The following is a 109,588-nucleotide window of genomic DNA, read 5'->3' on the forward strand; positions in this document are numbered from 1 at the left end:
AAGCCGATTCAAGCGCTGGCTGAGTGCGTCCGACGGCCAGGAAGCCTTGCCTGAGGCGCAGGTGCAGATCTGGCAACAGCAGCAGAACGCGCTGAACAGTCGCCTGGTGGCGCACATCAATCAGGCCTGGCGACGATAACCTTGAGTTGGTCGACTATCTGCTCGAACAGCGCATCGCTCAGCCAATGGCTGTTGCTGATCGACAGCGTGCGGGCAGCGAAGGCCTGGGCTCGGGTGATATCGCCACCCGGCTGCAAGAGTGGCAGCACCTCGGCGTAGCCCGGCAAGGTGTGGATAAACAGGCGGGTCACGCCCAAGCCTGAGGTCCACAGCCGGGCCATGGCCGCATCGCGGGCGTCTGCGGAGGGCATCACCACCATCAGGAACGGCCAGGTGCCTTGCTGCCCTGGCCTGTCCGTGATCACCGTGACGCCGGGCAAGGTGTTCAAGCACGCTGCACGGCGCAAAGCGCGGGCGCGGCCTTGTTGCAGGTGGTCCGGCAAGCGAGCCAGTGCCGCCGCGCCGACCTTCTGGCGATAGCCGCCCAGGCGGTGCAGCGGGATGTCGTAGACCGAAAAGTCATCGCCGACTGCGGCCACTTCATCCCCATTGGCCAGCGCCTTGCGCAACGCGTTGCCATACACGTAATGCAGGCCGCGTGGTTGATAGAGCAGGGCGTAGCCCCACAGTTCGGCGCTGCGTTGCAGCTCCCAGCGCAGGCTGAAGGGCAGGTCCTGCCGGCAGTGGCGGTGCAGCGCCTGATGCAGCACCGGGTCGCGACTGAACAGCACGCCGCCTTCGGCCGTGGTCAGCCCCTTGCCCAGCGCCATGCTGAAAAACCCCACATCGCCCTTGAGCCCGACGCTGCGGCCATCGTCGAGTGCGCCCATGGCTTGCGCGGCGTCTTCAATGATCGCCGCGCCGACCGCGCCGGCAATGCGTTTGGCCGCGTCGACATCTGCCACGCGCCCGGCCAGGTGGGTGACCACCACGGCCAAGGTGCTTTCATCGCACAGCTGTGCCAGTTGGCGCTCGTCCAGGTCGATGCTGTCGGGCTGCAAATCACAGGGTACGACGCGCAGCGGCGGACAGTAGTGGGCGGCCAGCGCCACCAGCGGGCAGGTGTAGGCCGGCACGATGAGCCGGGTGCGGCCGGGCATGCGTTGCTGCAAGACGCGCAGGGCGATAATCAGTGCTGCGGTGCCGGAGCAGGTCAGGGCGGGGAGTGGCAGCGAGAATTGACGGGCCAGCGCCGGGGCCAGGTCGCCCGAGAGGTTGAGCAAATCCCGCCAGCGCAAGGGCAGGCCTGCGGTGGGTGGGATTTCCCACCGGCGGGTCATGAGGCGGGGGCCTGCGACGGCTCGACCTCGACCTGTTGACTGTCTTTGTCTTCGCTACGCGCCAGGCACAGGATCCCGGCAATAATCAGCGCGCCGCCGACGATTTTCGGCAGGGTCAGGGTGTCGTCGAACAGCCACACGGAGATCAGCGTCACACTGATCAGCTCCAGGTGAGACGCCGCGAACGCCGGGCCCACCGGGGCGTACTTGAGCAAGGTCATCCAGGTGAAGAACGCGCCGATGTAGCCGACGAACGCGCCGTAGATCCACGGTGCGCCAAACACGCGCACCAGCCACGCGGCGTCCATCGTCAGCGGCTCGGCGTGCACCGAGGCGAATTTGAAGCTCACCTGCGCCAATGTGTCGAAAACGATCAGCGCGAGGAAACCGAGGATATAGAAGCGCTTCATCATTCAAACCCCACGACGGTCACGCCACAGGCGATCAGCATGATGCCGATCAACCGCCATTTGCTCAGGCTCTCCTTGAACAGGAAACGGCCGGCAATCATGATCACGACGATGTTGATCGAGCCCAGCATCACCCCGACCGACAACGGCACCAGCGTCAGGAACGCCAGCCACAATACGAATTCGAAGACGTAGCAGATCACGCCCAGCCAGATCCACGGGCGCTTGAGCATGTGTTTCCAGTGGGCGATACCGTCATGCTCGGCACTGGCCGACGCGGCGGCCTTGAAGGCCAGCTGGCCGGAGGTGTCGACGATAACGTTCAGCATCCAGAGGATGATGGTTAACTGGCTCATGTATTCCTACGCTTACACTCTCTGCGAAAACGTACGATACAGCAGCCGGTTGACCGGGTGATTGGAGTTTGCCCGTTGAACAGCCTGCGTTCAGTTTGGCGCTTTGCTCCATGCGCAATAGCAGCCCACCGCCAGGGTGTGCGTGGCATTCACTTCACGTCCGCTGTCCAGGGCCTTCAGGATCGGCTCGATGAAGCTGTTGCTCGAATTGCACGTGAGCCCCTCGCTGTAGGGGCCGAAATACGCAAGCTTGCCGGTGCGATCCCAAATGCCCACCGCAGGGCTGGCCGGTACCTGGTCGGCACCGGGCAGGGCGGTCAGGGTTTTCATCTTGCGCAGGTTGTCGGGCAACCGGCCGTGGCTGCCAGGTTTTTGCAGGGCATAGAATTCCACGCCCTGGGGCGCGTACTGCTCGATCAATTCGCCCAGGTGCTGCTGGTTGCCGACGTTGCAGGGGCAGGCCGGGTCCCAGAAGTGCACCAGGCGGATCGGGCCCGTGCCGGCGAGTTCGGCGGGCAGGCGCAGGGCGTCGCCGGAGAACACCGCCGTGTGTTCGCTGAACGCGCGCAGGTAGCGGCCCTGGAACCAGTCATAGGCCGCCCACAGCACACCGGCGCAGATGATCAGGATCAGGCTGGCGAACAGGGCGGTACGGTAAGGCTGTCGCATTCAGATCTATCCTCGCAGGTCGCGTAGCTTGCCATGCTTGTCCTGACAGATGAATATCGCAGCTCGATATTCATCTTCGCTGTCAGTCTGGAACCCTTTATGCCCGTTACCTTTGACCCTGATCATCTGCGCGAAAGCTTGCGGCCCCTGGTGGATGCGCAACCGCTCAGCGCCGAGGCGCGGGTCTACCAGCGCTTCTACGGCCTGGACCTGGCGGCGCGCAAAGTGCCGGCGGTAAGCCGGCTGGGTCGTTTCGAGGTCGATGGGTTTGCGGTGGTCGCGCAGGTGTGGTGGCCGCCGCAGCCGGTGGCGACGATGTTCATGTTCCACGGGTTCTACGACCATATGGGCCTGTATCGCCATGTGGTGGAGTGGGCGTTGGACCAAGGCTTTGTGGTCATCGCCTGCGACTTGCCGGGCCATGGGTTATCCAGTGGCGCGCGCGCCAGCATCGATGATTTCGCGGTGTACCAGCACGTAGTGCAGGCGCTGTTCGAGCAGGCTCGGGCGCTGCAGTTGCCGCAGCCCTGGCATTTGTTCGGGCAAAGCACCGGCGGCGCGGTGGTGGTCGATCACCTGCTCAACCACGGCGCCGACAGCCCGGCGCAGGGCAAGACCTTCCTGCTGTCACCGCTGGTGCGGCCGCGTGCGTGGGGTTGGTCGCAGGTCAGCTATTACCTGCTGCGCCCGTTCGTCAAAGGCATTGCGCGGCGCTTCAGCGACAACACCCATGACCCGGCCTTCAAGCCGTTCCTGGAAGCCGATCCGCTGCAGCCCCGCCAACTGCCCACCGCGTGGGTGGGCGCCCTGGCGCGCTGGATCAAGCGCATCGAAGCCGCGCCGCGCAGCCCACGGCGACCGGTGATTGTGCAGGGTGAGGAAGACATGACGGTGGACTGGCAGCACAACTTGCAGGTGCTGCGCGGCAAGTTCGACCAGCCCGAGGTATTGATGCTGGCGCGTGGCAGGCATCACCTGGCGAACGAGATTCCCGAGATTCGCCAGGAGTACTTCAGCTTTCTGACCCGCCACCTGACCTGAAGCCAGCTCCTACAGAGGATCAGGGGGCCAGGCTGGAAGTGCTTTGGCCCACCGCCAGGCCTGCGCGAATGGCTGCCAGGGCGGCCTGGTAATACGCCTTGCCCTGCGGCGATTCGGCAAAGGTGGCGAATTCTTCCAGTTCAGGGTCGGACAAGTCCCGGTAGACGTACAGCAACGTATTGTTCAAGTCATTGCCGATCTGTTGCATCAGCCGCTCGCGCTGGCCGTTCAACATGCCCTGGGCCTGACCACCGCCCAGCAGGCCGGGGATCATCTGGCTCAGGCTGTCGGCGGCGACGCCGGCGATGGCCAGGCTGACTTCCGCACCGGCCTCGCGTGCCGGCAGGGCTTGCGCCAGGTGGCCGATGATCAGGCTGCGAGTGGCGTCGGCTTCGATGTGCGGCAGGCCCTGGGCGTTTTTGGCCAACTGGTCGCGGCGGGTCGCGAGCAACTCGGCGGCGACGATCTTGCGGCCCAGCGGCGATTGGAAAAACGCCAGGGCAGGTGCAGGGTCGGCGAGGTTCTTGCGCAATTGCGCCTCGGCACGCTGGTCCATGGCCTGGGCGGCAAAGCGTTTATTGCTGTTGTCGACCAGCGCCTGGTACACCGCCGGCGGCAGGCTATTGCGGTAGCGTTGCTGGGCGGCACTGAGGGCGTCATTGAAATGCGCACGTTGTTCGGCCCAGCCGGCGACCTTGTACAACTGGTCATGGCCGTCTGCCCAAACGGGCAAAACGCAGAACATCAGCAAGGAAAAAAACAAACGACGCATATGGACTCCTGTCAGTCGGCCACTATTGTCCGTGTCGGGCGTAGGATTTGTCGAGAAATCCTATCGGTCACCTGACTAAAGTGTGTTCAGACGCTCGGCGGCTCTGTCGGATTCCCAGGCGTATGGATACTATGCGCGCCATGCAAATACCCCTCGATCACCCCCTGCTGCAACGCATCGTTGATGACCTGGCCGAAAAAGGCTGGTCGCAGCAGAACGGCTTCCTGCCCCAGGCTCTGACCCTGGAACTGGCGGCTGAGTGCCGTAAACGTGCGGCTGAAGGTGAATTGGCCCCGGCGGCAGTCGGCCGCGGGCCGGCCCAGGAGATTCGCGAGGGCATTCGCGGTGATCATATCCAGTGGTTGGAGGAGGGGGATGCGGCGGTCTGCGACCGTTATATGGGGTTGATGGACAGCCTGCGCCTGGCGATGAACCGCAGCCTGTTCCTGGGCCTGGAAGATTTCGAAAGCCACTTCGCGATGTACCCGCCGGGGGCGTTTTACCTCAAGCACCTCGACCGTTTCCGTGACGATGACCGACGCATGGTCTCGGCGGTGATCTACCTGAACGACGCCTGGCTGCCCGAGCACGGTGGCCAGTTACGCATGTACCTCAAGGACGGCGTCGAATACGATGTGGTGCCCACCGGCGGTTGCCTGGTGGTGTTCCTGTCGGGCGAGGTGCCCCACGAAGTCATGCCCGCCACGCGCGAACGCCTGTCCCTCACCGGCTGGTTTCGCCGGCGGGGCAACGAGCCGTTTTAATCATGCACAAGATTCTGATCAGTCGCTGCCTGCTTGGCCACAAGGTGCGCTATGACGGTGGGGCCAGCGGGCCGTTCGACCAACTGGCGGCATGGCAGGCCGAAGGCCGTGTGGTTGCGATCTGCCCCGAGGTCTCGGGTGGCCTGCCCACGCCGCGCCCGGCAGCCGAGATTGCGGGTGGGCAGGGCGTTGATGTGTGGGAAGGGCGCGCCCAAGTGCTGACGGCCGAGGGCGAGGACTTCAGCGCCGCCTTCCTCGACGGCGCCCGCCAGGCCCTGGCGCTGGTGCAGCGCCACAACATCCGCATCGCCATCCTCAAGGCCAATAGCCCATCCTGCGGCAACTTGCTGACTTACGACGGCAGCTTTACCGGCGTGAGAGTCAGCGGCGAGGGCGTGACCGCGGCACTGCTCAGGCAGCATGGAGTGCAGGTGTTCAGTGAGCTGGAACTACCCGAAGCGGCCCAGGCGCTGAATCACCTGTAGGACCCGGCTTGCCGGCGACCGCGGTGAATCAGCTGCAGATGAGGTGGCTGCTATCGCCAGCAAGTCGGCTCCTACAATTGGGGTTCCAGCCACTTCTGGGTCAGCGCATTCAATCGGCCATCGGCCTTCACGCGCTGCAACGCCTTGTCCAGGCTCGCCTTGAACGCCGGGTTGCCCTTCTGGAAGGGAATCGCCAGCTGCGGCTTTTCGAGGTAAGCCTCGCTGAAATCGAAACGATCCTGCAGCTCGGCAGTCATAGCGATATGGTTGATGGCCACGTCGTACTTGCCGGTTGCCACGCCTGGCAGCAGGTCGGTGTCATCGGTGGTGATGAACGAGGGGCGTACATCCATTTCCTTGGCCAATTGCTCGCCAAGTTCCACTTCGAAGCCGGTGAGTTTGTCGCCTTCCTTGAAGTTGAACGGCGGGGTGTTGGCTTCGAGCGCGATGCGCAGTTCGCCGCGATCAAACACATCATCAACCAGTTCGGCGTGAGCCAAAGGGCTCATGAGGGGAAGCAAAAGTAACAGGCCAGGCGAAAAGCGCATGGTCACTCCTAGAGATTTCGAATGTGCGAGGCGCCGTTCGGCATCGCTTTGCTATGGTGTTGAGTGCCTTGGACAGCAATTTGTCGCTAAGTTGTCATAACCGAACAGATTTCCTGGAAAAACTGGAGAAGCGAATGAAAGCCTTATTGTCCCGTGCCACCCTGGCCAGCCTGCTGCTGGGTGCTTCGATGTTGGCCACTGCCGCCGACGGTATCCCGCGCAGCGCGCCACCTGAAGGCGCCAAGGTATTTATCGTGTCGCCAAAAGACGGCGCCACCGTGGATAAAACCTTCACCGTAAAATTCGGCATGGAAGGTCTGAAACTGGCTCCGGCTACCAGCCAGGATCCAGGTACCGGCCACCACCATCTGCTGGTCGACCAGAAAGAACTGCCTGACGCCAGCGTGCCGATCCCCGCCACCGACACCGTGATTCACTACGGCAAGGCCCAGACCGAAACCGAACTGACCCTCACTCCTGGCAAGCACACGCTGCAACTCGTAGCTGGCGACAAACTGCACATGCAGTTCAACCCGACTGTAGCGTCGAAAGTCATCACGGTTAACGTCAAGTAAGATTTGTTCAGACAAAAAAATGGGAGACCCCTGCGGGTCTCCCATTTTTTTGTGCAGCGTTTGCAGCGTTAGAACAACACGCGGCTACGAATCGTGCCGTTGATGTGCTGCAGCTTCTCTTGTGCCAGGTCCGAGTACTCGGCGTCGACGTCGATCACCACGTAGCCAACCTTCTCGTTGGTCTGCAGGAACTGACCGGAGATGTTGATGCCGTTTTCCGCGAAGACCTTGTTGATCTCCATCATCACGCCAGGGATGTTCTGGTGGATGTGCAGCAGACGGTGCTTGCCAGGGTGAGCCGGCAGCGCCACTTCCGGGAAGTTGACGGAGGACACCGACGTACCGTTGTCGCTGTACTTGACCAGCTTCTCCGACACTTCCAGGCCGATGTTGGCTTGGGCTTCAGCGGTGGAACCGCCGATGTGCGGGGTCAGGATCACGTTGTCCAGGCCACGCAGCGGGCTTTCGAAGATGTCGTCGTTGGAGCGTGGCTCCACCGGGAACACGTCGATGGCGGCGCCGATCAGGTGCTTGTCCTTGATCGCGTCGGCCAGGGCGTCCAGCTCGACCACGGTGCCGCGTGCAGCGTTGATCAGGATGCCGCCTTTCTTGATGGCGCGGATTTCCTTCTCGCCGATCATCCACTGGGTCTCAGCGGTTTCCGGTACGTGCAGGGTGACGATATCGGACATGCCCAGCAGTTCGGTCAGGCTCGCCACTTGGGTGGCGTTGCCCAGCGGCAGCTTGGTCAGGGTGTCGTAGAAGAACACCTGCATGCCCAGGCCTTCAGCCAGGACCGACAGTTGGGTGCCGATTGAGCCGTAACCGACGATACCCAGCTTCTTGCCCCGGATTTCGAAGGAGTTGGCTGCGCTCTTGATCCAGCCGCCACGGTGGCAGGAAGCGTTCTTCTCAGGGATACCGCGCAACAGCAGGATCGCCTCGGCCAGCACCAGTTCCGCGACGGAACGGGTGTTGGAGTACGGGGCGTTGAACACCGCGATGCCGCGCTCGCGCGCTGCATTGAGGTCGACCTGGTTGGTGCCGATGCAGAAACAGCCGACCGCCACGAGTTTCTTGGCGTGGTCGAAGATCTCTTCGGTCAGCTGAGTGCGGGAGCGAATGCCGATAAAGTGCGCGTCGGCGATCTTTTCCTTGAGCTGGGCTTCCGGCAGAGAACTGGTGATGTACTCAATGCTGGAGTACCCGGCGGCCTTCAGAACGTCGACGGCCGATGGGTGGACGCCTTCCAGAAGAAGGAACTTGATCTTGCTCTTATCGAGAGAAGTCTTGCTCATCTGCGTAAACCTGTATCCCGGAGAAAAATGGCAGGGAATCGGATCGCTTAAGCTGACCCGGACGGCAGGAAAGCCGTCACCGCAGAAACGCCCTTGGGCTCTGTCCTGCGGGGGCGGTATGCTAGCATACGCGCCCCGCTAAACACTCATTCCTGCGACGTGAAGCGTTCTCAGGATGACCATGAATTGTTCGAGAGTTCTGTCGATGACCCATCCTGCCCTGATTGATGAGCTAAAGACCCTGGTTGAGCCCGGCAAAGTGCTGACCGATGCCGACTCCCTGGAGGCTTACGGCAAGGATTGGACCAAGCACTTCGCCCCTGCGCCGACCGCCATCGTGTTCCCCAAGACCATCGAGCAGGTGCAGGCTATCGTTCGTTGGGCCAATGCACACAAGGTCGCGCTGGTGCCGTCCGGTGGTCGTACCGGGCTGTCGGCCGCTGCCGTGGCGGCGAATGGCGAGGTGGTGGTGTCGTTCGACTACATGAACCAGATCCTCGACCTCAACCTCACCGACCGCACCGCCGTGTGCCAGCCGGGCGTGGTTACCAAGCAATTGCAGAACGCCGCCGAAGAAAAAGGCCTGTACTACCCGGTGGACTTCGCGTCGTCCGGTTCTAGCCAGATTGGCGGCAATATCGGCACCAATGCCGGCGGGATCAAGGTCATTCGCTACGGCATGACCCGTAACTGGGTGGCCGGCATGAAAGTCGTCACCGGCAAGGGCGACGTACTGGAGCTGAACCGCGACCTGATCAAGAACGCCACCGGCTACGACATGCGCCAGCTGTTCATCGGCGCCGAAGGCACCCTGGGCTTTGTGGTCGAAGCCACCATGCGCCTGGACCGGGCGCCGAAAAACCTCACCGCCATGGTGCTCGGTACTACCGATTTCGACTCGATCATGCCGGTACTGCATGCGTTCCAGAGCAAGCTGGACCTGACGGCCTTCGAATTCTTCTCCGACAAGGCCCTGGCCAAGGTCATGGGCCGTGGCGACGTGCCGGCGCCGTTCGACACCGAGTGCCCGTTCTACGCGTTGCTGGAATTTGAAGCCACCACCGAAGAAGTCGCCAACCATGCGCTGGAAACCTTCGAGCATTGCGTCGAGCAGGGCTGGGTGCTGGACGGCGTGATGAGCCAGAGCGAAACCCAGCTGCACAACCTGTGGAAGCTGCGCGAGTACATCTCCGAGACGATCTCGCACTGGACCCCATACAAGAACGATATCTCGGTGACTGTCTCCAAAGTGCCGGCGTTCTTGAAGGAAATTGATGCGATCGTCGGTGAACACTACCCGGACTTCGAAATCGTCTGGTTCGGTCACATCGGCGACGGCAACCTGCACTTGAACATCCTCAAGCCGGAAAACCTCAGCAAGGATGAGTTCTTCGCCAAGTGCGCCACCGTCAACAAGTGGGTGTTCGAGACCGTCGAGAAGTACAACGGCTCGATCTCCGCCGAGCATGGCGTGGGCATGACCAAGCGCGACTACCTGACCTACAGCCGTTCGCCGGTTGAAATCGAATACATGAAGGCCGTCAAGGCGGTGTTCGACCCGAACGGGATCATGAACCCCGGCAAGATCTTCGCTGTTTAATCGCCCTGAAGGAGTCGTTCCATGAGCTACCAGCACAAGTATGTCGACGGCACCAACATCCACTTTCCTGTGGGTAAAGTGGTGTGTATCGGGCGCAACTACGCCGAACATGCCAAGGAACTGGACAACCCGGTGCCGACCGAGCCGCTGCTGTTCATCAAGCCGGGCAGCTGCGTGGTACCGCTTGATGGCGGTTTCAGCATTCCGACCGAGCGCGGTTCGGTGCATTACGAAGCCGAAATCGCGGTGCTGATCGGCAAGCCCCTGTCGACCAAGCCCAGCCGTGAAGAAGTGCTGGACGCCATTTCCGGCTTCGCCCCGGCCCTGGACCTGACCCTGCGCGACAAGCAGGCCGAGCTGAAAGCCAAGGGCCTGCCGTGGGAAATCGCCAAGTCCTTCGACGGCGCGGCGGTGATCGCGCCGTTTGTGGTCGGCAGCACGTTCCCGGACGTCACCGATATCGGCATCCGCCTGAGCATCAATGGCGAAGTGCGCCAGGATGGCAACAGCTCGCAGATGCTCAACCCGATCATCCCGATGATCCAGCACATGGCCGGCTGCTTCTCGCTGCAGGCCGGCGACGTGATTCTCACCGGCACCCCGGCCGGCGTCGGCCCGTTGAATGTCGGTGATGAGCTGGTGCTGGAACTGACCGGCGTGAACCGCTTCGAAAGCAGCGTTCGCTAACCAGGCGCGGTCAACAGTGTGGGAGCCTGAAATTCAAGTTTTTGCATTTTTTTCACACGCCATCCGGATAATCCTCAGCCTCCAGCGCGCGGGCCCGTTGATCCTGTGCTAATCCCTAAAGCTGAATTTCCGGAAAAGCGTTCAATGGCCGTGCCTCTGCCCTCTGCTACTTCCAAGCCGCGTTCTCGCTTTGCCTTGCGCTGGTATTCCTGGCTTTTCCTGGCAGGGGCGATCGTGTACGGCGTTTCCTGGGCCATGCACTGGGACGATCGCGGCCTGCTGTGGGTGCTGGAACGCTTTGAAACCCCGGCCGAGCGCCAGGAGAGTGTGTGGTTGCCGGATTACCATGCGGTGATCGATGGCAAGTTGTTGCCTGGCATGGAGAAGGACGAAGCTTCGGACGTCTCCTACAACCCACAGACCAAAACCCTGTTTTCCGTGATGGGCAAGAACCCCTTCCTCGCCGAGCTGAGCCTGCAGGGCGATGTGCTGCGCAAGATGCCGCTCAATGGCTGGGACAATCCGGAAGGCGTGACAGTGATGGAAAATGGCCTGCTGGCGGTCGTCGATGAGCGCCAGCACACGCTCACCATCGTCAAGGTCGACGCGACCACCCAGCAATTGAACAAGGCCGATTTCCCGACGTACGACCTCGGCCCGTCCAAAGACCAGAACAAGGCCTTCGAAGGCATCACCTGGGACAAGCGCAACCAGCAGCTGATCCTGGGCGAAGAGCGTCCGCCGGCGTTGTTCACCTGGAAAAGCGATGGCAGCCAGACCCTGACGGGCGATAAGCAAAAGCTGGCGAGTAAAGAGTTGGACATGCGCAACCTCTCGGCCCTGGCTGTCGACCCGCGTACCGGGCACTTGCTGGTGCTCTCGGCCGACTCCCACCTGTTGCTGGAGCTGGATGAAAAGGGCGAGCAAGTCAGCTTCATGACCCTGCTCGGCGGTTTCAACGGGCTGAAGAAAACCATTCCACGGGCGGAGGGGGTGACCATGGACGAGGACGGCACGTTGTACATGGTCAGTGAGCCAAATCTGTTTTATCGTTTCGAAAAACAGAAATAGCAGACAAATTACGTCGGATATTTCTCTATCAGCGGCATTCGCCAGACACCAGGGTGCGTTTAAGTTTAAATTCAGACAGGCGTGATATTCATTCGCCACTTTTGACTTTGAGCTCGCCCGATGCGCCGACTTGCCCGTCCCAAACCTCTATTCTTCGTGCTCGCGCTGATCGCCCTGATCAGTGCCGGGGCCGTTGCGCAGCATTTTCGTCTGTTCGAGCGCGCCTGGTTCAACTGGCAGGCCTGGCGCCAGCCGACCGATGAGCGCTCGATCGGCCTGGCCGATTACCGGGTGGTCCTGGAAGCCCAGGTGATCGACGGGCTCGACGACGACGTCTCGGCCCTCACCTACGATCCGCGGCGCAAAAGCCTGTTTACCGTCACCAATAAAAATGCCGAGCTGATCGAGCTGTCCCTTCAAGGCAAGATTTTGCGGCGTATCCCGCTGGTGGGATTTGGCGATGCCGAGGCGGTGGAGTTCATCAGTGACAACATCTATGTCATCAGCGACGAGCGCCAGCAGCGCCTGATCAAGGTGCATGTGGATGACGACACCAAATTCCTCGACGCCGCCGATGCGGAGCAAATGACCCTGGGCTTGCATGTGGGTGGCAACAAGGGCTTCGAGGGGCTGGCCTACGATTCTGTCGGCAAGCGCCTGTTCGTGGCCAAGGAGCGCGACCCGATGCTGATCTATGAGGTCCACGGCTTCCCGCATTTCAAACCGGAAAAAACCTACTCGGTGCATGTGATCAACAACCCCAAGCGTGACGCCGGGCTGTTTGTGCGCGACTTGTCGAGCCTGCAATACGACGAGCGCAGCGGTCACTTGCTGGCGCTCTCGGATGAGTCCTTCCTGGTGTTGGAGCTGGATATCGACGGTCGCCCGCTGAGCAGCCTGTCGCTGCTCAACGGGCGCCATGGCCTGAAGAAGCGGGTGCCGCAGGCCGAGGGGATCGCCATGGATGACGAGGGCACGTTGTACCTGGTCAGCGAGCCGAACCTGTTTTACGTGTTCAAGAAAACCCATCCCTGAAGTACCGCAGGACCAATGTGGGAGCGGGCTTGCTCGCGAAAGCGGTGGTTCAGTTGAAGAGTCTTTCGCTGACACCTCGCTTTCGCGAGCAAGCCCGCTCCCACATTGAGTAACGCGTCAGGCCTTGAGGGTTTTCACGCCTTCGGGAGTGCCCAGCAGCAGTACATCGGCTGGGCGCGCGGCGAACAGGCCATTGGTGACCACGCCGACGATTGCATTGATCTGCGTCTCCAGCTCCACCGGGTTGGTGATCTGCATGTTGAACACGTCGAGGATAATGTTGCCGTTGTCGGTCAACACGCCTTCGCGGTACACCGGGTCGCCGCCCAGCTTCACCAGCTCGCGGGCCACGTGGCTGCGGGCCATCGGGATCACTTCCACCGGCAGCGGGAACGCGCCGAGTACCGGCACCAGCTTGCTGGCGTCGGCGATGCAGATGAAGGTCTTGGCCACGGCCGCGACGATCTTCTCGCGGGTCAGGGCCGCACCGCCGCCCTTGATCAGGTTCAGGTGCGCGTCGCTTTCATCGGCGCCGTCGACGTAGAACTCCAGGTCGCTCACGGTGTTGAGCTCGTACACCGGAATGCCATGGCCCTTGAGGCGAGCGGCGGTGGCTTCGGAGCTGGCCACGGCGCCATCGAACGCGCCCTTGTGCTGGGCCAGTGCATCGATGAAGCAGTTGGCAGTGGAACCGGTGCCGACACCGACGATGCTCTTGTCGTCGAGTTTGGGAAGGATTAAATCGACGGCGGCCTGGGCCACTGCCTGTTTGAGTTGATCCTGGGTCATGCGGGCTCCGGAACGGGCGGGGAGTAAAAGAGGGGCGCGAGTATACCCCAACAAACCTTGGGATTCGTGTGGTCTCCCGGCCAAACGCTGGGTTAGACTCCTTGGCCCTGCCCAACCCGCCCAGTGATGCCTGCCGATGCTTGAACAGTACGTCAAAAAGATCCTCACCTCGCGCGTCTACGACGTTGCCGTAGAAACCCCGCTGCAGACCGCCCGCCAGCTTTCCGAGCGCCTTGGCAACAAGGTCTGGCTCAAGCGCGAAGACCTGCAGCCGGTGTTCTCGTTCAAGATTCGCGGCGCCTACAACAAGCTGACCCAACTGACGGCCGAGGAGCGCGCGCGTGGCGTGGTCACCGCGTCGGCGGGCAACCATGCCCAGGGCCTGGCCCTGGCGGCCAAGGTGCTGGGGGTCAAGGCGACTATCGTGATGCCCAAGACCACTCCGGAAATCAAGGTCGAAGGCGTGCGCTCGCGGGGCGGCAAAGTGGTGCTGCACGGTGATTCCTTTCCGGAAGCCCTGGCCTACTCGCTGAAACTGGTCGACGAAAAAGGCTACGTCTACATCCACCCCTACGATGATCCGCACACCATTGCCGGGCAGGGCACCGTGGCGATGGAAATCCTGCGCCAGCACCCAGGGCCGCTGGACGCGATTTTCGTGCCGGTGGGCGGCGGCGGGCTGATCGCCGGCATCGCGGCGTACGTGAAATACCTGCGCCCGGAAATCAAGATCATCGGCGTCGAGCCGGACGACTCCAACTGCCTGCAGGCCGCCATGGCCGCAGGTGAGCGCGTGGTCTTGCCGACTGTGGGCATCTTTGCCGACGGCGTGGCGGTGGCGCAGATCGGCCAGCACACCTTCGACATCTGCAAAGACTACGTAGATGAAGTCATCACCGTCAGCACGGATGAAATCTGCGCGGCGATCAAGGATATCTACGACGACACCCGTTCCATCACCGAGCCGGCGGGCGCGCTGGGCGTGGCGGGGATCAAGAAGTACGTGGAGACCCGTGGCGTCACCGGGCAGACCCTGGTGGCCATCGACTCCGGCGCCAATGTCAACTTCGACCGCCTGCGCCATGTGGCCGAGCGCGCCGAGCTGGGTGAGGGTCGCGAAGCCATCATCGCCGTGACCATTCCCGAGAAGCCGGGCAGCTTCAAGGCGTTCTGCGAGGCCGTGGGCAAGCGCCAGATCACTGAATTCAACTACCGCTACCACTCCGGCAGCGAGGCGCACATCTTCGTTGGCGTGCAGACGCATCCGGAAAATGACCCGCGCAGCGCGCTGATCGCCAGTCTTACCAGCAAAGGCTTCCCGGTGCTCGACCTGACCGAGAACGAACTGGCCAAGTTGCACATTCGCCACATGGTCGGCGGGCATGCGGCCCAGGTCAGTGATGAAGTGGTGCTGCGCTTTGAATTCCCGGAGCGTCCGGGGGCCTTGTTCAACTTTCTTAACAAATTGGGCGGGCGCTGGAACATCTCGATGTTCCACTATCGCAACCACGGCGCAGCAGACGGCCGTGTGGTCGCTGGCCTGCAGGTTCCGGCGGACGAGCGTCACCTGGTGCCGGCAGCGCTTGAAGCGATCGGCTACCCGTACTGGGATGAAAGTGATAACCCGGCCTACAAACTGTTCCTCGGTTGAGCGACTACGCTGATGGGGGCGGCCTTTAAGGAAGACGAGACATGGAAACCCTGACCACCCTGAAAGTTATCCACATCACCGCCACGGTCCTGCTGCTGCTCAGCGGTCTCGGCCTGGCGCTGCTGGCCTGGCGCAAACGCAGCGCCGGCCCGGCGGTGACCGTGCAGCGCCCGTGGGCGTTCGTATGGCTGTTGATGGGGATTTGCCTGCTGAGCATGCCATTCACCGGCTGGTGGCTGGTGCACCTGATCGGCTGGCCACTGGGGCAGACCTGGATCCTGGGCTCCAGCATCCTCTATACCGTGGCGGCGCTGGCCTGGTTCTGGTTGGTGGCACGGCTCAGTCGCCTGCGCAAAGGCGAGGGCGGCAGTTTGAATTTCACCCTGGTGCTGGCGGTGGTCAGCCTGGTGGGGTTCGTGGCGATTGCGGGGTTGATGGGGGCCAAGCCGGTCTAGGGCTTCAGGCGGTTACTCTGACAAGTAGGCCTTTTTGTGGTGAGCGGGCTTGCCCCGCGTTGGGCTGCGAAGCAGCCCCGATGCAGGCACAGCCGTTTTCCTGATCAAACCGGGTTGCCAGTTCAGGGCCGCTTCGCAGCCCAACGCGGGTGCAAGCCCGCTCACCACAGGGGTATCAGTTGCGCAGGGTGATGACTGGCCAGCCGCGCTTCTCGGCTTCAGCGCGCAGATTCGGATCCGGATCCACTGCCACCGGATGCGTCACCTGCTCCAGCAGCGGCAGGTCATTCATCGAGTCGCTATAGAAGTAGCTGTCTTGCAGGGTGTACCCGGTTTCTTCCAGCCAGCGATTCAGGCGCGTCACCTTGCCTTCGCGAAAGCACGGTACATCGGTGCTGCGCCCGGTGTAGCGGCCGTTTTCCATCTCGCATTCGGTGGCGATCAGGGTTTCCACGCCCAGGCGTGCGGCAATCGGCGCAGTGACGAAGCGGTTGGTGGCGGTAATGATCACCAGCTTGTCACCGGCGGCGCGGTGCTTGGCCAGCAGCTCTACGGCCAGCGGCAGGATGATCGGCTCGATGCAGTCGCGCATATAGTCGTTGTGCCATTCCTGCAGCTGGGCCATCTCGGTACGGCCGAGGATTTCCAGGCAGAAGTTCAGGTAGGCGGCGTTGTCCAGCTTGCCGGCCAGGTAATCTTGGTAGAACTCGTCGTTGCGGGCCTTGTAGGCCACCGGGTCGAGAATCCCGCGCTCGCACAGGTAATCGCCCCAGGCGTGGTCGCTGTCACCGCCGAGAAGGGTGTTGTCCAAGTCGAATAAAGCCAGGCGCATTGCAGTTACTCGCTGAAAAGTCTGTAAAAAGGCGTCCAGAATACGGTCTTTTCACAAGAGTGCACATAAGGTAAGAAGCCTCGTTGCCGCTTCAGCAACCTTTGTGGAACAATGCGGCGACATGCGTTTGCGAGGTTGTTGCCGTGATCGACCCCGATGGTTTCCGTCCTAATGTCGGGATTATTCTTACGAATGATGCCGGACAGGTGCTATGGGCTCGCCGAATCAACCAAGATGCCTGGCAGTTTCCTCAAGGCGGAATCAACCCCGATGAAACCCCTGAAGACGCCTTGTACCGTGAGTTGAATGAAGAAGTCGGCCTTGAGCGCGAAGATGTGCAAATTCTGGCCTGTACCCGTGGCTGGTTGCGCTATCGTTTGCCGCAACGCCTGGTGCGTACCCACAGCCAACCGCTGTGCATCGGCCAGAAGCAGAAATGGTTTCTCCTGCGCCTGATCTCCAACGAGCAGCGGGTGCGGATGGATTTGACCGGTAAACCGGAGTTCGATGGCTGGCGCTGGGTCAGCTATTGGTACCCGTTGGGCCAGGTGGTGACATTCAAGCGCGAGGTTTATCGTCGCGCTCTCAAAGAGCTTGCCCCGCGCCTTTTAGCGCGCGACTGACGACGGAGTTCGACCCCGAGCCATGCTCAATACGCTGCGCAAGATCGTCCAGGAAGTTAACTCCGCCAAGGATCTCAAGGCGGCGTTGGGGATTATTGTGTTGCGCGTCAAGGAAGCCATGGGCAGCCAGGTCTGCTCGGTTTACCTGCTGGACCCCGAGACCAACCGTTTTGTGCTGATGGCCACCGAGGGCTTGAACAAGCGCTCCATCGGCAAGGTCAGCATGGCGCCCAATGAAGGTCTGGTGGGCCTGGTGGGGACGCGTGAAGAACCCCTGAACCTTGAAAACGCCGCCGATCACCCGCGTTATCGCTACTTTGCCGAAACCGGCGAAGAGCGCTACGCCTCGTTCCTCGGCGCACCGATCATTCACCACCGCCGCGTTGTCGGCGTGTTGGTCATCCAGCAAAAAGAACGCCGCCAGTTCGACGAAGGTGAAGAAGCCTTCCTCGTGACCATGAGCGCGCAGCTCGCCGGGGTTATTGCCCACGCCGAGGCCACCGGCTCGATTCGCGGCCTGGGGCGCCAGGGCAAGGGCATCCAGGAAGCCAAGTTCGTCGGCGTGCCGGGTTCGCCGGGTGCGGCGGTCGGTACCGCCGTGGTCATGCTGCCGCCGGCCGATCTGGATGTGGTGCCGGACAAGACCGTCGATGACATCGACGCTGAAATCAAACTGTTCAAGACTGCCCTGGAAGGCGTGCGCGCCGACATGCGCAACCTGTCGACCAAGCTGGCCACGCAGTTGCGCCCTGAAGAACGCGCGCTGTTCGACGTGTACCAGATGATGCTCGACGACGCGTCCCTGGGTAACGAAGTCAAGACCGTGATCAAGACCGGCCAGTGGGCCCAGGGCGCGCTGCGCCAGGTGGTCACCGATCACGTCAACCGTTTCGAATTGATGGACGACGCCTACCTGCGCGAACGGGCCTCGGATGTGCGTGACCTCGGTCGCCGTCTGCTGGCCTACCTGCAGGAAGACCGCACCACCAACCTGGTCTACCCCGACAACACCATCCTGATCAGTGAAGAACTGACCGCGACCATGCTCGGCGAAGTGCCGGAAGGCAAGTTGGTGGGCCTGGTCTCGGTACTGGGTTCGGGTAACTCCCACGTCGCGATTCTGGCCCGGGCCATGGGCATTCCGACGGTGATGGGCCTGGTGGACCTGCCGTATTCCAAGGTCGACGGCATCGACATGATCGTCGATGGCCATCGCGGTGAAGTCTTCACCAACCCCAGCGAAGTGCTGCGCAAGCAATACGCCGAGGTGGTCGAGGAAGAGAAACAACTGGCGCTAGGCCTCGACTCGTTGCGCGAGTTGCCGTGCGTGACCCTCGATGGCCATCGCGTGCCGCTGCTGGTCAACACCGGCCTGCTCGCCGATGTGGCCCGTGCGCAGCAGCGCGGTGCTGAAGGGGTGGGGCTGTACCGCACCGAAGTGCCGTTCATGATCAACCAGCGTTTCCCGAGTGAGAAGGAGCAGCTGGCGATTTATCGCGAGCAACTGTCCGCCTTCCACCCGTTACCGGTGACGATGCGCAGCCTGGACATCGGCGGCGACAAGTCACTGTCGTATTTCCCGATCAAGGAAGACAACCCCTTCCTCGGCTGGCGCGGTATCCGCGTCACCCTCGACCATCCTGAAATCTTCCTGGTGCAGACCCGCGCCATGCTCAAGGCCAGCGAGGGCCTGAACAACCTGCGCATTCTGCTGCCGATGATCTCCGGCACCCATGAGCTGGAAGAGGCCCTGCACCTGATCCACCGTGCCTGGGGTGAAGTGCGCGACGAAGGCGCCGACGTGCCGATGCCGCCGATTGGCGTGATGATCGAGATTCCGGCAGCGGTGTACCAGGCCAAGGAGCTGGCGCGCCAGGTGGACTTCCTGTCGGTGGGCTCCAATGACCTGACCCAATACCTGCTGGCCGTGGACCGCAACAACCCACGGGTGGCCGACCTCTACGACTACCTGCACCCGGCGGTGCTGCAAGCCCTGCAGCACGTGGTGCGCGACGCTCATGCCGAAGGCAAGCCGGTGAGTATCTGCGGTGAAATGGCCGGTGACCCGGCGGCGGCGGTGCTGTTGATGGCGATGGGCTTTGACAGCCTGTCGATGAACGCCACCAACCTGCCGAAGGTGAAGTGGATGCTGCGCCAGGTCGAACTGAGCATGGCCAAGGACCTGCTGGCGGAGTTGATGACCATCGACAACCCGCAAGTTATCCACAGCTCGCTGCAGTTGGCGCTGAAGAACCTGGGGCTGACGCGGATGATCAACCCGGCTTCGGCCAAGACCCTCTAGACATCGCTGGCAAGCCAGCTCCTACCGTTGGAATGCATTCCCCTGTAGGAGCCGGCTTGCCGGCGATGGCGCCAATCCAGGCGCCGTCAAATACTCAGTTCCACCTCGCCCAACCGACCCCCGTGCGGCCCGAAACTGCGCTCCACCATCCGCCGCGTGCCGTCGGCATTCACAATCAACGCCGTACTCGCCCTTGTCCCGTAGCTGGGACTCGCAATAAACACGCTCGACAACAGGCTCTCGGTCGCCAGTCCCACGCCGGTATCCGGCAAGTCGGCAAATGGTGCGGTCTGCGGGTCGCTCAAGATCGCCAGCAAGGCCTCCGGCTGCGGATCGTCCAGCAGCTCGCTCAGTGCTGCCTTGGCCTTGAGCAACTTGGGCCACGGCGTGTCCAGCCCTGCGTTGGATAATCCATAAATCCCAGCCTTCAACTGCGTCGGCTCGGTGTGGTTGGCGTTGTAATGCCATAACGCATCCCGCGTGCCCACCAGCAGGTTGAAGCCGGCATATTCAATCGAACGTCCGTTAACGTCGGCGAGATATTGGTCAATCGGCAGCGATCCGCTGAGAAAACGTGAGACCAGTTCACCGCGTGACTTGCGTGCCGGCGGCTGATGCGGGTCGCGGATATTGGTCAGGGCGGCAAACCGCCCATCGGCATTGACCCCCAGCCAGGTGCCACCCGCTTCCTGGTCGCGGCCGGCGTAGATAGCTGGCGCATCCGGCCACTGGGCCAGCGGCAGGCTGGGGCGGGCGTAGAACTCATCGCGGTTGGCCGCGACGATCAGCGGTTGGGCGTGGCCCGGCCGCCAGGCGAAAACAATCAGGCACATCAGGCGATTCCCTTTTGTGTTTTTAGCCACTCTACCCATACAGGCAGCGGCGTTCCATCGTATCCAGTTGGGTCGCATGCCTTCCATCCGTTAACATGCCGGACTTGGTTTGGGGGCTCCCATGGAATTTCTCCTGTATTTGCTACTCGGCGCCTGTGCGGGCGTGCTCGCCGGGCTGTTTGGCGTGGGCGGCGGGATCATCATCGTGCCGGTGCTGGTGTTCAGCTTCACCTTGCAGGGCTTCGACCCGCAGGTGCTGACTCACCTGGCCGTGGGCACGTCCCTGGCGACGATTATCTTCACCTCGGTAAATGCCGTGCGTGAGCACCACCGGCGTGGCGCGGTGCGTTGGCCGATCTTCCTGTGGATGACCTTGGGCATCCTGATCGGCGCCGGTTTTGGTGCGCTGACCGCCGAGGCGATTTCCGGCCCGCATCTGCAGAAGATCATTGGGGTGTTTGCCCTGCTGGTCGCCGTGCAACTGGCCCTGGAGGTCAAGCCCAAGGCCAGCCGCACGGTGCCGGGCAAGGTCGGCCTGACCGTAGCCGGCTCGGTGATCGGCTGGGCCTCGGCGATTTTCGGGATTGGCGGCGGCTCGCTGACCGTGCCGTTCTTGACCTGGCGCAGCGTGCCGATGCAGCAGGCGGTGGCCACTTCATCGGCCTGTGGCCTGCCGATTGCCGTGGCCAGTGCATTAAGTTTCATGATTCTGGGCTGGCATGACCCGCTGTTGCCCGCTCATAGTCTAGGGTTCGTGTATTTGCCGGCGCTGCTGGGCATCGCCCTGACCAGCATGGTGTTCGCCCGCTTCGGCGCACGCCTGGCACATCGGTTGTCGCCGCGTTTGCTCAAGCGGCTGTTCGCCGGATTGTTGTTTTGCGTCGGTTTAAACTTTTTGTTGTAACGCAGGCTTAATCGCGCACGGGCATGGTCCGGTCGCACTATCGAATGATTAACGAGGAGTCGCAATGCTGCCTTACCCGCAGATCGACCCGGTGGCCCTGGCCATCGGTCCGCTGAAAATCCACTGGTACGGGTTGATGTACCTGATCGGCATCGGCGGGGCCTGGCTGCTGGCCTCCCGCCGCCTGAACCGTTTCGACCCGACCTGGACCAAGGAGAAGCTCTCCGACATGGTGTTCTGGCTGTCGATGGGCGTCATCGTCGGCGGGCGACTGGGGTATGTGCTGTTCTACGATCTGTCGGCGTACATCGCCAACCCGACGCTGATCTTTGAAGTGTGGAAGGGCGGCATGGCGTTCCACGGTGGGTTCATCGGTGTGATGATCGCCGCCTGGTGGTTCGGCCGTCGTAATGGCAAGTCGTTCTTCCAACTGATGGACTTCGTCGCGCCGATGGTGCCGATCGGCCTGGGCGCCGGGCGGATTGGCAACTTCATCAATGCCGAGCTGTGGGGCAAGCCGACCGACGTGCCGTGGGCCATGGTGTTCCCACCGTTCAGCGACCCGGCGCAACTGCCGCGCCATCCGTCGCAGCTGTACCAGTTCGCCCTGGAAGGTGTCGCACTGTTCCTCATTCTGTACATCTTCTCGCGCAAGCCACGCCCAACCATGGCCGTGTCGGGGATGTTCGCGCTGTTCTATGGGATCTTCCGTTTCATCGTCGAGTTCGTGCGCGTGCCGGATGCGCAGCTGGGCTACCTGGCGTGGGGCTGGGTGACCATGGGCCAGATCCTCAGCCTGCCGATGATCCTCGGCGGCCTGGGCCTGTTGTGGTGGGCCTACAACCGTCCACAGCCGATCAAGAACACCGCGCTTTAAATTCGAACGCCGAGGCCAGGAGGTCTCGGCTTCAACGATACGGGAAAACACATGAAGCAATATCTCGAACTACTGAACGACGTCGTGACCAATGGCCTGACCAAGGGCGATCGCACCGGCACCGGCACCAAGGCCGTGTTCGCCCGTCAGTATCGGCATAACTTGGCCGACGGCTTCCCGCTGCTGACCACCAAGAAGCTTCACTTCAAAAGCATCGCCAACGAATTGATCTGGATGTTGAGCGGCAACACCAACATCAAGTGGCTGAACGAAAACGGCGTGCGTATCTGGGACGAATGGGCCACCGAAGACGGCGACCTGGGCCCGGTGTACGGCGAGCAGTGGACCGCCTGGCCGACCAAGGACGGCGGTAAGATCAACCAGATCGACTACATGGTCCACACGCTCAAGACCAACCCCAACAGCCGCCGCATCCTGTTCCACGGCTGGAACGTCGAGTACCTGCCCGACGAAACCAAGAGCCCGCAGGAAAACGCGCGCAACGGCAAGCAAGCCCTGCCGCCGTGCCACTTGCTGTACCAGGCGTTCGTGCATGACGGTCATCTGTCGATGCAGCTGTATATCCGCAGCTCCGACGTGTTCCTCGGCCTGCCGTACAACACTGCCGCACTGGCGCTGCTGACCCATATGCTGGCCCAGCAGTGCGACCTGATCCCACACGAGATCATCGTCACCACCGGCGATACCCACGCCTACAGCAACCACATGGAGCAGATCCGCACCCAGCTGGCGCGCACGCCGAAGAAGCTGCCGGAGCTGGTGATCAAGCGTAAGCCTGCGTCGATCTACGACTATAAGTTCGAGGACTTCGAGATCGTGGGCTACGACGCTGATCCGAGCATCAAGGCTGACGTCGCCATCTGATCAATGTGGGAGGGGGCTTGCTCCCGAAAGCGGTGTGTCAGTCGCCGGAAATATGACTGATCCACCGCCTTCGCGAGCAAGCCCGCTCCCACATTTGTTGTGTGTACACATTCAATGCCCGTGGCTTCGGCCCACGTGTGAAGGCTCGGCCTCGCTGGCCAGCACGCTTCCGCTGACCTCCAGCCGCTGCAATATCCCGCATTCTGGCCCGCCGCCACAGCGCTGGCGCAGGTCCAGCAGTTGTTCCTGCAGCGCCAGCAGCCCGTCGATCCGCGCTTTCACGTGGTGGATATGCTCGTCGATCAACGCATTCACGCTTTCGCACTGGTCCTGTGGGCTGTCGCGCAGCCCCAGCAGGCTGCGGATTTCCTCGAGGGTCATGTCGAGGCTGCGGCAGTTGCGGATAAAGACCAGCCGCTCGCTGTGTGCCTGGGTGTACACGCGGTAGTTGGCCTCGGTGCGCGCCGGCGGCGGCAGCAGGCCTTCCTTCTCGTAATAACGGATGGTTTCCACCGGGCAGTCGGTCAGTTTGGCCAGTTCGCCGATTTTCATCGCAGCAATCTCCAAATGGGTGCTTGACCCTATAGTGGCTACAGGGTCTTTACTTGGCAACAGGCACCTTACGGACGCGACCTGATGAGCGATTCCCTGCACACCCCGCACAAGCACGACCACAAGCATGACCATGACCATGACCATGACCATGACCACGATCATGGCCCGAAGAAACTCACCCCCGTGCATGACCACGGCCACGGCGGTTCCTGCTGCTCCGGCGCGCCCGCTCCTGCGCTGGTGCAACTGAGCGAGGCACCGACTGCCGGTTCGCGCCTGAGTACCTTCCGCATCGAAGCCATGGACTGCCCCACCGAGCAGACGCTGATCCAGAACAAACTGGGCAAGCTCGCCGGCGTGCAGCAGCTGGAATTCAACCTCATCAACCGGATCCTTGGCGTCACCCACGATCTGCCGAGCACCACGCCGATCATCGACGCCATCAAATCCATCGGCATGCAGGCCGACCCCATCGAAGAAGGCGCCCCGGCCGCCGCGCCGCCCGCCAAGAAACATTGGTGGCCGCTGGCGGTGTCCGGCGTTGGCGCGCTGGCCGCCGAAGTGCTGCACTTCACCCATGCCGCGCCGACCTGGGTGATTGCCGTAGTGGCGCTGGTCTCGATCCTCAGCGGCGGCCTGACCACCTATAAAAAGGGCTGGATTGCCCTGAAAAACCTCAACTTGAACATCAACGCCTTGATGAGCATCGCGGTGACCGGTGCGGTGTTGATTGGCCAGTGGCCAGAAGCGGCGATGGTGATGTTCCTGTTTACCGTGGCCGAGTTGATCGAAGCCAAGTCCCTGGACCGTGCGCGCAACGCCATCAGTGGCTTGATGCAAATGACTCCGGAACAGGCCACCGTGCAACAGGCCGATGGCAGCTGGCTGGAACTAGAGGTTAAAAGTATCGATCTTGGCGCGATCGTGCGGGTAAAGCCCGGCGAGCGCATCGGCCTCGACGGTGAAGTCACCGCTGGCCAATCCACCATCGACCAGGCGCCGATCACCGGTGAAAGCCTGCCGATTGAAAAGACCGTGGGCGACAAAGTGTTCGCCGGCACCATCAACCAGGCCGGTTCGCTGGAGTACAAAGTCACCGCAGCGGCCAATCAATCCACACTGGCGCGGATCATCCACGCGGTGGAACAAGCCCAGGGCGCACGCGCGCCGACCCAGCGGTTTGTCGACAGCTTCTCGAAGGTCTACACCCCGGCGGTATTCCTGTTTGCCCTGGGCGTGGCGCTGATCCCGCCGCTGTTCATGGCCGGCGCCTGGTTCGACTGGATCTACCGCGCCCTGGTGCTGCTGGTCGTGGCGTGCCCCTGTGCGCTGGTGATCTCCACCCCGGTGACTATCGTCAGCGGTCTGGCGGCAGCGGCGCGCAAAGGTATCCTGATCAAGGGCGGCGTGTACCTGGAGGGCGGTTACAAACTTGACTACCTGGCCCTCGACAAGACCGGCACGATCACCCACGGCAAGCCGGTGCAAACCGATTACCTGGCGCTGTTCCCTAACGTCGAGGACAGTGCCCCGGCGCTTGCTGCCAGTTTGGCCGGGCGTTCCGACCACCCGGTGTCGCTGGCAATTGCCAACGCGGCGGTGGATAAAAACCTGCCGAGCCACCCTGTGGACAACTTCGAGGCCCTGGCCGGCCGTGGGGTGCGCGGCGATATCAATGGCCAGACCTACCACTTGGGCAACCACCGCCTGGTCGAAGATCTGGGGCTGTGCTCGCCGGAGCTGGAAGAGAAACTTTTCGCCCTGGAAAAACAAGGCAAGTCCGTGGTGCTGCTGCTCGACAAATCCGGCCCGCTGGCGCTGTTCGCCGTGGCCGACACGGTCAAGGACAGTAGCCGTGAAGCCATCCAGCAACTGCACGCGCTGGGCATCAAGACCCTGATGCTTACCGGCGACAACACCCACACCGCCCAGGCCATCGCGGCCCAGGTCGGCATCGATCAGGCCCAGGGCGACCTGCTGCCCACCGACAAGCTGCAAGCCATCGAAAGCCTGTATGGCCAGGGTCATCGGGTCGGCATGGTCGGTGATGGCATCAACGACGCCCCGGCCCTGGCGCGCGCCGAGATCGGTTTTGCCATGGCCGCAGCGGGCACGGACACCGCCATCGAGACCGCCGACGTGGCGTTGATGGACGATGATTTGCGCAAGATTCCGGCTTTCATTCGGCTCTCCCGGCAAACGTCGAGTATCCTCAGGCAGAACATCACCCTGGCGCTGGTGATCAAGGCGATCTTCCTGGTGGTCACCTTCCTGGGGCTGGCCACCATGTGGATGGCGGTGTTCGCCGACATGGGCGTGGCCCTGCTGGTGGTGTTCAATGGCCTGCGCCTGTTGCGCAAATAGACGATGAGAGGGTGGTGTGCTGAGTGCCGAGTTGAAGGCGTTTTTCATGGTCGCCCGCCTGGGCAGCATTACCCAGGCGGCGAAAAAACTCGGCCTGAGCCAGCCCACGGTCACTACCCAGATTCGTAACCTGGAAAGCCAGTACGGCGTCGAGCTGTTCTACCGCGGCGGGCGCCGCCTCACTGTCAGCGACGAGGGCGCGCGCTTGCTGCCGATGGTCAAGGCGTTGTTGCAGCAGGAAGCCGACATCGAGTTTTTCCTGCGCAACAGCGGCCAGGTCCAGGGCGCGCTGAGGATTGCCGCCACCGCGCCGTACTACATTCTCGACCTGGTCAAAGCCTTTCGCGAACGCCTGCCTCAGGTGGAGGTGTCAGTGGAAATCGGCAACTCCCAGCAAGTGCTCGAAGCGCTCGACGATTACCGCGTCGATGTCGCCGCGTCCTCGCAACTGCTGGAAGACCCGCGCCTGATCCGCCGCGTACTGGGCACCGACCCGCTGGTGCTGGCGGTGCATCGCAACCATCCGCTGGCCAAGCTGGATCATGTGCCGCTGACGGCGTTGGCCGGGCACACCTTGTTGATGCGCGAAGCGGGCTCGACCACGCGGCGGCTGACCGAAGAGATGCTGCAAGGCGCGGGCGTGAGCTACGGGCCATTGCTGGAAATCGGTAGCCGGGAGTCGATCCGCGAGGCGGTGCTGCGCAATATTGGTATCAGCATCATTGCCCGCCAGGAAGTGCCCCATGACCCGCAGCTGCGGGTGCTGACTATCGAGAATGCGCCGCAGATCCCGGAGTATTTGTACTGCCTCAAGGAAAGAAAATCGGCTCGCCTGCCGGCGGCGTTCCTGGGGTTGGCGCAGGAAATGTCGCCGCTCTGAGTTTTTGGGTGGGGTTGACGGGCCTCTCCGCGGGCAAGCCCGCTCCCACGCTTGACCGAGTTCCAGCATGAGAATGCGGTCCAAATGTGGGAGCGGGTTTGCCCGCGAAAGCGCTACACCCGGCGACGCATCCCTATGAGGCCTACCCAAATCCACCAATACCACTATCACTCCCTTTTGCCTTTCTGCCACACGAGGGACGCATTGGCTGCCTAGCATGGCCTTCATCCGTTTGATGAGGTGCCTTGCATGAACACAGCCCTGACCCAACCCGGCGCACCGATGAAGGTGCGCGGTATCCAGAAACGCTTCGGCGCCTTTACCGCGCTGGACAACGTGTCCCTGGACGTCGCCGCCGGCGAGCTGGTGTGCCTGCTGGGCCCGTCCGGCTGCGGCAAGACGACCTTGCTGCGCTGCATCGCCGGCCTGGAACGCCAGGACAGCGGCGAACTTTACCTGGGCAGCCGCGACGTTTCCCTGCTGCCACCCCAGGCGCGGGACTACGGCATTCTGTTCCAGTCCTACGCGTTGTTCCCCAACCTGACCGTCGAAGCGAATATTGGCTACGGCCTCACCGGCAGCGGTCGCGATGAAGTGCGCAAGCGCGTCGGCCAGATGCTCGAATTGGTCGGCCTGGTCGGCAGTGAAAAAAAGTACCCCGGCCAACTCTCCGGCGGTCAACAGCAACGCGTCGCCCTGGCCCGTGCGCTGGCGCCCGCACCGTCGTTGCTGCTGCTGGACGAGCCGATGTCGGCCCTCGACGCCCGTGTGCGCGAGCATTTGTGCACCGAGTTGCGTCAGCTGCAGCGGCGCCTGGGCATCACCACGCTGATGGTTACCCACAATCAGGACGAAGCCATGCTGATGGCCGACCGCATCGCCGTGATGAACAACGGCAAGGTCGAGCAGTACGCCACGCCGCAGGAAATCTACGACCGCCCGGCCACGCCGTTTGTGGCGGAGTTTGTCGGCCAGGGCAACTGGCTGCCCTTCAGCCGCAACAGTGCCAGCCATGCCCAGGTGGGCGGGATGAACATGCGCCTGGCCGATGATGCCGGCGTGGCCCGCTCCGGCCGTTTGTTCTGCCGCCCGGAAGCGATCAGCGTGAATCCGCCGGTGCATGAAGAAAACCTGTTCCCGGCCAAAGTGCGCGAGATCACCTTCCTCGGCAATCGCTGCCGCATGAGCTTTGAGCTGGAGCAACTGCCCGGTCATCCGCTGCTCGCCGAACTCGCCCCGGAAGCCATGCCGCGCCTGGGCGCCCAGGACATCTGGGTGGCGTTGCCGCCCCGCAGCCTGCAGGTGTTTGCCTGAGATGGCGGCCGTGATGACTCTGCCCACCGCGCGACAGGTGTCCCACGCCGAATGGGGCGACCGCATTTTCGTGGTCGGCGGCAAACTGGTGTGGCTGTTACTGCTGGGCATCGCCGTGTTGCTGCCGTTGCTGGCGATCTTCTGGCGCGGCTTCAGCAGCGAGGCCGGGCAGGGCGGTGGCCTGGTCGCGGCGCGGGAATTGGTCACCAGCGATAATTTCCACTGGCTGCTGGGCAATAGCCTGAAGGTGTCCCTCAGCGTGGCGGCCATTGTCGTACCGCTGGCCTACCTGTTTGCCTACGCGCTGCAACGCACCTTGATTCCCGGCAAGGCGATTTGGCGTGGCCTGTCGTTGCTGCCGTTGATGGCGCCGTCGATGCTGCCGGGCATTGCGCTGGTCTATCTGTTCGGCAACCAGGGCATGCTGCGCGGGATGCTCTCGGACAATATCTACGGCTTCTGGGGCATTGTGCTCGGTGAGGTGATCTACACCTTCCCACACGCCTTGATGATCCTGCTGTCAGCGCTTTCCCTGGCGGACGCGCGACTGTTCGATGCAGCCTCAAGCATGGGCGCCAGCCCGGCACGAGCGTTTCGCAGTATCACCTGGCCGGCCACGCGCCAGGCGGTGTTCGCCGCGTTCTGCCTGGTGTTCACCCTGACCATCACCGACTTCGGCGTGCCCGTGGTGGTCGGCGGCGATTACCAGGTGCTGGCGCTGGAGGCCTATAAGGCGGTGGTCGGCCAGCAGCAATTCGGTCGCGGTGCATTGATCGGCATGGTGTTACTGCTGCCGGCGCTGTTCAGCTTTGGCGTGGATGCCTGGTTGCGCCGTCGTCATGGCGATTCCATGAGCGGCCGCGCCCAGGTCTTCCGGCCGGCGCCGTCGCGCACCAGAGACGGCTGCTACCTGGCCATCGTGCTGCTGATCTGCGCGGTGTTGCTGCTGGTGTTCGGCATGGCGGTGTATTCGTCGCTGGTGAAGTTCTGGCCGTACAACCTGTCGTTGTCGCTCAACCACTACCAGTTCGAAGACACGGCCGGCGGCGGCTGGCTGGCCTATCGCAATAGCCTGACGATGGCCCTGTGCACCGCGTTGATCGGCAGCGTGCTGATTTTCACCGGCGCCTACCTGATGGAAAAGACCAAGGGCCAGAAAGGCCTGAACCTGGCGCTGCGCATGCTCAGCTTTGTGCCGATGGCCGTGCCGGGGCTGGTGCTGGGCCTGGGCTACGTGTTCTTTTTCAATCTCAACGGCAACCCGTTGCATGTGTTCTACGGGACCATGACGTTGCTGGTGGTGTGCACCATTGCTCACTATTTGACCACTGCACAGATGACCGCCACCACCGCGCTGCGCCAGCTCGACGCCGAGTTCGAAGCGGCCGCGCTGTCGCTCAAGGCGCCGCTGTACCGCCACTACCTGCGCGTGACGGTGCCGATCTGCCTGCCGGCGCTGCTGGACATCGTGCGTTACCTGTTTGTGTCGGCGATGACCACCGTGTCGGCCGCGATCTTCCTCTACAGCCCCGACACCATCCTCGCCGCCGTCGCCGTGTTGAACATGGACGACGCCGGCAACGTGGGCGGCGCCGCTGCCATGTCGACCCTGATCCTGTTCACCTCGGCCGGCGTCTCGCTGCTGCTGGCGTGGGCTTCACGTGGCGCGCTGCGCCGCTCCCAAGCCTGGCGCCAAAGCGCGCCGGGCCAATAAAACATCCCTGAAGGAGGTGCTCCATGTTCAAGCCCCTGGCGCTGGTCGCTGCCGTACTCACTGCATTCAGCCTGAATGCCTTCGCCAAGACCGAGCTGACCGTGTACACGGCCCTCGAAGCCGAGCAGTTGAAGACCTATAAGCAGGCGTTCGAAAAGGCCAACCCCGACGTCGAAATCAAATGGGTGCGCGACTCCACCGGCATCATCACGGCCAAGCTGCTGGCCGAGAAAGATCGCCCGCAAGCCGACGTAGTGTGGGGCCTGGCGGCCTCCAGCCTGGCGATCCTCGACCAGCAGGGCATGCTGGACAACTACGCGCCGAAGGACCTCGACAAGATCGGCAAGAATTACCGCGACGCTGCCAACCCGCCCGCCTGGGTCGGCATGGACGTGTGGGCCGCGACCATCTGCTTCAACACCGTCGAGGCCGAGAAGCAGGGGCTGACCAAGCCGGTGAGCTGGCAGGACCTGACCAAGCCCGAGTACAAGGGCAAGATCGTCATGCCTAACCCGGCGTCGTCCGGTACCGGCTTCCTGGATGTGAGCGCCTGGCTGCAGACCTTCGGCGAGAAGCAGGGCTGGCAGTACATGGACGACCTGCACCAGAACATTGGCCAGTACGTTCACTCCGGTTCCAAGCCGTGCAAGCTGGCGGCCTCGGGCGAGTTCCCGATCGGCATTTCCTTCGAATACCCGGCCGTGCAGTTGAAGCGCCAGGGCGCGCCGCTGGACATCATCCTGCCGAAAGAAGGCCTGGGCTGGGACATTGAAGCCACGGCGGTGATCAAGGGCACTGCCCACGCCGACGCGGCTAAAAAGCTCGCCGACTTCTCCGCCAGTGCAGCGGCGATGGACCTGTACAAGGACAACTTCGCGGTGCTCGCCCAGCCGGGTATTGCCAAGCCGCAGACCGAGTTGCCGGCCGACTACGAGCAGCGCCTGATCAAGAACGACTTCGCCTGGGCGTCGAAAAACCGCGACAGCATCCTGACCGAATGGCGCAAGCGCTATGACGGCAAATCGGAAAAACAATAACCCCTGAGCATTCCCACGCTCTGCGTGGGAATGCGGCTCTGGACGCTCTGCGTCCGCTTTTGCAGTCGTGACGCAGTGCGTCACAGGATGCATTCCCACGCGGAGCGCGGGAACGAGAGGTCTTCATGACACAACTGCTGATCATTGGCGCCGGCATCCTCGGCCTGTCCCACGCCTACGCCGCGGCCAAGCGCGGCCTCAAGGTCAAGGTCTTCGAGCGCAGCGCCACGCCGCTGGGCGCCTCGGTGCGCAACTTCGGCCAGGCACTGGTCACCGGCCAACCGCCGGGGCCGATGCTTGACCTGGCCCGGGAAAGCCGCGCTATCTGGGGGCACTGGGCTGAGCGGGCAGGTCTGCAGCTCAAGCGCAACGGCTCGTACCTGTTCGCCCGCACCGAAGCGGAGGAGCATCTGCTGGAAGCCTTTTGCGCTGGCCGCGCTGCAGAGCACGGCTACAACGTCGAACTGCTGCAAGGCGCCGCTATGAAGGATCTGTACGGCGGCCAGTTCCGTCATCACCGTGCCGCGCTGCATGGCAAGGACGATCAGCAGCTGTATTCGCGTGAAGCGATCCCGGCGCTGATCAGCTACCTGGCGCAAGAGCTGAACGTGGAGTTCTATTTCTCCACGCTGGTGCGCGACGTCGAGCCGGGCCAAGTGCACACCACGGCGGGCAGTTTTCGCGGCGAGCAGATCATCGTGTGCTCCGGCCACGATTATCAAACCTTGCTGGCCGAGCAGATTGCCGGCCTCAACCCGCAGATCTGCAGGCTGCAGATGCTGCGCGCGCGCCCGGCGGTCAACCTGAACCTTCAACACGCGCTGCTCACTGGCCTTAGTTGCGTGCACTACGGTGCCTTCGCGGACCTGCCGGAAGCCGCGCCGGTGCAGGCCCAGATCCTGCGCGAAACGCCGCACCTGCACGAACACGGCATTCATTTGCTGATCAGTCCGACGCCGCATGGCGAGCTGATCATCGGTGACTCCCACCACTACGGCAGCGACGCCTCGCCGTTCAATGCCGAGCAGGTGGATGACTGGATGATCGAGTTGGCAGAGCAGACGCTGGGGTGCAAGATCCAGGTGGTCGAGCGCTGGCAGGGCGTCTACGGTGCTCGTGGGCCGGGGCCGTTTTCCTTCCTGCGCGCGGCGCCGGGCGTGAGTGCGGCGTTGATGCACACCGGCGTGGGCATGAGCGTGGGGCCGGCGCTGGCCGAGCGAAATATCACCACACTGTGGGGAGATGCGTGATGAACCCGGAACAGGCGATAGCCGACGTCTTCGGCTTGTACGAACAGCACGGCACGGCGGATTACATTGGCGAGCCGGTGTCGCAGATCGAGCACATGTCCCAGGCGGCGCAGTTGGCCATGGCCGAAGGCTTTGACGATGAAGTGGTACTGGCAGCGTTCTTCCACGATATCGGCCACCTGTGCGGCCAGGGCGCCGAGAACATGGGCGGGTATGGCGTGGTCAGTCACGAGCGGCTGGGGGCGGATTACCTGCGCCGCGCGGGCTTCAGCGAACGCATGGCCCGGTTGGTGGAGTACCACGTGCAGGCCAAGCGTTACCTGACCTTCAGCCAGCCGGACTACTACGCGCGATTGAGCGAAGCCAGCCGGCGCACCCTGGGTTACCAGGGCGGGGTCATGACAGCCGAGGAGGCCCGGGCCTTCGAGCAGGATCCGCTGTGCCAGGTCAGCCTGCGCCTGCGCCACTGGGACGAGCAGGCCAAGGAAATGCACGTGCCGGTGCTCGACCTCGACGTGCTCAAGGCCAAGGCTCGGCAGGTGCTGGCGGCTTAAGTCTCGTCGAGACGCTGGGCCAGGGCCTCGATCTGTTCCTGGCGCTCGGCCTGGCTGAGTTTGGCGTGCGGGTTGAGGGATGACCATTGTGGATGGGCGCGAGCCTTGTGCAGCGCATCCGGCAACTTGCCTTCGCGCCAGGTCTTGTCCTGGGGCGTATCGACCTTGATGCTGTGCATCGCCGCATGGCCGCGCAGGTTCAGGGCCTTGAGCAATTGGCGTTGGCGCAGGGCAAGCAGGCGCAGCACGCTGTCGTCGACGGTCAGCTCGCGCTGGCCCTTGATCTTGCCCAGCAGGCGGCTGCCATAGCTGCGCGCGGTCTGCAGCGCGCCGCCGGCGATGGCACCCGCGATGGCGGCGGCGCCGAGGGTCAGGCCGCCGACCAGCAGGTCCACGCCGGCACCCGCGGCCGCGCCTGCCGCAATCCCGCCGCCGACGCGCACGCCGAGCTGCTTGAGGGTTTCCGGGTTGAACAGGTCATCGCCCCAGCGGCCGTCCAGCAGCGGCAAATCACTGGCGGCGGCGTCCTGTGGGCGAAAGCCGAACAGCTTGAGCAGCGCCTCGACGCACTTTTGCTCACGCTGGCGTACGGCCTTGCGCAATTCCACGATGGCCTGCTGTTCGTCTTCGGTGACCACGCTGCGTCGACACGCGGCACAGTCGATCAACAGCTCGGCAATCAATCGCGCGGCGCTTTGCTGGCGGGCCTGGCGTTGGGCTTGCTGGTCAAGAATCAACCGCTCCAGTTGCGGACGGGCGTTTTCCAATAGCAGGGCGAGGCTTTCATACAGGCGGCGCTCGCCGTCTTCCGGCGGCGCGACGCTGTCGAACCGTACCAGCGCATGCAGGCCGAGGCGCGCCAGGGCTTCACGCCAGTCCGGCTCGCGGTGGTCACTGCTGCTGACGAAGTTGAGTACCGGCAGCAACGGCTTGCCGCAGCTGGCCAGCACTTGCAGCTCGTCGCGGTACTTGGCCAACACCGGCTCGCGGGCGTCGATCACATACAGGCCGGCGTCCGAGGCCAGCAGTTGGCGCAGCACCTTGGCCTCCTGTTCAAAGCGCTGGCGGGCTTCGCTGCCCTCCAGGAAGCGCGCCAGGCGCGCCGGGCCGTCCAGGCGTTCGCCGGGTCGATCCAGACGCTCCAGGTAGTCGAGCAGGGCAATGGCATCTTCCAGGCCGGGCGTGTCGTACAGCTCCAGCAAGGCTTCGCCGTCCACCGACAAGCGCGCACCCTCCACATGCCGCGTGGTGCTGGGGCGATGGGAGACTTCGCCGAAGCCGACATCCCGGGTGAGGGTGCGCAGCAAGGAGGTCTTGCCGACATTGGTGTGGCCGACCACGGCGAGTTTCAGCGGTTTAGTCATGACCGGTCTCCAGCCAGTTCAGCGGCGCGCAGTCGGCGAAGGGCAGCTCGAGTTGGTGCAGCGCGGCATGCCAATCTCCCAGGCGCTCTGCGTCCAGCGCCTGGCCAGGCGGGGCCTGCAGCAACCACACCCGGGTGGCGGTGGCGCTGCGCGCAAGTTCGGCGATCAGCGCCAGGCTGCCACGGTCGGGCGAGCGGCGTGGATCGCAGGCGATGGCCAGGCGAGCCGGCGGGAAGCGGCTGAGCTGCTCCAGCAGTTTGTTGCGCGATTCGCGGCTGTCGAGGATGCCGGCGTTCTTCACGCTGACCGGCAGTTTCGGCGGCCAGGGGTGCTGGTCATCCAGCTCGATGGCCACCAGCAACGCGCCGTCGCTTTCCAGTTCACTGACGCCGCCGGTGGCGTGATGCAATTGTTCGGGTGCAGCGTCGTTGACGCCAAGCCGTTCACTGCTCGGCATCAGGCGTTCGCGCAGTTGGCTGTAGCCGGGCAGGTTGAGGTCCAGGCGCAGCGCGGCGCGCCCGCGTTTCCAGCGCCACAGGCACAGCAGGGCGAGGATCAGCCGGGGCAGCAGGCCGTAGACCAGCAGCACGCCCACCAGCCAGGCGGCCCAGGCCTGGCGAGCGCTTTCGATATTCAGCGCGGCATCGCCGCTGGCGCGGATCATCTCGATGCTCGGCACATTGAAGCCGAGCAGGGCGGGCAGGGTGCCGAGGGCCTGGGTCACGGCAACAAAGGTGTCGGCACCGAGGATGGTGGTTTCCCACACAAAGCCGTAGCGGCGGGTGGCGAGTAGCGTAAGAAGAATCACCAGGGCACTGAGCAACGCCAGCAGCCACAGGCTGTTGACCAGCACACCCACGGCCCAGCGATTGAGCTTTTGCCGTTGCAGCAACAGCAGCAATGCCGGCGCCAGTTGGGCGGCCTTGGCATCACGCGCGAGTTTTTCGCTGAGCCATAACCACAGTCGGCCGAGGCTGGCGCTGTGTTCGCCGGCAAACAGCAGGCCCAGCGCCCAGCTCAGCAGCAGGATCAGGTTCAAGCCGAGCAGGCTGCCGAGCGCCCAGAACACATTCACCGGGGTCAGGCCGTTGCCCAGTGCAGCAAAGGCCAGCCCGGCGCCGCTGATCACGGCGACGATGGCCAGCAGCACCAGCGCCAGGCGCGCGCCTTGCAGCCAGCGGGTGAGGGCGGCCGTGAGCCCATCGCGCTCGGCCAGGTGCAAGGCACGCTGCTGGATGCGTGTCGGCAGGTCGCCACCGGCGGTGCGGGCCAGGCGGTTAGCTTCCAGGTCTTCCAGGGGGCCGGCGTGTTCTTCACGCAGGCGCACGGTTTCTGTCAGCCAGAGTTTTTGCAGGGGGTTCAGTGCAGTCACGCGCCGTCCTGTTGAGCAAGTGAGGTTGGAGCATAACCGCTGGCTCGCACCTCTGGTATTCTCGTCGCCATGAAAAAAACTCTCCCTTTAAGCCTGATCGCAGCCCTCGGTGAAAACCGCGTGATCGGCGTCGACAACAGCATGCCCTGGCATTTGCCGGGGGATTTCAAATATTTCAAGGCCACCACGCTCGGCAAGCCGATCATCATGGGGCGCAAGACCTGGGACTCCCTGGGCCGACCGCTGCCAGGGCGCTTGAACCTTGTGGTTAGCCGTCAGACCGGCCTGGCGCTGGAAGGTGCGGAAGTTTTTCCGTCACTGGATGCGGCGGTAGAGCGCGCTGAGGAATGGGCCAAGGCGCAAGGCGTGGACGAACTGATGCTGATCGGCGGCGCGCAGTTGTATGCGCAGGGGCTGGAGCAGGCGGATCGCCTGTATTTGACGCGGGTGGCGCTGAGTCCGGAAGGGGATGCTTGGTTTCCGGAGTTTGATACGAAGCAGTGGAAGCTGGTGTCGAATGTCGAGAATGCGGCTGAGGGAGATAAGCCGGCGTATAACTTCGAGGTTTGGGAAAAAGCCTAAGAGCTTCGCGAGCAAGCCCGCTCCCACATTTGACCGAGTTCTAACATGAGAATGTGGTCAAAATGTGGGAGCGGGCTTGCTCGCGAATGCGGTCTATCAGGCCTGCGCCAACTCCGCATGCTCATCCGCGTTCAACAACGCTTTGTCCGTCTGCCCCATGACCTGGCTGGTGATCGCGCCGGCCGTCATCGAGCCATTCACGTTCAATGCCGTGCGGCCCATGTCGATCAGTGGCTCCACGGAAATCAGCAGCGCCACCAGTGACACCGGCAAACCCATGGCCGGCAGCACGATCAGCGCGGCGAAGGTTGCACCGCCACCCACGCCGGCAACGCCGGCCGAACTCAGGGTCACAATTGCTACCAACGTCGCGATCCACAGTGGGTCCAGCGGGTTGATGCCCACGGTCGGCGCGACCATCACCGCCAACATCGCCGGGTAAAGACCGGCGCAGCCGTTCTGGCCGATGGTGGCGCCGAACGAGGCGGCGAAGCCGGCGATGGATTGCGGGATGCCCAGGCGACGGGTCTGCGCTTCAATGCTCAGCGGGATCGCCGCCGCGCTGGAGCGGCTGGTGAAGGCAAAGGTCAGCACCGGCCACACCTTGCGGAAGAAACGCAGCGGGTTGATCCCGGCCAGGGACAGCAGCAGGCCGTGCACCACAAACATCAGGCCCAGGGCCAGGTACGAGACCACGACAAAACTGCCGAGCTTGATGATGTCCTGCAGGTTGGAGCCGGCGACCACTTTGGTCATCAGCGCCAATACGCCGTACGGCGTCAGCTTCATCACCAGGCGCACCAGGCGCATCACCCAGGCTTGCAGGGTGTCGATGGCGTTGAGCACTTTCTGGCCTTTTTCCACGTCATCCTTGAGCAGTTGCAGTGCGGCAACCCCAAGGAAAGCAGTGAAAATCACTACGCTGATGATCGAGGTCGGCTTGGCCCGGGCCAGGTCGGCAAACGGGTTGGCCGGCACGAACGACAGCAGCAGTTGCGGGATATTCAGGTCGGCGACCTTGCCGGCGTAATCACTCTGGATCACCTGCAGGCGCGCCATTTCCTGGGTGCCGGCCACCAGGCCTTCGGCGGTGAGGCCGAACAGGTTGGTCAGGCCGATGCCGATCAGCGCCGCAATCGCGGTGGTAAACAGCAGTGTGCCGATGGTCAGGAAGCTGATCTTGCCCAGTGACGAGGCATTGTGCAGGCGCGCCACGGCGCTGAGGATCGAGGCGAACACCAACGGGATTACGATCATTTGCAGCAGTTGCACGTAGCCGTTGCCGACCAGGTCGAACCAGCCGATGGAGGCTTTGAGCACCGGGTTGCCGTCGCCGTAGATCGTGTGCAAGACAGTGCCGAACACCACGCCGAGTACGAGCGCAACCAGCACCTTCTTGGCGAGGCTCCAGTTGGTGCGACGAGTTTGTGCCAGGCCCAGCAGCAGGGCCACGAACACCAGTAAGTTGAGAATCAGGGGCAGATTCATTGAAGCTCCGTTGAGAAGGCAGCCAATCGCGTGAGCCTGCGATTGCGAACCGGAAAGCCTAACAGCTTGAAATATATTGATTTAATACCGATATGGAATGGTGACTGTCGTTTTTGGAATAAGCATCTGGCGCGCATGCACACGCCTTTGGCGCAATCACGACGCAAGCGGTCGCGCTCGGGCGGTAACTGTCACAGGGATTTGTTAGCGTCGATGTTTTTAACTCAGGGAGAAAACGCATATGAAGCTCGCTTCGAGATTGTTTGCCGCCGCGCTGTGTCTGGGCCTTGCCGGACAAACCATGGCCGCCACCGAGTTGAAACACTGGCCGGCACCGGCCGCCGAGCAACTGAACAAAATGATCGCCGCCAACGCCAACAAGGGTAATTACGCGGTGTTCGACATGGACAACACCAGCTACCGCTACGACCTCGAAGAATCCCTGCTGCCCTACATGGAAAACAAGGGCCTGATCACCCGCGACAGCCTTGATCCGTCGCTCAAGCTTATGCCGTTCAAAGACACCGCCGACCATAAGGAAAGTCTGTTCAGTTACTACTATCGCCTCTGCGAAGTCGACGACATGGTCTGCTACCCGTGGGTTGCCCAGGTGTTCTCCGGTTTCACCCTTAAGGAGCTCAAGGTGCAGGTCGATGAGCTGATGGCGTCTGGCAAGCCCGTGCCGGTCAGCTATTTTGAAGGCGACGTGGTGAAGCAATCTGAGGTGCAGCCGCCGAAAGTCTTCACCGGCCAGGCCGAGCTGTACAACAAGCTGATGGAAAACGGCATCGAGGTGTATGTGATGACCGCCGCGTCGGAAGAGCTGGTGCGCATGGTCGCCGCCGATCCGAAGTACGGCTACAACGTCAAGCCGGAGAATGTGATCGGCGTGAGCACCTTGCTCAAGGACCGCAAGACCGGCGAGCTGACCACCGCGCGCAAGCAGATTGCCGCCGGCAAATATGACGAGAAGGCCAACCTCGGCCTGGAGCTGACCCCGTACCTGTGGACCCCGGCCACCTGGATGGCGGGCAAGCACGCAGCCATCCTCACCTACATCGACGAATGGAAAAAACCGGTGATCGTCGGCGGCGACACACCGACCAGCGATGGCTACATGCTGTTCCACGATGTGGACGTGGCCAAGGGCGGCATCCACCTGTGGATCAACCGCAAGGACAAATACATGACCCAACTCAACGGCATGATCGCCAAGCACGCGGCGGCGCAGGCCAAGGAAGGGTTGCCGGTGACGGCGGACAAGAACTGGGTGATCGTCAAGCCTGAGGAAATTCAGTAACACCGAGGCGCGCCCATCGCAGGCAAGCCAGCTCCCACATGAACCGAGTTCGTTCAGGCTCAGCCTGCCCGTGTGGGAGCCCGGTTGCCAGCGATGGCGTCAACGAGATCAATGCAGGACTCAAGGCCGCCATCGCAGGCAGCCAGCTCCCACAGTTGATCTGCAGTGTTTTGGAGCGTTGTTCCAGGCAAAAAAAATGCCCCGCACTTGGCGGGGCATTTTTTATGCGCGAGGCTTACAGGCCGTCGAGCATCGCTTTGTTACGCACTGCACCCTTGTCGGCACTGGTGGCCAGCAGGGCATAGGCCTTCAACGCAGTGGTGACTTTGCGCGGACGCTTCTCGACCGGCTTCCAACCTTTCTTGTCCTGCTCGACCCGGCGCGCCGCCAGTTCTTCATCGCTGATCAACAGGTTGATCGAACGGTTCGGAATGTCGATCAGCACCTTGTCGCCGTCCTGCACCAGGCCAATCGCGCCGCCGGCAGCGGCTTCAGGCGAAGCGTGGCCAATGGACAGGCCGGAAGTACCGCCGGAGAAACGTCCGTCGGTCAGCAAGGCGCAGGCTTTGCCCAGGCCCTTGGATTTCAGGTAGGAGGTCGGGTAAAGCATTTCCTGCATGCCCGGGCCGCCTTTCGGGCCTTCGTAGCGGATGATCACGATGTCGCCGGCCTTCACTTCGTCGGCGAGGATGCCGCGCACGGCACTGTCCTGGCTTTCGAAGATCTTCGCGTTGCCTTCGAACACATGGATCGACTCATCCACACCGGCGGTTTTCACCACGCAGCCATCCAGTGCGATGTTGCCGTACAGCACGGCCAGGCCGCCTTCTTGGGAGTAGGCGTGTTCGACACTGCGGATGCAGCCGTTTTCACGGTCGTCATCCAGGGTGTCCCAACGGGTCGACTGGCTGAACGCAGTCTGGGTCGGGATGCCAGCCGGGCCAGCCTTGAAGAAGGTGTGCACGGCTTCGTCGTCAGTCTGGGTGATGTCCCACTTGGCGATGCCTTCGGCGATGGACGCGCTGTGCACGGTCGGCAGGTCGGTGTGCAGCAGGCCGCCACGGGCCAGCGAGCCGAGGATCGAGAAGATCCCGCCGGCACGGTGCACATCTTCCATGTGGTACTTCTGGATGTTCGGCGCGACCTTGCACAGTTGCGGCACGTGACGGGACAGGCGGTCGATGTCGCGCAGGTCGAAATCGATCTCGGCTTCCTGGGCCGCGGCCAGCAAGTGCAGGATGGTGTTGGTGGAACCGCCCATGGCGATGTCCAGGGTCATGGCGTTTTCGAATGCCTTGAAGTTGGCGATGTTGCGCGGCAACACCGACTCGTCATTCTCGCCGTAGTAGCGCTTGCACAGTTCGACGATGGTGCGGCCGGCCTGCAGGAACAGCTGCTCACGGTCGCTGTGGGTGGCCAGTGTCGAGCCGTTGCCCGGCAAGGCCAGGCCCAGGGCTTCGACCAGGCAGTTCATCGAGTTGGCGGTGAACATGCCGGAGCACGAACCGCACGTCGGGCAGGCGCTGCGCTCGTATTCCGCGACCTTCTCGTCAGAAGCGCTGGAATCGGCGGCGATGACCATGGCGTCGACCAGGTCGAGGCCGTGGGAGGCCAGTTTGGTCTTGCCGGCTTCCATCGGGCCGCCGGAGACGAAGATCACCGGGATGTTCAGGCGCAGGGCGGCCATCAGCATGCCAGGGGTGATCTTGTCGCAGTTCGAGATGCACACGATGGCGTCGGCGCAATGGGCGTTGACCATGTACTCCACGGAGTCGGCGATGATCTCGCGGCTCGGCAGCGAGTACAGCATGCCGTCATGGCCCATGGCGATGCCGTCATCCACGGCGATGGTGTTGAATTCTTTCGCTACACCGCCGGCACGTTCGATCTCGCGGGCGACCAGTTGGCCCAGGTCCTTGAGGTGGACGTGGCCCGGTACGAACTGGGTGAACGAGTTGGCAATCGCGATGATCGGCTTCTTGAAGTCGTCATCTTTCATCCCCGTGGCGCGCCACAGTGCGCGCGCGCCGGCCATGTTGCGGCCATGGGTGGATGTTTTCGAGCGGTAATCTGGCATGGAGCACTCCGGGCGGCTAATCAGGTAACTACTACTGGGGAGTGAGCTTCTATTGACGTCTGGAACACTCAGAAAATGGCCGTGTGTCCGGAAGTTGCCACTCGCGTCGCGGGATCGCCGCGTGCTTGGGCCTCGAGCTCATAAACCCGCCGGGGGATGACTGGCGATGAATACGCCCGATTCTACACCGCTGGCGGCTGGAGGGAATGGCCGTAAGTGTGGAGATAGCGGCTACAGGACGTGTGGGCGGTGTTTGGCCCATTCATTCAACCCCAGGCCCAGAGCACTCAGAATCAAAAAGCACAATCCGAGGGTGGTGCTCAGATTGTGCGTCAAAGTACTGATCAGAGCACTGATCAACCCACCGGCAATGAATATCACAACTGTGGTGGCTGATGCGGCCGCGCCTGCGGAGTGGGGGAAAAGGTTCATGGCCCGTGAGTTTGAAATTGGCCTGGTGATGGTGGTACCGGCCGTGCAGATCAGCATTGGAATCAAAACGGTCCAGGTGGAGATATTGTTCCCATAGGCCAGCAACAACATTACCCCACCGGATGTCGCGATTAACCACAAGCCGGTCGCGATCTGGGTGTTGGCCAGTAACCGTTTGTTCAACCAGCCCGCTGACACGCCGCCTAACACATAAGCTGCGCCATAAAGCAGCAAGACCTGTGAGTACTGATAGGGCGACAGCCCTAACTGGTCCATGAAAATGATGGGGGATATGACGATAAATGAAAAATGGCAGGCAAAGGTGATTCCGGAAATCGTGGCGTAACTGACGAAATGGCGATCTGCAAAAATTTGCGCGTAGCCCTTGAGAATAGTGTGGCGGCTTGGATGGACGGCGGGTTGGGTGTCGCTGAGTAGTCGATAGGTCATAAACAGGAGCAATATGGCAAAGGCTGTAAATACGTAGAAGCTGGCCTGCCAACCCCAATGCGTTTGCAGCCATGCACCAACTAATGGCGAGATCGAAATGAAGATACCTCCGGCGGTCACGATTGCGATCCGCAGTCGCTCCTGTTCCTTGCCCACGAACATATCCTGAACCAACGCTTGAGACAGCACAAAGCCGCCACAACCAACGGCTTGAACTACTCGGAAAAGTAAGAACTGTGAATAGTTATTGGCGGTTATGCAGCCAATTGCACCAACAATCGCCACGGTCATGCTGGCCAGTAGCAGCTTCTTGCGACCTATCCTGTCGGATAGCGGCCCTATCCACAGCAACGAGCAAGAAAAGCCAATCGCGAAAAGGCTGATGGACCGAGCGATATCTACTGTTGAGGTTTGAAAGTGTTCGGCAAGCGCGGGAAATGAAGGGAGTACGACGTCGAGGGGAAATACACCCAGCAACGTCAGGATCATCAGCAGTGCGATGAGAAACGGTTTCGTTGTGGGCTTTGTGGCGCTGTGCATTTACATGGACTCTATTCCTTGAGGGGGTCGAGGATCGAGTCTGGAGCGAGGAAAGTCAAAGCAAGAGAGGGTATGAAAATTCCTGGATTCCTGTAGGAGCCTGCTGGCTCCTACAGTCAGTCTCAGCGTTAGCTATTCGGCAACAACCGGCACGTAATGCTCTTGATATACCGCGTCTCGGCAATCGCCGGGTGCACCGGGTGGTCCGGGCCCTGGCCGCCGCGTTCGAGCATCTGGATATTGCGGTCCAGGTGACGGGCGCTGGTCAGCAGGATGTTTTGCAGGTCGTCTTCGGGCAAGTGCATCGAGCACGACGCGCTGACCAGGATGCCGTCCTTGCTGAGCAGGCGCATGGCTTGCTCGTTCAGGCGGCGGTAGGCGCCTTCGCCGTTTTTCATGTCTTTCTTGCGTTTGATGAAGGCCGGCGGGTCGGCGACGATCACGTCGAAGCGTTCTTCGCTGGCTTTGAGCTCCTTGAGGGCCTCGAACACGTCGCCTTCGATGCAGGTCATCTTCTCGGCGAAGCCGTTCAGCGCGGCGTTGCGCTCCACGCCATCAAGGGCGAAGGCGGAGGCGTCGACGCAGAACACTTCACTGGCGCCGAAGGCCGCAGCCTGCACGCCCCAGCCGCCGATGTAGCTGTAAAGGTCGAGCACGCGCTTGCCTTTGGCGTACGGGGCCAGGCGTGCGCGGTTCATGCGGTGGTCGTAGAACCAGCCGGTCTTCTGGCCCTGGATTACCGGGGCTTCGAATTTCACGCCGTTTTCTTCCAGCGCAACCCATTCCGGCACCAGGCCGAACACGGTTTCGACGTAGCGGTTGAGGCCTTCGGCGTCGCGCGCGGCGGAATCGTTCTTGAACAGGATGCCACTCGGCTTGAGCACTTGGGTCAGGGCGGCGATCACGTCTTCTTTATGCGCTTCCATGGTCGCCGAAGCGATCTGCACCACCAGGATGTCGCCGAAACGGTCGACCACCAGGCCTGGCAGCAGGTCGGAATCGCCGTAGACCAGGCGGTAGAATGGCTTGTCGAACAGGCGATCACGCAGGGACAGCGCGACGTTCAGGCGATGCACCAGCAGCGACTTGTCCAATGGCAGCTTGATGTCGCGCGACAGCAGGCGAGCGCAGATCAGGTTGTTCGGGCTCATGGCCACGATGCCCAGGGTCTTGCCGCCGGCCGCTTCGAGGATGGCCTGGTCGCCCGCCTGGAAGCCGTGAAGTGGGGTGGCGGCCACGTCGATTTCGTTGCTGTAGACCCACAGGTGGCCGTTGCGCAAACGACGATCGGCGTTGGCTTTGAGACGCAGGCTTGGCAGGGACATGACGTCGCTCCGGAAAAAAGAGCGGGAGTATACCCTTTGCGCACCCGTTCATGTGGGAGCTGGCTTGCCTGCGATGCAGACGGCGCGGTGTATCTGACGTACGGCGGTGATGCAATCGCAGGCAAGCCAGCTCCCACATTTGATCGCGGTTCGGTTCGGGTTTTTGAGGTGTCGGTCAGCTTTGCTTAGAGGTTAGAATCCCCGCCTAGCCCAGAGTATGTACTTATGTCCCAAGAGCTTTCCGCCGAACAGATCCAACAGGCCCTGCAAGGCATCAGCGTGCCGCCCCAGCCGCAAATCATGGTGGATTTGCAGATGGAGCAATACATGCCCGACCCGGACCTGGAAGTGATCGCGCGATTGATCTCCCAGGACCCGGGCCTGTCCGGTGCGTTGCTGAAAATCGTCAACTCGCCGTATTACGGCCTGAGCAACAAGATCGCCTCGATCCAGCGCGCGGTGAACCTGCTGGGCAGCCGTTCGATCATCAACCTGATCAACGCGCAGTCGATCAAGGGCGAGATGAGCGATGACACCATCGTCACCCTCAACCGCTTCTGGGACACCGCCCAGGATGTGGCGATGACCTGCCTGACACTCGCCAAGCGCACCGGCTCGCAAGCCGTCGACGAGGCGTATGCGCTGGGCCTGTTCCACGATTGCGGCGTGCCGCTGATGCTCAAGCGCTTCCCCAACTACATGGCGGTGCTGGAAGAGGCCTATGGCAATGCCGGCCCCGACTGCCGTGTGGTCGACACCGAGAACAACGCGTTCAACACCAACCACGCGGTGGTCGGCTACTACACCGCCAAGTCCTGGCGCCTGCCGGAACATGTGACCGATGCCATCGCCAACCACCACAACGCCCTGGCGATTTTCAGCGATGAGTCGTCGCGCAACTCTCAGCTGAAAAACCTGCTGGCGATCCTGAAAATGGCCGAGCACATCTGTTCGTCGTATCGGGTGCTGGGCAACCAGGCGGTCGATCATGAATGGAATGCGATCGGGCATATGGTGCTGGACTACGTGGGCCTGTCGGACTACGACTTCGAGAGCATGAAGTTGTCGATCCGCGAACTGGGCGCGCACTGACCCTTCCTTCAAGAGGTACACATGCCCGAGTTACCAGAAGTCGAAACCACCCGGCGCGGGATTGCTCCGCACCTGGAAGGCCAGCGGGTCAGTCGCGTGGTAGTGCGCGAGCGACGCCTGCGCTGGCCGATCCCGGAAGACCTGGATGTGCGCCTGTCCGGGCAGCGCATCGTGCTGGTGGAACGGCGGGCCAAGTACCTGTTGATCAACGCCGAAGTCGGCACCTTGATCAGCCACCTGGGCATGTCGGGCAACTTGCGGCTGGTGGAAGTCGGCATGCCGGCAGCCAAGCATGAGCACGTGGACATCGAGCTGGAATCGGGTATGGCCCTGCGCTACACCGACCCCCGGCGCTTTGGCGCGATGCTTTGGAGCCAGGACCCGCACAACCATGAGCTGCTGATTCGCCTGGGGCCGGAGCCGTTGACCGACCTGTTTGATGGTGAGCGTTTGTTCCAACTGTCCCGCGGCAAGTCGATGGCAGTGAAGCCATTCATCATGGACAACGCGGTGGTGGTGGGGGTGGGCAATATCTACGCGACCGAGGCGCTGTTTGCGGCGGGGATCGATCCGCGTCGCGCGGCTGGAGGCATTTCACGGGCGCGTTATTTGAAGCTGGCGATCGAGATCAAGCGCGTACTGGCCGCTGCTATTGAGCGGGGTGGCACTACGCTGCGGGACTTTATCGGTGGCGACGGGCAGCCGGGCTATTTCCAGCAGGAGCTGTTCGTCTACGGCCGCGGGGGCAAGGCGTGCAAGGTCTGTGGGACCGAGCTGCGCAATGTGGTGCTGGGGCAGCGGGCGAGTGTGTTTTGCCCCAAGTGCCAGAGCTGATTGCCAGGTGATGGCTGTTGCTGCCTTCGCGAGCAAGCCTGCTCTCCCATTCGACCGCATTCTCATTTTGGAACTCGGTCAACTGTGGGAGCGGGCTTGCTCGCGAAGAGGCCCTTACAGTCACTAAAGAATCTCAGGCCTTGCCGGTAATCAACCGGTACTTGGCCATCAACTGCTCTTCCGTCTCCGGATGGGCTTCATCCAGCGGAATGCAATCCACCGGGCACACTTGCTGGCACTGAGGCTCGTCGTAGTGGCCGACGCACTGGGTGCACAGGTTCGGGTCGATCACGTAGATCTCTTCGCCCTGGGAAATCGCAGCGTTCGGGCACTCGGGTTCGCAGACGTCGCAGTTGATGCAATCGTCGGTGATGATCAGGGACATGGAAACTCCTGCCAGGGCTGTCAGCCAAGGCATCTGAAAACTAATGCGCGCAATTGTGCCGCATTGGCGCCCGCAGTGCGAGTGCACATGACCTGCGGCCAACTGGCATGCTGACCTGTAGCGAGCGGGCTTGCCCCGCGTGAGTTGCGAAGCGGCCCCGGAACAGGCGGCTGTGCGCTGGCTGAAACTACGCGGTGGCTTTTATTCGTGCCGCTTCGCAGCCCAACGCGGGGCAAGCCCGCTCGCCACAATAAGCTTGCTTACAGAAACTACTTCTTGAAACGCAGTGTCAGCGCATCGGCCACGGCCGGGTGCACGAACTTGGTGATATCTCCGCCCAAAGCGGCAATTTCACGGACCAACGTCGAGGAAATGAACGAATAACGCTCCGACGGTGTGAGGAACAGGCTTTCCACGTCCGGTGCCAGTTGGCGATTCATGTTGGCCAGCTGGAATTCGTATTCGAAGTCCGACACCGCACGCAGGCCACGCAGGAACACATTGGCGTTCTGCTCTTTGGCGAAGTGCGCCAGCAATGTGGAAAAGCCCACCACTTCCACGTTGGGCAGGTGCTTGGTGACCTCACGCGCCAGCTCCACGCGCTGTTCCAGGGGAAACAGCGGGTTTTTCTTGGGGCTGGCCGCGACCGCGATGATCACATGGTCGAACAAGCGTGAGGCACGTTCGACCAGATCGCCATGGCCTTTGGTAATCGGGTCGAAGGTACCTGGGTACAACACTCGGTTCATCGCGTCGTCCTGGCGGAGTCCGTTGGGGAACCGGATGGTATCGCAGCCGTCCCGGTCGGCCAAGTCAACTTATGCAGAAGAAAGCACTATAGACATGGCGAATAGCGTGTTTTTTCACGCTGTTTTCAGACGTTCGGCCAAGGCGGTCGCCAGTTGCGCGGTCAATCCATACACCGACAATTGCGGGTTGGCCCCAATGCTGGTGGGGAACAACGAGCCGTCGTGGATCGACAGATTGCGCAGTTGGTGATGACGGCCAAGGCTGTCGGCCACCGCATTTTTCGGGTCTTCACCCATGGCACAACCGCCCATCACATGGGCGCTGCCCAGGCAGGTGCGGTGCAGTTCCAGGTTCAGCCCTTCGATCAGCGTGCGGGCTTCGCCCAGGCTCGTCACGTAGCGCGCATCGTGGTGCAGCGGCTTGACCGACTTGGCTCCCGCCGCGAACTGGATCTCGGCCATGCTGTGAAAGGCGCGACGCAGGCCGTCCCAGGCGTACGCCGATACCTGATAGTCGAGCACTGGGGTGCCATCGCCGCGCAACTCCACGCTGCCGCCCGGGCTGTCGGGGTGGAAACCGTCGCGCAGCAAGGCCAGCATCGCGTGGGTGTTGGGCAATTGCTTCATGTCCAAGGCGTTCTGCGTGCCGTAGCCGCCGAGCAGGGTGCTGGCGAGTGCCGGGTGCAGCGGCGGCGCCTCAAGCTTGTAGGACATTTTGCCGGTAGTGCCGTCCTGCCATTGAAAATGGTCGGAGTAGATTGACTGCGGCGCGCCGTAGAACGGGTTGATCACCTCCTCGAACAGCCCGGCGGAGAAATTCACCAGGTGCAGGAAGGTGCGCTTGCCCAGCCGCGAATGCGGGTCCGGGGCATCCGAGCGCATCAGCAGGGCGGGGCTGTTGATGCCGCCGCCGGCCAGCACGTAGTGCTTGGCCTTGACCGTGATTTTGCGGCCGGTCGGTGCCACGCAGCGTTCATCCATCGCCACGCATTCCAGGCTGCTGATGTGGTCGCCGCTGTAGAGCAGGCGTTCGGCGCGAGCCAGATACAGCAGTTCGCCGCCTTTCTCCAGCGTCGAGGGGATGGTGGTTACCAGCATCGACTGCTTGGCGTTGACCGGGCAGCCCATGCCGCAATAGCCCAGGTTGAAGCAGCCGCGCACGTTGCGGGGGATCACATGCCAGCTGTAGCCGAGCTTTTCGCAGCCTTTGCGGATCACGTCATTGTTGGCATTGGGCGGCATGGCCCAAGGGGCGATCCCCAGGCGTTGCTCCATTTTTTCGAACCAGGGCGCCATTTCGGCACTGCTGTGGCCCTTCACCGCATATTCGCTTGCCCAGTGGGAAAGTGTCGCGTCCGGCGTACGAAAGCTGGAGGTCCAGTTGATCAGCGTGGTCCCGCCCACCGCGCGGCCCTGCAGGATGGTGATCGCGCCATCTTTGCTCATGCGGCCGATGCCTTCCTGGTACAGGCTGGTGTAGGCCTCGTCCTCGAGCAGCTTGAAGTCGCTGCTGGTCTTGAGCGGGCCTTCTTCAATCAGCAACACCTTGTAGCCGGCGGCGCTGAGGATCTCGGCGGTGGTGCCACCACCGGCGCCGCTGCCGATGATCGCTACGTCGGCCTCCAGGGTCAGGTCGTTGTCGAGGGCGGCGCCATTGTGGGTTTTCCAGCCACGGGCCAGGCCGTCGCGGAACAGATCGGGTACGGGCATAGACAGGCACTCTTATTGTTATACGAAGTTGCAGTCGGTGTGGGAGCTGGCTTGCCTGCGAAAGCGGCCTGCCTGCGGGTACAGCCCCACATTGCAGCGGGTTTTCAGCCAGGGCTAGACCTTGGGCGGGCCCGGATAGCCGCAATGCGCCCAGGACTGCGGGCGGAAGTACCACGACATGATTACCAGCTTGAGCAGCGAGCCCTGGCCCATGCGCAGCAGGTTGAGATAGCTGTTTTCCCAGCGGTGCAGGAAGTTGCGGATCTGCTCCGCGCTGGCGTTTTCCCAGCTGCCCCAGATGCCGGTCAATGGGCCACGGGTGATGCCCATGCCCAATACGTCGAACAGTTGCTGGGTGAGCTTGAACATTTCCGGCGACAGGTGCTGCAGGCTGTAGTCGAGTTTTTTCAGGGTGTCTTCAATTCCGGCGACCACCTCTTGGGCGCTCGCCGCGCCTTCGAGCAACACCGGGATTACCGCGCGCAAAAACGGCAGGTCACTGCTGCGCAGCATGGCAAAGCCGCTGGCCGGGGTGCTGCTGGAGCAGCCGCTGAGGCTGGCGCCGAGCCCGGCCGTGGCCAGGAAAGCACTGGCGCACAAGCCGATTTTCAATACGCCGCGCCGCGACAGCGCGGGTGAATCAGTCAGGCTAGGGTTCATTGTTATTGTTATCCCGAGAGTGGCGGAATCAGCGAACGAACAGCTTCTGGATCAACTTCTGGATGGCTTTGCCGTACGGCGGGTAGATCAACTTGGCCGCATTGAGGCGCTGTTTCACCAGCACGCCCTTGGCTTTGCTGAACGTGAGGAAGCCTTCGTGGCCGTGGTAGTGACCCATGCCCGAGGGGCCGATGCCGCCAAAGGGCATGTCATCCTGGGCCACGTGCAGCAGGGTGTCGTTCAGGCACACGCCGCCGGAATGAGTCTCGTGAAGTACGCGATTCTGCTCGCCCTTGTTGTAGCCGAAGTAATACAGGGCCAGTGGGCGAGGCCTTTCGTTGATGTAGGCAAACGCCTGGTCGAGGCCTCGATACGGCACGATCGGCAGCACCGGGCCGAAGATCTCGTCCTGCATCACGGTCATGTCATCGCTGACATTCAGCAACAGGCTGTGGGCCATGCGCCGGGCCTGGCCCTGGTCGTACAAGGGGATCAGCGTGGCGCCCTTGTCGGTGGCGTCCTTGATGTAGGCATTCAGTCGGGCCAGTTGCCGCTCATTGATGATGGCGGTGTAGTCCGGGTTATCGGTTAACGTCGGATAAAATCCGCGCACGGCCTTGCTGTAAGCCTCGACGAAACCTTCAACGCGATCTTCCGGCACCAGCACGTAGTCCGGCGCCACGCAGGTTTGCCCGGCATTCAAGGCCTTGCCGAAGGCGATTCGTTCGGCGGCATCCTTGAGTGGCACATCGGCAGACACGATGGCCGGCGACTTGCCGCCCAATTCCAGGGTCACCGGCGTGAGGTGTTCGGCCGCGGCGCGCATCACATGCTTGCCGATGCTGGTGGCGCCGGTAAACAGCAGGTGATCGAAACGCAGCTTGGAGAACGCCATGCCCACTTCGGCTTCGCCGAGCACTACGCACACCAGGTCCTCGGGGAAAATCTTCGCCAGTAGCGCCTTGAGCAACTCGCCGGTGGCCGGTGTGGACTCGCTGAGCTTGAGCATCACCCGGTTTCCGGCGGCCAACGCCCCGACCAGGGGGCCAATGGCCAGGTACAGCGGGTAGTTCCAGGGCACGATCACCCCGACCACGCCCAGCGGTTGGTAGATCACCTTGGCTGAAGCCGGCTGGAAGGCAATGCCTACAGCGCGACGGGAAGGTTTCATCCAGCCCTTGAGGTGTTTGCTGGCGTAGTGAATGCCATGCAGGCTGGGCATCAATTCGGCGAACAGGGTTTCGTCTGCACTGCGGTGGCTGAAGTCCTGGCTGATCGCGTCGATCAACGCCTGGCGTTCGTCGCTGAGCACATCACGCAGAGCCTTGAGCCATTGCTGGCGCTGCGCTGCCGGCGGCATCGGGTTGGCGGCATAGGCACGGCGTTGCGCGTCGAACAGGTCCTGGAGATGATCCAGCGCCTGGGAATCTTGCAGATAGGCAATGTTGGCAGACATGGCGCAGTTCCCGATTGTTATAGGTCTGCGTGGATTTTTAGAGTCATTGCTCTAAATTGTCAAATAACATTGCAGCAACATGCAGATTTATCCTGGCAAGGATAGGCCGTAAGATGCCCCATCACGTGTTTAGAAGCTGATCCCCTATGGCACCACGAGTAAAGACCAGCGAGCGCATTGTGCAAACGAGCCTGGAGCTTTTTAACCAGCAGGGCGAGCGCAGTGTGAGCACCAATCATATTGCCGCCCATATGGAAATTTCGCCGGGCAACCTGTACTACCACTTCCCCAACAAGCAGGCGATCATCGCCGTGTTGTTTCGTGAGTACGAAGCGTTGGTGGACAGTTTTCTGCGCCCGCCCCAAGGCCGCGCCGTGACCGTCGAAGATAAGCGCTTTTACCTGCAGGCCGTGCTGGCCGGCATGTGGCGCTACCGCTTCCTGCACCGCGACCTCGAGCACTTGCTGGAAAGCGACCCGGAACTGGCGACTGGCTACCGACGGTTTTCCCAGCGCTGCCTGATCCAGGGTAATGCCATTTACCAGGGGTTTGTCGATGCCGGCATCCTCAACATGGACCCGGTGCAGACCGAGGCCCTGACCCTCAATGCGTGGATCATCCTCACCTCGTGGGTGCGGTTCTTGTGCACCACCAATGAAAACTCCGCCCATTTGAGCGCCGAAGCCATCAAGCGCGGGGTCTACCAGGTGCTGGTGCTGGAGGCCGGGTTCGTCACGCCCCAGGCGAAAGACGCGGTGGATGCCCTGTTCAAAGAGTTTTACGTGCCGTTGAATCAGGCACTGGAAGAAGTGAAGTAGGACCTTTCCCGAATCTGTTCACAGGAGTCCGTCATGCCGCTTGCCCAACTGATCAGCCCCCAGCAATTGGCCGAGCGCCAGAAGTCGGCCGGGCTGGTGATCCTGGATTGCCGTTTTGCCTTGGAAGACCCGGACTACGGGCTGTGCAGCTATGCCGAAGGGCATATTGAGGGCGCGCAGTACGCCGACCTCGAGCGCCATCTCAGCGGCCCGGTGACCAAGGGCGTGACCGGTCGTCACCCGTTGCCGGTGGCGGACACCTTTGCCCGGCAATTGCGCGCCTGGGGTATTAACGCCGACACCGATGTGGTGCTGTATGACGACGGTCCCGGCGCCTTTGCTGCCCGCGCCTGGTGGTTGCTGGCCTGGCTGGGCAAACGTGACGGCGTGTTTATTCTGGACGGTGGCCTCAAGGCCTGGCACGCCGCCGGTTTCCCGCTGAGCCTGGACGCGCCGTTGGTCGAGCCGGGTGCCTTCGCCGGGACGCCGGACAACCGCCTGGTGCTGGATGCCGAACACCTGCAAAAACGCCTGGGCCAACCGGGCCTGACCTTGATCGATGCCCGCGCCCAGCCACGTTTTCGCGGTGATGTGGAACCCATCGACCCGATCGCCGGGCACATCCCCGGCGCGCAGTGTGCGGCGTTCACCGAAAACCTTGGCATTGATGGCTGTTTCCTGCCAGCCGACCAGCTCAAGCAGCGTTTCGCCGCTCAATTGCAGGGGCGTTCACCGGAGGAGTTGGTGGCGTATTGCGGTTCAGGGGTGACGGCGTGCCACAACCTGTTTGCCCTGAGCCTGGCGGGTTACCCGTTGGGCAAGTTGTATGCGGGGTCGTGGAGTGAGTGGATTACCGATCCGCAGCGTGAAATTGCTACGGGCGACTGAGTCGGTTGCGGTGTGAGCCGCATCGAGTGTGGGCGCTGACTTGCCTGCGATGAGGGCGTGTCAGCGAGCGGATAATCGGCTGACACACTGCTATCGCAGGCAAGCCAGCTTCTCCATGTTCAGCCGTGTTGTGCCAGTAGCCACTGAGGGATTCGGCGTTCGAGGTAATAACCCGGGCGCTTCAGCGAGCCGTCGACGAACCCCACATGCCCACCCTTTGCCGTCAGCTCAAACTCGGTGCACTCCGATAACTCGCTGGCCTCGGGCAGGCTATGGGCGAATACAAACGGATCATCGGCGGCCTGGATAATCAGCGTCGGGGTGCGGACCGCCCCCAGGTAGTAGCGGCTCGACGCACGGCGGTAGTAGTCCTCGGCACTCAGGAAACCGTGCAGTGGCGCGGTGACCCGGCCATCGAAGTCCCAGAACGTGCGCATCTTCTCCAGTGAGCCGAGGGCTTCCAGGGTTTTCAGCCCGTCTGCCCGGCCATCCTGTAAAAAACGGCTTTGCTTGACGCGGATATACGCGAGCATTTCACGCATGAAGTGCTTTTGATAAACCCGCGAGAAACCCAGCCCGATCCGGTCCGCACACTGGTCCAGCCGGAACGGCACCGACACCGCCGCCGCGCCGTGCAAGCCGGAGGCTTCGCCGGTTTCGCCCAAGTGTTTGAGCAGCACATTGCCCCCCAGCGAATAACCCACTGCATACAACGGCGCCAACGGCCGTTTCGCGCGCAGGTGGGCAATCGCCGCGGCCAGATCCTCGCTGGCGCCCGAGTGATAGCTGCGTGCCAACAGGTTTGGTTCGCCGGAACAGCCACGCCAGTTCAAGGCGGCACTGGCCCAGCCTTGAGCCGCGAGGACTTTTTGCAGGCCGGCTACATAGGGGGAATTGGATGAGCCGGTCAGCCCATGCAGCACCAGCACCAATGGCGACTGCGCGTCATGCGGGCCATGCCAGTCGAGGTCCAGAAAATCGCCGTCTTCCAGCCACAGGCGTTCGCGCTGGCGTTCGATATGGGTCGTCGGGCGCCATAGCGGCCCCCACAGGGTTTGCAGGTGAGGGTTGCCGAGGCCGAAGGCGGGGGTGAACAGTTCGGAGGACGGTGTCATGAAACTCTCAGTCTGTGGCGAGCGGGCTTGCACCCGCGTCGGGGTGCGAAGCGGCCCCATCAAGAACACCGCATTAATTCAGTCGGAGCACCGTCGCGATTTTGGGGCTGCTGCGCAGCCCGACGCGGGGCAAGCCCGCTCACCACAACAAGCCCACTCACCACAGCAAGCCCGCTCACCACGACAAGCGTGCTCGCCACAGCAAGGCCGCTCACCACAACAAGCTTGCTCGCCACAGATTAAGCGACGCTGTCGACCAACCGATGCCACAACGCGTAATACACCCGACCGGACTTCTGCTCCCGGTGCAGGCGCCAGGCGCCAGGCAAGCCGAGGGTTGACGGCGCGGTCTCGCTTTCAGTGTAGATCCACGCATCCGCCGCCAGCCATTGGCGCTCTTCGAGCAAGGTGCACACGGCGGGCAACAGGTTCTGGTTGAAGGGCGGGTCGAGGAATACCACGTCGTATTCGCTTGCCGGCTGGGTTTCCAGATAGCGCAGCGCGTCGGCGGTTTGCACCTGGCCGTTGGTGCAGCGCAGGGTGCCGAGGTGTTCCTTGAGGCTGGACACCGCCACATTGCTCGCATCCAGCGCCTGGGCCTGGGCTGCGCCACGGGACAGCGCCTCGAGGAACAATGCGCCGCTGCCGGCAAACGGATCCAGCACTTTGGCCCCGCCGATATACGGCGCGAGCCAGTTGAACAGGGTTTCACGCACGCGATCAGGCGTGGGGCGCAGGCCGACGACGTCGGGGAAGCTCAGCTTGCGGCTGCCCCATTCGCCACCAATGATGCGCAGTTGGCCCACACCGTTATGCACGTTGTGGACAGGTTTTTTCGGGCGAGATGAACTGGCCATTAATGCTCCGGAACCCCGAGCGGCTGCTCGGCGGGTTTGTCAGTGGGGGGCGGTAGTGGCTTTTGCGCAATCGTCGGGCCGGCGGTCACGATGACCATCTTGTCGGCGCTCAAGTGTTTGTTCATGGCAGCCTTGACCTGCTCTACGGTCAGGGCCTGGGATTGTTTCATGAAATCTTCAAGATAGCTCAGCGGCAGGTTGTAGAAACCCATCGCGCCCAGTTGCCCGACGATGTCCGCGTTGCTGGCGGTGGACAATGGGAAGCTGCCGGCCAGCTCACGCTTGGCGTCGTCCAGCTCCTTCTGTGTCGGGCCGGTCTTGAGGTAGTCGGCCAGCACGTCCTCGACCAGGCGCAGGGTGCCACCGCTCATTTCGGCGCGGGTCTGCAGGTTGATCATGAACGGGCCGCGCACCTGCATCGGCGAGAAACCGGAGTACACGCCGTAGGTCAGGCCGCGCTTCTCGCGCACTTCGCTCATCAAGCGCGTGCCGAAACCGCCGCCGCCGAGGATCTGGTTGCCCAGGGACAGGGCTGCGTAGTCCGGATCGGCGCGGTCGATGCCCAGTTGGGCGAACAGCAAGTGCGTCTGCTTGGACGGGAACTCGATATGGCTCAGGCCCGCCTTGGGTTCGGTCGGCTGGGCAATCTTGGCCAGCGCCGGGCCCTTGGGCAACGACGCCGAGACCTTGGCCGTCATGGCTTCGGCTTCGGCGCGGGTCAGGTCGCCGACCACGGCGATCACCGCATTACCTGCTGCATAAGCCTTGGCGTGAAACGCCTGCAACTGCGCGAGGGTGATCTTCGGGATGCTTTGCGGCGTGCCTTCGCTCGGGTGCGCGTACGGGTGGTCGCCATACAGGCGCTTGAACAGCTCCAGGCTGGCCAGCTTGGCGGGGTTCTGCTTCTGGTACTCGAAGCCGGCGAGAATCTGGTTCTTGATCCGCACAAGAGAGTCGGCAGGGAAGGTCGGCTTGCCGATCACCTGGTCGAACAGTGCCAGGGCGGCGTCGCGTTTATCGCTGTCGCTGAGGCTGCGCAGGGATACCAGAGCCATGTCGCGATAAGCGCCATTGCCGAAGTCGGCGCCCAGGCCTTCAAAACCGCTGGCGATCTGGCTGACGTCCTTGCCGGGCACGCCTTCGTTGAGCATGGCGTTGGTCAGCAGTGCCACGCCTGGGGTGTTGCCGTCCTGGCTGCTGCCGGCTGCGAACAGGATGCGCATGTCGAACATCGGCAGTTCATGCGCTTCCACGAACAGCACCTTGGCGCCTTCGGCGGTGGTCCAGGTCTGCACGTCGAGCTTGCGGTTGGTCGGCGCCTTGCCGTCCAGCTCAGCCAGCGATTGCAGCGTGTTGGCCGATTGCGCCGTGTCCAGCGCCTGGCTGGCCATCGAGTCGCTCGGGCGCAGGAAATACACGGCACTTGCCGCGATCAAGGTGACGACGATCAAGCCCGGCAGGACCAGGCGGCTGCTTTTGCGATCACTCATGAGCGGTCTCCTCAGGCATAACATGGGCGACGCTCAGACGTTCGCGGGTGAAATAGGTGCGCGCGGCTTTCTGGATATCTTCCGGGGTCACGCTTTGCAGGTCGGCCAGTTCGGTGTCCATGAGCTTCCAGGACAGTCCCACGGTTTCCAGCGAGCCGATGGCTGTGGCCTGGCTGGTGATGGAATCGCGCTGATAGACCACGCCGGCGATCACTTGGGCGCGGATGCGCTCCAGTTCTTCGGCGGTCGGCGGTTTGGACTTCAATTCTTCCAGCAGGCGCCACAGGCCCGCTTCGGCTTGGGCGACGGTCTTTTTCTTCTGCTGGTTCGGCGTGGCGGTCAGGGTGAACAGGCTGTCGCCACGGGTGTAGGCGTCGTAGCTGGTGGATGCGGCGGAGACCAGCTCCTCACCGCGCTCCAGTTGCTCCGAAATACGCGCGCTGTAGCCGCCGTCCAGCAGGGCCGAGATCAGGCGCAGGGCTTGTACCGAGCGCTTGTCTTCGGCGGTAGCCAGGCCCGGGACGTTGAAACCGAGGATCACGCTCGGCAGTTGGGTCTGCACACGCATCGTCAGCAGGCGCTCGCCAGGCTCGGCCAGCTCCATCGGGATCTTGGCGGGTGGCACGTCGCGCTTGGGAATCGGGCCGAAGTAACGCTGGGCGAGGTTTTTCACCTCGTCAGGGGTCACGTCGCCGACCACTACCAGGGTGGCGTTGTTCGGCACATACCAGGATTGGTACCAGTGGCGCAGCTCTTCGACCTTCATGCGGTCCAGGTCGGCCATCCAGCCGATGGTCGGCGTGTGGTAGCCGCTGGCGGGGTAGGCCATGGCCTTGAAGCGCTCGTAGGCCTTGGACATTGGATTGTCGTCGGTGCGCAGGCGGCGCTCTTCCTTGATCACCTCGATTTCGCGGCTGAACTCGTCGGCCGGCAGGCGCAGGCTGGCCATGCGGTCGGCTTCGAGCTCGAAGGCAACACCCAGGCGGTCACGGGCCAGCACTTGGTAGTAGGCGGTGTAGTCATCGCTGGTGAAGGCGTTTTCTTCGGCGCCCAGGTCGCGCAGGATCAGCGACGCTTCGCCGGGGCCGACCTTGGCGCTACCCTTGAACATCATGTGCTCCAGGGCGTGGGACAAACCGGTCTGGCCCGGGGTTTCGTAGCTCGAACCGACCTTGTACCAGACCTGGGAAACCACCACCGGCGCGCGATGGTCTTCGCGCACGACCACCTTGAGGCCGTTATCCAGGGTGAATTCGTGGGTGGGTTGTGGGTCGGCAGCCAGGGCTGAGAGAGGCAGACAAACTGTGCTGAACAGCAGGCCTGCGGCGTGGCGGGCTAGAGCATTCATTCGTTTTTAAACCTGTTGGGCTGCCCGCTTGGTCTTAGCGTCGGCGGGCGAGGAGGTGCTAGGATACTGATCGGATTTAAGGACGGCCACTGCGGCAGTCGTGTTGAGGCCGTTTTAGGCCTTACGAAATGTTGCGCATGAACGAGCTGGCTAAAAAACAGTCTGTTACGCATCGAATTTTATTTACCGACGCCCCCCCAGGCGCGTCGCTACCTTGAGATAGCCGTCTCCATGTTTGGTTCCAACGACGACAAGAAGACCCCAGCTGCGGCTGGCGAGAAGAAAGGCCTGTTCGGATGGCTGCGCAAAAAGCCGCAGGAAACCCCCGTCGCCGAACAGCCGCAGGTTCCAGCCGAACCGATCCCGGACCCTATAGTAGAAGCCGAACCGGTTGCCGAAGCGCCGGCGCCGGTGGTATTGCCGATGGCCGAGCCGGTGCTGCAGCCGCTGGCCGAGGTTGAGCCAGAGCCAGAGCCAGAGCCGCAACCAGAACCCGAGCACAAGCCATGGCCGCAATTGCCGGTGGCCGAAGAGCCCGTGGCACTGGTTGAAGATGTACAGGCCGAACATGTGGCGCCGCCGATTCCGGTGGTCATTGAGCCGCAGCCGGTTGTCGTAGAAGCGCCAGCACCGGCACCGGTGGTGGTCGAGCCAGTGTCTGCCGCCCCTGCCGTCATCGAAGAGCCCGCCGCGCCTGTCGAAACCAGCAAGACCGGTTTCTTCGCCCGCCTCAAGCAAGGCCTGAGCAAGACCAGCGCCAGCATCGGCGAAGGCATGGCCAGCCTGTTCCTGGGCAAGAAGGTCATTGATGACGAGCTGCTGGAAGACATCGAAACCCGCCTGCTGACCGCCGACGTGGGCGTCGAAGCCACCGCGGTGATCATCCAGAGCCTGACCCAGAAGGTCGCGCGCAAGCAGCTGACCGACGCCGATGCCCTCTACAAATCCCTGCAGGCCGAGCTGGCGGCGATGCTCAAGCCGGTGGAAGCGCCGCTGGTGATCACGCCGAACAAGCCGTTCGTGATCCTGGTGGTCGGTGTCAACGGCGCCGGCAAGACCACCACCATTGGCAAGCTGGCGAAGAAGCTGCAGTCGGAAGGCAAGAAAGTCATGCTCGCTGCCGGCGACACCTTCCGTGCCGCTGCCGTGGAGCAGTTGCAGGTGTGGGGTGAGCGCAACAAGATCCCGGTCATCGCCCAGCACACCGGCGCCGATTCCGCCTCGGTGATCTTCGACGCCGTGCAAGCCGCCAAGGCCCGTAACATCGATGTGCTGATCGCGGATACCGCCGGTCGCCTGCACACCAAAGACAATTTGATGGAAGAGCTGAAGAAAGTCCGCCGCGTCATCGGCAAGCTCGACGCCGACGCGCCGCACGAAGTGCTGCTGGTGCTCGATGCCGGTACGGGCCAGAACGCCATCAGCCAGGCCAAACAATTCAACCAGACGGTGCAACTGACCGGCCTGGCATTGACTAAGCTCGACGGCACGGCCAAGGGCGGTGTGATTTTCGCCCTGGCCAAACAGTTCGGGTTGCCGATTCGTTATATCGGCGTCGGTGAAGGTATCGACGACCTGCGCACTTTTGAAGCCGAACCCTTTGTACAGGCGCTGTTTGCCGAGCGGGAGCGTTCATGATTCGATTCGAACAGGTCGGTAAACGCTATGCCAACGGGCATGTCGGCTTGCATGAGCTGAGCTTTCGAGTACGGCGGGGCGAGTTCTTGTTTGTCACCGGTCACTCTGGCGCCGGCAAAAGTACCCTGTTGCGCCTGCTGCTGGCGATGGAACGCCCGACCACCGGCAAACTGCTACTGGCTGGCCAGGACCTGGCCACTATCAGCAATGCACAGATTCCGTTCCTGCGCCGCCAGATCGGCGTAGTGTTCCAGAACCACCAGTTGCTGTTCGATCGCACGGTGTTCAACAACATTGCGTTGCCGCTGCAGATCCTCGGGCTGTCCAAGGCCGAGATCGTCAAGCGCGTGGATTCGGCCCTGGAGCGCGTGGCGCTGTCGGACAAGACCGACCTCTACCCCGGCGACCTGTCCACCGGCCAGCAACAGCGCGTCGGCATTGCCCGCGCTATCGTCCACCGTCCGGCCTTGCTGCTGGCGGACGAACCGACCGGTAACCTCGACCCGCGCCTGGCGGCCGAGATCATGGGGGTGTTCGAAGACATCAACCGCCTGGGCACCAGCGTGCTGATCGCCAGTCACGACCTGGCCCTGATCGCGCGTATGCGCCATCGCATGCTGACCCTGCAGCGCGGCCGCCTGATCGGTGACGGGGAGGCCGGCGTATGAGTGCTACACGCAGCCCCAAGGTGTCCGAACGCGTGGCACCGAAACCGGCCGATCCGCAGCCGAAAAAGAAAAAACACGACGAAGACGACGGTCCTGACTTCAGCACCTTGCTGCGCGCCTGGATCGAAAGCCACCGCGCCAGCCTGCTGGACAGTCTGCGTCGCCTGGGCAAGCAACCGATCGGCAGCTTTTTCACCTGCCTGGTGATGGCCGTGGCCCTGAGCCTGCCGATGGGCCTGTCGCTGCTGCTCAATAATGTCGAGCGCCTGGGCGGCTCCTGGCAGCGTGCGGCGCAGATTTCGTTGTACCTGAACCTGGATGCGAGCGCCAAAGACGGTGAGACACTGCGCGATGACATCAAGAACCTGCCGGGTGTGGCCGATGCCGAGTACATCAGCCGCGACCAGGCCCTTGAGGAGTTCCAGCAGCAATCCGGCCTGGGCGAGGCGCTGAAGGAGCTGCCGCAGAACCCACTGCCGGGCGTGGTGCTGGTGACGCCGAATGAAGTCGACAAGCCGGCGCTGGAAGCCCTGCGACAAAAACTCGCAGAGCTGCCCAAGGTACAACAGGCACAACTTGATCTAGTCTGGGTCGAGCGGCTGGCGGCAATTCTCAAGCTGGGTGACCGGTTTGTGTTCGGCCTGACGGTGTTGTTGGTGTCTGCATTACTTTTGGTGATAGGTAATACCATTCGTCTTCATATTGAAAACCGTCGCACCGAGATAGAAGTGATTAAACTGGTCGGCGGCACGGACAGCTATGTGCGTCGGCCTTTTCTGTACATGGGCGCGCTTTATGGCTTCGGTGCCGGGATTTTGTCCTGGGGCGTGCTGGCGTTTGGCTTGAACTGGCTGAACGACGCGGTAGTCGGGCTTGCCGGCTTGTACGGCAGTGATTTTGCCCTCGCCGGCGTGCCAGTGGCCGATGGTCTGTCGCTCTTGCTTGGCGCGGTCCTGTTGGGGTATATCGGTGCTTGGATTGCGGTCGCAAGGCATTTACGTGAGTTGGCGCCGAAGTAGTTAATGTCAAGGTAATGTGGTTTCGTTTGTATTGACCGTATCAGTGGTTTAGGGAACTTGTCCTACGGTTCCCGGTCAATTTTCGCAGTGCTGAACTGCACGAGTTATGTGAGTCGGAGGTTTTTTCGTATGACCACTTCTTTGCAACCTGCTTATGCTTTGGTCCCGGGTGCGAACCTCGAGGCCTATGTGCACACGGTGAACAGCATTCCATTGCTGACACCGGAGCAGGAGCGTGAACTGGCCGAGAGTCTCTACTATGAGCAGGATTTGGGGGCGGCTCGGCAGATGGTGCTCGCCCACCTGCGTTTTGTCGTACATATCGCCCGTAGCTATAGCGGCTACGGCCTGGCCCAGGCTGACCTGATCCAGGAAGGCAACGTCGGCCTGATGAAGGCTGTGAAGCGCTTCAACCCTGAGATGGGTGTGCGCCTGGTGTCGTTTGCTGTGCACTGGATCAAGGCGGAAATTCACGAGTTCATCCTGCGCAACTGGCGCATCGTGAAAGTCGCGACCACCAAGGCCCAGCGCAAGCTGTTCTTCAACCTGCGCAGCCAGAAGAAACGCCTGGCGTGGCTGAACAACGAGGAAGTCCACCGCGTGGCTGAAAGCCTCGGCGTGGAGCCGCGTGAAGTGCGCGAGATGGAAAGCCGCCTGACTGGCCATGACATGGCGTTCGACCCGGCCGCCGAAGCGGACGACGACAGTGCTTTCCAATCGCCGGCCAATTACCTGGAAGACCACCGGTACGACCCGGCGCGTCAACTGGAAGACGCCGACTGGAGCGACAACTCCAACCACAACCTGCACGAAGCGCTGGAAGTGCTGGACGACCGCAGCCGTGACATCCTCTACCAGCGCTGGCTGGCGGAAGAAAAAGCCACGCTGCACGACTTGGCGCAGAAGTACAACGTGTCGGCCGAGCGGATTCGTCAGCTTGAAAAAAGCGCGATGAACAAGCTGAAGTTGTCGATCGCCGCCTAAAACGCTGCGAAAAGCCAAAAAAATGCCCCGATCGAAAGATCGGGGCATTTTTGTTTGTGCGCACAACCCAGAGCCTCACGCAATCCCTGGTAGGGTCTCAGTCGGACCACGGCGCCTTGCGGGAGTTATTCAACTCCACCAAGTAACCGTCCCCACCCAACTGGCTCATCTGCTGGCGAATCCACGCGGCTCGCCGTGCCACATAGGCGGTCGGATGGCTGGCACTCCACACCCGAGGGTTGGGCAGCACCGCCGCCAGGTAGCTGGCCTGCTGACGGGAGAGTGCCTTGGCACTCACCCCAAAGTGATGCCGCGCGGCAGCCTCGGCGCCAAACACGCCTTCATCCCATTCCACGCTATTGAGGTACACCTCAAGAATCCGCTGTTTGGGCCAAAGCACCTCGATCAACCCGGTAAACCAGGCCTCCAGGCCCTTGCGCAGATAACTGCGGCCGGCCCACAGGAACAGGTTTTTCGAGACCTGCTGGCTCAGCGTACTGGCGCCACGGATCGAACCACCGCGCTCGTTGTGCAGGATCGCTGCCTGGATCGCGCCGAAATCAAAGCCCCAGTGTTGCGGGAAACGCTGGTCTTCACCGGCCATCACCGCCACTTTCAGGTCATCGGAGATCTGGTCCCACGGCACCCAGGTACGTTGCAGGTCAATCGGCTCACCGTCGAACCAGGATTCGACCTTGCGCTCCACCATCAACGCGGTGAAGGGGGGCGGGACGACACGAAACAGCAGCACCAGCAAGACACTGCCGATGGCGAACCATTTCACGACTTTGAGAAAACGATTGAAGAGGAGACGCAGCATAGAGATGGCTTGGCCGAACCCGTTGAGCGGGCCATTATACAGACCCGGCCCTTTGAGTCTGACTGGAGTTCCTCATGCTGCGTGGTTTTCTGATGTTGGCTGCCTTTTTCGGCTTCACCGGTGTTGCCCTCGGCGCCTTCGCCGCCCATGGCCTGAAAAACCGCCTGAGCGCCGACTACCTGGCGATCTTCCATACCGGCGTGACCTATCAGTTGGTACACACCCTGGCACTGTTTGGCGTGGCGCTGCTGGCCGCACATATTCCTGGCCGGTTGGTCGGCTGGGCGGGCATCTCCTTTGCCGTCGGCATCCTGTTGTTCTCCGGCAGCCTGTATGTGCTGACCCTGACCGGCATCAGCAAACTGGGGATCATTACGCCGTTCGGCGGCTTGGCATTTCTGCTCGGCTGGTTTTTCCTTGGCCTCGCTGCCTGGCGCTTGCAGCTGACCGCTTGACGCTTGGTGCTGACCTTTAGGTCCCAATCGGGCTAGAATACTGGCCCCTAAAAACGATGGCGGCCCGTGGCATGCGCATTCAGTTGAACGGCGAATCCTTTGAACTGCCCGACGGTGAAACCGTTGCGGCCCTGCTGACCCGTCTGGATCTGACCGGGCGTCGCGTCGCAGTGGAGCTCAACCTGGATATCGTCCCGCGTAGCCAGCACGCCGAGACCGCGCTCACCGAAGGTGACCAGGTCGAAGTGGTCCACGCCATCGGCGGCGGCTAGCCCGTCCGGCGCCTGTGCGCCACCGCGTATTCTGCAGAACCTCACCCACACAGAGGATTTCCCATGAGCATCGTTCGTAGCGACAAGCCCTTCGTCCTGGCCGGTCGTACCTACCAGTCCCGCCTGCTGGTCGGCACCGGCAAGTACCGCGACATGGAAGAAACCCGCCTGGCCATCGAAGCCTCGGGTGCCGAGATCGTCACCTTCGCCGTGCGCCGCACCAACCTCGGCCAGATTGAAGGCGAGCCAAACCTGCTCGAAGTGCTGTCGCCGGATCGCTACACCTTCTTGCCCAACACCGCCGGTTGCTACGACGCCATCGAGGCCGTGCGCACATGCCGCCTGGCCCGTGAGCTGCTCGATGGCCACAACCTGGTGAAGCTGGAAGTGCTGGCCGACCAGAAAACCCTGTTTCCCAATGTGATCGAAACCCTCAAGGCCGCCGAAACGCTGGTCAAGGAAGGCTTCGACGTGATGGTCTACACCAGCGATGACCCGATCATCGCGCGCCAACTGGCAGAAATCGGCTGTATCGCCGTGATGCCGCTGGCCGGCCTGATCGGTTCCGGCTTGGGCATCTGCAACCCTTACAACCTGCAGATCATCCTCGAAGAAGCCAAGATCCCCGTGCTGGTGGATGCGGGCGTGGGCACTGCCTCCGACGCCACCATCGCCATGGAGCTGGGCTGCGATGCGGTGCTGATGAACTCGGCCATCGCTCACGCCCAGCAGCCGATCATGATGGCTGAAGCCATGAACCACGCCATCGTCGCGGGCCGCCTGGCCTACCTCGCCGGTCGCATGCCGAAAAAACTCTACGCCAGCGCCTCTTCGCCGCTGGATGGTCTGATCAAGTAAGAGCCATTGATGACTGAATCAAACGAAACGCCGAACACCGTGGACGAAGGTGACGAGTCCAAGCACCGCCGCATCAAGAGTTTTGTGATGCGTGCCGGGCGCATGACCGAAGGCCAGCAAAAGGGCCTGGAGCAGGGCACGCCACTGTTCGTCCTGCCGCTGGCCGATGCGCCGGTGGACTACGACCACGTCTTCGGCCGTTCGGCCCCGCGCTCCCTGGAAATCGGTTTCGGCATGGGGCACTCGCTGCTGGAAATGGCCGCTGCCTCGCCGGAGCAGGATTTCATCGGCGTGGAAGTACACCGTCCGGGTGTCGGCGCGCTGCTCAATGGCGTGCTGACCCAAGGCCTGACCAACCTGCGGGTGTATGACTGCGACGCGATCGAAGTGCTCAACCGCTGCATCGCCGACAACAGCCTGGATCGCCTGATGCTGTTCTTCCCCGATCCATGGCACAAGGCCCGTCACCACAAGCGCCGCATCGTCCAGGCGTCCTTCGCGGAACTGGTGCGCAGCAAGCTGAAAGTCGGCGGTATCCTGCACATGGCCACCGACTGGGAGCCGTATGCTGAATACATGCTGGAAGTGATGAACGTCGCCCCTGGCTACCGCAACCTGGCCGAAGACGGCAAATGCGTGCCACGCCCGGCCGAGCGGCCGATCACCAAGTTCGAGCGCCGCGGCGAGCGGCTTGGGCATGGTGTTTGGGATTTGAAGTTCGAGAAGCTGGCTTAATCAGCTGGAAACCTGAAGTGCAATCAACTGTGGGAGCTGGCTTGCCTGCGATAGCATCACCTGGGTATCACTGATACACCGAGGTGCCTGCATCGCAGCCAAGCCAGCTCCCACAGTTGTTTTGCGGTGCGCTCTAAATCAGCGGCGGTCCGCAACTACGCCAATCAATACCAGCACCACCACCAGCACCGGTGCGAGGCTGTAGTTATTGAACTGGCTCAGCCCCCGCACGATCCACGGCGTGGCGTAGATCAGCGCGGCGCCGCTGCCGATCATGCACACCAGGGCCATCAACGGCACGCGCAACGCTCCTGCGATGCTGCCCAGGCGCGCTTCGACCCAGCCTTTGATATCGGCGCCAAACAACACCAGCAAACAGCCGACCAGGGCCAGGGAGATTTCCGACAGGTTGCTACGGCTCCAGCGGGATACGGTGGCGAGCAGGTCGAGTACCAGATCCATTCGATTTCCTTAGAGCGATCAGCTCAAAAACTTCTGCAACAGGTCATTGAGAAAGAGTTGCCCGCGGTCAGTGGCCGCCAGGCGTGACGGTTCGACCTGCATTAAGCCACTTTGTTCTGCCTCGCGGCGCGCGGCGTCCAGGCTCGCCAGCTCAAGGCCGGTGCGTTCGGCGTAGAGCTTGGCGTCGACACCTTCAGTCAGGCGCAGGGCGTTCATCAGGAACTCGAACGGCAGCTCCTCATTGGTCAGTTCTTTCGCTCCGGCCTGGAAGTTTTTGGCCGGGTTGAGGTAGTCCTTCGGCGCACGGGTCTTCCAGGTGCGCACAATGCGCCCGTCCGGGTGGCTGAGCTTGCCGTGGGCACCGGCACCGATACCGATAAAGTCGCCGAAGCTCCAGTAGTTCAGGTTGTGCCGCGCCGGGCGACCTGGTTGGGCATAGGCCGAGACCTCATATTGCGCGTAACCGTGTTCGGCCAGCAGCGCCTGGCCGGCTTCCTGGATGTCCCACAGCGTGTCGTCTTCCGGCAGCGCGGGCGGCTGGTTCCAGAACACGGTGTTGGGTTCCAGGGTCAGCTGGTACCAGGACAAGTGCGTCGGCTTCAGTGCGATGGCCTGGCGCAAGTCGCTCAAGGCGTCGTCCAGGGACTGATCAGGCAGCCCGTGCATCAGGTCCAGGTTGAAGTTATCAAACCCGGCCTGGCGCGCCATGCCAGCAGCGCGCACGGCTTCATCGCCATTGTGGATGCGCCCGAGTGCCTCGAGCTTTTCCTGCTGGAAGCTCTGGATGCCGATCGACAGCCGGTTGATCCCCAGCTTGCGGTAGGCCACGAACTTCTCTTGTTCGAAGGTGCCAGGATTGGCTTCCAGGGTGATCTCGATATCGCTGGCAAACGGGATGCGTGCTTCCACGCCCTTGAGCAGGCGGCCCAGCGCGGCGGCGCTGATCAGGCTCGGCGTACCGCCGCCGAAGAAGATCGAACTCAGTTCCCTGCCATAAACGGCATGCAGGTCTTGATCAAGGTCGGCCAGCAACGCGTCGACATACTCTTCTTCCGGCAGCACTGCGCTGGCGGTATGGGAGTTGAAGTCGCAATACGGGCATTTGCGTACGCACCACGGGATGTGGATATACAGCGCCAGGGGCGGCAGGTGGGGCAGGGCCGCCCGTGGTGTTTGCGCGCCACCGTGGATCAGGGGCTGCGCAGAGGTGTTCTGGGTCATTTCAGGCCCAGGCGTTGGCGCAGCAAATCCATTGCGCGGGCGCGGTGGCTGATCTGGTTCTTGTCGGCGGGGCTCAGTTCGGCGCTGGAAACATTACGCTCCGGCACCCAGAACAGGGGGTCATAGCCAAACCCGTGCTCGCCGCTGGCCGCGTGCAGAATGCGCCCGTGCCACAGGCCTTCGCAGAGGATCGGCAGCGGGTCATCGGCATGCCGAACCAGGGCCAGCACGCAGACGAACTGTGCGCCGCGCTGCGCGTCCGGCACGTCCTTAAGGGCGTCCAGCAGCTTGGCGTTGTTGGCCGCATCGCCTTTGCCGTCGGCATAGCGTGCCGAATAGATGCCAGGGGCGCCGCCGAGGAAGTCCACCGCCAGGCCCGAATCATCCGCCAGTGCCGGCAGACCGGAGATGCGTGCGGCGTTGCGAGCCTTGAGGATAGCGTTTTCGACGAACGACAGGCCGGTCTCTTCCGGCTCGACCTGGCTGAATTCGCCAATTGAGCGCAGCTGCACGGACTCACCGAGCATGGCCTGGAGTTCTTTGAGTTTGCCGGCGTTATGGCTGGCCAATACGAGTTGGGTGAGGTTCATCATTGCGCCGGAAACAGTTCTTGGTTGAATTGGAAGCTATGAGCCTTGCCACCGGTTTCAACGTTGATGGTAAAAATCTTGACCTCTTGCTGCGGTACGGAATAAGGCGCCAGGTAATTGGTCGCGCCTTTTTCGGTGATCTGCTTGAACGTCAGCACTTCGCTCTTGCCACTCAAGTCCTTGATGGTGCCAGTCACCTGCGCCACCACGGGCGTTACCCCCTTGAATACCGAAACGTTGATCAACCCCTTGTTCTTGCTGCGTACAACGCCTACCTCCTGGGCGGTTTCCGGTTGCAGGAAACTCGAGGTAAACGTGTTGTAACGCACGGTGATATCGCCAAATTCTTTCGTGCGATTGGGGTCGATAGCGTCGGCAGCCATGGCATTGGCCCCAAGCAGTGTGGTCAGTAGAAAAATAGCCAGGCGACTCATGATCGTCCCTCTTGAAGGTGATTAGACGGCAATCTTGTGGTCCGTCAGGCCAGGACTGCTGACCCGGTAAATACCGATTTCGCCCAACAGATTGGGCCATAGCTTACTCGCCCAGCCGTGGCGGTGCTGTTGATCGACGGCAAGGCGGTTGATCACCTTGGCTTCACGCTCGCCACACAGGGCTTCGAAGTCTTCGAAGGTGCAGAAGTGAATGTTCGGCGTGTTGTACCAGGTGTAGGGCAGGAAGTCCGACACCGGCATGCGGCCTTTGGTGGCCAGGTACCAGCGGCAACGCCAGTGGCCGAAGTTGGGGAAAGTGATGATGCACTGGCGGCCTACGCGCAGCATTTCGTCGAGGATGCGGTCCGGGTAGTGCACGGCCTGCAGGGCCTGGGTCATCACCACGATGTCGAAGCTGTTGCTGGCAAAATTGCCCAGGCCCTTGTCCAGGTCCTGCTCGATGACGTTGATGCCCTTGGCCACGCACTGGGCGATGTTGTCCGGGTCGTTTTCCAGGCCGTAGCCGGTGACTTGCTTGTTGTCGCGCAGCCAGCTCAGCAGTTCGCCATCGCCGCAGCCAAGGTCGAGCACGCGGCTGCCGGCGGGGATCCAGTCTTGGATGATTTCCAGGTCGGCTCTCATGGCGTTCTCACAAAGTAATGCGGTTCATGTAATTGCCGAACGCCTGCAGGTAACGCGGGATCGGGATCAGGAAGGCGTCGTGGCCTTGCGGAGCATCGATCTCCAGGTAGCAGACGTCTTTGCGCGCAGCCATCAGCGCGTCCACCAGCTCACGGGAGCGGGCCGGCGAGAAGCGCCAGTCGGTGGTGAACGACATCACGCAGAACTTGGCCGTGGCAGCTTCGAAGGTTTTCGCCAGGTCATCGTCATGGTTGGCTGCCGGGTCGAAGTAGTCCAGGGCCTTGGTCATCAGCAGGTATGTGTTGGCGTCGAAACGCCCGGAAAACTCCTCGCCCTGGTAACGCAGGTAGCTTTCGACCTGGAACTCGACGCTGTGGAAGTCGTAGTTGAGCTTTTCACTCTTGAGGCCACGGCCGAATTTCTCGCCCATGGAGTCATCGGACAGGTAGGTGATGTGCCCGACCATCCGCGCCAGCATCAAGCCGCGCTTGGGGATCACGCCGGCTTCCTGGAACGAACCGCCGTGGAACTCGGGGTCGGTGAGGATGGCCTGGCGCGCCACTTCGTTGAAGGCGATGTTCTGGGCCGACAACTTGGGGGCCGAGGCGATTGCCAGGCAGTGGCGCACGCGATCCGGGTAGGTGATGGTCCACTGCAGGGCCTGCATGCCGCCCAGGCTGCCGCCGATCACGGCGGCCCATTGGGCGATGCCCAGCAGGTCCGCGAGGCGTGCCTGGCTGTGCACCCAGTCTTCCACGGTCAGCACCGGGAAGTCGGCGCCGAACGGCTTGCCGGTTTCCGGATTGAGGCTGCTGGGGCCGGTGGAGCCGTTGCAGCCGCCGAGGTTGTTCAGGCTGACCACGAAGAACGTGTTGGTGTCGATGGGCTTGCCGGGGCCGATGCAGCTGTCCCACCAGCCGGGCTTGCGCTCGTCGACGCTGTGGTAGCCGGCGGCATGGTGATGGCCGGACAAGGCGTGGCAGATCAGCACGGCGTTGCTCGCCGTGGCGTTCAACTGGCCGTAGGTTTCATAGATCAGGTCGTAGGCAGGCAGCGAACGACCGCAGGCCAGGGCCAGCGGTTCGCTGAAGTGCGCCACTTGGGGCACGACCAGTCCAACAGAATCGGGGGGGAAGGCAGCTGGCATCGACCCTGCTCTCGTTTAAATGAGGCGTAAGTCTAAAGACCGCTGCACCCAGCGGCAAGCAAAGGCCTGCACCGGTAGGCAGATACAAAATGTGGGCGCCGATTTGCCTGCGATGCGGGCACCTCGGTGTTGGGGTTACACCGCTGTGCTGCTATCGCAGGCACGCCAGCGCCCACATTTGTTCAGCGTCAGATCAGGCCGAACAGTTCCTTGGGCATGAACGCATAGAACGCCAGGCGCGGAATCACCCAGCTTTGCACCAGCTGGATCGCGATAAACGCGAAGATCGGCGAAATATCCAGGCCGCCGAGGTTGGGGATCAGGCGACGGAACGGCGCCAGCACCGGCTCGGTGATCTGGTAGACCAGTTCGGCACCCGGGCTACGGCTGCCGGGAGCGACCCAGGAGAGGATCACGCTGATGATCATCGACCAGAAGATGATCTTCAAAAACAGCGAGAAGATGCCGATCAGCGCCCAAGGCAACAGCAACACAGTGAAGGCCTGGTAGCCATTGAGCATCAGGATCACCGCGAACAGCAGGATCTGCAGCAGCAGCGCCAGCACCAGCGACGACATGTCCAGGCCGAACAGGCTCGGGATCACCCGGCGCAGCGGCTTGAGCAAGGGCTGGGTGGCCTTGACCACGAACTGGCACAGCGGGTTGTAGAAGTTCGCCCGCACCAGTTGCAGGATAAAGCGCATCAGCACGATCAGCAGGTACAGGCTGCCCAGGGTCTGGATGATGAAAATGGCAGCGTCATTGATTCCGAGCATGTTTGTTTCCTATGTAGGGGACGACTATTTGCCCAGCTGCTCGGCCATTTCAGCCGAACGATGTGCCGCGGCACCCAGAGCTTTTTCGACCAGGGCTTCAAAGCCGCCGGCCTGGAATGATTCGATAGCCGCCTGGGTGGTGCCACCTGGAGACGTCACGCGACGGCGCAGCTCGGCGGCGTCAACTTCGCTGCCAACGGCCATCTTCGCGGCGCCCAGTGCGGTTTGCTCGGCCAGTTGCTCGGCGACTTCGTGGGGCAGGCCGAGTTTCACGCCAGCGGCGGTCATGGCTTCGATCAGCAGGAAGAAGTACGCCGGGCCACTGCCGGAGACGGCGGTGACGGCGTCCAGCTGTTGTTCCTGTTCCAGCCACAGGGCAATGCCCACGGCAGACAGCAACTCTTGGGCCTGGTCGCGCTGTTCGGCGCTCACTTCGGCGGTGGCGTACAGGCCGCTCACGCCCTGGCGCAGCAGCGCCGGCGTGTTGGGCATGCAGCGCACGATCGGCTGCGCGCCGAGCCAGTTGTTCATGCTGGCGCAGGTGATGCCGGCAGCGATGGACACCACCAACTGGTGTGGCTGCAGGCTCGGGCGCAGGCTTTCGCACACGGCTTTCATCGCTTGTGGCTTGACCGCCAGCACGATCACATCGACGCCGCTGATGGCCTCGGCGTTGTCGGCAAAGGTTTGAATACCGTGTTCGGCGCTGATGCGGGCACGGGTGTCATCACCGGGGTCGCTGGCGCGGATCTGCGCGGCGTCCAGGCCTTTGGCCCGCAGGCCGCCGATCAGGCTGGCCGCCATGTTGCCGGCGCCGATAAAGGCAATACGCGTGTTGCTCATGACAGGTCCTTATTCAGATGGATGTCAGCCATTTCATGGCTGGCCGTAGTCGCGGGCGCCAAACAGGGCGGTACCGATCCGCACCCAGGTGGCGCCTTGGGCGATGGCCGACTCGAGGTCGTGGCTCATGCCCATGGAAAGTGTGTCGAGCGCCAGGTTCAGGCTGGCTTGCAGCTCGCGCACGGCAGCGAACGCTGCATCTTGTGCGCTCCGATCTTCAGTCGGCTCAGGGATCGCCATCAGGCCACGCAGCTTCAAGCGCGGCAGGGCGCTGATGGCGTTGGCCAGGGCCGGCAGGTCGGCGGGTGTACAGCCGGACTTGCTGGCTTCGCCGCTGACATTGACCTGGATGCAGATATTCAGCGGCGGCAGGTCGGCCGGGCGTTGTTCGGACAGGCGTTGTGCGATTTTCAGGCGGTCCACGGAATGCACCCAAGCGAAGTTCTCGGCGATCGCGCGAGTCTTGTTCGATTGAATGGGGCCGATGAAGTGCCAACTCAAGGGCAGGTCGGTTAATTGCGCCTGTTTGCCCAGGGCCTCCTGCAGATAGTTCTCGCCGAAGTCGAGCATGCCGGCAGCATAGGCTTCGCGCACGGCTTGCGCGGGTTTGGTCTTGCTCACGGCCAGCAGGTGGATGCTGCTTGCGTCACGTTGCACGGCGTCGGCTGCGGCGCGGATGCGCTGGCTAACCAGGCCGATGTTGTCTGCTATCGTCGACATTCAAGATGCGCCCGTGGATATGGAGTCCGCGGCATTCTACTGGAAATGGAAAGCCCTATGGATATCACTGAATTGCTCACGGCCAGCGTGCGTCGTGGCGCCTCTGACCTGCACCTGTCGGCAGGCCTTGCACCCATGTTGCGAATCGATGGCGAGGTTTGGCCGCTGGATTGCCCGGTGCTTTCGGCCCCGCAAGTGGCGGACTTGTTGAGCCCGTTGCTGAACAAATACCAGCAAAAGGATTTCGAAACATCTCTTGAAACGGATTTTGCCTTCGCGCTGCCCGGGCTGGCGCGGTTCCGGGCGAATGTATTCCAGCAGGATCGCGGCATGGCCGCGGTGTTTCGCACCATTCCCTCTGAAGTCCAGAGCCTGGAAGGCCTTGAGTTGGGCGAGGTGTTCCGGCGTATCGCCCAACTGCCGCGCGGCCTGGTGCTGCTGACCGGGCCGACCGGGTCCGGCAAGTCCACCACCCTGGCGGCGATGATCGACTACCTCAACCAGCACCGACGCCAGCACATCCTCACGCTGGAAGACCCGATCGAATTTATCCACACGCCGAACCTGGCGCTGATCAACCAGCGCCAGGTCCACCGCGACAGTCATAGCTTTTCCACGGCCTTGCGCTCGGCACTGCGCGAAGACCCGGATGTGATCCTGGTGGGTGAGCTGCGCGACCTGGAAACCATCCGCCTGGCGCTGACGGCCGCTGAGACCGGCCACCTGGTCTTTGGCACCCTGCACACATCGTCGGCGGCAAAGTCCGTGGACCGCCTTGTGGACGTGTTCCCGGCGGGGGAAAAAGCCATGGTCCGCTCGATGCTGTCGGAGTCGCTGCAGGCGGTAGTGGCCCAAGTGCTGGTCAAGAAGATCGGCGGCGGGCGGGTGGCGGCCCATGAAATCATGCTGGCCACGCCGGCCATTCGCAATTTGATCCGCGAAGACAAGGTAGCGCAGATGGTCTCGGCGATTCAGACCGGCGGGGCGTTGGGGATGAAGACGCTGGACATGAGCTTGAAGGCGTTGGTCAGCGAAGGGCTGGTCAGCCGAGAGGATGCACGGGAGAAGGCGAGGGTGCCTGCAGATATCTAGAGGGCGCTGATATCAATGTGGGAGCAACTGTCGAGCCCGATTGAGGCTGCGAAGGCGGCGGCATTGCGGGCATTATCTTTGGCTGACACACCGCTTTCGCAGCCTCGCCAAGGCTCGACAACTCCCACAGGGGGGCGCGGGGCTGGCTATGAGATCTGCGGTGAGAGCATGTTCAAACTGTAGGAGCCGGCTTGCCGGTGATGGCATTGGGTCAGCTACCCCGTCTATCGCCCATGCGGCCGCTTTCGCAGCCTCGCCAAGGCTCGACAACTCCCACAGGGGATAATCCGCTGTGTGATCGCAATATTCGACGCGACGCAGGTTCAATGTGGGAGCTGGCTTGCCTGCGATAGCGCACTGTCAGGCGACATCTCTGCCACTGACACACCGTCATCGCAGGCAAGCCCGCTCCCACATTTGATTGCATTTCAAACAGGAGGGCGGCTGCCGGTTGGATCTAGCGCTGCACGACGCGCAGGTTGCTGTTTTGCTCTTTAGGCAGAACGCGCTTGGCAATCACGTAGTTCTTGTCCCAGAACGGCTTTTTCAGCGTGTCGATGCTGACAGCCTTGCCACGGCGTGGTGCGTGGATGAAGCGGTCGTTGCCCAGGTAGATGGCTACGTGGTTGACCTGGCGGCTCTTGAGCTTGAAGAACAACAGGTCACCCGGTTTCAGGTCCTTGCGCTCGACCTTCTGCCCGTGGCCAGCGGCCATGGCGTTGGAAGTGCGTGGCAAATCCACTGCGGCGACGTCGTTAAACGCATATTTCACCAAACCGCTGCAGTCGAACCCTTTACTTGGGCTGCTGCCGCCCCAACGATAAGGTGTACCGAGCACGTTGACGGCGCGGCTGAGGACGTTGCTGCTTTGCTTGGTGTTGGCGGCAACCAGGTGTGTCGCCGATTTGCCGTGCACCGTGCTCAGTTGAGTCGGGCGGTTGACGGTCTGCTTTACCGACTTGGCCGTGCTTGGCGTGCTGTGGACTTTAGGGGTGAAACCGTTGACGTTAGGAAGTCGTTGCTCACGATTGGTGGCGTGGGCGGCCAGTGGCATTAATAGGCAGATGGTTAGCCATGTCTTGAAAAATGGTCGCATTAGGCGTGGCTCTTATGGGTTTGCGCGCAACTTTATAACAGCTTTTTGTGCTGTTCTCAGGCCGTTTGTCGACTGAACCTTGGGGTCAAATTCAGGAAAAACGCGACGAATCGCCGCAATTGTCCTACACAAGTCAGGTGGCATAAGGCTTTCAGGGCAGTGAAGATACCATTGGCCGTACGTCGGGCGCCCGTAAAAAAGTCACAAAGAAAGTGAAAAAATTTATCTATCGAGGCAAAAGAGGTACTGCATGAACACCTATCAACAGATTGGTCCGCAGCAAGATACCCACAGCAAGGTGATTGGTTACCTGCTCTGGATTTTCGGTTTTACCGGCGCGCACCGCTTCTATTACGGCAAGCCCGTGACCGGTACGATCTGGTTTTTCACCTTCGGCCTGCTGGGCATCGGCTGGCTGATCGACCTGTTCCTGATCCCGGCCATGGACCGTGAAGCGGACCTGCGTTTTACCGCCGGGCCCATTGAATACAACGTGGCGTGGATTCTGTTGGCGTTCCTTGGCGTATTCGGCGTGCACCGCATGTACCAGGGCAAATGGATCACCGGCCTGATCTACCTGCTGACCGGCGGGTTGTTCCTGGTGGGGGTGCTGTATGACTTCTGGACGTTGAATACCCAGGTCTCGATCCGCAATGCCGAGCGCAACAGCGGACGATAAATTTCTTCCGCCTGGAGGAAATCAAATGTGGGAGCTGGCTTGCCTGCGATGCAGGCACCTCGGTGCAACAGGCAACCCGAGGTGATGCTATCGCAGGCAAGCCAGCTCCCACATTGACCGTGCCCACATTAGCAATGTGCTGTATCAGGCTTGGTAGCTGATCCGCCCATCCACCAAGGTGTAGCGCACCGTCGCCGGCAGGCTATGGCCGATGAACGGGCAGTTCTCGCCCTTGGACAGCCAGTGCTCACCGGCCACCGTGGAGCTGGCCGGATCAAACAGCACCAGGTCCGCCGCTGCACCCACCGCCAGTTTGCCCGCCGGCAGGCGCAGGGCTTCGGCCGGGCCGGCACTCAGGCGTGCCAGCAGGGTTGGCAGGTCCAGCAGGCCGTCTTCCACCAGGGTCATCGCTAACGGCAGCAACAGCTCTACGCTGCTGATGCCCGGCTCGGTCGCGCCAAATGGCGCCAGCTTGGCATCCCGCTCGTGGGGCTGGTGATGGCTGGAGATCGCCGAGACCACACCGGATTTGACTGCCGCACGCAACCCTTCACGGTCGGCCAGGGTGCGCAGGGGCGGCTGTACGTGGTACAGGCTGGAGAAGTCGATCAGCGCCTCGTCCGTCAAAATCAGCTGGTACAGGGCGACATCCGCCGTCACCGGCAAGCCGCGAGCCTGCGCCTGGGCGATCAGGGCCACGCCGCGAGCGCTGGTCAGCTGGCTGAAGTGCGCGCGCACGCCGCTTTGTTCCACCAGCAGCAGGTCGCGGGCCAGGGCCACGGTTTCCGCCGTTTCCGGAATGCCCGGCAAGCCGAGGAAGCTGGCGACCGCGCCTTCATGGGCCAGGCCGCCTTCCGCCAGGTCGCGGTCCTGGGAGTGGAAGATCACCGTCAGGTCGAAGGTGGCCGCGTATTCCAGGGCACGGCACAACGTGCGGGTGCTGCGAAAGCTTTCCAGGCCGTTGCCGAAGGCCACGCAGCCGGCGTCGCGCAGGGCGATCAGCTCGGCGAGTTGTTCGCCTTCCAGGCCTTTGCTCAGGGCACCGATGGGGAACACCTTGCAATTGCCGGCTTCGCGGGCGCGGTCGAGGATCAGCTCGGTCACGGCCGAGGTGTCCAGCACGGGCTTAGTGTGTGGTGGGCAGCACAGGCTGGTCACGCCACCGGCCGCGGCGGCGCGGGTTTCGCTGGTGATGTTGCCTTTGCGGCTGTAACCCGGCTCACGCAGGGCGACGTTCAGGTCGACCAGCCCAGGCGCGGCCACCAGGCCTTTGGCGTCGATCGTCTCGCTGGCGGCGAAGCCTGCGGGCGCCGCGCCGAGGGCGATGATCTTGCCGGCTTCCAGATGAAGATCGGTAACTTGATCCAGGCCACTGGCCGGATCGATGACTCGGGCGCCGAGAATGCTGAGCTTCACTGGGCCTTCTCCTGCTCGAATTGACGTTGCGCGGTTTGCCCGCTCATGGCCATGGACAACACCGCCATGCGTACGGCGATGCCGTAGGTCACCTGGTTGAGAATCACCGACTGGTTGCCGTCGGCCACCGCCGACTCAATCTCCACCCCGCGGTTGATCGGGCCGGGGTGCATCACGATGGCATCCGGCTTGGCCCCGGCCAGGCGCGCGGTGGTCAGGCCGAACAGGCGGTAGAACTCGCCTTCGCTCGGCAGCAGGCCACCGGCCATGCGCTCGCGCTGCAGGCGCAACATGATCACCACGTCCACGTCCTTGAGGCCTTCGGTCATGTCGGTGTAGACCTTCACGCCGTATTGCTCGATGCCGATCGGCAGCAGGGTTTTCGGCGCGATCACGCGGATGTCCGGGCAACCCAGGGTTTTCAGGGCCAGCATGTTCGAGCGCGCAACCCGCGAGTGCAGGATGTCGCCGACGATGGCCACCGAGAGGTTTTCAAAGCTGCCCTTGTGCCGACGGATGGTGAGCATGTCGAGCATGCCCTGGGTCGGGTGGGCGTGACGGCCGTCGCCACCGTTGATGATCGCGACCTGCGGGCACACGTGCTCGGCGATGAAGTGCGCGGCACCGGAGTCGCCGTGGCGGACCACGAACATGTCGGCGGCCATGGCTTCCAGGTTGCGCAGGGTGTCGAGCAGGGTCTCGCCCTTGCTCGCCGACGACGTCGACACGTTCAGCGTGATCACGTCGGCCGACAACCGCTGGGCCGCCAGTTCAAAGGTGGTACGGGTGCGGGTGGAGTTCTCGAAGAACACGTTGCAGATGGTCTTGCCGCGCAGCAGCGGGACCTTCTTCACCGCCCGCCCACCGACTTCGAGAAACGAGTCGGCGGTGTCGAGGATTTCGGTGAGCAGTTCGCGGGGCAAACCGTCGAGGGACAAGAAATGTTGCAACTGGCCCTGAGCATTGAGCTGCAGCGGGCGCTTGGCATCTAGAGGCGTCATCGCGGGGACTCTTTACAAGGCGGTTTAAAGGGCAAGGTCTTGCAGTTCGAGTTCGAGCGGCGTGGGACCGGACAATTTTACCCGCTGGTGGGCTGAAAGCGACAGGGTGGCGCCGACCACGTCCGGGCTGATCGGCAGTTCGCCGGCGTCCAGGTCCAGCAGGCAGACCAGGGTCACGCTGGCTGGGCGGCCGTAGTCGAACAGCTCGTTCATGGCGGCGCGGATGGTGCGGCCGCTCATCAGCACGTCGTCGATCAGCACCAGGTGCTGGCCTTCGATCTCGAATGGCAGGGCCGATGGGCGCACTTGCGGGTGCAGGCCGTTCTGGCTGAAGTCGTCGCGGTAGAAGGACACATCCAGGGTGCCCAGGGGCGAATCGCTGCCCAGTGCTTCCAGCAACGCCTGGGCCACCCACACACCGCCGGTGCGAATGCCGATGAAGCGCGGTTCGCTGATGGCGCGGTGTTGCAGATGGGCCGTCAGGCTCGTCGCCATCTGGCTGATCAGTTCGGCGGGATTGGGCAGGCTCATGGTGGCTCCTTCTAGGCCTTGCGCGGCGGGGTGACGGCAAGGTCCGGGCTCAAACGTAAAAAGACGCGGCAAGCCGCGTCAGTCAGGATTCAAATAAAGCGGTGTTTTCATCCAGCCAACCCTGCAGCAGCAAGGCGGCGGCGATGGCGTCCACGGGGTTGTCGCGGTAGCTGCCCTTTTGCCCGCCACGGGCCAGGCGTTCACCCTTGGCTTCGAAGGTGGTGAGGCGTTCGTCGTGGGTATAGAAGGGCAGGTTGTAGCGGCCATTGAGGCGACGCGCGAACTTCTCGGCGCGCAGGCACATGTCGCTGGGTGTGCCGTCCATGTTCAAGGGCAGGCCAACCACGACGGCGTCGGGCTTCCACTCCTTGATCAGGGCTTCGACCTGGTTCCAGTCCGGCACGCCGTTCTGGGCTTTAAGGGTGCACAGCTCGCGGGCCTGGCCGGTGATGACCTGGCCGACCGCGACGCCGATCTGTTTGGTGCCGTAGTCAAACCCGAGGATCAAGCGCAAAGCCATCAGGCGTGTCCCGCCTGGCTGGTCAGCAGGCTGAGGTTGACGCGCAGCTTGGCGGCGGCCGCCTCCAGGCGCAGTTCGCTGGCGGTGTGGAACAGGATGTCGGCGTCGAACGGGCAGGTCAGCCAGGCATTGCTGGCCAGTTCGGCTTCCAGCTGCCCGGCCTCCCACCCTGCGTAACCGAGGGTGATGACACTGTGCTCCGGACCGACGCCGTCGGCGATGGCGAACAGTATGTCCTGGGAAGTGGACAGCGACACACCTTCCAGGTCAACCGTGGCCTGGAACTTCGGCCCGGTGGGGTGCAGCACAAAACCGCGATCCGTCTGCACCGGCCCGCCGATATAGATCGGCACGCCCTGGCAACGCGCCGGCGGGTCGATCTCGGGGCGCAGTTGCTCGAGGATATCCGCCAGGTTCAGCTCCTGCGGGCGGTTCACCACCAGCCCCATGGCACCATTGGCCGTGTGCTCGACTATATAGGTCAAGGTCTGCGCAAAGTTCGGGTCGGCCATATGGGGCATGGCGATCAGGAATTGGTGCTTGAGGTAGGTCGGGCTGACATTTTTCATGTCCGCTAGTGTGGCGGGGGAGGCGCGAACTGACAAGCTGCGGCGGGCCCTAATTGTCACGAGCGGGCTGCTGTGGTGGGCGGGCTCACTGTGGCGAGCGGGCTTGCCCCGCGTTGGGCTGCGCAGCGGCCCTAAAATCTGACACTGCGGTTTTTCAGCAGGAACGCGATGAGAATATGGGGCTGCTGCGCAGCCCAACGCGGGGCAAGCCCGCTCGCCACAATAAGCCCGTTCGCCCTATTAATCCTGCTGGCTGCCAGAGGGTGGTGTGTCAGTTACTGGACAGCCGGTCGCCCTTGGCAAATTTCCAGGTACGGATGATTTCCAGGCGGTCGACGTCATTCAGGTCGCCGGTGAACGGCGCAAAGGGTGCGGCCAGGCGCACGATGCGCTGGGCAGCCTGGTCGAGCAGCGGCTGGCCGGAGGACTCCAGCACCTGCACCTCATATAACGTGCCGTCGCGGTTGATCGACACCAACAAGCGCAAATTGCCATAAATCTGCTGGCGTCGGGCTTCATCCGGGTAATTCAGGTTGCCGATGCGCTCGACCTTCTTGCGCCACTCGTCCTTATACCAGGCGCCCTTGTCGCGCATGGTCGACGCGGCGTTCAACCGGTAGATGCGCGGGCGCTTGGCGTAGAGCTGCTGTTCGTTGGCCAGTTCGGCTTCGAGGCTGGAGATCTGGTCGGAGAGCTGCGAGCTGTCGAACGTGGGCGCCGGCTTTACAGGCTCGGGTTGCGGCTCGGTCTTGGCCTTTTCGCGCTGGGTCGGGGCTTTTTGCGGTTTGGGCGCGACGGTGGTCACGGCGGCCTTGGGCGCAGCCTGTTTGACTTCGGGCTTGGGCGCAGGCGGTGGCGGGGTGACTTTGTTGACCTTGTTGTCCTGGAACGGCGCCACTTCGGTGGTCTTGGGCACCGCTTTCTTGTCGAGCGTGCCGCTGCCCTGCTGGTTGTCCTGGGCGAGAAAGTCAGCCTTTTCGGGCGGTTTTTCACTCTTGAACGTAGCGAGGGTGATTTCCAGGGTCTGGGTGATCTGCTTGGGTTCGACCATGGTGAACCCCACGCCGAGGATCAAGGCCAGGTGAATCAGTGCAGCGAGGAACAGGGTAAATCCGAGCCGATCAGCCGGGCGCACGCCGCTGTGGGAGAGTTCGGGGGGCAGATCGGACGGGAGTGTCATGACAAGAAAACCAACATCGCGCGTTTCACAGGTGGCGCATGATAACGCAATGTTGGTTTATGTCCGGCTGTTCTATGTCACTTGGCCTGGAGCTTGCGCTCAATCGCCGCCATCAGCATTTCGCCAATATTGGTGCCGAACGCATTGTCGATCTCGCGGATACAGGTGGGGCTGGTGACGTTGATTTCAGTGAGGTTTTCACCAATCACGTCGAGGCCGACAAACAGCAGGCCCTTTTCGCGCAGGGTCGGGCCGACCTGGGAAGCGATCCAGCGGTCCTTGTCCGACAGCGGCCGCGCTTCACCACGGCCACCCGCGGCCAGGTTGCCACGGGTCTCGCCGGCCGCCGGGATGCGCGCCAGGCAGTAGTCCACCGGCTCGCCGTCGATCATCAGGATGCGCTTGTCGCCATCCTTGATCGCTGGCAGGTAGGCCTGGCCCATGATCTGCTGGGTGCCCAGCGCGGTCAGGGTCTCCAGGATCACCGACAGGTTCGGATCCCCTGCACGGTGACGGAAGATCGAGGTACCGCCCATGCCGTCCAGCGGCTTGAGGATCACGTCGCCGTGCTTGGCGGCGAATTCACGCAGCACGTCGGCGCGGCGGCTGACCACGGTCGGCGGCGTGCACTGCGGGAACAGCGTGGCGAACAGTTTTTCATTGCAGTCGCGCAGGCTCTGCGGCTTGTTGACGATCAATACCCCGGCGCGCTCGGCCTGCTCCAGCAGGTAAGTGGAGTAGACGAATTCCATGTCGAACGGCGGGTCCTTGCGCATCAGGATCACGTCCAGGTCGCTCAGGGGGCTGTCGATTTCGTCCGAAAGCTCGAACCACTTCTCGGGGTTGGCAAACACCTGCAGCGGGCGCATGCGCGCGCGAGCCTCGCCGTCACCCTGGTAAAGATCCGGCTGTTCCATATAGAACAGGCTCCAGCCGCGGGCCTGGGCGGCCAGGAGCATGGCCAGCGAGCTGTCCTTTTTATAGGAGATGCTGGCGATAGGGTCCATGACAATGCCGACGCGAACGCTCATGGGGGATTTCCTCTAGCAAATTAGGCGCATAAAAGTGGCGTCAGAGTGGCGCTGCGGCTGTTGTGGGTCAAGGAAAAACCACCTGGCCGGTTGCTCGATAGATTGCGCCCGGAGACTGTGCTAAAAAGACTGCCACGGCGCAGCAGCCCTTGAATTCCAAGGCTTGCGGCGCTCATCCTGTGCAACATCAGGCAGTACACACCGAAAACCGATTCGCTGTGGCGATGGTAGAGCAGATATGGAACAGCATTCCAACGCCTTGAGAGTGATGGTGATCGACGATTCGAAAACGATCCGCCGCACCGCCGAGACCCTGTTGAAGAACGTGGGGTGCGATGTCATCACGGCCATCGACGGTTTCGATGCCCTGGCCCGGATTGTTGATCATCACCCGCACATTATCTTTGTCGACATCATGATGCCGCGCCTGGATGGTTATCAGACCTGCGCCCTGGTGAAGAACAACCCGGCGTTCAAGTCGATCCCGGTGATCATGCTGTCCTCCAAGGACGGCCTGTTCGACAAGGCCAAGGGGCGCATCGTCGGTGTCGATCAGTTTTTGACCAAGCCTTTCAGCAAGGAAGAACTGCTGGGCGCGATCAAGGCCTATGTGCCTGGGTTCGCCGCAGTAGAACAAGCACACTGACGCCGCCCCACAAGGGCTGGCGCCGACCAATGTAGTGGGGAAAACCATGGCACGCGTTCTGATCGTCGACGATTCGCCGACTGAAATGTACAAACTCACCGGCATGCTGGAAAAGCATGGCCACCAGGTGCTCAAGGCCGAAAACGGCGCGGACGGCGTGGCCCTGGCCCGCCAGGAAAAGCCCGATGCCGTGCTGATGGACATCGTGATGCCGGGGCTCAATGGCTTCCAGGCCACGCGCCAGCTGTCCAAGGAGCCGGAAACCAACGGCATCCCGATCATCATCATCACCACCAAGGATCAGGAAACCGACAAGATCTGGGGCGCGCGCCAGGGCGCCAAGGATTACCTGACCAAGCCGGTGGATGAAGAAACCCTGATCGCCACGCTGAACAAGGTGCTGGCCGGCTAAAGGCTCGCGATGATGACCGAGTCGCAAACCGCCTTCGAGCTGCTGCTGGACATCGACCGCCGCTGTCGCCTGCTGGCCGCCGACCTGCCGTCGCAGGAAACCCGCCTGCAGCGCTGGAGCGGGATCGGTTTTCGCCTGGGGCCGCATTGGTATGTGGCGCCCATGGGCGAAGTCGCCGAGGTCTTGCATGAACCGCGCTGCACCTTGATGCCGGGGGTCAAGCCGTGGGTCAAGGGCGTGGCCAATCTGCGCGGGCGCTTGCTGCCGGTGATGGACCTGGGCGGGTTTCTCGGCCTGGAACTGTCCCGGGCGCGCAAGCAGCGGCGGGTGCTGGTAGTGGAATTCAACGACCTGTTTGTCGGGCTGCTGGTAGACGAGGTGGTGGGCATGCAGCATTTCGCACAAGACGCACTGCGGGCGAGCGCAGCTTTCGCCGCACCGTTTATCCAGGGCCAGTTCGATGGCGACCAGCAGTGGCAGGTGTTCAGCCCCTTCGCCCTGGCCCAGGCCCCAGGCTTCATGGATGTTGCCGCATGAGCACCCCGACCACGCCCAAACCCCAGGCCGCTTCACGCAGCCGCTCGCAGATCATCGTGCTGTTTATCGCGCTGATCGTGTTCATCATGCTGTTGTTCGCCAACTTCGCGTACCTCAATACCCAGTCCACCTACGACAAGCAGTACATCGGCCACGCCGGTGAGTTGCGCGTGCTGTCCCAGCGTATCGCCAAGAACGCCACCGAAGCCGCTGCCGGCAAGGCGGCTGCGTTCAAGCTCTTGAGCGATGCGCGCAACGACTTCGCGCAACGCTGGGGCTACCTGAAAAAAGGTGACATTGAGACCGGGCTGCCCGCCGCGCCCAATGCTGTGCGTGCGGAAATGCGCGCGGTACAGACCGACTGGGAAGCGCTGCTGAAGAACACCGACGCGATCCTCGCCAGCGAGCAGACCGTGCTGTCCCTGCACCAGGTGGCGGCAACCCTGGCCGAAACCGTGCCGCAGTTGCAGATGGAGTCGGAAAAAGTCGTCGATATCCTGCTGCAACGCGGCGCCCCGGCCAGCCAGGTGGCCTTGGCCCAGCGCCAGTCGCTGCTGGCCGAGCGCATCCTCGGCGCGGTGAATACCGTGCTCGCCGGCGACGAAACCGCCGTGCAGGCCGCCGACGCTTTCGGCCGCGACGCCAACCGCTTCGGCCAGGTGCTCAACGGCATGCTCCAGGGCAACGCCGGGCTGCGCATCACTCAGGTCGAAGACCGCGACGCCCGTGCGCGGCTGGCAGAAATTGCCGAGCTGTTCGAGTTTGTCTCCGGCTCCGTGGATGAAATCCTCGAGACCTCGCCGCAGCTGTTCCAGGTGCGCGCTTCGGCGAGCAATATTTTCAACCTGTCGCAAACCTTGCTCGATGAAGCCTCGCACCTGGCCACCGGTTTTGAAAACCTCGCCAGCGGGCGCAGCTTCGACACCATCGGCGGCTACGTGCTGGGCCTGCTGGCGCTGACCTCGATCATCCTCATCGGCCTGGTCATGGTGCGCGAGACCAACCGCCAGCTGCATGAAACCGCCGAGAAGAACGAGCGCAACCAGAACGCGATCATGCGCCTGCTGGATGAAATCGAGGACCTGGCCGACGGCGACCTCACCGTGACGGCGTCTGTGACCGAGGACTTCACCGGCACCATCGCCGACTCCATCAACTATTCCGTCGACCAACTGCGCGACCTGGTCGCCACCATCAACCTCACCGCCGGGCAAGTCGCCGGCGCGGTGCAGGACACCCAGGCCACCGCCATGCACCTGGCCCAGGCCTCGGAGCATCAGGCCCAACAGATCGCCGAAGCCTCCACCGCGATCAACCAGATGGCCCAGTCCATCGACCAGGTCTCGGCCAACGCCGCTGAATCCTCGGCGGTGGCCGAGCGTTCGGTGGAGATTGCCAACAAAGGCAACGAGGTGGTGCACAACACCATCCACGGCATGGACAACATTCGCGAGCAGATCCAGGACACCGCCAAGCGCATCAAGCGCCTGGGCGAGTCGTCCCAGGAGATTGGCGATATCGTCAGCTTGATCGATGATATCGCCGACCAGACCAACATCCTCGCCCTCAACGCGGCGATCCAGGCAAGCATGGCCGGTGATGCCGGGCGCGGTTTTGCGGTGGTGGCCGATGAAGTGCAGCGCCTTGCCGAGCGTTCTTCCGCCGCCACCCGGCAAATCGAAACCCTGGTGCGGGCGATCCAGGCCGACACCAACGAAGCGGTGATCTCCATGGAGCAGACCACCACCGAAGTGGTGCGCGGCGCGCGGCTGGCGCAGGACGCCGGGGTGGCGCTGGAAGAGATCGAAGGCGTGTCGAAAACCCTCGCGGCACTGATCCAGAGTATCTCCAACGCGGCGCAGCAACAGACGTCGTCGGCGGGGCAGATCTCGCTGACCATGAACGTGATCCAGCAGATCACCACCCAGACGTCGTCGGGCTCCACCGCCACTGCGGAAAGCATCGGCAACCTGGCGAAGATGGCCAGCCAGTTGCGCCGGTCGGTATCGGGGTTCACCTTGCCGCCGCCAAAACAGGTGGATGATTGAAAGGCTATCTGGAGAACACCACAGTCCAACTGTGGGAGCTGGCTTGCCTGCGATAGCGGACTGTCAGTGGATACATCTGCAGCTGACCCACCGCCATCGCAGGCAAGCCAGCGCCCACATGGATCTCCAGGGGTCTTGGCGACACACGCAATTCACGAATTCTAAGCGGAGCAGTTATGGTTGATCGGCACGACTACGTGGCCCTCGAATGGGTCAAGGGCGACATTGCCGAAACCCTGAAGCAGGCCCGGTCGGCGCTCGATACCTATGTCGACACCAGCGATGGCGATGCGATCGCCGAGTGTTTGGCCGGTATCCACCAGGTCCACGGTGCGCTGCAAATGGTCGAGTTCTACGGCGCGGCGCTGCTCGCCGAAGAGATCGAAGAACTGGCCCTGGCCCTGCAGGCCGGGCGTGTCAGCCGGCGCGATGAAAGCATCCGCCTGCTGCAACAGGCCCTCGGTCAATTGCCGTTGTACCTGGACCGCATCCACAGCGCCCGCCGCGACCTGCCGTTGGTAGTGTTGCCGCTGCTCAACGACCTGCGCACCGCACGCGGTGAAAGCCTGCTCTCGGAAACCAGCCTGTTCAGCCCGCAACTGCTGTCGATTGCACCGCTGCCCGACGAAGCCCTGGCCCAGCGCGCCGCCCCTGACCTTGCCGAGCAACTGCGCCAGTGGCACCAATTGCTGCAACAGGCCCTGGCCGGCCTGCTGCGTGAAGACCACGGCCCGAGCAACCTGGAAGACATGGCGCGGGTCTTTGCCCGCCTTGAAGCCCTGTGCCAGGGCGCGCCGCTGTTGCCGCTGTGGCAGGTCACCTCGGCGCTGGTCGAAGGCATGCTCACCGGCGTGATCGCCAACAGCCCGGCGCTGCGCAGCCTGCTCAAGGCCAGTGACAAGGAACTCAAGCGCTTGCTGGCCCAGGGCATTGGTGCGATCAACCGGCCGGCGCCGGATGAATTGCTCAAGAGCCTGCTGTTCTACGTGGCCAAGGTCACCCGGCCGACGCCGCGCATGCAAAGCCTCAAGGAGCGCTACGGCCTGGATGAGGCCTTGCCCGACAGTGCCGTGGTCGATGCCGAACGCGCGCGCCTGGCCGGGCCGGACCGCAATGCCATGGGCTCGGTACTCGGTGCGTTGTGCGAGGAACTGGTGCGGGTCAAGGAACGTCTCGACCTGTTCGTGCGCAGCGACCGCCAGCACACCAGCGACCTCGACGCGCTGCTCGCGCCGCTGCGGCAGATCGCCGATACCCTGGCCGTGCTGGGCTTTGGCCAGCCACGCAAAGTGATTATCGACCAGCTCGCCGTGGTGCTGAGCCTGGCCCAGGGGCAGCGCGAGCCGAATGACGCGGTGCTCATGGATGTCGCGGGTGCCTTGCTGTATGTCGAAGCGACGCTGGCCGGCATGGTCGGCACCGTCGAGCCGGAAAGCCGCGAAGAGAGCCGCCTGCCGACCACGGACCTGACCCAGATTCATCAACTGGTGATCCGCGAGTCCTGCCAGTGCCTGCGCCAGGCCAAGGAGTTAGTGATTGATTGCATCGAAGCGCAGTGGGACCGCCAGCGCCTGGAATCCCTGCCGGAGCTGCTGAGCCAGGTACGCGGTGCGCTGGCGATGATTCCGCTGCCACGGGCGGCGAGCCTGATGCGCGGTTGCACCGATTATGTCGATGAACAGTTAATGACCCACGACAGCCCGCCTTCCGAGGCGCAGTTGGGGCATTTTGCCGATGTGATCAGCAGCCTGGAATACTACCTCGAACGCATGCTCCAGGACCCCGACGCCGCCGGCGAACGAGTGCTGGAGCTGGCCACCCAGGGCTTGGCCGCGCTGGGTTATCTGCCCGCCGAAAAGCCTTGGCGCCAGGCGCTGGTCGCGCCGGACGGGGCACTCTCGACCGAGATCGCACCCAGCCAATCCCAATTCGACGCCTTGGCCAGTCCCACTTCGCGCCTCAACCCGCCGGCCCTGCAGCGTCCCGGCAGCCTGCTGCCGCCGCCGGCCGATGAGGAGCCGATCGACGACGAGCTGCGTGAGGTCTTCCTCGAAGAAACCGACGAAGTCCTTGAGGTGCTGCACCGCTCCTTGCCCAACAGCGCCGATAAAACCGCCCAGGGCGAAATGCGCCGCGCCTTCCACACCCTCAAGGGCAGCGGCCGCATGGTGCGTGCGCTGGTGCTGGCCGAGCTGGCCTGGGCCGTGGAGAACCTGCTCAACCGCGTGCTGGAACGCAGCGTGGCGCTCGGTCCCGAGGTGCAACAGGTGCTGGACGAGGCGGTGGATTTGCTGCCGGAACTGATCGCCGATTTTGCCACCGACGACCAGCACCAGCGTGATGCAGTCGACGCCCTGGCCGCTCGCGCCCACGCCTTGGCCAGCGGTGCGCAGGCGCCGGTTGCCGAAGCCCATGACCCGATGCTGCTGGAGATCTTCCGCAACGAAGCCCAGAGTCACCTGGAGAGCCTCAACCACTTCCTGCAAGAGGCCGCCGAGCATGTGCCGCTGCAGGTCAGCGATGAATTGCAGCGCGCCCTGCATACCCTCAAGGGCAGCGCCTACATGGCTGGTGTGCTGCCTATCGCCGAGCTGGCGCGTCCGCTCGATCACCTAACCCGCGAGTACAAGGCGCACCGCCTGCCACTGGACCTGGACGAAGTGGAGTTGCTGCTCGAAGCCGAGGGCCTGTTCCAGCGCGGGCTGCGCCGCCTGAGCGATCCCCTGGCGCCGATCCAGGGCGCGCAGGACCTGATCAATCGGACCCAAAGCCTGCTCGATCAACAGCTCGCAGCGCTGCTCGACGCGCCCAACACCGGCCTGCGCATCAAGCGCGACCCGCAGTTGATCGCCAACTTCCTGGCCCAGGGCATGGACATCCTGCTTGACGCCGAAAGCCTGCTGCGCCGCTGGCAACAGCACCCCGGCGAACGCCAGGAGCTCACCGCGCTGCTCGACGAACTGACCACGCTGGGCGAGGGCGCGCACGTCGCCGACCTGCACGCCATCGACGAACTGTGTGAAGCCTTGCTCGACCTGTATGGCGCCGTGGAAGAGAGCAGCCTGGCGGTCAGCGAGCGGTTTTTCCAGGAGGCCGAGCAGGCCCATGAAGCGTTGATCAGCATGCTCGACCAACTGGCCGCCGGGCAGGAAATCAACCCGGCGCCGGCACGGGTCGAGGCGCTGCGCGAACTGCTGGATGAGGCGCTCGATCCGTCCGCCACCGGCCTGATCAAAAGTGATGGCAGCCGCGCCCTGAGCATCTCCGAACTGGGCGCCGCGACGCAGCAGCTGGAGCACGACACCGCCATGGACGACGAGATCGTCGAGATCTTCCTGGAAGAGGCGGTGGATATCCTCGACAGCGCCGGGCAGTCCCTCAAGCGCTGGTTGCTGGAGCCCGACAGCGCGGCGCCGTTGTCCTCATTGCAGCGCGACCTGCACACCCTAAAGGGCGGCGCGCGGATGGCCGAAATCGGCCCGGTGGGCGACCTGGCCCATGAGCTGGAATGCCTTTACGAAGGCCTGGTGGACCGTCGCTACAGCTACTCCCCCGAGCTGTCCCAAGTACTGATGGCCAGCCATGAACGCCTTGCGCTGCAGCTGGAAGAGCTGCAACACCATCAGCCCCTGAGTGACAGCGCCGAGTTGATCGCCAAGGTGCGCGCGCTGCGCCAGGGCGGTACGTCCTCCGCCGCTGCGCAGGCCGCTGAAACCTCGAGCGCCGACCCGGAGTTGCTGGATATCTTCCTTGAAGAGGCCGCCGACATTCTCGACAGTTCCGGCAGCGCCTTGCTGCGCTGGCAGGCCGAGCCGAACAATCGCCAGGAAGTCGAAACTCTGCTGCGCGACCTGCACACCCTCAAGGGTGGCGCGCGCATGGTCGAGATCGGGCCGATTGGTGATCTGGCGCATGAACTGGAGTTTCTCTACGAGGGTTTGTCCGCCGGCTTGCTGGCGCCGTCCGACGAGTTGTTTGCATTGCTGCAAGGCTGCCATGACCGCCTGGCGCAGATGATCGATGCGGTCGCCGATGGCCTGCCGGTGGGTTCGGTGGACAAGCTGATCGAGCGCATCAAAAGCCTCGTGCACCCCAGCGATGAACCGGTGGTGCCGGTGGCATTGCCGGCGGGCAAGGTCGAAGCAGCGGTAGACCCCGCTGCGGACATGGTGAAAATCTCCGCCGACCTGCTCGACGACCTGGTCAACCTCGCCGGTGAGACCTCGATTTTTCGTGGCCGGATCGAGCAGCAGGTCAACGACGCGCGCATCGCTCTGACTGAAGTGGAAACCACCATCGAGCGCATGCGCGACCAACTGCGCCGCCTCGACACCGAGACCCAGGGCCGCATCCTCAGTCGCCAGCAGGCCGAGGCCGAACGCCTGGGGTATGAAGAATTCGACCCGCTGGAAATGGACCGCCATTCACAGTTGCAGCAATTGTCCCGCGCACTCTCTGAATCGGCCTCCGACCTGCTCGACCTCAAGGACACGCTTGAACGCCGCAACCAGGACGCCCACGACCTGTTGCAGCAACAGGCACGCATCAACACCGAGTTGCAGGAAGGCCTGATGCGCACGCGCATGGTGCCGTTCGAGCGCATGCTGCCGCGCCTCAAGCGCATTGTGCGCCAGGTGGCGGGCGAGCTGGGCAAGGACGTGGAATTCATCGTCGGCAATGCCGAGGGTGAGATGGACCGCAACGTGCTGGAGCGCATGGCCGCGCCGCTCGAACATATGCTGCGCAACGCCGTCGACCATGGCCTGGAATCCCGCGACGCACGCTTGGCCGCCGGCAAGCCGGAGAAGGGGCGCATCACCCTGGACCTGACCCACGAAGGCGGCGACATCGTCTTCGACATGCGCGACGACGGCGCCGGCGTGCCCCTTGAAGCGGTGCGGCGCAAGGCGATCAAGCGTGGCCTGCTCGATCCCAATCAAGAGATCAGCGACCGTGACGTCTTGCAGTTCATCCTGCAGCCGGGGTTCTCCACGGCGGAAAAAATCACGCAGATCTCCGGGCGTGGCGTGGGCATGGACGTGGTGCATGAAGAGGTGCGTCAACTCGGCGGCTCGATGTTCATTGATTCGACGCCGGGCGAGGGCGTGCACTTTCGCATTCGCCTGCCCTTCACCGTGTCGGTCAACCGCGCGCTGATGGTGCAATGCGCAGACGACCAATACGCGATCCCGCTCAACACCATCGAGGGCCTGGTGCGCGTGCTGCCGCACGAGTTGGCCGGGCACTATCAGCAAGACCCGCCGCGCTACGAATACGCCGGCCAGCGCTACGAGCTGTTCTACCTCGGCGACCTGCTACACACCGTTGCCCGTCCGAAATTGCTCGGCCAGTACCAGCCGGTGCCGGTGCTACTGGTGCAGTGCAACGAGCGCCGCGTGGCGGTGCACGTGGATGCCATGGCCGGCACGCGCGAGATTGTGGTCAAGGGCCTGGGCCCGCAGTTTGCCGGGGTGCAGGGATTGTCCGGGGCGACCATCCTCGGGGATGGCCGCGTGGTGCTGATCATCGATTTGCTCGCGCATATCCGCGCGCGGCAACCGGCGTTGCCGGCGCAGACGGTTGACGCGCCACTGATCCTCAACGACCCGCTGAAAAAGCGCCCGCTGCTGGTGTTGGTGGTGGACGACTCGGTCACCGTGCGCAAAGTTACCAGCCGCCTGCTGGAACGCAACGGCATGAACGTGCTCACGGCCAAAGACGGCATCGACGCCATCGCCGTGCTCGAAGAACACACCCCGGACCTGATGCTGCTCGACATCGAAATGCCGCGCATGGACGGTTTCGAGGTGGCCATCCAGGTGCGTAACGACCCGCGACTGATGCGGCTGCCGATCATCATGATCACCTCGCGTACCGGCCAGAAACACCGCGACCGCGCCATGGCGATTGGCGTCAACGACTACCTCGGCAAGCCGTATCAAGAGTCGGTGCTGCTGGAAAGCATCGCCTATTGGAGCAAGTCCCATGCTTGACCACCGCGCCAGCCAACTCACCGGCCTGCTCCTGCCCCTGGCCGACCGCCACCTGGTGCTGCCCAACGTCGCCATCGCCGAGCTGATCGACTTCCAACGCGGCGAACCGGCCAGCGATGCGCCGCCATGGTATTTGCGGCAAGTGACGTGGCGTGATCGGCAATTGCCATTGATCAGCTTCGAAGCGGTATGCGGCGAGGCCATCGTGACGGGAGAGCGCTCGCGCATTGTGGTGTTGAACGCCTTGGGCGGGCGGCCGACGTTGAAGTTTATTGCGCTGGTGATTCAGGGAATTCCGCGTTCTTACAAGCTCGATAGCCAGTTGAGTTATGTCGATGTGCCGCTGTGCCCGCTGGAACTGGCAGCGGTACAGGTGGGCGAGCATGTGGCGAAGGTGCCGGATTTGATGGGGTTGGAGGCGCTGCTGGTGGAGTCCGGATTGGCCTGAACCCCACAATCAAATCCCGTGAAGATCAAAATGTGGGAGCTGGCTTGCCTGCGATGGCGTGACGACCCGCGAGATCAATATTGGATAAGGAGAGGTATTGAGTATGCAATTTCTCAAGGCCATTAAGGGACTCACACCTGTTCTGCGTAATTGCTTGCTGGCGGTCTGCCTGATCTATATCGGCGGCGGCTGGCTCATGTCATCCGGAGCGCCGGCTCTGGACGAAGTGGTGTTGAAGTATTCCTTGGGCAACGGTAATTCGATTTACGGTGCGCGAGATGGCCAAGGCGGAGCGACGGTGGGCTTTTCCTACAGATACTACGTCCATAAGGATCTGGGTAATGATCAGGAAATACTCACCACATTAGTGTCGGCACATCCCTTTCTGAAAACCCAAGAGCCCACTGTGCAAGTGAATGAGCAGGATGGCGAGCTTCGATTGGATGTTCAGGGGCGGGTGTATGAGTACAAGAGTTATGCCCTCGAAGGCCTGGGAGGGGCCAAGGTGGTCATGGCGTTGTGATTCTCGATGCTGCGCGCGAGGTTGGGCAATATCAATGTGGCGAGCGGGCTTGCCCCGCGTTGGGCTGCGCAGCAGCCCCAAAACCTGCCCACGGTTTACATCTGATACACCGCATTGATCTGCCTGGGGCTGCTTCGCAGCCCAACGCGGGGCAAGCCCGCTCGCCACAGGAAGTGCTTTGCCTTGAGAGTTGTGGTGTGCCTTCGGATTTTTCCTGCAGGATTTTGAGCCTTGCATGAACTTGTCGCGTGCAGTCAGCGCGCCTAGTCTTCGTCCCGTCATCGCAAAAAACGGTGACACGGACGTGCAAGTCCGGTTACATGTCGGCGCACCAGCGCCCATAGCCATCCAGCGGGCGTTTTTTATGCCTGCTGTATTCGTTATGGCGGCTGTGCGTGGGAGATCCCTTGGGGTCTGCCGGGGTCCGATATGCCCGGTCTTGCACACCTGCGCACGGCTGCCACCTTATTTGCGTGCAAGCGGAAGAGGGCAGTTTCCATCACATATCGGAGCTGTTAATCATGGTCAAACCTACCCCCAATCCGCCCCTCTTCACCGTAACCCCCCACCAAGACACCGAAACCCTGCTGGTCAACGCCAGCGAAACCCTGTCCTCCCTCAACGCGCTCACCTGCAACCTGGCCTTCGACCTGGACACTTCTCAGCGCGCCATCATGCTCGGGATCCAGCAAATGGCCGAGATGGGGCAGTTGTTGGTGGATCAAGCGCTGGAGCAGATTTCTCCCTCCCCAGCGGCTTAAAACTTGATCGTTCCCAAAAAGGGACCTATCGTTCCCTTTTTGGGACTCTTTGGTCGCCGTCATGCACACCTTACCGCTCAGCACCGCGCTCTTCACTGTCACCCAGCAAAAAGTGCTGGGCCTGCTTTTCGGTAAGCCCGACAAAAGCTTCTTCACCAATGAAATTGCGCGGTGGGCTCAGGTGGGCAAAGGTAGTCTCACCCGTGAACTGGAGCGCTTGCAGTCAGCGGGCATTTTGAGCATGACGCGCCAGGGCAACCAAACCCACTACCAGGCCAACCCTCAATGCCCGATCTACTCGGAGCTGTTAGCCATTGTGCGCAAGACGCTGAGCCTGGATGAGCCATTGCGCAATGCATTGGCACCGTTCGCCGAGCATATAACCTGGGCCTTTATCTACGGCTCCATCGCCAAGGGCGAGGCGCACTCATCCAGTGACATAGATCTGATGCTGATTGGCCAAAGCCTCAACTACAGTGAAGTCATGGAGCGGCTTATACCGTTGGAAGAGCAACTGGGGCGCCCCATCAACCCGACGCTTTACACCCCTGAAGACTGGATTGGCAAATGGAATGCCGGGAACAGTTTTGTGCAGCGGGTCGTGCAGCAGGACAAGATCAATCTGATGGGGGGCAACCCCCTGGTATCCACGGATGGACAGCAAAGCAAACCTGGAGAATCTGCAACGTAGCGGTGGCTTGAAAGCTGAGCCGCCGGATCGCAAGGAGTGTGATGGGCTGATGCGTTCGGCCAGGGATCGGTTGAAGGACGCCGGTAATGCCGCGTTATCGTTCGCCAGTCGTTTCGACCTGGCTTATAACGCCGCCCATGCTCTCGCACTCACGGCCTTGCGCCTGCAAGGCTATCGCTCGGACAAACGCTATCTGGTCTTTCAATGTCTGGTTCACACCACCGACGTGGGCAAGGTGGCGGTAAGGTTGTTGGCCCTGTGTCATGAGCGTCGAAACCTGGCGGAATATGAAGGGTATATGGATGAGGATGAGGCGCTGCTAGGCCAGTTGGTTGATAGCGCGACGGCACTGCTGAATAAAGTGGAAGTTATGTTGGCTGGCCATGAGTGGCGATAGGGAGGGGCCGGCGTCCGCTTGCGAAAAAGGTCCCAAACAGGGACTGATCAGCCCCCTTGGGGACCGCTATCTCACAGACACCACTGAACAAATGTGGGAGGGGGCTTGCCCCCGATGGCTGAGTGTCAGTTGATACATCACTTGGCTGATCCACCGCCATCGGGGGGCAAGCCCCGTCCCATGTTTTTGATCTTCACTGGGCTCCGGTCAGCATTTGCTGATGCTCCATTACTCCAGCCGTAATGATCCGTCGCCCAGCTTGATTGATGGCCCCCCGAATCACTCCTAAGGTACAGCCCACGACAGCAAACCCGTGGAGCGACCATGACAACGACAATAACCCCCGACTCGCGCTGGACGCGGCGGCGCGACGAGAAGCAGCGGCGGCTCGGGCTGGTCAAGCACTTTGCCGACGGGGCCGTGTTGCCCAGTGACAAGATCGTCGCGGCGCTTGAGGCGTTGATCCTCCCCGGCGACCGCGTGGTGCTGGAGGGCAACAACCAGAAGCAAGCTGACTTCCTTTCGCGCTCCCTGGCCAAGGCCGACCCGGCCAAGCTCCACGATTTGCACATGATCATGCCCAGTGTCGGCCGCTCCGAGCACCTGGACCTGTTTGAAAAGGGCATCGCGCGCAAGCTGGACTTTTCGTTCGCCGGCACTCAATCCCTGCGCATCAGCCAGTTGCTGGAAGACGGCCTGCTGGAAATCGGCGCGATCCATACCTACATCGAACTCTACGCGCGGCTGGTGGTGGACTTGATCCCCAATGTGGTGCTGTCTGCCGGGTTCATGGCCGACCGCGCCGGCAATATCTACACCGGTGCCAGCACCGAAGACACCCCGGCATTGATCGAGCCTGCCGCGTTCAGCGATGGCATCGTGATCGTGCAGGTCAACCAGTTGGTGGATGACGTCAGCGACTTGCCCCGCGTGGACATCCCCGCCAGTTGGGTGGATTTCGTGGTGGTGGCCGACAAGCCGTTCTACATCGAACCGCTGTTCACCCGTGACCCGCGCCACATCAAGCCGGTGCATGTGCTGATGGCGATGATGGCGATCCGTGGCATCTACGAAAAACACAATGTGCAATCGCTCAACCACGGCATCGGCTTCAACACCGCCGCCATCGAGCTGATCCTGCCCACCTACGGCGAGTCCCTGGGCCTTAAGGGCAAAATCTGCCGCAACTGGACCCTCAACCCACACCCGACCCTGATCCCTGCGATTGAAAGCGGCTGGGTGGAAAGCGTGCATTGCTTCGGCACCGAACTGGGCATGGAAAACTACATCGCCGCGCGCCCGGATGTGTTCTTCACTGGCCGCGACGGTTCGATGCGCTCCAACCGGATGTTCTGCCAACTCGCTGGCCAGTACGCGGTGGACCTGTTTATCGGCGCGACCCTGCAAGTCGACGGCGACGGCCATTCCAGCACCGTGACCCGTGGGCGTCTCGCCGGGTTTGGTGGCGCACCGAACATGGGTCACGACCCGCGCGGTCGTCGCCACGGCACACCGGCCTGGCTGGACATGCGTCACGACGATGCGCCAGAAGCCTTGCTCGAACGCGGCAAGAAGCTGGTGGTGCAGATGGTCGAGACCTTCCAGGAAGGCGGCAAGCCGACCTTTGTTGAGACCCTCGACGCGGTGGAGGTGGCGCGCAAAAGCGGCATGCCGCTGGCGCCGATCATGATCTACGGCGACGACGTGACCCATCTGCTCACCGAAGAAGGCATCGCCTACCTGTACAAGGCGCGTTCACTCGAAGAACGCCAGGCAATGATCGCCGCCGTCGCCGGGGTGACGGCCATCGGCATGCGCCACAACCCAAAAGAGACCGCACGCATGCGTCGCGAAGGCTTGATTGCCTTGCCCGAAGACTTGGGCATTCGCCGCACCGATGCCACCCGCGAGTTGTTGGCGGCCAAGAGCGTCGCCGACCTGGTGGACTGGTCGGGTGGGTTGTACAACCCGCCCGCCAAATTCAGGAGCTGGTAAATGCGCGCCCTCAAACTGCATGAACTTAGCCTGGCTGATCGCCTGGCAGACATGGCCGTCGACGCGTTGATCGATGAGGCTGACTTATCGCCCAAGCCCGCCCTCGTGGATCGGCGTGGCAATGGTGCCCACGACGATTTGCACCTGGGCCTGATGCACGCGTCGGCGCTGTCGCTGTGGCCGATGTTCAAGGAAATGGCCGAGGCAGCGATTGACGTCGGTGAAGTCGGCCTGCCCCTGCGCGAAGCCCTTGGGCGCATCGGCCGCGAAGGTGAGCAAGCCATGCTCGCCACTACCGGCGGCGTGAATACCCATCGCGGTGCGATCTGGGCGCTTGGCTTGCTGACCGCAGCGGCGGCGTTGGAGCCGCGCGCCGTGACACTCACCGCGGCCAAGCTGGCCTTGCTCAACGACCGCTACGCCCCGCAACCGATGAGCCACGGCGCCCAGGTCGCACAGCGCTTCGGCGCACGGGGCGCCCGTGAGGAAGCGCAACTGGGCTTCCCTTCGGTGGTGCAACGCGGCCTGCCGCAACTGCACAAGAGCCGCCGGCAAAACGTCGGCGAACAGAACGCGCGCCTGGATGCCTTGCTCGCGATCATGACGGACCTGGCCGATACCTGTGTGCTCTATCGCGCCGGCCTGGAAGGCCTGCATGCCATGCAGGTCGGCGCCCAGGCCGTGCTCGATGCAGGCGGCAGCGCGACCCTCGCCGGTCGCCGTCAGTTGCATGAATTGGACCACCAACTGCTGGCCCTGAATGCCTCCCCCGGTGGCGCCGCCGACCTGTTGGCCGCCTGCCTGTTTATCGACCGCCTCGACGGAGCGTTGTGATGGAAACCTTATCCTTTGAATTCCCCGCCGGGCAGCCGCCAAAAGGCCGTGCGCTGGTGGGTTGCGTTGGCTCGGGTGACCTGGAAGTGCTGCTGGAGCCGGGCACGCCGGGCACGCTGACCATCCAGGTGCAGACCTCGGTGAATGGCGCCGCGCTCCGCTGGCAGCATCTGTTCGAACGGATCTTCCAGGAACAGACGCCACCGGCCTTGAAGATTGATATTCACGATTTCGGCGCCACCCCAGGCGTGGTGCGCCTGCGCCTGGAGCAGGGCTTCGAGGAGATCGGCCATGACTGACCTCACCAAACACAGCTTCGTCGAACTGGGCGCCCGGCAGCGGGCCAAGTCCTTGTTGGACGCCGGTTCCTACCGCGAACTGATCGACCCATTCCAACGCGTCATGTCGCCCTGGCTCAGCCGCCAAGGTGTGGTGCCGCAGGCCGATGACGGGGTGGTGATTGCCAAGGGCAGCATCGATGGAAAACCGGTGGTGATTGCCGCCATCGAGGGCAACTTCCAGGGCGGCAGCCTTGGCGAAGTAGGCGGTGCAAAAATCGCCGGCGCTTTGGAGCTGGCAGCCGAGGACAATCGCAAGGGCATCCCGACCCGCGCCGTGCTGTTGCTGGAGACTGGCGGCGTGCGCCTGCAGGAAGCCAACCTGGGCCTGGCCGCGATTGCCGACATCCACGCGGCGATTGTCGACCTGCGCCAGTATCAACCGGTGATTGGTGTGGTGGCGGGCAGTGTCGGGTGCTTTGGCGGCATGTCCATCGCCGCCGGGCTGTGCAGCTACCTGGTCGTGACCCGCGAAGCACGCCTTGGCCTCAATGGCCCGCAAGTGATCGAACAGGAAGCCGGCCTGGAAGAATACGATTCGCGCGACCGCCCGTTTATCTGGAGCCTGACCGGCGGCGAGCAGCGCTTCAACAGCGGCCTGGCCGACCGCTACGTGGCAGACGATGTGACGCAGATCCAGCAGACCGTCACTGCATTGCTGCAACAAGGCTTGCCTGCTCAACAGCGCAGCCGTCAGGCCGAACATTACCTGGCGCGTCTTGCGCAACTGGACGCCACGCCGCAAATCGACGGGGCAACGGTACGCGACCTGTATCAAGGAGAACGCTCATGAGAGGCTTGCAGTGGTTCAACGCATTGAGCGCCGGCGCCACCCCTGTCGACGGTCTGCCGCAGTCGCTGAGGGTTGCCGACGGTGTCTTGGGTGAGCAGACGGTGCGCTTTGTCGCCGTGGTCAGCGACCCTCAGAACCGCTTCCCGCGCGCCCGTAACGGCGAAGTCGGGTTGCTCGAAGGCTGGGGCCTGGCCAAGGCGGTGGATGAAGCCATCGCCCACGGGGACCAGCGTCCGATCATCGCCATCGTCGATGTACCGAGCCAAGCCTACGGCCGTCGCGAAGAAGCCCTCGGCATTCACCAGGCCCTGGCCGCCGCCGCCGACAGCTATGCGCGCGCCCGGTTGGCCGGCCACCCGGTGATCGCGCTGCTGGTGGGCAAGGCGATGTCCGGGGCGTTCCTCGCCCACGGCTACCAGGCCAACCGCCTGATCGCCCTGCGTGACCCCGGTGTGATGGTGCACGCCATGGGCAAGGCCTCGGCGGCGCGGGTGACCCTGCGCAGTGTCGAGGAGCTGGAAGCCCTGGCCGCCAGCGTGCCGCCGATGGCTTATGACATCGACAGCTATGCCAGCTTGGGGCTGTTGTGGGAGACCTTGTCGGTCAGCCAGATTGAACAGCCCACGCCGGACGATGTGGCGCGGGTCAGCGATTGCCTGGTCAACGCGATCAAGGATATCGACGGCCGCGATTTGAGCGGGCGTCTCGGCGCGGCGAATCGCGCCGCCTCCAGCCATGTACGCCAGCTGCTGCGGGAGCAATGGTGAACGCCCACGATTTGCTCTGGGGCATGACCCCGGCGCACGTGCCTGCCGACGCACCGGCCTGGGTACTGGAGGCCGTCGCCTCTGGCCATCCGGTGGTGGTGCGCCGCGCCATGGCCGAGCCGGGTCATGTGCCCGTCGGCGTACGCGGGCGGTTGCGTGAGCAGCGTTATGCCGCCCAGATGCCGCTAACGGCAGTGCAGCGGCGCGTGATCCCCGAGGCTCTGTGTGGTGTGGTCTCGCCACGGGATTTACCCGCGCTGCGCGCGCTCGATCTTTTGCGGCCGATGCTGGCGCAGGAGGCGTGGGGCGTCACGGGCAGCGCGGGTTTCGAGTTGGCCAGCGGGATTCGAGCGCTGCACGCGCAGAGTGATCTGGATTTGATCCTGCGTACGTCCGAGCGACTTGAGCGCGGTGATGCCGAGGATCTGCTGGCGATATTGAACACCGCACCGTGCGCCGTGGATCTGCAACTGCAAACCCCGTTTGGCGCCGTCGCCTTGCGCGAATGGGCAAGTGGGTCACGCCGCGTGCTGCTCAAGACCGCCAGCGGTGCACACCTTGTGCAGGACCCTTGGCAGGCCGTGGCATGAGCAGCCTCCTGGTCTTCCCGGGGCAGGGCGCCCAACGGCCGGGCATGCTTCACCAGCTGCCTGTGGAGGTGTTGGAGCAGGCCAGTGAGGCCTTGGGCGAAGACGTCCTGGCGCTCGACTCGGCGCAAGCCCTTGAGTCGACCCGCGCGGTACAACTCTGCCTGTTGATCGCCGGTGTGGCCCACGCCCGCCTCCTGCAACACACCCCGGATTATGTCGCGGGCCTGTCCATCGGTGCCTACCCGGCGGCGGTGATTGCGGGCGCGCTGGACTTCGACGAGGCCATCAAACTGGTCAGCCTGCGTGGCGAGCTGATGCAAAACGCTTATCCACATGGCTACGGCATGACCGCAATCATCGGCCCGGCGTTATCCACAGTGGAAAACCTGCTGGCCGAAATACACAGTGCTGAAACGCCGGTGTACCTGGCCAATATCAACGCTGACAACCAGACCGTCATTGCCGGCAGCAATGCGGCAATGAAGCTTGTCGCAGAGCGCATCCAAGGCAACGGCATCGCCAAGCGCCTGGCGGTCAGCGTGCCGTCCCATTGCGCGCTGCTGGATGCGCCTGCCCAGCGCCTGGCCCAGGCGTTCGGTGCACTCAAGCCGCCGCGCATCACTTACCTGAGCAGCACGCGTGCGCGGCCGATCCACAACCCCGAGCAATTGCGCGACGACCTGGCCTTCAATATGTGCCGCGTCGTCGACTGGCGCGGCACCGTGCAAAGCGCCTACGAGCGCGGCGTGCGCCTGCAGATCGAACTGCCGCCGGGCGCCGTGCTCACCGGCCTGTCACGCCGCGTGTTTGAACAGGGCACGGTGATCGCCTGTGAAGGCGCCCGCCTGGACACCTTGCAGGCCTTGCTGGAAGAGGAGGAGCGCCGCCACCGATAAAGCACCACCCAAGGCTTTCGAAGCACAAAAACAACAATTTCGATCGAGCACTTTGAGGACAACAACAATGATTATTTACGGTGTGGCATTGCTGGCGATCTGCACGCTCGCGGGCGTGATCATGGGCGACATGCTTGGCGTGTTGCTCGGCGTCAAATCCAACGTGGGCGGGGTGGGGATTGCTATGATCCTGCTGATCTGCGCCCGCCTGTGGATGCAAAAACGCGGCGGCATGACCAAGGATTGCGAGATGGGCGTGGGCTTCTGGGGCGCGATGTACATCCCCGTGGTCGTGGCGATGGCCGCGCAACAGAACGTGGTCACTGCCCTGCACGGCGGACCGGTCGCGGTGCTCGCGGCGATTGGTTCGGTGGTGGTGTGCGGGTGCACCATTGCCCTGATCAGCCGCACGCACAAGGGTGAACCTTTACCCGATGAAGAGCCGCTGATCACGCCGACACCTGTCGTGGGAGGCCGCTGATATGTGGGATCTCATTGAAAAAGGCTTGGAACATAACGGCCTGATCACCGCGTTTGCCTTCGTTGGCGTGGTCATGTGGATTTCCGTGGTGCTGTCCAAGCGACTGACCTTCGGGCGCATCCACGGTTCGGCGATTGCCATCGTCATTGGCCTGGTGCTGGCCTGGGTCGGCGGCACGATCACGGGCGGGCAAAAAGGCCTGGCCGACCTGGCGCTGTTCTCCGGTATCGGCCTGATGGGCGGCGCGATGCTGCGTGACTTCGCCATCGTCGCCACCGCGTTTGAGGTGCAGGCCACCGAAGCACGCAAGGCCGGCATGATTGGCGTGATTGCCTTGCTGCTGGGCACGATCCTGCCGTTTATCGTCGGCGCGAGCATGGCCTGGGTGTTTGGCTACCGCGATGCAATCAGCATGACCACCATCGGCGCGGGCGCGGTGACCTACATCGTCGGCCCGGTGACTGGCGCGGCGATTGGCGCGACCTCGGATGTGATGGCGCTGTCGATTGCCACCGGGTTGATCAAGGCGATCCTGGTGATGGTCGGCACGCCCGTGGCGGCGCGTTGGATGGGCTTGGATAACCCGCGCTCGGCGATGGTGTTTGGCGGCTTGGCCGGCACCGTGAGTGGGGTGACGGCAGGCTTGGCGGCGACGGATCGGCGATTGGTGCCGTATGGCGCGCTGACGGCGACGTTCCATACCGGGCTGGGGTGTTTGCTCGGGCCTTCGCTGCTGTACTTCATCGTGCGTGGGTTGGTGGGCTGACCCCCGATAGCGGAGTGTCAGGCTGTCCCCTGCCGATTGGCATACATCCGACACTCCGCCAACAACGCCAGCAAGTTCGGGTCTCTTTCCTTGGCCTTCAGGAACACCACGCCGATATGCTGCTGCAACCGATACCTGGGTTGCAGCGGTATCAGCTTCACGCGGTTCTCGTACACCGCCGCAATCCTTCCCGGCAGCAGCGCATAACCCACGCCCGAACTGACCATGCTCAACAGCGTGAAGATGTCATTGACCTGCATCGCCACCTTCGGCTCGAACCCCGCCTGCTTGAACACGCGATTGCCATCCTGGTGCGTGGCGAAGCCCTGGGTGAGGGTGATGAAGGTCGCGTCGCGCACGTCGGCAAGGTCGATTTCCCGCTCGCGGTCGAAGGGCGAATCGGCCGGGGTGGCGAGGAAGATGTCGTCGCTGAACAAGGCAATCTGTTCGCAGTCGGGGTCGTTGGCGTGCTCATCCAGAGAGATGAGGATCGCGTCCACTTCCATGTTCTTGAGCTTGTACAGCAGGTCGAAATTCGAGCCCAGGATCAGGTCGATATTGAGTTCGCTGCGCCTGATTTTCAGGCCCATGATCAATTGCGGCACGGTCTTGACGGTCAGCGAGTACAGCGAGCCAAGCTTGAAGCGCTCGGCGGAGAACCCGGCGGCTTCGCGGGTCAGGCGCACGCTGTCGACCACATCGGCGATGAGTTTTTGCGCGCGCTCTTCAAGCACGTAGGCGCTTTCCAGCGGCGTGAGGTTGCGCCCTTCGTGTTTGAACAGCGGGCAGCGCAGGGCATTTTCCAGCGAGTGAATGGCGCGGTGCACGCTGACGTTGCTGGTTTGCAGCTCGGCGGCGGCGCGGGCCAGGTTGCCGGTGCGCATGAACGCCAGGAAGATCTCGAGCTTTTTGAGGGTGAATTCTTCGTCGATCAGCATGGCCATGGGCTCTTGTTCGAATGCCGTCGATTGTGCCCCTAAAACCAGTTCACTCCCAGCCATGCGCTGCACAGGCCCAGCACCACGCCGAGGATGATCAGCCAGATCGCGTTCAGGCGCGTGTAATACACCACGGCAGCACTGGCCAGCGTCAGCACCAGGCTGGTGGCATTGTTTTCCAGGCTGTTCATCAGGATGTAGGTCGAGGCGAGAATCAAGCCGATGGAGAGCGGCAGCAGGCTGCGCTTGACGCGCTGCACCCAGGGCGTGCGGGTGTGACGCTCCAGCCAGCCGGCGCCGACGTAGGTCAACACCGAGCAAGGCACCAGTTTGGCGGCCAGCGCCACCAGCGCGCCGGGCAACCCTGCCGCCTGCTGGCCGATAAATACCAGGAACATGCCGTTCGGCCCCGGCAGCGCCTGGGACAGGGCGAAGAACGCGACGAATTGCGCGTCGGTGATCCAGTTCATGTCAGTGACGGCGTAGCGGTGGATATCACTGATGGCCACGGTATTGCCGCCAATCGACATCAACGACCACAGCGCGCATTGGATCATCAGGTGCAGCAGCACGGTTTGCATCAGCCGGCCACCTTGTGTGTGCTGACAAAACTCAGGGCCAGCGAGCTGGGGATGCAGATCAGCAGCACCATCCACAGCGGCAGCACGAAAACCGCCATCAGCACGAAAGTCAGCACGAACGCGCTGTAGTTGGCGAGGGTGCGAGGCATGGCCTTGAGCAGGCGCAGGGTGGTGCCGAGCATCAGCCCGGTGGCGATCGGCATCACGGCGCCGAAGATCTGCTGCACCACCTCGTTGCTCCACCACTTGGCGTAGGCGAAACCGGCGAACACGGTGATCAGCGAGGGGAACAGGTACAGCCCGCAGACGGTCACAATCGCACCCGGCAAGCCATGCAGACGCCGGCCGTAGATGATGCCGACGTTGGCGATGTTGGGGCCGGGGAAGAACTGGCCGGTGGTCAGCAGCTCATTGAAGCCTTGCTCGCTGACCCAGCGGCGGCGGTCGACCATCATCTGCCGCGCCCAGGGCATCACGCCGCCAAAGCCGAACAGGCCGACCATGGCGAAGTTGTAAAACAGTTGCCATAGGCTGGGTTGCGGCGCGTCGGGTTCAAGCTCAGGCATTGTCGATACCATTGGGGGCAGGTGCACCCTTGCAGGGGCCGGCTTGCCGGCGATGAGGCCCTTGAGCCCTGCGCCAGCAAGGACGGTGTGAATCATCCGATGGGCAGTGGTGTCAGGGCAAATGAAGAAAGGTTGTTACCTGATAGTGAGTGACTGCGGTCAGAATGCTCAAGGTGATAACGGTTATTCGAGGTGAGTGACACATGTATCACGGGGAACGATTCAACGCCTGGAGCCATTTGCTCGGTGCGGTTGCAGCTTTTGTCGGTGCGGTATGGATGTTGGTGGTGGCGAGCCTGGACGGCAGCCCCTGGAAAATCGTCAGCGTGGCCATTTACGGCTTTACCCTGCTGGTGCTGTACAGCGCGTCCACCGTGTACCACAGCGTGCAGGGGCGACGGAAAGAGATCATGCAGAAGGTCGATCACTTCTCGATCTACCTGTTGATTGCCGGCAGCTATACGCCGTTCTGCCTGGTCACGCTGCGCGGGCCATGGGGCTGGACGCTGTTCGGAATTGTGTGGGGGCTGGCGGTGATCGGCATCCTGCAGGAAATCAAGCCGCGGTCCGAGGCGCGCATCCTGTCGATCGTGATCTACGCGGTGATGGGCTGGATCGTACTGGTGGCGGTCAAGCCGCTGCTCGCCGCGCTGGGCACGGCGGGGTTCGCCTGGCTGGCGTCGGGCGGGGTGCTGTATACCGTGGGCATCATCTTTTTTGCCCTGGAGGATCGCCTGCGGCATTCCCATGGCATCTGGCACCTGTTCGTGATCGGCGGCAGCCTGCTGCATTTTGTGGCGATCATGCACTACGTGCTGTGACCGTCACTTGCCGGCGATTACGCTTACAGGCGTTCCAGTAGCTCGCGGGCACGCTTGCCGAAAATCTGCAGCAGGTTCGCCAGCATGTGCGGCGGCGGTTCGTCGGCGCGGGTGAGGGCGTACAAGGTGATCGGCAAGGGCGGCGTGAGCGTGCGGATGCGCGTGGTGGCGGTCGAGGCTCCCAGCGCGGTGAAGGGGTCGATCACCGTGAGCCCGGCGCCGGATTCCACCATGGCCCGGGCCAGCGAATAGGTTTGCACCGAGATCGTCACCTGGGGCGGCGGGTCGACGTTTTCCAGGTAACTGTCGAGTTTCGCGGCCAGCGGGTCGGCGCTGGACAGCCCGATCAGCGGCGCACCCGCCAGGTCGGCGAGCGGCAGCGGCTGGCGGGTTTCAGCCTCGGACCAATAGCCTTTGGACGCCAGCGCCACCAGCACGCCATTGGCCAACACCTGGGTGGTCAACCCCGGATGGCCGGAGAAGTTGAGCGTCAATGCCAGGTCGATCTCGCGCATCAACAGTTTCTGCACCAGTTCGCGGCTGTGGTCGCTGGACAGTTCGCAGGCGATGTCCGGGTAATCGTGCTTCCACTCCAGAATCGCCGGCGGCAGCAGCGACAGCGCCAGGGCCGGGATCGCGCCAATGCGCACACTTTGGCCCGGCTCGCGGCGCAAACTCTTGGCCAGGCGTCGCACGCCTTGCAGGCTCTGGGTGACTTTTTCCACTTCGCTTTCGAGCGCCAGGGCTTCCGGCGTGGGTTGCAGCTTGCCGCGCACCCGCAGGAACAGCGGAAAGCCCAATTGTAACTCCGCGTGTTGCAACACCTTGGTCACGGCCGGTTGCGACACATGCAGCAACTGCGAGGCAGCGCTGATGGAGCCGGTCTGGCGGATGGCCTGGAAGATCTCGATATGACGCAAGCGCATGGCGTGTCCATAACCTTTGTTTATAGGTGACCCATCTTTATTCATTGTCGGTGACCTGTCACCTGCCCCTAGGCTTGAGCCTTCTTATTCAACGGCTGGGGGCTGGCATGACCAGGCAGGTTTGCATCATCGGTGGAGGAGTTATCGGCCTGGCGAGTGCCTACGCGTTGGTGCGCGCCGGCCATGAAGTGACGGTGATCGAGGCACGCGACAGCCTGGGCAGCGAAACCAGTTTTGCCAATGGTGGGCAGTTGTCCTACCGCTACGTCGCCCCGCTGGCAGACGCCGGCGTGCCGCTGCAGGCGATTGGCTGGTTGCTGCGCGGCGATTCGCCGCTCAAGCTGCGCCCGCGCCTGGACCCACAGCAATGGCGCTGGATGGCGGCCTTCATCGGCGCTTGCCGCGGCTCGGTGAACAAACGCAACGCCGCGCACTTGCTGCGCCTGGCGAGCCTGAGCCAATCCACCTTGCAGCAATGGCGCGTCGATGACGGCCTGGATGGTTTCGACTGGCGACGCAACGGCAAGCTGGTGACTTTTCGCAACGCCGACACCTTCGAGCGGGCGCGCAGCAAGGTCACCGACGTCCTGCAGCAGCAGGTGCTGTCGGCGGTAGATTGTGCGCGCCTGGAGCCGACACTCGCGGCAGGTGGGTTTGTCGGCGGCATCTACACGCCCAACGAGGAAGTGGCGGACTGTCATGCCTTCTGCCAGCAGCTGGCGGCGCGTCTTCAAGCGTCGGGTCGCTGTACCTTCATGCTGGGGCGCAAGGTCACCGGGATCCTGCATGCCGACGGTGCGGTACAGGCTATCGAACTGGGCGGCGAAGTGATGCCGGTGCAGCAATTGGTGCTGGCTGCCGGGCATCGCAGTGCCGAGTTGGCGTTGCCGGGCTTGTCACTGCCGCTGTACCCGCTCAAGGGCTACAGCCTGAGCGTGCCGATTGGCGCGCAGCACCGCGCGCCGAACGTGAGCATCACCGACTACGACCGCAAGATTGTCTACGCGCGCATCGGCGAACAACTGCGGGTGGCGGCGATGGTGGATATCGTCGGCTTCGACGCCAGCCTTGAGCCCAAGCGCCTGGCACTGATCAAGCGCCAGGCAATCGAGACATTTCCTACAGCTGGCGACTACACGCATGCGCTGGAATGGGCCGGTATGCGCCCGGCTACCCCGACCGGCGTGCCGCTGATTGGCGCCAGCCTCTATCGCAACCTGTGGCTGAACCTGGGCCACGGTGCCCTGGGCTTTACCCTGGCGTGCGGCAGCGGCCAATTGCTCGCCGAGTTGATCGGCCAACACGTCCCTTCCATTGATATGCAGGGCCTGGCGCCCCGCGCCGCATAAGGATGCACCCATGACCATCACGCGAATCAGCAGCAACGAACGACTGTCCGGCGCCGTCACCTTCAAGGACCTGGTATTCCTCTCGGGCCAGGTGCCGGGCGAGGGTGTCGACGTGGCGACCCAGACCCGCGAAGTGCTGGCGAAGATCGACGGGCTGCTGGCCCAGGCCGGCAGTGACAAGGATCATGTCTTGAATGCGACCATTTACTTGAAAGATATCGGCAACGGTTTCGCCCCAATGAATGATGTGTGGTCTGCCTGGCTGTCGCCGGGCATGGCGCCGACGCGCACCACCTTGCAGGCGGAATTGGCGCGACCGAGTGTGCTGGTGGAAATCAGCGTGATTGCTGTCCGTAAATAACTCAAAGACCAACGGAGAATAACAATGAAAAAAATCCTGTTGACCGGTTGCACCCTGGGGCTGTTGCTGGGGGCGCAGGCCCATGCCAATCAAGCGCCGCTGGACGGCACGCTGGGCAAGATCGCCAGCGCCAAGTCGATCACCTTGGGCTATCGCGATGCGTCGGTGCCGTTTTCCTACGTGGGGGATAGCAGTGGCAAACCCATGGGGTATTCGGTGGACCTGGCGAGCAAGATCGTCGAGCGCATCGAGGAGAAAACCGGGGTGGCCGATCTCAAGGTGAAATACAACCTGGTGACTTCCCAGACGCGTATCCCGCTGGTACAGAACGGCACCGTCGACCTCGAATGCGGCTCCACCGGGGTGACTGCAGAGCGACAGCAACAGGTGGCATTTTCCTACGGCTTTATCTACGTGAAGGGGCAATTGCTGACCGCCAAGGACAGCGGTATCCAGGGCTTTGACGACCTCAAGGGCAAAAACGTGGTGACCACCGCCGGTACCACCAACGAGCGGTTTCTCAAGAACTACAACGCCGAGCACAAGACCAATATGTTCGTGATCAGCGCCAAGGACCACGGCGAGGCGTTCAAGATGCTCGAGACCGGTCGCGCGGCGGCGTTCTATATGGACGATGCGCTGCTCTACGGTGAGCGCGCCAAGGCCAGGGATCCGCACAAATGGGTGGTGGTCGGCAAAGAGCAGTCGCGGGAAATCTACAGCTGCATGGTGCGCAAGGGCGACCCGCAGTTTCTCGCGGTGGTCAACGAGGCACTGGGCGACCTGTACCGCTCGGGGGCGATCAACGGGATTTACCAGCGTTGGTTTGAACAGCCGATTCCGCCCAAGGGCTTGAACCTGGAGTTCCCGATGACCAGCGAGTTGAAGGCGATCATTGCCTCGCCGGTGAGTGACCCGGTGGAGTGATCACCCGGTCAACCGTAGGCGCCGGCGTGCCGGCGCTTGCGTTGGAGGCGGGGTTAGAAATCGCCCCAGAGTTGCTGGGCCACCGCCAAAGCGACGACGGGCGCCGTCTCGGTCCGCAATACGCGCGGGCCCAGGCGGGCGGCATGGAAGCCGGCGTCTTGCGCGGTTTGCACTTCATTGTCGGTCAACCCGCCTTCAGGGCCGATCAGGAAGGCCAGGCTGGCAGGCTTGGCATGGCTGACCAGCGGCTCGGCCACCGGGTGCAGGACCAGTTTCAAGTCGGCCTCGGTCTGCTTCAACCAGTCCGCCAGCAGCAGCGGTGGGTGAATCACTGGCACTGTCGAACGCCCACATTGCTCGCACGCGCTGATTGCCACCTGGCGCCAGTGCAGCAGGCGTTTGTCGGCGCGTTCATCCTTGAGGCGCACTTCGCAGCGCTCGCTGAAAATCGGCGTGATCGCGTTGACGCCCAGTTCGGTGGCTTTCTGTATCGCCCAATCCATGCGCTCGCCCCGCGACAACCCCTGGCCGAGGTGGATGTGCAGCGGCGATTCGGCCTGCCCGGCGAAGCTTTGCGTGAGTTGCACGCTGACGCGCTTCTTGCCGACATCCAGCAAAGTGCCCAGGAACTCCTGGCCTGAACCGTCGAACAACTGCACGGCGTCGCCTTCGTTCATGCGCAGTACACGGCTGATGTAGTGCGCCTGGGCTTCGGGCAGTTCGTGCTCGCCAAGGCTCAGCGGGGTGTCGGTGAAAAAGCGGGACAGTCTCATTTCTGTTCTCTGGAAAATGGGGTGTTTCTGCAGGCGCCGGCTTGCCGGCGCCTGCAGGGGTGTGATCAGCCGGGATCGCGAAAGCCTGGGTGGAAGTCCTTCGGCACGGCGACACTGACTTTGCTGTTGGTGGCAATGTCGATGCCTTCACTGGCCACCTCGGCCAGGAAATCGATCTGCTCCGGCGTGATCACATACGGCGGCAGGAAATACACCACGCTGCCCAAGGGCCGCAACAGCGCACCGCGTTCCAGGGCATGCTCGAAGACCTTCAGGCCACGGCGTTCCTGCCACGGGTAGGGGGTCTTGGTGGCTTTGTCCTGGACCATCTCGATGGCCAGGACCATGCCGGTCTGGCGCACTTCCGACACGTGCGGGTGGTCCACCAGGTGCGCGGTGGCGGTGGCCATGCGCTGGGCCAGGGCCTTGTTGTTCTCGATGACGTTGTCTTCTTCGAAAATATCCAGGGTCGCCAAGGCGGCCGCGCACGCCAGCGGGTTGCCAGTGTAGCTGTGGGAGTGCAGGAAGGCGCGCAGGGTCGGGTAGTCGTCGTAGAAGGCGTCGTAGACATCATCGGTGGTGACCACCGCCGCCAATGGCAGGTAGCCGCCGGTGAGGGCCTTGGACAAACACAGGAAATCCGGGCGGATACCGGCCTGCTCGCACGCGAACATGCTGCCGGTGCGGCCGAAGCCCACGGCGATTTCATCGTGGATCAGGTGCACGCCATAGCGGTCACAGGCTTCGCGCAGCAGCTTGAGGTACACCGGGTGGTACATGCGCATGCCGCCGGCGCCCTGGATCAGCGGCTCGACGATCACCGCCGCGACGCTGTCGTGGTTTTCGGCGAGGGTCTGCTCCATGGCCTGGAACATGTTGCGCGAATGCTCTTCCCAGCTCATGCCTTCGGGACGCAGGTAGCAATCCGGGCTCGGCACCTTGAGGGTGTCCAAGAGCAGCGCCTTGTAGGTTTCGGTAAACAGCGGCACATCGCCCACCGACATCGCGGCGATGGTTTCGCCGTGGTAGCTGTTGGTCAGGGTGACGAAGCGCTTCTTGTTCGGCAGGCCGCGGTTGAGCCAATAATGAAAGCTCATCTTCAGCGCCACTTCGATGCACGACGAACCGTTGTCGGCATAGAAACAGCGGGTCAGGCCTTCGGGCGTCATCGCCACCAGGCGCTCGGACAGTTCGATCACCGGTTGGTGGCTGAAACCGGCGAGGATCACGTGTTCGAGTTGGTCGACCTGGTCCTTGATGCGCTGGTTGATACGCGGGTTGGCGTGGCCGAACACGTTGACCCACCAGGAGCTGACGGCATCGAGGTAGCGCTTGCCTTCGAAATCTTCCAGCCACACGCCTTCACCGCGCTTGATGGGGATCAGCGGCAGTTGCTGGTGGTCTTTCATCTGGGTGCAGGGATGCCACAACACGGCCAGGTCGCGTTGCATCCACTGGTTGTTCAAGCCCATCGGTCATCTCCTCGAAGCGGTCCTGCGTGTGGCGCAGGTGAAACAGTCGCGCAAGCCTATGCAATGCAGGCCTGTGTCACAACCCATTGCGAGTTTGAAGCGTAAATTGGTGGTAAACGCAGGACAGTCCGTCACGTTTCTTCTGGATAGTCCTTAATCTCTTGTTAACTTACTCTGCATACGCTCTTGATCGTATTTCTCGATATTTCAAAGCGAAATTTTCCGCTTTAATTCGATAGGTAAATCGATAGTCTTGCCACAGCTCTTACGGGATTTGGGACATGCAACTACGTAATTCACCGGCCCGCTATGGCTGGGTCAGCATCGTTTTGCACTGGGGCGTGGCCCTGGTGGTGTTCGGTCTGTTCGCATTGGGCCTGTGGATGGTCGGTCTCGACTACTACAGTGCCTGGCGCAAAGACGCCCCGGACCTGCACAAGAGCATCGGCATTACGCTGTTCGCCATCATGCTCGTGCGGATCGTCTGGCGCCTGGTCAGCCCGCCGCCGCCACCGCTTGCCAGCTATAGCCGCATGACGCGTCTGGGGGCTGCATTTGGCCACGCGTTCCTGTATCTCGGGCTGTTTGCCGTGATGATTGCCGGTTACCTGATTTCCACCGCAGACGGTGTCGGGATCCCGGTGTTTGGCTTGTTTGAGATTCCTGCGCTGGTTTCCGGGCTACCGGACCAGGCAGACACTGCAGGCGTGGTGCATTTGTACCTGGCCTGGGTATTGGTGGTGTTCGCCGGCCTGCA

113 protein-coding genes (2 of these 113 only partly in view) are annotated in these 109,588 nt (G+C 62.5%); 63 read left to right on the forward strand and 50 right to left on the reverse strand.

Going from position 1 to position 109,588, the window contains the following annotated elements:
* Positions 1-139: the final stretch of a hypothetical protein gene (locus AC07OJ_RS13085; RefSeq protein WP_495094624.1), read on the forward strand. Its footprint begins 740 nt before the window's first position; 139 of the gene's 879 nt are visible here — the last part of the coding sequence; the start codon falls outside the window, past its left edge; its stop codon occupies positions 137-139.
* Here the strand turns inward: AC07OJ_RS13085 and AC07OJ_RS13090 are convergent.
* The 4 genes from AC07OJ_RS13090 to AC07OJ_RS13105 form a co-directional block, all read right to left on the reverse strand.
* A complete protein-coding gene (locus AC07OJ_RS13090; protein ID WP_495094625.1) occupies positions 117-1,340 on the reverse strand; it encodes a DegT/DnrJ/EryC1/StrS family aminotransferase in 1,224 nt (407 codons plus the stop codon). The genes AC07OJ_RS13085 and AC07OJ_RS13090 overlap by 23 nt on opposite strands.
* Positions 1,337-1,750 carry a DMT family transporter gene (locus AC07OJ_RS13095; RefSeq protein WP_065902272.1) on the reverse strand — a complete coding sequence of 138 codons (414 nt, stop codon included), beginning with the start codon at positions 1,748-1,750 and terminating at the stop codon, positions 1,337-1,339. Before AC07OJ_RS13095 ends, AC07OJ_RS13090 begins: the two co-directional genes overlap by 4 nt.
* Positions 1,750-2,106 carry an EamA family transporter gene (locus AC07OJ_RS13100; protein WP_065902270.1) on the reverse strand — a complete coding sequence of 119 codons (357 nt, stop codon included), beginning with the start codon at positions 2,104-2,106 and terminating at the stop codon, positions 1,750-1,752. The genes AC07OJ_RS13095 and AC07OJ_RS13100 overlap by 1 nt, the downstream gene beginning before the upstream one ends.
* Before the next feature lie 90 nt (positions 2,107-2,196).
* Entirely contained in the window at positions 2,197-2,775 is a 579-nt protein-coding gene (locus tag AC07OJ_RS13105; RefSeq protein WP_201146087.1) for a DUF6436 domain-containing protein, read from the reverse strand.
* A 99-nt stretch (positions 2,776-2,874) separates the two neighbouring features.
* On the opposite strand from AC07OJ_RS13105, the gene bipL reads away from it, so the two are divergent.
* Positions 2,875-3,816, forward strand: coding sequence for a phospholipase BipL (bipL, locus tag AC07OJ_RS13110; protein ID WP_315417722.1), 942 nt, complete (start codon positions 2,875-2,877; stop codon positions 3,814-3,816).
* A 19-nt stretch (positions 3,817-3,835) separates the two neighbouring features.
* Here the strand turns inward: bipL and AC07OJ_RS13115 are convergent, their stop codons facing one another.
* Positions 3,836-4,588, reverse strand: coding sequence for a DUF2059 domain-containing protein (locus tag AC07OJ_RS13115; protein WP_495094626.1), 753 nt, complete (start codon positions 4,586-4,588; stop codon positions 3,836-3,838).
* A gap of 131 nt (positions 4,589-4,719) precedes the next feature.
* Between AC07OJ_RS13115 and AC07OJ_RS13120 the strand changes: the two genes are divergently transcribed.
* Positions 4,720-5,352, forward strand: coding sequence for a 2OG-Fe(II) oxygenase (locus AC07OJ_RS13120; protein ID WP_065902265.1), 633 nt, complete (start codon positions 4,720-4,722; stop codon positions 5,350-5,352).
* 2 nt (positions 5,353-5,354) lie between these two features.
* Positions 5,355-5,837: a 2-thiouracil desulfurase family protein gene (locus tag AC07OJ_RS13125; protein WP_495094627.1), complete on the forward strand. Its 483-nt coding sequence runs from the start codon at positions 5,355-5,357 to the stop codon at positions 5,835-5,837.
* Positions 5,838-5,908: 71 nt separating this feature from the next.
* Here the strand turns inward: AC07OJ_RS13125 and AC07OJ_RS13130 are convergent, their stop codons facing one another.
* Positions 5,909-6,385, reverse strand: a complete 477-nt coding sequence (locus AC07OJ_RS13130) for a transporter substrate-binding domain-containing protein (RefSeq protein ID WP_065902263.1) — start codon at positions 6,383-6,385, stop codon at positions 5,909-5,911.
* Positions 6,386-6,519: 134 nt separating this feature from the next.
* On the opposite strand from AC07OJ_RS13130, the gene AC07OJ_RS13135 reads away from it, so the two are divergent.
* On the forward strand, positions 6,520-6,960 hold the full coding sequence (locus AC07OJ_RS13135; protein ID WP_065902261.1) for a DUF4399 domain-containing protein: 441 nt from the start codon (positions 6,520-6,522) through the stop codon (positions 6,958-6,960).
* A 68-nt stretch (positions 6,961-7,028) separates the two neighbouring features.
* Here AC07OJ_RS13135 and serA read toward each other — a convergent pair whose 3' ends face one another.
* Complete coding sequence (gene serA / locus AC07OJ_RS13140; protein ID WP_065902258.1) at positions 7,029-8,258, reverse strand: phosphoglycerate dehydrogenase; 1,230 nt, start codon at positions 8,256-8,258, stop codon at positions 7,029-7,031.
* A gap of 205 nt (positions 8,259-8,463) precedes the next feature.
* Between serA and AC07OJ_RS13145 the strand changes: the two genes are divergently transcribed.
* The 4 genes from AC07OJ_RS13145 (at position 8,464) to AC07OJ_RS13160 (ending at position 12,651) form a co-directional block, all read left to right on the forward strand.
* A complete protein-coding gene (locus AC07OJ_RS13145; RefSeq protein WP_065902256.1) occupies positions 8,464-9,858 on the forward strand; it encodes an FAD-binding oxidoreductase in 1,395 nt (464 codons plus the stop codon).
* A 21-nt stretch (positions 9,859-9,879) separates the two neighbouring features.
* Positions 9,880-10,545 (forward strand): fumarylacetoacetate hydrolase family protein, encoded by a 666-nt coding sequence (locus AC07OJ_RS13150; RefSeq protein WP_495094628.1) that lies wholly within the window; start codon positions 9,880-9,882, stop codon positions 10,543-10,545.
* Between the two features lie 144 nt (positions 10,546-10,689).
* Positions 10,690-11,616: an SdiA-regulated domain-containing protein gene (locus AC07OJ_RS13155; protein WP_213551259.1), complete on the forward strand. Its 927-nt coding sequence runs from the start codon at positions 10,690-10,692 to the stop codon at positions 11,614-11,616.
* Between the two features lie 120 nt (positions 11,617-11,736).
* Positions 11,737-12,651, forward strand: coding sequence for an SdiA-regulated domain-containing protein (locus AC07OJ_RS13160; protein WP_495094629.1), 915 nt, complete (start codon positions 11,737-11,739; stop codon positions 12,649-12,651).
* A 117-nt stretch (positions 12,652-12,768) separates the two neighbouring features.
* On the opposite strand, the gene rpiA is transcribed toward AC07OJ_RS13160, so the two are convergent.
* Complete coding sequence (gene rpiA / locus AC07OJ_RS13165; RefSeq protein ID WP_065902245.1) at positions 12,769-13,440, reverse strand: ribose-5-phosphate isomerase RpiA; 672 nt, start codon at positions 13,438-13,440, stop codon at positions 12,769-12,771.
* Positions 13,441-13,576: 136 nt separating this feature from the next.
* On the opposite strand from rpiA, the gene ilvA reads away from it, so the two are divergent.
* Together ilvA and AC07OJ_RS13175 are read left to right on the forward strand one after the other, a co-directional pair.
* Complete coding sequence (gene ilvA, locus AC07OJ_RS13170; RefSeq protein ID WP_065902242.1) at positions 13,577-15,091, forward strand: threonine ammonia-lyase, biosynthetic; 1,515 nt, start codon at positions 13,577-13,579, stop codon at positions 15,089-15,091.
* Positions 15,092-15,132: 41 nt separating this feature from the next.
* Positions 15,133-15,546: a DUF2269 family protein gene (locus AC07OJ_RS13175; RefSeq protein ID WP_495094630.1), complete on the forward strand. Its 414-nt coding sequence runs from the start codon at positions 15,133-15,135 to the stop codon at positions 15,544-15,546.
* Positions 15,547-15,721: 175 nt separating this feature from the next.
* Here AC07OJ_RS13175 and AC07OJ_RS13180 read toward each other — a convergent pair whose 3' ends face one another.
* Positions 15,722-16,378 (reverse strand): histidinol-phosphatase, encoded by a 657-nt coding sequence (locus AC07OJ_RS13180; protein WP_282397674.1) that lies wholly within the window; start codon positions 16,376-16,378, stop codon positions 15,722-15,724.
* Positions 16,379-16,521: 143 nt separating this feature from the next.
* Here AC07OJ_RS13180 and AC07OJ_RS13185 point away from each other — a divergent pair, with 143 nt between their 5' ends.
* Both AC07OJ_RS13185 and ptsP read left to right on the forward strand, forming a co-directional pair.
* On the forward strand, positions 16,522-17,001 hold the full coding sequence (locus AC07OJ_RS13185; protein WP_003176750.1) for an RNA pyrophosphohydrolase: 480 nt from the start codon (positions 16,522-16,524) through the stop codon (positions 16,999-17,001).
* 22 nt (positions 17,002-17,023) lie between these two features.
* Entirely contained in the window at positions 17,024-19,303 is a 2,280-nt protein-coding gene (ptsP, locus tag AC07OJ_RS13190) for a phosphoenolpyruvate--protein phosphotransferase (protein ID WP_065902236.1), read from the forward strand.
* An 86-nt stretch (positions 19,304-19,389) separates the two neighbouring features.
* On the opposite strand, the gene AC07OJ_RS13195 is transcribed toward ptsP, so the two are convergent.
* Positions 19,390-20,136, reverse strand: a complete 747-nt coding sequence (locus tag AC07OJ_RS13195) for an NRDE family protein (RefSeq protein WP_106802362.1) — start codon at positions 20,134-20,136, stop codon at positions 19,390-19,392.
* A 121-nt stretch (positions 20,137-20,257) separates the two neighbouring features.
* On the opposite strand from AC07OJ_RS13195, the gene AC07OJ_RS13200 reads away from it, so the two are divergent.
* The 3 genes from AC07OJ_RS13200 to AC07OJ_RS13210 all read left to right on the forward strand — a co-directional run bounded on the left by AC07OJ_RS13200 (position 20,258) and on the right by AC07OJ_RS13210 (position 22,802).
* On the forward strand, positions 20,258-21,040 hold the full coding sequence (locus AC07OJ_RS13200) for a sulfite exporter TauE/SafE family protein (protein ID WP_065902229.1): 783 nt from the start codon (positions 20,258-20,260) through the stop codon (positions 21,038-21,040).
* A gap of 64 nt (positions 21,041-21,104) precedes the next feature.
* Positions 21,105-21,917 carry a prolipoprotein diacylglyceryl transferase gene (lgt, locus tag AC07OJ_RS13205; RefSeq protein WP_065902226.1) on the forward strand — a complete coding sequence of 271 codons (813 nt, stop codon included), beginning with the start codon at positions 21,105-21,107 and terminating at the stop codon, positions 21,915-21,917.
* 51 nt (positions 21,918-21,968) lie between these two features.
* Complete coding sequence (locus tag AC07OJ_RS13210) at positions 21,969-22,802, forward strand: thymidylate synthase (RefSeq protein WP_060753507.1); 834 nt, start codon at positions 21,969-21,971, stop codon at positions 22,800-22,802.
* A 111-nt stretch (positions 22,803-22,913) separates the two neighbouring features.
* On the opposite strand, the gene cadR is transcribed toward AC07OJ_RS13210, so the two are convergent.
* The gene (gene cadR / locus AC07OJ_RS13215) at positions 22,914-23,354 is read right to left on the reverse strand and encodes a Cd(II)/Pb(II)-responsive transcriptional regulator (RefSeq protein WP_065902224.1); all 441 of its coding nucleotides are present in this window, start codon (positions 23,352-23,354) and stop codon (positions 22,914-22,916) included.
* 84 nt (positions 23,355-23,438) lie between these two features.
* Between cadR and AC07OJ_RS13220 the strand changes: the two genes are divergently transcribed.
* The 7 genes from AC07OJ_RS13220 to AC07OJ_RS13250 all read left to right on the forward strand — a co-directional run bounded on the left by AC07OJ_RS13220 (position 23,439) and on the right by AC07OJ_RS13250 (position 32,470).
* On the forward strand, positions 23,439-25,721 hold the full coding sequence (locus tag AC07OJ_RS13220; protein ID WP_495094631.1) for a heavy metal translocating P-type ATPase: 2,283 nt from the start codon (positions 23,439-23,441) through the stop codon (positions 25,719-25,721).
* A gap of 16 nt (positions 25,722-25,737) precedes the next feature.
* The gene (locus AC07OJ_RS13225) at positions 25,738-26,601 is read left to right on the forward strand and encodes a LysR family transcriptional regulator (protein ID WP_065902221.1); all 864 of its coding nucleotides are present in this window, start codon (positions 25,738-25,740) and stop codon (positions 26,599-26,601) included.
* A 249-nt stretch (positions 26,602-26,850) separates the two neighbouring features.
* On the forward strand, positions 26,851-27,915 hold the full coding sequence (locus tag AC07OJ_RS13230) for a putative 2-aminoethylphosphonate ABC transporter ATP-binding protein (protein ID WP_201146077.1): 1,065 nt from the start codon (positions 26,851-26,853) through the stop codon (positions 27,913-27,915).
* A gap of 1 nt (position 27,916) precedes the next feature.
* Entirely contained in the window at positions 27,917-29,629 is a 1,713-nt protein-coding gene (locus AC07OJ_RS13235) for a putative 2-aminoethylphosphonate ABC transporter permease subunit (protein WP_495094632.1), read from the forward strand.
* A 23-nt stretch (positions 29,630-29,652) separates the two neighbouring features.
* Positions 29,653-30,666 (forward strand): putative 2-aminoethylphosphonate ABC transporter substrate-binding protein, encoded by a 1,014-nt coding sequence (locus AC07OJ_RS13240; protein ID WP_159960711.1) that lies wholly within the window; start codon positions 29,653-29,655, stop codon positions 30,664-30,666.
* A gap of 125 nt (positions 30,667-30,791) precedes the next feature.
* A complete protein-coding gene (locus tag AC07OJ_RS13245) occupies positions 30,792-31,916 on the forward strand; it encodes a TIGR03364 family FAD-dependent oxidoreductase (RefSeq protein WP_495094633.1) in 1,125 nt (374 codons plus the stop codon).
* The gene (locus AC07OJ_RS13250) at positions 31,916-32,470 is read left to right on the forward strand and encodes a phosphonate degradation HD-domain oxygenase (protein WP_495094634.1); all 555 of its coding nucleotides are present in this window, start codon (positions 31,916-31,918) and stop codon (positions 32,468-32,470) included. The genes AC07OJ_RS13245 and AC07OJ_RS13250 overlap by 1 nt, the downstream gene beginning before the upstream one ends.
* Here the strand turns inward: AC07OJ_RS13250 and AC07OJ_RS13255 are convergent.
* Complete coding sequence (locus AC07OJ_RS13255; RefSeq protein ID WP_106802370.1) at positions 32,467-33,834, reverse strand: DUF3482 domain-containing protein; 1,368 nt, start codon at positions 33,832-33,834, stop codon at positions 32,467-32,469. The two genes, AC07OJ_RS13250 and AC07OJ_RS13255, sit on opposite strands and share 4 nt — an antisense overlap.
* Entirely contained in the window at positions 33,827-35,206 is a 1,380-nt protein-coding gene (locus AC07OJ_RS13260) for a DUF2868 domain-containing protein (protein WP_495094635.1), read from the reverse strand. The genes AC07OJ_RS13255 and AC07OJ_RS13260 overlap by 8 nt, the downstream gene beginning before the upstream one ends.
* Positions 35,207-35,275: 69 nt before the next feature.
* Here AC07OJ_RS13260 and AC07OJ_RS13265 point away from each other — a divergent pair, with 69 nt between their 5' ends.
* The gene (locus AC07OJ_RS13265) at positions 35,276-35,788 is read left to right on the forward strand and encodes a dihydrofolate reductase (protein WP_065902205.1); all 513 of its coding nucleotides are present in this window, start codon (positions 35,276-35,278) and stop codon (positions 35,786-35,788) included.
* Positions 35,789-35,884: 96 nt separating this feature from the next.
* Here the strand turns inward: AC07OJ_RS13265 and AC07OJ_RS13270 are convergent, their stop codons facing one another.
* Positions 35,885-37,276, reverse strand: coding sequence for an L-cystine transporter (locus AC07OJ_RS13270; RefSeq protein ID WP_495094636.1), 1,392 nt, complete (start codon positions 37,274-37,276; stop codon positions 35,885-35,887).
* Between the two features lie 241 nt (positions 37,277-37,517).
* Between AC07OJ_RS13270 and AC07OJ_RS13275 the strand changes: the two genes are divergently transcribed.
* Positions 37,518-38,576 (forward strand): HAD family hydrolase, encoded by a 1,059-nt coding sequence (locus tag AC07OJ_RS13275; protein WP_065902203.1) that lies wholly within the window; start codon positions 37,518-37,520, stop codon positions 38,574-38,576.
* Between the two features lie 235 nt (positions 38,577-38,811).
* Here the strand turns inward: AC07OJ_RS13275 and ilvD are convergent, their stop codons facing one another.
* The 3 genes from ilvD to AC07OJ_RS13290 form a co-directional block, all read right to left on the reverse strand.
* On the reverse strand, positions 38,812-40,653 hold the full coding sequence (gene ilvD, locus AC07OJ_RS13280) for a dihydroxy-acid dehydratase (protein ID WP_065902201.1): 1,842 nt from the start codon (positions 40,651-40,653) through the stop codon (positions 38,812-38,814).
* A 231-nt stretch (positions 40,654-40,884) separates the two neighbouring features.
* A complete protein-coding gene (locus tag AC07OJ_RS13285) occupies positions 40,885-42,075 on the reverse strand; it encodes a multidrug effflux MFS transporter (RefSeq protein ID WP_495094637.1) in 1,191 nt (396 codons plus the stop codon).
* Between the two features lie 128 nt (positions 42,076-42,203).
* Positions 42,204-43,400 (reverse strand): class I SAM-dependent rRNA methyltransferase, encoded by a 1,197-nt coding sequence (locus tag AC07OJ_RS13290; protein ID WP_003195152.1) that lies wholly within the window; start codon positions 43,398-43,400, stop codon positions 42,204-42,206.
* A gap of 279 nt (positions 43,401-43,679) precedes the next feature.
* Here AC07OJ_RS13290 and AC07OJ_RS13295 point away from each other — a divergent pair, with 279 nt between their 5' ends.
* Both AC07OJ_RS13295 and mutM read left to right on the forward strand, forming a co-directional pair.
* Positions 43,680-44,492, forward strand: a complete 813-nt coding sequence (locus AC07OJ_RS13295) for an HDOD domain-containing protein (protein WP_177343930.1) — start codon at positions 43,680-43,682, stop codon at positions 44,490-44,492.
* 21 nt (positions 44,493-44,513) lie between these two features.
* On the forward strand, positions 44,514-45,326 hold the full coding sequence (gene mutM, locus AC07OJ_RS13300) for a bifunctional DNA-formamidopyrimidine glycosylase/DNA-(apurinic or apyrimidinic site) lyase (protein ID WP_495094638.1): 813 nt from the start codon (positions 44,514-44,516) through the stop codon (positions 45,324-45,326).
* A 133-nt stretch (positions 45,327-45,459) separates the two neighbouring features.
* Here mutM and AC07OJ_RS13305 read toward each other — a convergent pair whose 3' ends face one another.
* From AC07OJ_RS13305 to AC07OJ_RS13325, 5 genes are all read right to left on the reverse strand, one after another.
* Positions 45,460-45,711 carry a YfhL family 4Fe-4S dicluster ferredoxin gene (locus tag AC07OJ_RS13305; protein WP_017139475.1) on the reverse strand — a complete coding sequence of 84 codons (252 nt, stop codon included), beginning with the start codon at positions 45,709-45,711 and terminating at the stop codon, positions 45,460-45,462.
* 269 nt (positions 45,712-45,980) lie between these two features.
* Positions 45,981-46,460: a pantetheine-phosphate adenylyltransferase gene (gene coaD / locus AC07OJ_RS13310; RefSeq protein WP_003176711.1), complete on the reverse strand. Its 480-nt coding sequence runs from the start codon at positions 46,458-46,460 to the stop codon at positions 45,981-45,983.
* Positions 46,461-46,574: 114 nt separating this feature from the next.
* Complete coding sequence (locus AC07OJ_RS13315; protein WP_495006471.1) at positions 46,575-48,170, reverse strand: GMC family oxidoreductase; 1,596 nt, start codon at positions 48,168-48,170, stop codon at positions 46,575-46,577.
* A 114-nt stretch (positions 48,171-48,284) separates the two neighbouring features.
* Positions 48,285-48,830: a twin-arginine translocation pathway signal protein gene (locus AC07OJ_RS13320; protein ID WP_106802377.1), complete on the reverse strand. Its 546-nt coding sequence runs from the start codon at positions 48,828-48,830 to the stop codon at positions 48,285-48,287.
* A gap of 28 nt (positions 48,831-48,858) precedes the next feature.
* The gene (locus AC07OJ_RS13325) at positions 48,859-50,286 is read right to left on the reverse strand and encodes a coniferyl aldehyde dehydrogenase (RefSeq protein ID WP_495094639.1); all 1,428 of its coding nucleotides are present in this window, start codon (positions 50,284-50,286) and stop codon (positions 48,859-48,861) included.
* Positions 50,287-50,432: 146 nt separating this feature from the next.
* On the opposite strand from AC07OJ_RS13325, the gene AC07OJ_RS13330 reads away from it, so the two are divergent.
* Together AC07OJ_RS13330 and AC07OJ_RS13335 are read left to right on the forward strand one after the other, a co-directional pair.
* Positions 50,433-51,104, forward strand: a complete 672-nt coding sequence (locus AC07OJ_RS13330) for a TetR/AcrR family transcriptional regulator (protein ID WP_065902184.1) — start codon at positions 50,433-50,435, stop codon at positions 51,102-51,104.
* A 33-nt stretch (positions 51,105-51,137) separates the two neighbouring features.
* Positions 51,138-51,992: a sulfurtransferase gene (locus AC07OJ_RS13335; protein WP_495094640.1), complete on the forward strand. Its 855-nt coding sequence runs from the start codon at positions 51,138-51,140 to the stop codon at positions 51,990-51,992.
* Positions 51,993-52,111: 119 nt separating this feature from the next.
* Here AC07OJ_RS13335 and AC07OJ_RS13340 read toward each other — a convergent pair whose 3' ends face one another.
* The 4 genes from AC07OJ_RS13340 to AC07OJ_RS13355 form a co-directional block, all read right to left on the reverse strand.
* Positions 52,112-53,107, reverse strand: coding sequence for a hydrolase (locus AC07OJ_RS13340; RefSeq protein WP_495094641.1), 996 nt, complete (start codon positions 53,105-53,107; stop codon positions 52,112-52,114).
* 239 nt (positions 53,108-53,346) lie between these two features.
* Positions 53,347-53,964 (reverse strand): 16S rRNA (guanine(966)-N(2))-methyltransferase RsmD, encoded by a 618-nt coding sequence (gene rsmD, locus AC07OJ_RS13345; RefSeq protein ID WP_065902177.1) that lies wholly within the window; start codon positions 53,962-53,964, stop codon positions 53,347-53,349.
* Positions 53,964-55,454 (reverse strand): M16 family metallopeptidase, encoded by a 1,491-nt coding sequence (locus AC07OJ_RS13350; protein ID WP_120450351.1) that lies wholly within the window; start codon positions 55,452-55,454, stop codon positions 53,964-53,966. The genes rsmD and AC07OJ_RS13350 overlap by 1 nt, the downstream gene beginning before the upstream one ends.
* Positions 55,447-56,802 carry a M16 family metallopeptidase gene (locus AC07OJ_RS13355; RefSeq protein ID WP_213551231.1) on the reverse strand — a complete coding sequence of 452 codons (1,356 nt, stop codon included), beginning with the start codon at positions 56,800-56,802 and terminating at the stop codon, positions 55,447-55,449. The genes AC07OJ_RS13350 and AC07OJ_RS13355 overlap by 8 nt, the downstream gene beginning before the upstream one ends.
* A gap of 231 nt (positions 56,803-57,033) precedes the next feature.
* Here AC07OJ_RS13355 and ftsY point away from each other — a divergent pair, with 231 nt between their 5' ends.
* From ftsY to rpoH, 4 genes are all read left to right on the forward strand, one after another.
* A complete protein-coding gene (ftsY, locus tag AC07OJ_RS13360; protein WP_201146064.1) occupies positions 57,034-58,440 on the forward strand; it encodes a signal recognition particle-docking protein FtsY in 1,407 nt (468 codons plus the stop codon).
* Entirely contained in the window at positions 58,437-59,108 is a 672-nt protein-coding gene (gene ftsE / locus AC07OJ_RS13365) for a cell division ATP-binding protein FtsE (RefSeq protein WP_003213784.1), read from the forward strand. The genes ftsY and ftsE overlap by 4 nt, the downstream gene beginning before the upstream one ends.
* The gene (gene ftsX, locus AC07OJ_RS13370; protein WP_106802384.1) at positions 59,105-60,127 is read left to right on the forward strand and encodes a permease-like cell division protein FtsX; all 1,023 of its coding nucleotides are present in this window, start codon (positions 59,105-59,107) and stop codon (positions 60,125-60,127) included. Before ftsE ends, ftsX begins: the two co-directional genes overlap by 4 nt.
* A gap of 129 nt (positions 60,128-60,256) precedes the next feature.
* Positions 60,257-61,111, forward strand: a complete 855-nt coding sequence (gene rpoH, locus AC07OJ_RS13375; protein ID WP_003176698.1) for an RNA polymerase sigma factor RpoH — start codon at positions 60,257-60,259, stop codon at positions 61,109-61,111.
* Positions 61,112-61,208: 97 nt separating this feature from the next.
* Here rpoH and mtgA read toward each other — a convergent pair whose 3' ends face one another.
* On the reverse strand, positions 61,209-61,931 hold the full coding sequence (gene mtgA / locus AC07OJ_RS13380; protein ID WP_120450346.1) for a monofunctional biosynthetic peptidoglycan transglycosylase: 723 nt from the start codon (positions 61,929-61,931) through the stop codon (positions 61,209-61,211).
* 74 nt (positions 61,932-62,005) lie between these two features.
* On the opposite strand from mtgA, the gene AC07OJ_RS13385 reads away from it, so the two are divergent.
* From AC07OJ_RS13385 to trmB, 4 genes are all read left to right on the forward strand, one after another.
* Complete coding sequence (locus tag AC07OJ_RS13385; protein WP_065902165.1) at positions 62,006-62,386, forward strand: DUF423 domain-containing protein; 381 nt, start codon at positions 62,006-62,008, stop codon at positions 62,384-62,386.
* 71 nt (positions 62,387-62,457) lie between these two features.
* The gene (gene thiS / locus AC07OJ_RS13390; RefSeq protein ID WP_032865944.1) at positions 62,458-62,658 is read left to right on the forward strand and encodes a sulfur carrier protein ThiS; all 201 of its coding nucleotides are present in this window, start codon (positions 62,458-62,460) and stop codon (positions 62,656-62,658) included.
* Positions 62,659-62,721: 63 nt separating this feature from the next.
* The gene (locus tag AC07OJ_RS13395) at positions 62,722-63,516 is read left to right on the forward strand and encodes a thiazole synthase (protein ID WP_015886353.1); all 795 of its coding nucleotides are present in this window, start codon (positions 62,722-62,724) and stop codon (positions 63,514-63,516) included.
* A gap of 9 nt (positions 63,517-63,525) precedes the next feature.
* Positions 63,526-64,251 (forward strand): tRNA (guanosine(46)-N7)-methyltransferase TrmB, encoded by a 726-nt coding sequence (trmB, locus tag AC07OJ_RS13400; RefSeq protein WP_065902164.1) that lies wholly within the window; start codon positions 63,526-63,528, stop codon positions 64,249-64,251.
* Between the two features lie 138 nt (positions 64,252-64,389).
* Here trmB and AC07OJ_RS13405 read toward each other — a convergent pair whose 3' ends face one another.
* The 9 genes from AC07OJ_RS13405 to AC07OJ_RS13445 form a co-directional block, all read right to left on the reverse strand.
* Positions 64,390-64,713 carry a DUF3392 domain-containing protein gene (locus AC07OJ_RS13405; protein WP_016972961.1) on the reverse strand — a complete coding sequence of 108 codons (324 nt, stop codon included), beginning with the start codon at positions 64,711-64,713 and terminating at the stop codon, positions 64,390-64,392.
* A gap of 18 nt (positions 64,714-64,731) precedes the next feature.
* The gene (gene hemW, locus AC07OJ_RS13410) at positions 64,732-65,934 is read right to left on the reverse strand and encodes a radical SAM family heme chaperone HemW (RefSeq protein WP_495094642.1); all 1,203 of its coding nucleotides are present in this window, start codon (positions 65,932-65,934) and stop codon (positions 64,732-64,734) included.
* Positions 65,931-66,527: an RdgB/HAM1 family non-canonical purine NTP pyrophosphatase gene (gene rdgB, locus AC07OJ_RS13415; protein WP_495094643.1), complete on the reverse strand. Its 597-nt coding sequence runs from the start codon at positions 66,525-66,527 to the stop codon at positions 65,931-65,933. The genes hemW and rdgB overlap by 4 nt, the downstream gene beginning before the upstream one ends.
* The gene (locus AC07OJ_RS13420) at positions 66,524-66,958 is read right to left on the reverse strand and encodes a DUF4426 domain-containing protein (protein ID WP_065902156.1); all 435 of its coding nucleotides are present in this window, start codon (positions 66,956-66,958) and stop codon (positions 66,524-66,526) included. Before AC07OJ_RS13420 ends, rdgB begins: the two co-directional genes overlap by 4 nt.
* A 21-nt stretch (positions 66,959-66,979) precedes the next feature.
* Positions 66,980-67,600 carry a methionine biosynthesis protein MetW gene (gene metW, locus AC07OJ_RS13425; RefSeq protein WP_016972957.1) on the reverse strand — a complete coding sequence of 207 codons (621 nt, stop codon included), beginning with the start codon at positions 67,598-67,600 and terminating at the stop codon, positions 66,980-66,982.
* A 7-nt stretch (positions 67,601-67,607) separates the two neighbouring features.
* Entirely contained in the window at positions 67,608-68,747 is a 1,140-nt protein-coding gene (gene metX / locus AC07OJ_RS13430) for a homoserine O-succinyltransferase MetX (RefSeq protein WP_065902154.1), read from the reverse strand.
* Positions 68,748-68,935: 188 nt separating this feature from the next.
* Positions 68,936-69,523 carry a YggT family protein gene (locus AC07OJ_RS13435; protein ID WP_065902151.1) on the reverse strand — a complete coding sequence of 196 codons (588 nt, stop codon included), beginning with the start codon at positions 69,521-69,523 and terminating at the stop codon, positions 68,936-68,938.
* A gap of 24 nt (positions 69,524-69,547) precedes the next feature.
* Entirely contained in the window at positions 69,548-70,366 is an 819-nt protein-coding gene (gene proC / locus AC07OJ_RS13440) for a pyrroline-5-carboxylate reductase (protein ID WP_213554054.1), read from the reverse strand.
* Positions 70,367-70,399: 33 nt separating this feature from the next.
* On the reverse strand, positions 70,400-71,086 hold the full coding sequence (locus AC07OJ_RS13445; protein ID WP_262132635.1) for a YggS family pyridoxal phosphate-dependent enzyme: 687 nt from the start codon (positions 71,084-71,086) through the stop codon (positions 70,400-70,402).
* Positions 71,087-71,143: 57 nt separating this feature from the next.
* Between AC07OJ_RS13445 and AC07OJ_RS13450 the strand changes: the two genes are divergently transcribed.
* A complete protein-coding gene (locus tag AC07OJ_RS13450; protein ID WP_495094644.1) occupies positions 71,144-72,178 on the forward strand; it encodes a type IV pilus twitching motility protein PilT in 1,035 nt (344 codons plus the stop codon).
* A gap of 457 nt (positions 72,179-72,635) precedes the next feature.
* On the opposite strand, the gene AC07OJ_RS13455 is transcribed toward AC07OJ_RS13450, so the two are convergent.
* Positions 72,636-73,274, reverse strand: a complete 639-nt coding sequence (locus tag AC07OJ_RS13455; RefSeq protein WP_106802391.1) for a C40 family peptidase — start codon at positions 73,272-73,274, stop codon at positions 72,636-72,638.
* Between the two features lie 250 nt (positions 73,275-73,524).
* Here AC07OJ_RS13455 and AC07OJ_RS13460 point away from each other — a divergent pair, with 250 nt between their 5' ends.
* Positions 73,525-73,953, forward strand: a complete 429-nt coding sequence (locus AC07OJ_RS13460; protein ID WP_065902141.1) for an NINE protein — start codon at positions 73,525-73,527, stop codon at positions 73,951-73,953.
* A 144-nt stretch (positions 73,954-74,097) separates the two neighbouring features.
* Here the strand turns inward: AC07OJ_RS13460 and AC07OJ_RS13465 are convergent, their stop codons facing one another.
* The 7 genes from AC07OJ_RS13465 to gshB form a co-directional block, all read right to left on the reverse strand.
* Positions 74,098-75,369 (reverse strand): dihydroorotase, encoded by a 1,272-nt coding sequence (locus AC07OJ_RS13465; protein WP_065902139.1) that lies wholly within the window; start codon positions 75,367-75,369, stop codon positions 74,098-74,100.
* Positions 75,366-76,370: an aspartate carbamoyltransferase catalytic subunit gene (locus AC07OJ_RS13470; protein WP_065902138.1), complete on the reverse strand. Its 1,005-nt coding sequence runs from the start codon at positions 76,368-76,370 to the stop codon at positions 75,366-75,368. Before AC07OJ_RS13470 ends, AC07OJ_RS13465 begins: the two co-directional genes overlap by 4 nt.
* A 24-nt stretch (positions 76,371-76,394) precedes the next feature.
* On the reverse strand, positions 76,395-76,901 hold the full coding sequence (gene pyrR, locus AC07OJ_RS13475; protein ID WP_065902137.1) for a bifunctional pyr operon transcriptional regulator/uracil phosphoribosyltransferase PyrR: 507 nt from the start codon (positions 76,899-76,901) through the stop codon (positions 76,395-76,397).
* A gap of 82 nt (positions 76,902-76,983) precedes the next feature.
* Positions 76,984-77,421 (reverse strand): Holliday junction resolvase RuvX, encoded by a 438-nt coding sequence (ruvX, locus tag AC07OJ_RS13480; RefSeq protein WP_065902131.1) that lies wholly within the window; start codon positions 77,419-77,421, stop codon positions 76,984-76,986.
* Positions 77,421-77,990 (reverse strand): YqgE/AlgH family protein, encoded by a 570-nt coding sequence (locus AC07OJ_RS13485; RefSeq protein ID WP_065902129.1) that lies wholly within the window; start codon positions 77,988-77,990, stop codon positions 77,421-77,423. The genes ruvX and AC07OJ_RS13485 overlap by 1 nt, the downstream gene beginning before the upstream one ends.
* Before the next feature lie 271 nt (positions 77,991-78,261).
* Positions 78,262-79,170 (reverse strand): energy transducer TonB, encoded by a 909-nt coding sequence (locus AC07OJ_RS13490; protein WP_065902126.1) that lies wholly within the window; start codon positions 79,168-79,170, stop codon positions 78,262-78,264.
* Positions 79,171-79,247: 77 nt separating this feature from the next.
* Positions 79,248-80,201, reverse strand: coding sequence for a glutathione synthase (gene gshB / locus AC07OJ_RS13495; protein ID WP_106802393.1), 954 nt, complete (start codon positions 80,199-80,201; stop codon positions 79,248-79,250).
* A gap of 238 nt (positions 80,202-80,439) precedes the next feature.
* Here gshB and pilG point away from each other — a divergent pair, with 238 nt between their 5' ends.
* The 19 genes from pilG to madM all read left to right on the forward strand — a co-directional run bounded on the left by pilG (position 80,440) and on the right by madM (position 100,117).
* Positions 80,440-80,847, forward strand: coding sequence for a twitching motility response regulator PilG (gene pilG, locus AC07OJ_RS13500; RefSeq protein WP_010564379.1), 408 nt, complete (start codon positions 80,440-80,442; stop codon positions 80,845-80,847).
* 46 nt (positions 80,848-80,893) lie between these two features.
* Entirely contained in the window at positions 80,894-81,259 is a 366-nt protein-coding gene (gene pilH / locus AC07OJ_RS13505) for a twitching motility response regulator PilH (protein WP_014720320.1), read from the forward strand.
* Positions 81,260-81,271: 12 nt separating this feature from the next.
* Positions 81,272-81,796, forward strand: coding sequence for a chemotaxis protein CheW (locus tag AC07OJ_RS13510; protein WP_065902122.1), 525 nt, complete (start codon positions 81,272-81,274; stop codon positions 81,794-81,796).
* Positions 81,793-83,844, forward strand: a complete 2,052-nt coding sequence (locus AC07OJ_RS13515; RefSeq protein ID WP_106802394.1) for a methyl-accepting chemotaxis protein — start codon at positions 81,793-81,795, stop codon at positions 83,842-83,844. Before AC07OJ_RS13510 ends, AC07OJ_RS13515 begins: the two co-directional genes overlap by 4 nt.
* A 176-nt stretch (positions 83,845-84,020) precedes the next feature.
* The gene (locus tag AC07OJ_RS13520) at positions 84,021-89,837 is read left to right on the forward strand and encodes an Hpt domain-containing protein (RefSeq protein WP_495094645.1); all 5,817 of its coding nucleotides are present in this window, start codon (positions 84,021-84,023) and stop codon (positions 89,835-89,837) included.
* A complete protein-coding gene (locus tag AC07OJ_RS13525; protein ID WP_262132627.1) occupies positions 89,830-90,285 on the forward strand; it encodes a chemotaxis protein CheW in 456 nt (151 codons plus the stop codon). Before AC07OJ_RS13520 ends, AC07OJ_RS13525 begins: the two co-directional genes overlap by 8 nt.
* A 103-nt stretch (positions 90,286-90,388) precedes the next feature.
* Positions 90,389-90,808 (forward strand): hypothetical protein, encoded by a 420-nt coding sequence (locus AC07OJ_RS13530; protein ID WP_495094646.1) that lies wholly within the window; start codon positions 90,389-90,391, stop codon positions 90,806-90,808.
* Positions 90,809-91,329: 521 nt separating this feature from the next.
* Positions 91,330-91,569 carry a DUF6124 family protein gene (locus AC07OJ_RS13535; protein ID WP_106802398.1) on the forward strand — a complete coding sequence of 80 codons (240 nt, stop codon included), beginning with the start codon at positions 91,330-91,332 and terminating at the stop codon, positions 91,567-91,569.
* 61 nt (positions 91,570-91,630) lie between these two features.
* Entirely contained in the window at positions 91,631-92,260 is a 630-nt protein-coding gene (locus AC07OJ_RS13540; RefSeq protein ID WP_213554043.1) for a nucleotidyltransferase domain-containing protein, read from the forward strand.
* Positions 92,223-92,657 (forward strand): hypothetical protein, encoded by a 435-nt coding sequence (locus tag AC07OJ_RS13545; RefSeq protein WP_106802400.1) that lies wholly within the window; start codon positions 92,223-92,225, stop codon positions 92,655-92,657. Before AC07OJ_RS13540 ends, AC07OJ_RS13545 begins: the two co-directional genes overlap by 38 nt.
* 324 nt (positions 92,658-92,981) lie before the next feature.
* Positions 92,982-94,652 (forward strand): malonate decarboxylase subunit alpha, encoded by a 1,671-nt coding sequence (gene mdcA, locus AC07OJ_RS13550; protein ID WP_495094647.1) that lies wholly within the window; start codon positions 92,982-92,984, stop codon positions 94,650-94,652.
* Positions 94,653-95,486, forward strand: coding sequence for a triphosphoribosyl-dephospho-CoA synthase (locus tag AC07OJ_RS13555; protein WP_495094648.1), 834 nt, complete (start codon positions 94,653-94,655; stop codon positions 95,484-95,486).
* Complete coding sequence (locus AC07OJ_RS13560) at positions 95,486-95,785, forward strand: malonate decarboxylase subunit delta (RefSeq protein ID WP_213554037.1); 300 nt, start codon at positions 95,486-95,488, stop codon at positions 95,783-95,785. The genes AC07OJ_RS13555 and AC07OJ_RS13560 overlap by 1 nt, the downstream gene beginning before the upstream one ends.
* Entirely contained in the window at positions 95,778-96,617 is an 840-nt protein-coding gene (locus AC07OJ_RS13565; RefSeq protein WP_495094649.1) for a biotin-independent malonate decarboxylase subunit beta, read from the forward strand. Before AC07OJ_RS13560 ends, AC07OJ_RS13565 begins: the two co-directional genes overlap by 8 nt.
* On the forward strand, positions 96,614-97,384 hold the full coding sequence (gene mdcE / locus AC07OJ_RS13570; RefSeq protein WP_120450306.1) for a biotin-independent malonate decarboxylase subunit gamma: 771 nt from the start codon (positions 96,614-96,616) through the stop codon (positions 97,382-97,384). Before AC07OJ_RS13565 ends, mdcE begins: the two co-directional genes overlap by 4 nt.
* Positions 97,378-97,974 carry a malonate decarboxylase holo-ACP synthase gene (locus AC07OJ_RS13575; protein WP_495094650.1) on the forward strand — a complete coding sequence of 199 codons (597 nt, stop codon included), beginning with the start codon at positions 97,378-97,380 and terminating at the stop codon, positions 97,972-97,974. Before mdcE ends, AC07OJ_RS13575 begins: the two co-directional genes overlap by 7 nt.
* The gene (gene mdcH / locus AC07OJ_RS13580) at positions 97,971-98,870 is read left to right on the forward strand and encodes a malonate decarboxylase subunit epsilon (protein WP_106802406.1); all 900 of its coding nucleotides are present in this window, start codon (positions 97,971-97,973) and stop codon (positions 98,868-98,870) included. Before AC07OJ_RS13575 ends, mdcH begins: the two co-directional genes overlap by 4 nt.
* Positions 98,871-98,937: 67 nt before the next feature.
* On the forward strand, positions 98,938-99,351 hold the full coding sequence (gene madL / locus AC07OJ_RS13585; protein ID WP_064454526.1) for a malonate transporter subunit MadL: 414 nt from the start codon (positions 98,938-98,940) through the stop codon (positions 99,349-99,351).
* Between the two features lies 1 nt (position 99,352).
* Positions 99,353-100,117, forward strand: coding sequence for a malonate transporter subunit MadM (madM, locus tag AC07OJ_RS13590; protein ID WP_058426582.1), 765 nt, complete (start codon positions 99,353-99,355; stop codon positions 100,115-100,117).
* Between the two features lie 17 nt (positions 100,118-100,134).
* Here the strand turns inward: madM and AC07OJ_RS13595 are convergent, their stop codons facing one another.
* From AC07OJ_RS13595 to AC07OJ_RS13605, 3 genes are read right to left on the reverse strand one after another with little or no spacing between them, the layout of a single operon-like run.
* The gene (locus tag AC07OJ_RS13595; protein WP_065904893.1) at positions 100,135-101,055 is read right to left on the reverse strand and encodes a LysR family transcriptional regulator; all 921 of its coding nucleotides are present in this window, start codon (positions 101,053-101,055) and stop codon (positions 100,135-100,137) included.
* A gap of 38 nt (positions 101,056-101,093) precedes the next feature.
* On the reverse strand, positions 101,094-101,636 hold the full coding sequence (locus AC07OJ_RS13600) for a chromate transporter (protein ID WP_065904891.1): 543 nt from the start codon (positions 101,634-101,636) through the stop codon (positions 101,094-101,096).
* Positions 101,636-102,202: a chromate transporter gene (locus AC07OJ_RS13605; protein ID WP_106802407.1), complete on the reverse strand. Its 567-nt coding sequence runs from the start codon at positions 102,200-102,202 to the stop codon at positions 101,636-101,638. The genes AC07OJ_RS13600 and AC07OJ_RS13605 overlap by 1 nt, the downstream gene beginning before the upstream one ends.
* A gap of 203 nt (positions 102,203-102,405) precedes the next feature.
* On the opposite strand from AC07OJ_RS13605, the gene trhA reads away from it, so the two are divergent.
* Complete coding sequence (gene trhA / locus AC07OJ_RS13610; protein ID WP_065904887.1) at positions 102,406-103,023, forward strand: PAQR family membrane homeostasis protein TrhA; 618 nt, start codon at positions 102,406-102,408, stop codon at positions 103,021-103,023.
* A gap of 23 nt (positions 103,024-103,046) precedes the next feature.
* On the opposite strand, the gene AC07OJ_RS13615 is transcribed toward trhA, so the two are convergent.
* On the reverse strand, positions 103,047-103,949 hold the full coding sequence (locus tag AC07OJ_RS13615; RefSeq protein WP_495094651.1) for a LysR family transcriptional regulator: 903 nt from the start codon (positions 103,947-103,949) through the stop codon (positions 103,047-103,049).
* 107 nt (positions 103,950-104,056) lie between these two features.
* On the opposite strand from AC07OJ_RS13615, the gene AC07OJ_RS13620 reads away from it, so the two are divergent.
* Genes AC07OJ_RS13620 through AC07OJ_RS13630 form a run of 3 tightly spaced genes read left to right on the forward strand, consistent with a single transcriptional unit; the run spans position 104,057 to position 106,586 of the window.
* Positions 104,057-105,298 carry a D-amino acid dehydrogenase gene (locus tag AC07OJ_RS13620; RefSeq protein ID WP_282397443.1) on the forward strand — a complete coding sequence of 414 codons (1,242 nt, stop codon included), beginning with the start codon at positions 104,057-104,059 and terminating at the stop codon, positions 105,296-105,298.
* Positions 105,299-105,308: 10 nt separating this feature from the next.
* Positions 105,309-105,659: a RidA family protein gene (locus tag AC07OJ_RS13625; protein WP_065904878.1), complete on the forward strand. Its 351-nt coding sequence runs from the start codon at positions 105,309-105,311 to the stop codon at positions 105,657-105,659.
* 24 nt (positions 105,660-105,683) lie between these two features.
* Positions 105,684-106,586 carry a transporter substrate-binding domain-containing protein gene (locus AC07OJ_RS13630; RefSeq protein ID WP_495094652.1) on the forward strand — a complete coding sequence of 301 codons (903 nt, stop codon included), beginning with the start codon at positions 105,684-105,686 and terminating at the stop codon, positions 106,584-106,586.
* A gap of 53 nt (positions 106,587-106,639) precedes the next feature.
* On the opposite strand, the gene AC07OJ_RS13635 is transcribed toward AC07OJ_RS13630, so the two are convergent.
* Both AC07OJ_RS13635 and AC07OJ_RS13640 read right to left on the reverse strand, forming a co-directional pair.
* Positions 106,640-107,359, reverse strand: coding sequence for a 16S rRNA (uracil(1498)-N(3))-methyltransferase (locus AC07OJ_RS13635; protein ID WP_120450292.1), 720 nt, complete (start codon positions 107,357-107,359; stop codon positions 106,640-106,642).
* A 65-nt stretch (positions 107,360-107,424) separates the two neighbouring features.
* Positions 107,425-108,831, reverse strand: a complete 1,407-nt coding sequence (locus AC07OJ_RS13640) for an adenosylmethionine--8-amino-7-oxononanoate transaminase (RefSeq protein ID WP_495094653.1) — start codon at positions 108,829-108,831, stop codon at positions 107,425-107,427.
* Positions 108,832-109,112: 281 nt separating this feature from the next.
* On the opposite strand from AC07OJ_RS13640, the gene AC07OJ_RS13645 reads away from it, so the two are divergent.
* Positions 109,113-109,588: the 5' portion of a cytochrome b gene (locus AC07OJ_RS13645; protein WP_003216842.1), read on the forward strand. It continues 76 nt past the right edge of the window; 476 of the gene's 552 nt are visible here — the first part of the coding sequence; the start codon lies at positions 109,113-109,115; the stop codon falls past the right edge of the window.

The organism is Pseudomonas sp. GW821-FHT09C08, from assembly GCF_059418125.1.

Excerpts from the sequence above, each read along its gene's own strand:
- gshB (WP_106802393.1), bottom strand. The coding sequence starts at position 80,201 with ATGAGCGTTCGCGTCGGCATTGTCATGGACCCTATCGCCAGCATCTCC.
- AC07OJ_RS13435 (WP_065902151.1), bottom strand. The coding sequence starts at position 69,523 with ATGCTCGGAATCAATGACGCTGCCATTTTCATCATCCAGACCCTGGGC.
- pyrR (WP_065902137.1), bottom strand. The coding sequence starts at position 76,901 with ATGAGCCTGCCCAATCCCGCCGAACTGATCAGCCAGATGGCGACGAGC.
- trmB (WP_065902164.1), top strand. The coding sequence starts at position 63,526 with ATGACTGAATCAAACGAAACGCCGAACACCGTGGACGAAGGTGACGAG.
- AC07OJ_RS13525 (WP_262132627.1), top strand. The coding sequence starts at position 89,830 with ATGCTTGACCACCGCGCCAGCCAACTCACCGGCCTGCTCCTGCCCCTG.
- AC07OJ_RS13445 (WP_262132635.1), bottom strand. The coding sequence starts at position 71,086 with ATGTCGACGATAGCAGACAACATCGGCCTGGTTAGCCAGCGCATCCGC.
- cadR (WP_065902224.1), bottom strand. The coding sequence starts at position 23,354 with ATGAAAATCGGCGAACTGGCCAAACTGACCGACTGCCCGGTGGAAACC.
- AC07OJ_RS13455 (WP_106802391.1), bottom strand. The coding sequence starts at position 73,274 with ATGCGACCATTTTTCAAGACATGGCTAACCATCTGCCTATTAATGCCA.
- ilvD (WP_065902201.1), bottom strand. The coding sequence starts at position 40,653 with ATGCCAGATTACCGCTCGAAAACATCCACCCATGGCCGCAACATGGCC.
- AC07OJ_RS13595 (WP_065904893.1), bottom strand. The coding sequence starts at position 101,055 with ATGCTGATCGACGAAGAATTCACCCTCAAAAAGCTCGAGATCTTCCTG.
- AC07OJ_RS13320 (WP_106802377.1), bottom strand. The coding sequence starts at position 48,830 with ATGAACCCTAGCCTGACTGATTCACCCGCGCTGTCGCGGCGCGGCGTA.
- AC07OJ_RS13105 (WP_201146087.1), bottom strand. The coding sequence starts at position 2,775 with ATGCGACAGCCTTACCGTACCGCCCTGTTCGCCAGCCTGATCCTGATC.
- rsmD (WP_065902177.1), bottom strand. The coding sequence starts at position 53,964 with ATGGCCAGTTCATCTCGCCCGAAAAAACCTGTCCACAACGTGCATAAC.
- mtgA (WP_120450346.1), bottom strand. The coding sequence starts at position 61,931 with ATGCTGCGTCTCCTCTTCAATCGTTTTCTCAAAGTCGTGAAATGGTTC.
- bipL (WP_315417722.1), top strand. The coding sequence starts at position 2,875 with ATGCCCGTTACCTTTGACCCTGATCATCTGCGCGAAAGCTTGCGGCCC.
- trhA (WP_065904887.1), top strand. The coding sequence starts at position 102,406 with ATGTATCACGGGGAACGATTCAACGCCTGGAGCCATTTGCTCGGTGCG.
- metW (WP_016972957.1), bottom strand. The coding sequence starts at position 67,600 with ATGAGAGCCGACCTGGAAATCATCCAAGACTGGATCCCCGCCGGCAGC.
- AC07OJ_RS13145 (WP_065902256.1), top strand. The coding sequence starts at position 8,464 with ATGACCCATCCTGCCCTGATTGATGAGCTAAAGACCCTGGTTGAGCCC.
- AC07OJ_RS13230 (WP_201146077.1), top strand. The coding sequence starts at position 26,851 with ATGAACACAGCCCTGACCCAACCCGGCGCACCGATGAAGGTGCGCGGT.
- AC07OJ_RS13315 (WP_495006471.1), bottom strand. The coding sequence starts at position 48,170 with ATGCCCGTACCCGATCTGTTCCGCGACGGCCTGGCCCGTGGCTGGAAA.
- AC07OJ_RS13220 (WP_495094631.1), top strand. The coding sequence starts at position 23,439 with ATGAGCGATTCCCTGCACACCCCGCACAAGCACGACCACAAGCATGAC.
- AC07OJ_RS13575 (WP_495094650.1), top strand. The coding sequence starts at position 97,378 with ATGGTGAACGCCCACGATTTGCTCTGGGGCATGACCCCGGCGCACGTG.
- proC (WP_213554054.1), bottom strand. The coding sequence starts at position 70,366 with ATGAGCAACACGCGTATTGCCTTTATCGGCGCCGGCAACATGGCGGCC.
- AC07OJ_RS13095 (WP_065902272.1), bottom strand. The coding sequence starts at position 1,750 with ATGAAGCGCTTCTATATCCTCGGTTTCCTCGCGCTGATCGTTTTCGAC.
- AC07OJ_RS13605 (WP_106802407.1), bottom strand. The coding sequence starts at position 102,202 with ATGCCTGAGCTTGAACCCGACGCGCCGCAACCCAGCCTATGGCAACTG.
- AC07OJ_RS13285 (WP_495094637.1), bottom strand. The coding sequence starts at position 42,075 with ATGCACAGCGCCACAAAGCCCACAACGAAACCGTTTCTCATCGCACTG.
- ftsX (WP_106802384.1), top strand. The coding sequence starts at position 59,105 with ATGAGTGCTACACGCAGCCCCAAGGTGTCCGAACGCGTGGCACCGAAA.
- rpiA (WP_065902245.1), bottom strand. The coding sequence starts at position 13,440 with ATGACCCAGGATCAACTCAAACAGGCAGTGGCCCAGGCCGCCGTCGAT.
- AC07OJ_RS13210 (WP_060753507.1), top strand. The coding sequence starts at position 21,969 with ATGAAGCAATATCTCGAACTACTGAACGACGTCGTGACCAATGGCCTG.
- AC07OJ_RS13510 (WP_065902122.1), top strand. The coding sequence starts at position 81,272 with ATGACCGAGTCGCAAACCGCCTTCGAGCTGCTGCTGGACATCGACCGC.
- AC07OJ_RS13160 (WP_495094629.1), top strand. The coding sequence starts at position 11,737 with ATGCGCCGACTTGCCCGTCCCAAACCTCTATTCTTCGTGCTCGCGCTG.
- mdcH (WP_106802406.1), top strand. The coding sequence starts at position 97,971 with ATGAGCAGCCTCCTGGTCTTCCCGGGGCAGGGCGCCCAACGGCCGGGC.
- rpoH (WP_003176698.1), top strand. The coding sequence starts at position 60,257 with ATGACCACTTCTTTGCAACCTGCTTATGCTTTGGTCCCGGGTGCGAAC.
- AC07OJ_RS13150 (WP_495094628.1), top strand. The coding sequence starts at position 9,880 with ATGAGCTACCAGCACAAGTATGTCGACGGCACCAACATCCACTTTCCT.
- coaD (WP_003176711.1), bottom strand. The coding sequence starts at position 46,460 with ATGAACCGAGTGTTGTACCCAGGTACCTTCGACCCGATTACCAAAGGC.
- AC07OJ_RS13635 (WP_120450292.1), bottom strand. The coding sequence starts at position 107,359 with ATGAGACTGTCCCGCTTTTTCACCGACACCCCGCTGAGCCTTGGCGAG.
- AC07OJ_RS13545 (WP_106802400.1), top strand. The coding sequence starts at position 92,223 with ATGGACAGCAAAGCAAACCTGGAGAATCTGCAACGTAGCGGTGGCTTG.
- hemW (WP_495094642.1), bottom strand. The coding sequence starts at position 65,934 with ATGACCCAGAACACCTCTGCGCAGCCCCTGATCCACGGTGGCGCGCAA.
- AC07OJ_RS13330 (WP_065902184.1), top strand. The coding sequence starts at position 50,433 with ATGGCACCACGAGTAAAGACCAGCGAGCGCATTGTGCAAACGAGCCTG.
- AC07OJ_RS13420 (WP_065902156.1), bottom strand. The coding sequence starts at position 66,958 with ATGAGTCGCCTGGCTATTTTTCTACTGACCACACTGCTTGGGGCCAAT.
- AC07OJ_RS13620 (WP_282397443.1), top strand. The coding sequence starts at position 104,057 with ATGACCAGGCAGGTTTGCATCATCGGTGGAGGAGTTATCGGCCTGGCG.
- AC07OJ_RS13450 (WP_495094644.1), top strand. The coding sequence starts at position 71,144 with ATGGATATCACTGAATTGCTCACGGCCAGCGTGCGTCGTGGCGCCTCT.
- AC07OJ_RS13255 (WP_106802370.1), bottom strand. The coding sequence starts at position 33,834 with ATGACTAAACCGCTGAAACTCGCCGTGGTCGGCCACACCAATGTCGGC.
- AC07OJ_RS13470 (WP_065902138.1), bottom strand. The coding sequence starts at position 76,370 with ATGACGCCTCTAGATGCCAAGCGCCCGCTGCAGCTCAATGCTCAGGGC.
- AC07OJ_RS13180 (WP_282397674.1), bottom strand. The coding sequence starts at position 16,378 with ATGCGCCTGGCTTTATTCGACTTGGACAACACCCTTCTCGGCGGTGAC.
- pilG (WP_010564379.1), top strand. The coding sequence starts at position 80,440 with ATGGAACAGCATTCCAACGCCTTGAGAGTGATGGTGATCGACGATTCG.
- mutM (WP_495094638.1), top strand. The coding sequence starts at position 44,514 with ATGCCCGAGTTACCAGAAGTCGAAACCACCCGGCGCGGGATTGCTCCG.
- AC07OJ_RS13490 (WP_065902126.1), bottom strand. The coding sequence starts at position 79,170 with ATGACACTCCCGTCCGATCTGCCCCCCGAACTCTCCCACAGCGGCGTG.
- AC07OJ_RS13325 (WP_495094639.1), bottom strand. The coding sequence starts at position 50,286 with ATGTCTGCCAACATTGCCTATCTGCAAGATTCCCAGGCGCTGGATCAT.
- AC07OJ_RS13615 (WP_495094651.1), bottom strand. The coding sequence starts at position 103,949 with ATGCGCTTGCGTCATATCGAGATCTTCCAGGCCATCCGCCAGACCGGC.
- ftsE (WP_003213784.1), top strand. The coding sequence starts at position 58,437 with ATGATTCGATTCGAACAGGTCGGTAAACGCTATGCCAACGGGCATGTC.
- AC07OJ_RS13120 (WP_065902265.1), top strand. The coding sequence starts at position 4,720 with ATGCGCGCCATGCAAATACCCCTCGATCACCCCCTGCTGCAACGCATC.
- AC07OJ_RS13520 (WP_495094645.1), top strand. The coding sequence starts at position 84,021 with ATGGTTGATCGGCACGACTACGTGGCCCTCGAATGGGTCAAGGGCGAC.
- AC07OJ_RS13275 (WP_065902203.1), top strand. The coding sequence starts at position 37,518 with ATGAAGCTCGCTTCGAGATTGTTTGCCGCCGCGCTGTGTCTGGGCCTT.
- AC07OJ_RS13265 (WP_065902205.1), top strand. The coding sequence starts at position 35,276 with ATGAAAAAAACTCTCCCTTTAAGCCTGATCGCAGCCCTCGGTGAAAAC.
- metX (WP_065902154.1), bottom strand. The coding sequence starts at position 68,747 with ATGCCAGCTGCCTTCCCCCCCGATTCTGTTGGACTGGTCGTGCCCCAA.
- AC07OJ_RS13155 (WP_213551259.1), top strand. The coding sequence starts at position 10,690 with ATGGCCGTGCCTCTGCCCTCTGCTACTTCCAAGCCGCGTTCTCGCTTT.
- serA (WP_065902258.1), bottom strand. The coding sequence starts at position 8,258 with ATGAGCAAGACTTCTCTCGATAAGAGCAAGATCAAGTTCCTTCTTCTG.
- AC07OJ_RS13250 (WP_495094634.1), top strand. The coding sequence starts at position 31,916 with ATGAACCCGGAACAGGCGATAGCCGACGTCTTCGGCTTGTACGAACAG.
- mdcA (WP_495094647.1), top strand. The coding sequence starts at position 92,982 with ATGACAACGACAATAACCCCCGACTCGCGCTGGACGCGGCGGCGCGAC.
- AC07OJ_RS13640 (WP_495094653.1), bottom strand. The coding sequence starts at position 108,831 with ATGGGCTTGAACAACCAGTGGATGCAACGCGACCTGGCCGTGTTGTGG.
- AC07OJ_RS13100 (WP_065902270.1), bottom strand. The coding sequence starts at position 2,106 with ATGAGCCAGTTAACCATCATCCTCTGGATGCTGAACGTTATCGTCGAC.
- AC07OJ_RS13625 (WP_065904878.1), top strand. The coding sequence starts at position 105,309 with ATGACCATCACGCGAATCAGCAGCAACGAACGACTGTCCGGCGCCGTC.
- madM (WP_058426582.1), top strand. The coding sequence starts at position 99,353 with ATGTGGGATCTCATTGAAAAAGGCTTGGAACATAACGGCCTGATCACC.
- AC07OJ_RS13630 (WP_495094652.1), top strand. The coding sequence starts at position 105,684 with ATGAAAAAAATCCTGTTGACCGGTTGCACCCTGGGGCTGTTGCTGGGG.
- mdcE (WP_120450306.1), top strand. The coding sequence starts at position 96,614 with ATGAGAGGCTTGCAGTGGTTCAACGCATTGAGCGCCGGCGCCACCCCT.
- AC07OJ_RS13135 (WP_065902261.1), top strand. The coding sequence starts at position 6,520 with ATGAAAGCCTTATTGTCCCGTGCCACCCTGGCCAGCCTGCTGCTGGGT.
- AC07OJ_RS13235 (WP_495094632.1), top strand. The coding sequence starts at position 27,917 with ATGGCGGCCGTGATGACTCTGCCCACCGCGCGACAGGTGTCCCACGCC.
- AC07OJ_RS13560 (WP_213554037.1), top strand. The coding sequence starts at position 95,486 with ATGGAAACCTTATCCTTTGAATTCCCCGCCGGGCAGCCGCCAAAAGGC.
- thiS (WP_032865944.1), top strand. The coding sequence starts at position 62,458 with ATGCGCATTCAGTTGAACGGCGAATCCTTTGAACTGCCCGACGGTGAA.
- AC07OJ_RS13240 (WP_159960711.1), top strand. The coding sequence starts at position 29,653 with ATGTTCAAGCCCCTGGCGCTGGTCGCTGCCGTACTCACTGCATTCAGC.
- AC07OJ_RS13175 (WP_495094630.1), top strand. The coding sequence starts at position 15,133 with ATGGAAACCCTGACCACCCTGAAAGTTATCCACATCACCGCCACGGTC.
- AC07OJ_RS13565 (WP_495094649.1), top strand. The coding sequence starts at position 95,778 with ATGACTGACCTCACCAAACACAGCTTCGTCGAACTGGGCGCCCGGCAG.
- AC07OJ_RS13460 (WP_065902141.1), top strand. The coding sequence starts at position 73,525 with ATGAACACCTATCAACAGATTGGTCCGCAGCAAGATACCCACAGCAAG.
- AC07OJ_RS13290 (WP_003195152.1), bottom strand. The coding sequence starts at position 43,400 with ATGTCCCTGCCAAGCCTGCGTCTCAAAGCCAACGCCGATCGTCGTTTG.
- madL (WP_064454526.1), top strand. The coding sequence starts at position 98,938 with ATGATTATTTACGGTGTGGCATTGCTGGCGATCTGCACGCTCGCGGGC.
- pilH (WP_014720320.1), top strand. The coding sequence starts at position 80,894 with ATGGCACGCGTTCTGATCGTCGACGATTCGCCGACTGAAATGTACAAA.
- ruvX (WP_065902131.1), bottom strand. The coding sequence starts at position 77,421 with ATGGCTTTGCGCTTGATCCTCGGGTTTGACTACGGCACCAAACAGATC.
- AC07OJ_RS13335 (WP_495094640.1), top strand. The coding sequence starts at position 51,138 with ATGCCGCTTGCCCAACTGATCAGCCCCCAGCAATTGGCCGAGCGCCAG.
- AC07OJ_RS13340 (WP_495094641.1), bottom strand. The coding sequence starts at position 53,107 with ATGACACCGTCCTCCGAACTGTTCACCCCCGCCTTCGGCCTCGGCAAC.
- AC07OJ_RS13115 (WP_495094626.1), bottom strand. The coding sequence starts at position 4,588 with ATGCGTCGTTTGTTTTTTTCCTTGCTGATGTTCTGCGTTTTGCCCGTT.
- AC07OJ_RS13350 (WP_120450351.1), bottom strand. The coding sequence starts at position 55,454 with ATGAGTGATCGCAAAAGCAGCCGCCTGGTCCTGCCGGGCTTGATCGTC.
- AC07OJ_RS13130 (WP_065902263.1), bottom strand. The coding sequence starts at position 6,385 with ATGCGCTTTTCGCCTGGCCTGTTACTTTTGCTTCCCCTCATGAGCCCT.
- AC07OJ_RS13385 (WP_065902165.1), top strand. The coding sequence starts at position 62,006 with ATGCTGCGTGGTTTTCTGATGTTGGCTGCCTTTTTCGGCTTCACCGGT.
- AC07OJ_RS13535 (WP_106802398.1), top strand. The coding sequence starts at position 91,330 with ATGGTCAAACCTACCCCCAATCCGCCCCTCTTCACCGTAACCCCCCAC.
- AC07OJ_RS13090 (WP_495094625.1), bottom strand. The coding sequence starts at position 1,340 with ATGACCCGCCGGTGGGAAATCCCACCCACCGCAGGCCTGCCCTTGCGC.
- AC07OJ_RS13355 (WP_213551231.1), bottom strand. The coding sequence starts at position 56,802 with ATGAATGCTCTAGCCCGCCACGCCGCAGGCCTGCTGTTCAGCACAGTT.
- AC07OJ_RS13395 (WP_015886353.1), top strand. The coding sequence starts at position 62,722 with ATGAGCATCGTTCGTAGCGACAAGCCCTTCGTCCTGGCCGGTCGTACC.
- AC07OJ_RS13405 (WP_016972961.1), bottom strand. The coding sequence starts at position 64,713 with ATGGATCTGGTACTCGACCTGCTCGCCACCGTATCCCGCTGGAGCCGT.
- ilvA (WP_065902242.1), top strand. The coding sequence starts at position 13,577 with ATGCTTGAACAGTACGTCAAAAAGATCCTCACCTCGCGCGTCTACGAC.
- AC07OJ_RS13530 (WP_495094646.1), top strand. The coding sequence starts at position 90,389 with ATGCAATTTCTCAAGGCCATTAAGGGACTCACACCTGTTCTGCGTAAT.
- ptsP (WP_065902236.1), top strand. The coding sequence starts at position 17,024 with ATGCTCAATACGCTGCGCAAGATCGTCCAGGAAGTTAACTCCGCCAAG.
- AC07OJ_RS13125 (WP_495094627.1), top strand. The coding sequence starts at position 5,355 with ATGCACAAGATTCTGATCAGTCGCTGCCTGCTTGGCCACAAGGTGCGC.
- AC07OJ_RS13195 (WP_106802362.1), bottom strand. The coding sequence starts at position 20,136 with ATGTGCCTGATTGTTTTCGCCTGGCGGCCGGGCCACGCCCAACCGCTG.
- AC07OJ_RS13540 (WP_213554043.1), top strand. The coding sequence starts at position 91,631 with ATGCACACCTTACCGCTCAGCACCGCGCTCTTCACTGTCACCCAGCAA.
- AC07OJ_RS13515 (WP_106802394.1), top strand. The coding sequence starts at position 81,793 with ATGAGCACCCCGACCACGCCCAAACCCCAGGCCGCTTCACGCAGCCGC.
- ftsY (WP_201146064.1), top strand. The coding sequence starts at position 57,034 with ATGTTTGGTTCCAACGACGACAAGAAGACCCCAGCTGCGGCTGGCGAG.
- AC07OJ_RS13305 (WP_017139475.1), bottom strand. The coding sequence starts at position 45,711 with ATGTCCCTGATCATCACCGACGATTGCATCAACTGCGACGTCTGCGAA.
- lgt (WP_065902226.1), top strand. The coding sequence starts at position 21,105 with ATGCTGCCTTACCCGCAGATCGACCCGGTGGCCCTGGCCATCGGTCCG.
- rdgB (WP_495094643.1), bottom strand. The coding sequence starts at position 66,527 with ATGATGAACCTCACCCAACTCGTATTGGCCAGCCATAACGCCGGCAAA.
- AC07OJ_RS13600 (WP_065904891.1), bottom strand. The coding sequence starts at position 101,636 with ATGCAAACCGTGCTGCTGCACCTGATGATCCAATGCGCGCTGTGGTCG.
- AC07OJ_RS13555 (WP_495094648.1), top strand. The coding sequence starts at position 94,653 with ATGCGCGCCCTCAAACTGCATGAACTTAGCCTGGCTGATCGCCTGGCA.
- AC07OJ_RS13270 (WP_495094636.1), bottom strand. The coding sequence starts at position 37,276 with ATGAATCTGCCCCTGATTCTCAACTTACTGGTGTTCGTGGCCCTGCTG.
- AC07OJ_RS13485 (WP_065902129.1), bottom strand. The coding sequence starts at position 77,990 with ATGAAAAATGTCAGCCCGACCTACCTCAAGCACCAATTCCTGATCGCC.
- AC07OJ_RS13245 (WP_495094633.1), top strand. The coding sequence starts at position 30,792 with ATGACACAACTGCTGATCATTGGCGCCGGCATCCTCGGCCTGTCCCAC.
- AC07OJ_RS13200 (WP_065902229.1), top strand. The coding sequence starts at position 20,258 with ATGGAATTTCTCCTGTATTTGCTACTCGGCGCCTGTGCGGGCGTGCTC.